At 68.8% G+C, this 105,780-nt stretch carries 116 protein-coding genes and 1 tRNA gene; 76 read left to right on the top strand and 41 right to left on the bottom strand.

The features are described from left to right. Positions 1-201: 201 nt before the first annotated feature. Entirely contained in the window at positions 202-660 is a 459-nt protein-coding gene (locus ACFV9C_RS30115; RefSeq protein ID WP_380198917.1) for a nitroreductase/quinone reductase family protein, read from the bottom strand. After that, positions 657-1,070 (bottom strand): PPOX class F420-dependent oxidoreductase, encoded by a 414-nt coding sequence (locus tag ACFV9C_RS30110; RefSeq protein ID WP_380198916.1) that lies wholly within the window; start codon positions 1,068-1,070, stop codon positions 657-659. The genes ACFV9C_RS30115 and ACFV9C_RS30110 overlap by 4 nt, the downstream gene beginning before the upstream one ends. Before the next feature lie 71 nt (positions 1,071-1,141). Between ACFV9C_RS30110 and ACFV9C_RS30105 the strand changes: the two genes are divergently transcribed. Together ACFV9C_RS30105 and ACFV9C_RS30100 are read left to right on the top strand one after the other, a co-directional pair. Beyond that, entirely contained in the window at positions 1,142-1,588 is a 447-nt protein-coding gene (locus ACFV9C_RS30105; RefSeq protein WP_380198915.1) for a MarR family winged helix-turn-helix transcriptional regulator, read from the top strand. Between the two features lie 69 nt (positions 1,589-1,657). Continuing rightward, complete coding sequence (locus tag ACFV9C_RS30100) at positions 1,658-2,584, top strand: AEC family transporter (RefSeq protein ID WP_380198914.1); 927 nt, start codon at positions 1,658-1,660, stop codon at positions 2,582-2,584. On the opposite strand, the gene ACFV9C_RS30095 is transcribed toward ACFV9C_RS30100, so the two are convergent. Together ACFV9C_RS30095 and valS are read right to left on the bottom strand one after the other, a co-directional pair. Then, entirely contained in the window at positions 2,581-3,597 is a 1,017-nt protein-coding gene (locus ACFV9C_RS30095) for a hypothetical protein (RefSeq protein ID WP_380198913.1), read from the bottom strand. The two genes, ACFV9C_RS30100 and ACFV9C_RS30095, sit on opposite strands and share 4 nt — an antisense overlap. A 224-nt stretch (positions 3,598-3,821) precedes the next feature. Next, complete coding sequence (valS, locus tag ACFV9C_RS30090; RefSeq protein WP_380198912.1) at positions 3,822-6,365, bottom strand: valine--tRNA ligase; 2,544 nt, start codon at positions 6,363-6,365, stop codon at positions 3,822-3,824. A gap of 74 nt (positions 6,366-6,439) precedes the next feature. On the opposite strand from valS, the gene ACFV9C_RS30085 reads away from it, so the two are divergent. The 10 genes from ACFV9C_RS30085 (at position 6,440) to ACFV9C_RS30040 (ending at position 15,762) form a co-directional block, all read left to right on the top strand. Beyond that, positions 6,440-7,798 carry a bifunctional folylpolyglutamate synthase/dihydrofolate synthase gene (locus tag ACFV9C_RS30085; protein ID WP_380198911.1) on the top strand — a complete coding sequence of 453 codons (1,359 nt, stop codon included), beginning with the start codon at positions 6,440-6,442 and terminating at the stop codon, positions 7,796-7,798. After that, positions 7,795-8,157: a DUF4233 domain-containing protein gene (locus ACFV9C_RS30080; RefSeq protein ID WP_380198910.1), complete on the top strand. Its 363-nt coding sequence runs from the start codon at positions 7,795-7,797 to the stop codon at positions 8,155-8,157. The genes ACFV9C_RS30085 and ACFV9C_RS30080 overlap by 4 nt, the downstream gene beginning before the upstream one ends. A gap of 3 nt (positions 8,158-8,160) precedes the next feature. Beyond that, a complete protein-coding gene (gene ndk / locus ACFV9C_RS30075) occupies positions 8,161-8,571 on the top strand; it encodes a nucleoside-diphosphate kinase (RefSeq protein WP_380198908.1) in 411 nt (136 codons plus the stop codon). A gap of 10 nt (positions 8,572-8,581) precedes the next feature. After that, a complete protein-coding gene (locus ACFV9C_RS30070; RefSeq protein WP_380198907.1) occupies positions 8,582-8,977 on the top strand; it encodes an NUDIX hydrolase in 396 nt (131 codons plus the stop codon). A gap of 257 nt (positions 8,978-9,234) precedes the next feature. Next, complete coding sequence (locus tag ACFV9C_RS30065; protein WP_380199124.1) at positions 9,235-10,251, top strand: rod shape-determining protein; 1,017 nt, start codon at positions 9,235-9,237, stop codon at positions 10,249-10,251. Positions 10,252-10,263: 12 nt separating this feature from the next. Beyond that, a complete protein-coding gene (mreC, locus tag ACFV9C_RS30060) occupies positions 10,264-11,238 on the top strand; it encodes a rod shape-determining protein MreC (protein WP_380198906.1) in 975 nt (324 codons plus the stop codon). A gap of 3 nt (positions 11,239-11,241) precedes the next feature. Then, entirely contained in the window at positions 11,242-11,778 is a 537-nt protein-coding gene (gene mreD, locus ACFV9C_RS30055) for a rod shape-determining protein MreD (protein WP_380198905.1), read from the top strand. Next, entirely contained in the window at positions 11,775-13,826 is a 2,052-nt protein-coding gene (gene mrdA, locus ACFV9C_RS30050; protein WP_380198904.1) for a penicillin-binding protein 2, read from the top strand. Before mreD ends, mrdA begins: the two co-directional genes overlap by 4 nt. Further along, entirely contained in the window at positions 13,826-14,992 is a 1,167-nt protein-coding gene (gene rodA / locus ACFV9C_RS30045) for a rod shape-determining protein RodA (RefSeq protein ID WP_380198902.1), read from the top strand. Before mrdA ends, rodA begins: the two co-directional genes overlap by 1 nt. Positions 14,993-15,048: 56 nt before the next feature. Further along, on the top strand, positions 15,049-15,762 hold the full coding sequence (locus tag ACFV9C_RS30040; RefSeq protein WP_380198901.1) for a hypothetical protein: 714 nt from the start codon (positions 15,049-15,051) through the stop codon (positions 15,760-15,762). An 18-nt stretch (positions 15,763-15,780) separates the two neighbouring features. On the opposite strand, the gene ACFV9C_RS30035 is transcribed toward ACFV9C_RS30040, so the two are convergent. Further along, positions 15,781-16,341: a YbhB/YbcL family Raf kinase inhibitor-like protein gene (locus ACFV9C_RS30035; protein ID WP_380198900.1), complete on the bottom strand. Its 561-nt coding sequence runs from the start codon at positions 16,339-16,341 to the stop codon at positions 15,781-15,783. A 26-nt stretch (positions 16,342-16,367) separates the two neighbouring features. After that, a complete protein-coding gene (locus ACFV9C_RS30030) occupies positions 16,368-17,192 on the bottom strand; it encodes an alpha/beta hydrolase family esterase (protein WP_380198899.1) in 825 nt (274 codons plus the stop codon). A 70-nt stretch (positions 17,193-17,262) separates the two neighbouring features. Here ACFV9C_RS30030 and ACFV9C_RS30025 point away from each other — a divergent pair, with 70 nt between their 5' ends. From ACFV9C_RS30025 to ACFV9C_RS30010, 4 genes are all read left to right on the top strand, one after another. Further along, positions 17,263-17,691, top strand: coding sequence for a MarR family winged helix-turn-helix transcriptional regulator (locus ACFV9C_RS30025; RefSeq protein ID WP_380198898.1), 429 nt, complete (start codon positions 17,263-17,265; stop codon positions 17,689-17,691). A gap of 178 nt (positions 17,692-17,869) precedes the next feature. Beyond that, on the top strand, positions 17,870-20,311 hold the full coding sequence (locus tag ACFV9C_RS30020; RefSeq protein WP_380198897.1) for a WD40/YVTN/BNR-like repeat-containing protein: 2,442 nt from the start codon (positions 17,870-17,872) through the stop codon (positions 20,309-20,311). Between the two features lie 92 nt (positions 20,312-20,403). Then, positions 20,404-21,147 (top strand): 3-oxoadipate enol-lactonase, encoded by a 744-nt coding sequence (pcaD, locus tag ACFV9C_RS30015; RefSeq protein WP_380198896.1) that lies wholly within the window; start codon positions 20,404-20,406, stop codon positions 21,145-21,147. 65 nt (positions 21,148-21,212) lie between these two features. Then, positions 21,213-23,144, top strand: coding sequence for a TIGR03960 family B12-binding radical SAM protein (locus ACFV9C_RS30010; RefSeq protein WP_380198895.1), 1,932 nt, complete (start codon positions 21,213-21,215; stop codon positions 23,142-23,144). Positions 23,145-23,159: 15 nt separating this feature from the next. Here the strand turns inward: ACFV9C_RS30010 and ACFV9C_RS30005 are convergent, their stop codons facing one another. The 4 genes from ACFV9C_RS30005 to ACFV9C_RS29990 form a co-directional block, all read right to left on the bottom strand. Beyond that, a complete protein-coding gene (locus ACFV9C_RS30005; RefSeq protein ID WP_380198894.1) occupies positions 23,160-23,381 on the bottom strand; it encodes a hypothetical protein in 222 nt (73 codons plus the stop codon). 110 nt (positions 23,382-23,491) lie between these two features. After that, positions 23,492-25,684, bottom strand: coding sequence for a M43 family zinc metalloprotease (locus ACFV9C_RS30000; protein WP_380198893.1), 2,193 nt, complete (start codon positions 25,682-25,684; stop codon positions 23,492-23,494). A gap of 234 nt (positions 25,685-25,918) precedes the next feature. Continuing rightward, positions 25,919-26,842: a M56 family metallopeptidase gene (locus tag ACFV9C_RS29995; RefSeq protein WP_380198892.1), complete on the bottom strand. Its 924-nt coding sequence runs from the start codon at positions 26,840-26,842 to the stop codon at positions 25,919-25,921. Then, complete coding sequence (locus tag ACFV9C_RS29990; protein WP_380198891.1) at positions 26,839-27,189, bottom strand: BlaI/MecI/CopY family transcriptional regulator; 351 nt, start codon at positions 27,187-27,189, stop codon at positions 26,839-26,841. The genes ACFV9C_RS29995 and ACFV9C_RS29990 overlap by 4 nt, the downstream gene beginning before the upstream one ends. Before the next feature lie 79 nt (positions 27,190-27,268). Between ACFV9C_RS29990 and ACFV9C_RS29985 the strand changes: the two genes are divergently transcribed. The 3 genes from ACFV9C_RS29985 to ACFV9C_RS29975 are packed head-to-tail and all read left to right on the top strand — an operon-like array spanning position 27,269 to position 28,748. Beyond that, complete coding sequence (locus ACFV9C_RS29985; protein WP_380198890.1) at positions 27,269-27,841, top strand: phosphatase PAP2 family protein; 573 nt, start codon at positions 27,269-27,271, stop codon at positions 27,839-27,841. Beyond that, positions 27,838-28,449, top strand: coding sequence for a DedA family protein (locus ACFV9C_RS29980; RefSeq protein ID WP_380198889.1), 612 nt, complete (start codon positions 27,838-27,840; stop codon positions 28,447-28,449). The genes ACFV9C_RS29985 and ACFV9C_RS29980 overlap by 4 nt, the downstream gene beginning before the upstream one ends. Next, positions 28,446-28,748 carry a hypothetical protein gene (locus tag ACFV9C_RS29975; protein ID WP_380198888.1) on the top strand — a complete coding sequence of 101 codons (303 nt, stop codon included), beginning with the start codon at positions 28,446-28,448 and terminating at the stop codon, positions 28,746-28,748. Before ACFV9C_RS29980 ends, ACFV9C_RS29975 begins: the two co-directional genes overlap by 4 nt. Positions 28,749-28,754: 6 nt before the next feature. Here the strand turns inward: ACFV9C_RS29975 and ACFV9C_RS29970 are convergent, their stop codons facing one another. Beyond that, positions 28,755-29,678: a GNAT family N-acetyltransferase gene (locus ACFV9C_RS29970; RefSeq protein ID WP_380198887.1), complete on the bottom strand. Its 924-nt coding sequence runs from the start codon at positions 29,676-29,678 to the stop codon at positions 28,755-28,757. 91 nt (positions 29,679-29,769) lie between these two features. Here ACFV9C_RS29970 and ACFV9C_RS29965 point away from each other — a divergent pair, with 91 nt between their 5' ends. Beyond that, positions 29,770-30,168, top strand: coding sequence for an NUDIX domain-containing protein (locus tag ACFV9C_RS29965; protein ID WP_380198886.1), 399 nt, complete (start codon positions 29,770-29,772; stop codon positions 30,166-30,168). Here the strand turns inward: ACFV9C_RS29965 and ACFV9C_RS29960 are convergent. From ACFV9C_RS29960 to ACFV9C_RS29950, 3 genes are read right to left on the bottom strand one after another with little or no spacing between them, the layout of a single operon-like run. Next, a complete protein-coding gene (locus tag ACFV9C_RS29960; RefSeq protein WP_380198885.1) occupies positions 30,158-30,715 on the bottom strand; it encodes an AAA family ATPase in 558 nt (185 codons plus the stop codon). The two genes, ACFV9C_RS29965 and ACFV9C_RS29960, sit on opposite strands and share 11 nt — an antisense overlap. A gap of 4 nt (positions 30,716-30,719) precedes the next feature. Further along, a complete protein-coding gene (locus ACFV9C_RS29955) occupies positions 30,720-31,598 on the bottom strand; it encodes a prephenate dehydratase (protein ID WP_380198883.1) in 879 nt (292 codons plus the stop codon). Between the two features lie 39 nt (positions 31,599-31,637). Beyond that, positions 31,638-32,435 (bottom strand): lysophospholipid acyltransferase family protein, encoded by a 798-nt coding sequence (locus ACFV9C_RS29950; RefSeq protein ID WP_380198882.1) that lies wholly within the window; start codon positions 32,433-32,435, stop codon positions 31,638-31,640. A gap of 148 nt (positions 32,436-32,583) precedes the next feature. Here ACFV9C_RS29950 and ACFV9C_RS29945 point away from each other — a divergent pair, with 148 nt between their 5' ends. The 13 genes from ACFV9C_RS29945 (at position 32,584) to ACFV9C_RS29885 (ending at position 44,510) form a co-directional block, all read left to right on the top strand. Next, the gene (locus tag ACFV9C_RS29945) at positions 32,584-32,724 is read left to right on the top strand and encodes a hypothetical protein (protein WP_380198881.1); all 141 of its coding nucleotides are present in this window, start codon (positions 32,584-32,586) and stop codon (positions 32,722-32,724) included. After that, complete coding sequence (locus ACFV9C_RS29940) at positions 32,709-32,879, top strand: hypothetical protein (RefSeq protein ID WP_380198880.1); 171 nt, start codon at positions 32,709-32,711, stop codon at positions 32,877-32,879. The genes ACFV9C_RS29945 and ACFV9C_RS29940 overlap by 16 nt, the downstream gene beginning before the upstream one ends. Continuing rightward, complete coding sequence (locus tag ACFV9C_RS29935) at positions 32,867-33,127, top strand: hypothetical protein (RefSeq protein WP_380198879.1); 261 nt, start codon at positions 32,867-32,869, stop codon at positions 33,125-33,127. The genes ACFV9C_RS29940 and ACFV9C_RS29935 overlap by 13 nt, the downstream gene beginning before the upstream one ends. Positions 33,128-33,240: 113 nt before the next feature. Continuing rightward, positions 33,241-33,741 carry a DUF1772 domain-containing protein gene (locus ACFV9C_RS29930; protein ID WP_380198878.1) on the top strand — a complete coding sequence of 167 codons (501 nt, stop codon included), beginning with the start codon at positions 33,241-33,243 and terminating at the stop codon, positions 33,739-33,741. 68 nt (positions 33,742-33,809) lie between these two features. Then, positions 33,810-34,676 (top strand): hypothetical protein, encoded by an 867-nt coding sequence (locus ACFV9C_RS29925; RefSeq protein WP_380198876.1) that lies wholly within the window; start codon positions 33,810-33,812, stop codon positions 34,674-34,676. 27 nt (positions 34,677-34,703) lie between these two features. Next, complete coding sequence (locus tag ACFV9C_RS29920) at positions 34,704-35,531, top strand: TIGR03936 family radical SAM-associated protein (protein ID WP_380198875.1); 828 nt, start codon at positions 34,704-34,706, stop codon at positions 35,529-35,531. 148 nt (positions 35,532-35,679) lie between these two features. Then, positions 35,680-39,273, top strand: coding sequence for an Rne/Rng family ribonuclease (locus ACFV9C_RS29915; RefSeq protein WP_380198874.1), 3,594 nt, complete (start codon positions 35,680-35,682; stop codon positions 39,271-39,273). Between the two features lie 112 nt (positions 39,274-39,385). Beyond that, positions 39,386-39,700 (top strand): 50S ribosomal protein L21, encoded by a 315-nt coding sequence (gene rplU, locus ACFV9C_RS29910; protein ID WP_380198873.1) that lies wholly within the window; start codon positions 39,386-39,388, stop codon positions 39,698-39,700. Positions 39,701-39,712: 12 nt separating this feature from the next. Then, on the top strand, positions 39,713-39,973 hold the full coding sequence (gene rpmA, locus ACFV9C_RS29905) for a 50S ribosomal protein L27 (RefSeq protein ID WP_130381076.1): 261 nt from the start codon (positions 39,713-39,715) through the stop codon (positions 39,971-39,973). A 110-nt stretch (positions 39,974-40,083) separates the two neighbouring features. Further along, positions 40,084-41,667: a GTPase ObgE gene (obgE, locus tag ACFV9C_RS29900; protein ID WP_380198872.1), complete on the top strand. Its 1,584-nt coding sequence runs from the start codon at positions 40,084-40,086 to the stop codon at positions 41,665-41,667. Positions 41,668-41,671: 4 nt separating this feature from the next. After that, a complete protein-coding gene (gene proB / locus ACFV9C_RS29895; protein WP_380198871.1) occupies positions 41,672-42,784 on the top strand; it encodes a glutamate 5-kinase in 1,113 nt (370 codons plus the stop codon). Further along, positions 42,781-43,269: an HXXEE domain-containing protein gene (locus ACFV9C_RS29890; protein WP_380198870.1), complete on the top strand. Its 489-nt coding sequence runs from the start codon at positions 42,781-42,783 to the stop codon at positions 43,267-43,269. The genes proB and ACFV9C_RS29890 overlap by 4 nt, the downstream gene beginning before the upstream one ends. Then, complete coding sequence (locus ACFV9C_RS29885; protein WP_380198869.1) at positions 43,266-44,510, top strand: glutamate-5-semialdehyde dehydrogenase; 1,245 nt, start codon at positions 43,266-43,268, stop codon at positions 44,508-44,510. The genes ACFV9C_RS29890 and ACFV9C_RS29885 overlap by 4 nt, the downstream gene beginning before the upstream one ends. Here the strand turns inward: ACFV9C_RS29885 and ACFV9C_RS29880 are convergent. Together ACFV9C_RS29880 and ACFV9C_RS29875 are read right to left on the bottom strand one after the other, a co-directional pair. Beyond that, positions 44,482-45,129 (bottom strand): 4'-phosphopantetheinyl transferase family protein, encoded by a 648-nt coding sequence (locus tag ACFV9C_RS29880; RefSeq protein WP_380198868.1) that lies wholly within the window; start codon positions 45,127-45,129, stop codon positions 44,482-44,484. The two genes, ACFV9C_RS29885 and ACFV9C_RS29880, sit on opposite strands and share 29 nt — an antisense overlap. Next, the gene (locus ACFV9C_RS29875) at positions 45,126-45,704 is read right to left on the bottom strand and encodes a PadR family transcriptional regulator (RefSeq protein WP_380198866.1); all 579 of its coding nucleotides are present in this window, start codon (positions 45,702-45,704) and stop codon (positions 45,126-45,128) included. The genes ACFV9C_RS29880 and ACFV9C_RS29875 overlap by 4 nt, the downstream gene beginning before the upstream one ends. A 65-nt stretch (positions 45,705-45,769) precedes the next feature. Between ACFV9C_RS29875 and ACFV9C_RS29870 the strand changes: the two genes are divergently transcribed. After that, the gene (locus tag ACFV9C_RS29870; protein ID WP_380198865.1) at positions 45,770-46,654 is read left to right on the top strand and encodes an alpha/beta fold hydrolase; all 885 of its coding nucleotides are present in this window, start codon (positions 45,770-45,772) and stop codon (positions 46,652-46,654) included. On the opposite strand, the gene ACFV9C_RS29865 is transcribed toward ACFV9C_RS29870, so the two are convergent. Beyond that, positions 46,641-47,504, bottom strand: a complete 864-nt coding sequence (locus tag ACFV9C_RS29865) for a winged helix-turn-helix transcriptional regulator (protein ID WP_380198864.1) — start codon at positions 47,502-47,504, stop codon at positions 46,641-46,643. The genes ACFV9C_RS29870 and ACFV9C_RS29865 overlap by 14 nt on opposite strands. Positions 47,505-47,593: 89 nt before the next feature. On the opposite strand from ACFV9C_RS29865, the gene ACFV9C_RS29860 reads away from it, so the two are divergent. Next, on the top strand, positions 47,594-48,793 hold the full coding sequence (locus ACFV9C_RS29860; protein ID WP_380198863.1) for an MFS transporter: 1,200 nt from the start codon (positions 47,594-47,596) through the stop codon (positions 48,791-48,793). Here ACFV9C_RS29860 and ACFV9C_RS29855 read toward each other — a convergent pair. Further along, positions 48,726-49,175 (bottom strand): Lrp/AsnC family transcriptional regulator, encoded by a 450-nt coding sequence (locus ACFV9C_RS29855; protein ID WP_380198862.1) that lies wholly within the window; start codon positions 49,173-49,175, stop codon positions 48,726-48,728. The two genes, ACFV9C_RS29860 and ACFV9C_RS29855, sit on opposite strands and share 68 nt — an antisense overlap. Before the next feature lie 144 nt (positions 49,176-49,319). On the opposite strand from ACFV9C_RS29855, the gene ACFV9C_RS29850 reads away from it, so the two are divergent. The 17 genes from ACFV9C_RS29850 (at position 49,320) to ACFV9C_RS29770 (ending at position 61,227) form a co-directional block, all read left to right on the top strand. Continuing rightward, a complete protein-coding gene (locus tag ACFV9C_RS29850; protein WP_380198860.1) occupies positions 49,320-49,448 on the top strand; it encodes a hypothetical protein in 129 nt (42 codons plus the stop codon). Positions 49,449-49,478: 30 nt separating this feature from the next. Further along, positions 49,479-49,637, top strand: coding sequence for a hypothetical protein (locus ACFV9C_RS29845; RefSeq protein WP_380198859.1), 159 nt, complete (start codon positions 49,479-49,481; stop codon positions 49,635-49,637). A 31-nt stretch (positions 49,638-49,668) separates the two neighbouring features. Further along, a complete protein-coding gene (gene nadD / locus ACFV9C_RS29840) occupies positions 49,669-50,277 on the top strand; it encodes a nicotinate-nucleotide adenylyltransferase (RefSeq protein ID WP_380198858.1) in 609 nt (202 codons plus the stop codon). Positions 50,278-50,284: 7 nt separating this feature from the next. Continuing rightward, on the top strand, positions 50,285-50,698 hold the full coding sequence (rsfS, locus tag ACFV9C_RS29835) for a ribosome silencing factor (RefSeq protein WP_380198857.1): 414 nt from the start codon (positions 50,285-50,287) through the stop codon (positions 50,696-50,698). After that, complete coding sequence (locus ACFV9C_RS29830; protein WP_380198856.1) at positions 50,695-51,339, top strand: histidine phosphatase family protein; 645 nt, start codon at positions 50,695-50,697, stop codon at positions 51,337-51,339. Before rsfS ends, ACFV9C_RS29830 begins: the two co-directional genes overlap by 4 nt. Positions 51,340-52,066: 727 nt before the next feature. After that, a tRNA-Ala gene (locus ACFV9C_RS29825) sits at positions 52,067-52,139 on the top strand. An 887-nt stretch (positions 52,140-53,026) separates the two neighbouring features. Then, the gene (locus ACFV9C_RS29820) at positions 53,027-53,248 is read left to right on the top strand and encodes a hypothetical protein (RefSeq protein WP_380198855.1); all 222 of its coding nucleotides are present in this window, start codon (positions 53,027-53,029) and stop codon (positions 53,246-53,248) included. Beyond that, a complete protein-coding gene (locus ACFV9C_RS29815; protein ID WP_380198854.1) occupies positions 53,229-53,747 on the top strand; it encodes a DUF6879 family protein in 519 nt (172 codons plus the stop codon). The genes ACFV9C_RS29820 and ACFV9C_RS29815 overlap by 20 nt, the downstream gene beginning before the upstream one ends. Then, the gene (locus ACFV9C_RS29810; protein ID WP_380198853.1) at positions 53,728-54,576 is read left to right on the top strand and encodes a helix-turn-helix domain-containing protein; all 849 of its coding nucleotides are present in this window, start codon (positions 53,728-53,730) and stop codon (positions 54,574-54,576) included. The genes ACFV9C_RS29815 and ACFV9C_RS29810 overlap by 20 nt, the downstream gene beginning before the upstream one ends. 55 nt (positions 54,577-54,631) lie before the next feature. Continuing rightward, entirely contained in the window at positions 54,632-55,084 is a 453-nt protein-coding gene (locus ACFV9C_RS29805; protein WP_380198852.1) for a hypothetical protein, read from the top strand. A 156-nt stretch (positions 55,085-55,240) separates the two neighbouring features. Further along, positions 55,241-55,501, top strand: coding sequence for a hypothetical protein (locus ACFV9C_RS29800; protein ID WP_380198851.1), 261 nt, complete (start codon positions 55,241-55,243; stop codon positions 55,499-55,501). 18 nt (positions 55,502-55,519) lie between these two features. Next, positions 55,520-56,296, top strand: a complete 777-nt coding sequence (locus tag ACFV9C_RS29795) for a DddA-like double-stranded DNA deaminase toxin (RefSeq protein WP_380198850.1) — start codon at positions 55,520-55,522, stop codon at positions 56,294-56,296. Next, the gene (locus ACFV9C_RS29790; RefSeq protein ID WP_380198849.1) at positions 56,293-56,742 is read left to right on the top strand and encodes an Imm1 family immunity protein; all 450 of its coding nucleotides are present in this window, start codon (positions 56,293-56,295) and stop codon (positions 56,740-56,742) included. The genes ACFV9C_RS29795 and ACFV9C_RS29790 overlap by 4 nt, the downstream gene beginning before the upstream one ends. A gap of 235 nt (positions 56,743-56,977) precedes the next feature. Then, on the top strand, positions 56,978-57,487 hold the full coding sequence (locus tag ACFV9C_RS29785; RefSeq protein ID WP_380198848.1) for a TIR domain-containing protein: 510 nt from the start codon (positions 56,978-56,980) through the stop codon (positions 57,485-57,487). Further along, positions 57,484-58,344 carry a macro domain-containing protein gene (locus ACFV9C_RS29780; RefSeq protein ID WP_380198846.1) on the top strand — a complete coding sequence of 287 codons (861 nt, stop codon included), beginning with the start codon at positions 57,484-57,486 and terminating at the stop codon, positions 58,342-58,344. Before ACFV9C_RS29785 ends, ACFV9C_RS29780 begins: the two co-directional genes overlap by 4 nt. A 1-nt stretch (position 58,345) precedes the next feature. Next, a complete protein-coding gene (locus tag ACFV9C_RS29775; protein WP_380198845.1) occupies positions 58,346-58,798 on the top strand; it encodes an HIT family protein in 453 nt (150 codons plus the stop codon). Beyond that, positions 58,795-61,227 carry a hypothetical protein gene (locus ACFV9C_RS29770; RefSeq protein WP_380198844.1) on the top strand — a complete coding sequence of 811 codons (2,433 nt, stop codon included), beginning with the start codon at positions 58,795-58,797 and terminating at the stop codon, positions 61,225-61,227. The genes ACFV9C_RS29775 and ACFV9C_RS29770 overlap by 4 nt, the downstream gene beginning before the upstream one ends. A 96-nt stretch (positions 61,228-61,323) precedes the next feature. Here ACFV9C_RS29770 and ACFV9C_RS29765 read toward each other — a convergent pair whose 3' ends face one another. From ACFV9C_RS29765 to ACFV9C_RS29755, 3 genes are all read right to left on the bottom strand, one after another. Continuing rightward, positions 61,324-61,545: a helix-turn-helix domain-containing protein gene (locus ACFV9C_RS29765; protein WP_380198843.1), complete on the bottom strand. Its 222-nt coding sequence runs from the start codon at positions 61,543-61,545 to the stop codon at positions 61,324-61,326. A gap of 164 nt (positions 61,546-61,709) precedes the next feature. Then, on the bottom strand, positions 61,710-62,249 hold the full coding sequence (locus ACFV9C_RS29760) for a hypothetical protein (RefSeq protein ID WP_380198842.1): 540 nt from the start codon (positions 62,247-62,249) through the stop codon (positions 61,710-61,712). 154 nt (positions 62,250-62,403) lie between these two features. Next, positions 62,404-62,961 carry a dihydrofolate reductase family protein gene (locus tag ACFV9C_RS29755; protein WP_380198840.1) on the bottom strand — a complete coding sequence of 186 codons (558 nt, stop codon included), beginning with the start codon at positions 62,959-62,961 and terminating at the stop codon, positions 62,404-62,406. On the opposite strand from ACFV9C_RS29755, the gene ACFV9C_RS29750 reads away from it, so the two are divergent. Further along, a complete protein-coding gene (locus ACFV9C_RS29750) occupies positions 62,960-64,018 on the top strand; it encodes an aminoglycoside phosphotransferase family protein (RefSeq protein ID WP_380198839.1) in 1,059 nt (352 codons plus the stop codon). The genes ACFV9C_RS29755 and ACFV9C_RS29750 overlap by 2 nt on opposite strands. Positions 64,019-64,088: 70 nt before the next feature. Here ACFV9C_RS29750 and ACFV9C_RS29745 read toward each other — a convergent pair whose 3' ends face one another. From ACFV9C_RS29745 to ACFV9C_RS29735, 3 genes are all read right to left on the bottom strand, one after another. Next, on the bottom strand, positions 64,089-64,526 hold the full coding sequence (locus tag ACFV9C_RS29745) for a VOC family protein (protein ID WP_380198838.1): 438 nt from the start codon (positions 64,524-64,526) through the stop codon (positions 64,089-64,091). A 100-nt stretch (positions 64,527-64,626) separates the two neighbouring features. Further along, entirely contained in the window at positions 64,627-65,439 is an 813-nt protein-coding gene (locus ACFV9C_RS29740; RefSeq protein ID WP_380198837.1) for a hypothetical protein, read from the bottom strand. Further along, positions 65,429-66,208, bottom strand: a complete 780-nt coding sequence (locus tag ACFV9C_RS29735; RefSeq protein ID WP_380198836.1) for a class I SAM-dependent methyltransferase — start codon at positions 66,206-66,208, stop codon at positions 65,429-65,431. The genes ACFV9C_RS29740 and ACFV9C_RS29735 overlap by 11 nt, the downstream gene beginning before the upstream one ends. Before the next feature lie 116 nt (positions 66,209-66,324). Here ACFV9C_RS29735 and ACFV9C_RS29730 point away from each other — a divergent pair, with 116 nt between their 5' ends. After that, positions 66,325-66,696, top strand: a complete 372-nt coding sequence (locus tag ACFV9C_RS29730) for a hypothetical protein (protein ID WP_380198835.1) — start codon at positions 66,325-66,327, stop codon at positions 66,694-66,696. Here the strand turns inward: ACFV9C_RS29730 and ACFV9C_RS29725 are convergent. Beyond that, the gene (locus ACFV9C_RS29725; RefSeq protein WP_380198834.1) at positions 66,693-67,652 is read right to left on the bottom strand and encodes a GlxA family transcriptional regulator; all 960 of its coding nucleotides are present in this window, start codon (positions 67,650-67,652) and stop codon (positions 66,693-66,695) included. The two genes, ACFV9C_RS29730 and ACFV9C_RS29725, sit on opposite strands and share 4 nt — an antisense overlap. Before the next feature lie 39 nt (positions 67,653-67,691). Between ACFV9C_RS29725 and ACFV9C_RS29720 the strand changes: the two genes are divergently transcribed. Beyond that, complete coding sequence (locus ACFV9C_RS29720; RefSeq protein ID WP_380198833.1) at positions 67,692-68,459, top strand: maleylpyruvate isomerase family mycothiol-dependent enzyme; 768 nt, start codon at positions 67,692-67,694, stop codon at positions 68,457-68,459. A 32-nt stretch (positions 68,460-68,491) separates the two neighbouring features. Further along, positions 68,492-68,803 carry a hypothetical protein gene (locus ACFV9C_RS29715; RefSeq protein ID WP_380198832.1) on the top strand — a complete coding sequence of 104 codons (312 nt, stop codon included), beginning with the start codon at positions 68,492-68,494 and terminating at the stop codon, positions 68,801-68,803. On the opposite strand, the gene ACFV9C_RS29710 is transcribed toward ACFV9C_RS29715, so the two are convergent. Next, the gene (locus ACFV9C_RS29710; RefSeq protein ID WP_380198831.1) at positions 68,788-69,534 is read right to left on the bottom strand and encodes an aminoglycoside phosphotransferase family protein; all 747 of its coding nucleotides are present in this window, start codon (positions 69,532-69,534) and stop codon (positions 68,788-68,790) included. The genes ACFV9C_RS29715 and ACFV9C_RS29710 overlap by 16 nt on opposite strands. Positions 69,535-69,595: 61 nt before the next feature. Between ACFV9C_RS29710 and ACFV9C_RS29705 the strand changes: the two genes are divergently transcribed. Further along, positions 69,596-70,360: a phosphotransferase family protein gene (locus ACFV9C_RS29705; RefSeq protein WP_380198830.1), complete on the top strand. Its 765-nt coding sequence runs from the start codon at positions 69,596-69,598 to the stop codon at positions 70,358-70,360. Here the strand turns inward: ACFV9C_RS29705 and ACFV9C_RS29700 are convergent. Continuing rightward, positions 70,344-71,138 (bottom strand): alpha/beta fold hydrolase, encoded by a 795-nt coding sequence (locus ACFV9C_RS29700; RefSeq protein ID WP_380198829.1) that lies wholly within the window; start codon positions 71,136-71,138, stop codon positions 70,344-70,346. The two genes, ACFV9C_RS29705 and ACFV9C_RS29700, sit on opposite strands and share 17 nt — an antisense overlap. A 75-nt stretch (positions 71,139-71,213) precedes the next feature. On the opposite strand from ACFV9C_RS29700, the gene ACFV9C_RS29695 reads away from it, so the two are divergent. Then, on the top strand, positions 71,214-71,780 hold the full coding sequence (locus tag ACFV9C_RS29695) for a TetR/AcrR family transcriptional regulator (RefSeq protein WP_380198828.1): 567 nt from the start codon (positions 71,214-71,216) through the stop codon (positions 71,778-71,780). 79 nt (positions 71,781-71,859) lie between these two features. Here ACFV9C_RS29695 and ACFV9C_RS29690 read toward each other — a convergent pair whose 3' ends face one another. After that, positions 71,860-72,879, bottom strand: a complete 1,020-nt coding sequence (locus tag ACFV9C_RS29690) for an aldo/keto reductase (RefSeq protein WP_380198827.1) — start codon at positions 72,877-72,879, stop codon at positions 71,860-71,862. Between the two features lie 93 nt (positions 72,880-72,972). On the opposite strand from ACFV9C_RS29690, the gene ACFV9C_RS29685 reads away from it, so the two are divergent. Then, complete coding sequence (locus ACFV9C_RS29685) at positions 72,973-73,542, top strand: TetR/AcrR family transcriptional regulator (RefSeq protein ID WP_380198826.1); 570 nt, start codon at positions 72,973-72,975, stop codon at positions 73,540-73,542. Here the strand turns inward: ACFV9C_RS29685 and ACFV9C_RS29680 are convergent. Next, on the bottom strand, positions 73,514-74,074 hold the full coding sequence (locus ACFV9C_RS29680; protein WP_380198825.1) for a dihydrofolate reductase family protein: 561 nt from the start codon (positions 74,072-74,074) through the stop codon (positions 73,514-73,516). The two genes, ACFV9C_RS29685 and ACFV9C_RS29680, sit on opposite strands and share 29 nt — an antisense overlap. A 65-nt stretch (positions 74,075-74,139) precedes the next feature. Further along, on the bottom strand, positions 74,140-75,609 hold the full coding sequence (locus ACFV9C_RS29675; RefSeq protein ID WP_380198824.1) for a sulfatase-like hydrolase/transferase: 1,470 nt from the start codon (positions 75,607-75,609) through the stop codon (positions 74,140-74,142). Here ACFV9C_RS29675 and ACFV9C_RS29670 point away from each other — a divergent pair. The 4 genes from ACFV9C_RS29670 (at position 75,599) to ACFV9C_RS29655 (ending at position 79,971) form a co-directional block, all read left to right on the top strand. After that, positions 75,599-77,188 carry an FAD-dependent monooxygenase gene (locus tag ACFV9C_RS29670; protein ID WP_380198823.1) on the top strand — a complete coding sequence of 530 codons (1,590 nt, stop codon included), beginning with the start codon at positions 75,599-75,601 and terminating at the stop codon, positions 77,186-77,188. The genes ACFV9C_RS29675 and ACFV9C_RS29670 overlap by 11 nt on opposite strands. 54 nt (positions 77,189-77,242) lie before the next feature. Next, positions 77,243-78,205 (top strand): quinone oxidoreductase family protein, encoded by a 963-nt coding sequence (locus ACFV9C_RS29665; protein WP_380198822.1) that lies wholly within the window; start codon positions 77,243-77,245, stop codon positions 78,203-78,205. Positions 78,206-78,292: 87 nt separating this feature from the next. Next, positions 78,293-79,231: an ATP-binding cassette domain-containing protein gene (locus ACFV9C_RS29660; RefSeq protein ID WP_380198821.1), complete on the top strand. Its 939-nt coding sequence runs from the start codon at positions 78,293-78,295 to the stop codon at positions 79,229-79,231. Beyond that, a complete protein-coding gene (locus ACFV9C_RS29655; RefSeq protein WP_380198820.1) occupies positions 79,228-79,971 on the top strand; it encodes an ABC transporter permease in 744 nt (247 codons plus the stop codon). Before ACFV9C_RS29660 ends, ACFV9C_RS29655 begins: the two co-directional genes overlap by 4 nt. Here ACFV9C_RS29655 and ACFV9C_RS29650 read toward each other — a convergent pair. Genes ACFV9C_RS29650 through ACFV9C_RS29640 form a run of 3 tightly spaced genes read right to left on the bottom strand, consistent with a single transcriptional unit; the run spans position 79,955 to position 84,375 of the window. Beyond that, the gene (locus tag ACFV9C_RS29650) at positions 79,955-83,071 is read right to left on the bottom strand and encodes a BTAD domain-containing putative transcriptional regulator (RefSeq protein ID WP_380198819.1); all 3,117 of its coding nucleotides are present in this window, start codon (positions 83,069-83,071) and stop codon (positions 79,955-79,957) included. The two genes, ACFV9C_RS29655 and ACFV9C_RS29650, sit on opposite strands and share 17 nt — an antisense overlap. A gap of 21 nt (positions 83,072-83,092) precedes the next feature. Beyond that, positions 83,093-83,950, bottom strand: a complete 858-nt coding sequence (locus ACFV9C_RS29645) for an alpha/beta fold hydrolase (protein ID WP_380198817.1) — start codon at positions 83,948-83,950, stop codon at positions 83,093-83,095. A 2-nt stretch (positions 83,951-83,952) separates the two neighbouring features. After that, positions 83,953-84,375: an iron chaperone gene (locus tag ACFV9C_RS29640; protein ID WP_380198816.1), complete on the bottom strand. Its 423-nt coding sequence runs from the start codon at positions 84,373-84,375 to the stop codon at positions 83,953-83,955. Between the two features lie 312 nt (positions 84,376-84,687). On the opposite strand from ACFV9C_RS29640, the gene ACFV9C_RS29635 reads away from it, so the two are divergent. The 4 genes from ACFV9C_RS29635 (at position 84,688) to ACFV9C_RS29620 (ending at position 87,032) form a co-directional block, all read left to right on the top strand. Then, positions 84,688-85,197, top strand: a complete 510-nt coding sequence (locus ACFV9C_RS29635) for an NUDIX domain-containing protein (protein ID WP_380198814.1) — start codon at positions 84,688-84,690, stop codon at positions 85,195-85,197. After that, positions 85,194-85,700, top strand: coding sequence for a hypothetical protein (locus ACFV9C_RS29630; RefSeq protein WP_380198813.1), 507 nt, complete (start codon positions 85,194-85,196; stop codon positions 85,698-85,700). The genes ACFV9C_RS29635 and ACFV9C_RS29630 overlap by 4 nt, the downstream gene beginning before the upstream one ends. A gap of 37 nt (positions 85,701-85,737) precedes the next feature. Beyond that, on the top strand, positions 85,738-86,013 hold the full coding sequence (locus tag ACFV9C_RS29625; RefSeq protein WP_380198812.1) for a TetR family transcriptional regulator C-terminal domain-containing protein: 276 nt from the start codon (positions 85,738-85,740) through the stop codon (positions 86,011-86,013). Between the two features lie 62 nt (positions 86,014-86,075). Beyond that, complete coding sequence (locus tag ACFV9C_RS29620) at positions 86,076-87,032, top strand: zinc-binding dehydrogenase (RefSeq protein ID WP_380198811.1); 957 nt, start codon at positions 86,076-86,078, stop codon at positions 87,030-87,032. On the opposite strand, the gene ACFV9C_RS29615 is transcribed toward ACFV9C_RS29620, so the two are convergent. From ACFV9C_RS29615 to ACFV9C_RS29605, 3 genes are all read right to left on the bottom strand, one after another. Beyond that, entirely contained in the window at positions 87,007-89,049 is a 2,043-nt protein-coding gene (locus tag ACFV9C_RS29615; RefSeq protein ID WP_380198810.1) for a PQQ-dependent sugar dehydrogenase, read from the bottom strand. The genes ACFV9C_RS29620 and ACFV9C_RS29615 overlap by 26 nt on opposite strands. 178 nt (positions 89,050-89,227) lie before the next feature. Further along, entirely contained in the window at positions 89,228-90,034 is an 807-nt protein-coding gene (locus ACFV9C_RS29610) for a MauE/DoxX family redox-associated membrane protein (RefSeq protein ID WP_380198809.1), read from the bottom strand. 1 nt (position 90,035) lies between these two features. After that, a complete protein-coding gene (locus tag ACFV9C_RS29605) occupies positions 90,036-90,638 on the bottom strand; it encodes a cell wall protein (protein WP_380198808.1) in 603 nt (200 codons plus the stop codon). Between ACFV9C_RS29605 and ACFV9C_RS29600 the strand changes: the two genes are divergently transcribed. Next, positions 90,625-90,927: a hypothetical protein gene (locus ACFV9C_RS29600; RefSeq protein WP_380198807.1), complete on the top strand. Its 303-nt coding sequence runs from the start codon at positions 90,625-90,627 to the stop codon at positions 90,925-90,927. The genes ACFV9C_RS29605 and ACFV9C_RS29600 overlap by 14 nt on opposite strands. A 244-nt stretch (positions 90,928-91,171) precedes the next feature. Here the strand turns inward: ACFV9C_RS29600 and ACFV9C_RS29595 are convergent, their stop codons facing one another. Both ACFV9C_RS29595 and ACFV9C_RS29590 read right to left on the bottom strand, forming a co-directional pair. Further along, complete coding sequence (locus ACFV9C_RS29595) at positions 91,172-92,677, bottom strand: MFS transporter (protein ID WP_380198806.1); 1,506 nt, start codon at positions 92,675-92,677, stop codon at positions 91,172-91,174. Then, positions 92,674-93,225 (bottom strand): TetR/AcrR family transcriptional regulator, encoded by a 552-nt coding sequence (locus tag ACFV9C_RS29590; protein ID WP_380198803.1) that lies wholly within the window; start codon positions 93,223-93,225, stop codon positions 92,674-92,676. Before ACFV9C_RS29590 ends, ACFV9C_RS29595 begins: the two co-directional genes overlap by 4 nt. 288 nt (positions 93,226-93,513) lie before the next feature. Between ACFV9C_RS29590 and ACFV9C_RS29585 the strand changes: the two genes are divergently transcribed. From ACFV9C_RS29585 to ACFV9C_RS29555, 7 genes are all read left to right on the top strand, one after another. After that, positions 93,514-94,500 (top strand): TerC/Alx family metal homeostasis membrane protein, encoded by a 987-nt coding sequence (locus ACFV9C_RS29585; protein WP_380198802.1) that lies wholly within the window; start codon positions 93,514-93,516, stop codon positions 94,498-94,500. A 160-nt stretch (positions 94,501-94,660) separates the two neighbouring features. Continuing rightward, on the top strand, positions 94,661-95,554 hold the full coding sequence (locus tag ACFV9C_RS29580; RefSeq protein WP_380198801.1) for a phosphotransferase enzyme family protein: 894 nt from the start codon (positions 94,661-94,663) through the stop codon (positions 95,552-95,554). A 347-nt stretch (positions 95,555-95,901) separates the two neighbouring features. Continuing rightward, complete coding sequence (locus tag ACFV9C_RS29575; RefSeq protein ID WP_380198800.1) at positions 95,902-96,900, top strand: ABC transporter permease; 999 nt, start codon at positions 95,902-95,904, stop codon at positions 96,898-96,900. Beyond that, positions 96,897-97,790: a carbohydrate ABC transporter permease gene (locus ACFV9C_RS29570; RefSeq protein ID WP_380198798.1), complete on the top strand. Its 894-nt coding sequence runs from the start codon at positions 96,897-96,899 to the stop codon at positions 97,788-97,790. Before ACFV9C_RS29575 ends, ACFV9C_RS29570 begins: the two co-directional genes overlap by 4 nt. A 20-nt stretch (positions 97,791-97,810) precedes the next feature. Further along, positions 97,811-99,472, top strand: coding sequence for an ABC transporter substrate-binding protein (locus ACFV9C_RS29565; RefSeq protein ID WP_380198797.1), 1,662 nt, complete (start codon positions 97,811-97,813; stop codon positions 99,470-99,472). Then, a complete protein-coding gene (locus ACFV9C_RS29560) occupies positions 99,472-101,775 on the top strand; it encodes a glycoside hydrolase N-terminal domain-containing protein (protein ID WP_380198796.1) in 2,304 nt (767 codons plus the stop codon). Before ACFV9C_RS29565 ends, ACFV9C_RS29560 begins: the two co-directional genes overlap by 1 nt. Before the next feature lie 32 nt (positions 101,776-101,807). After that, positions 101,808-102,821 (top strand): ABC transporter substrate-binding protein, encoded by a 1,014-nt coding sequence (locus tag ACFV9C_RS29555; protein ID WP_380198795.1) that lies wholly within the window; start codon positions 101,808-101,810, stop codon positions 102,819-102,821. A 248-nt stretch (positions 102,822-103,069) separates the two neighbouring features. Here ACFV9C_RS29555 and ACFV9C_RS29550 read toward each other — a convergent pair whose 3' ends face one another. Genes ACFV9C_RS29550 through ACFV9C_RS29540 form a run of 3 tightly spaced genes read right to left on the bottom strand, consistent with a single transcriptional unit; the run spans position 103,070 to position 104,567 of the window. Beyond that, positions 103,070-103,489, bottom strand: a complete 420-nt coding sequence (locus tag ACFV9C_RS29550) for a carboxymuconolactone decarboxylase family protein (RefSeq protein WP_380198794.1) — start codon at positions 103,487-103,489, stop codon at positions 103,070-103,072. A 10-nt stretch (positions 103,490-103,499) separates the two neighbouring features. Beyond that, positions 103,500-103,970, bottom strand: a complete 471-nt coding sequence (locus ACFV9C_RS29545) for a cupin domain-containing protein (protein WP_380198793.1) — start codon at positions 103,968-103,970, stop codon at positions 103,500-103,502. Positions 103,971-103,973: 3 nt separating this feature from the next. Further along, positions 103,974-104,567 (bottom strand): hypothetical protein, encoded by a 594-nt coding sequence (locus ACFV9C_RS29540; RefSeq protein ID WP_380198792.1) that lies wholly within the window; start codon positions 104,565-104,567, stop codon positions 103,974-103,976. A gap of 237 nt (positions 104,568-104,804) precedes the next feature. Between ACFV9C_RS29540 and ACFV9C_RS29535 the strand changes: the two genes are divergently transcribed. Next, the gene (locus ACFV9C_RS29535; RefSeq protein ID WP_380199123.1) at positions 104,805-105,725 is read left to right on the top strand and encodes an endonuclease/exonuclease/phosphatase family protein; all 921 of its coding nucleotides are present in this window, start codon (positions 104,805-104,807) and stop codon (positions 105,723-105,725) included. The last annotated feature ends 55 nt before the right edge of the window (positions 105,726-105,780 follow it).

Below are 105,780 nucleotides of genomic sequence, written 5' to 3'. Positions count from 1 at the left end.
GGGGCTGCACCCTGCGTAAATGGGGTGGTTTTTGGTGTGTTTTTGGGGGGGGGGGGGGTGGGGGCCGGGGGGGGGGGGTGGTGGGGGGCTCCTCCGCCCCCCCACCGCTGCATCCCGCCGTGCCGAGCAGCATCACCGCCAGCAGCAGCACACGACTCATGACCTCAACGTACTACCGCTGATCGTTGCCGCGGGCACCGATCAGCGTGGGCTCAGCCGGATCACCGGGAGCTCCCGGTCCGTCTTCACCTGGTAGTCCGCGAACCGCGGCGACGCCGCGACGATCAGCTGCCACGCCTCCTCGCGCTCCGCCCCGTGCAACTGCTCGGCGCGGACGGCGAGGGTTTCGCCGCCGACCTCGATCCGTACGTCGTCCGGGTGCGCGGCGAGGTTGTAGTACCAGGCCGGATTCCCGGGTGCACCGGCCGCGGCCGCCACGATCAGGCGACTGCCGTCCGGGGCGGGGAACCAGCCGAGCGGCGTGAACCGCTCCTCGCCGGACCTGCGCCCGACGGTCCGCAGTACCAGGGCGTCGAAGCCCATGAACTTGCTGTTCCGGCCGCGGCGGATCCGGCGGTTGACGAGCGTGTTCGCCCAGTGCAGGAGCCGTCCTCGGGGCTGCCGGGATCCGCGGGTGCCGGCCTTCGTGTCGAAGCTCATGACGCCGTGTGCACGGTGCGGTTGGTGGACACCTGGTCGCCGTGCCCGAACGGCTTGCCTTCCAGGTTGAAGCTCCAGGAGGTCGTCGGCGTGATCCGCAGGTACTTCCCGGGGCCGAACTGCCCGATCCGCTCGACGGTCTCGGCGGTGCCGTAGATCCGCAGGTACCGCGGCACCCAGGGATCGGTCGACGGCAGGTCGTCGAGGATCACCGCGACCTTGGTGTTGCCGGCCAGCACATTGCGGTACTTCCGCGTCTTCGCCGGGTCGAGGCCGCCGATGAACAGGTGCGTGCCGTCGTACTCGAACCCGACCGGTACGGCGTCCGGCTGCCCGTCCGGGCCGACCGTGGCGATCCGGGCGATCCGCTGGGTCCGCAGGTAGTCGAGTTCCTCGTCGTTGAATGACATCGGTCCTCCATGATGATTAATGCCACGTACTGTACGCGTGATTAACCATACATGCCATGTACCGTAGTGCCGTGAGCGAGACGTGGGCGGAGCAGTTGGACACCGGGACCGGGCTGATCCAGCTGATGACGCTCGTCCAGGGGATCTACGCGACCGTCTCGGAGCGGCACGAGCTGACGCCGGTGCAGGCCAAGCTGCTGTGCGTGCTGATCGGCGGGCCGCGCGGGATGGCGGAGCTGGCCCAGTTGTTCGGCGTCGAGAAGGCCGCGTTGACCGGGTTGATGGACCGGATCGAGAAGCGCGGGCTCGCGGTGCGGTCCGCCGTACCGGGGGACCGGCGGGCGGTCCGGGTGACGCTCACCGAGGCGGGACGGCAGACGGCGTCCGCGTTCCACGCCGAGATGGGCGCGGCGCTCGGCCGGCTGACCGAGCCGATCCCGGAGGGCGACCGCGAGCAGTTCCGCAGCACGGTCGAGGGCATCATCATGAGGTGCCGCACGTCACCGTCCAGCGAGTGAGCGACCGCGCGCCGCGGACAGCGTTTGCCCCTACGATCGACGGCGTGCCCACGCGTTTGAGTTCCTGACATGTCGGCCGTCATCGGCGCCTTCGCGGCGCTGGTCGCAGTGGCCGTGCTCGGGTACGTCGTGGGCGTCGCCGGCGTACTGCGTTCCCAGGACGAGCTGGTGCTGTCCCGGCTGGCGTTCTTCGTCGCGACGCCCGCCCTGCTGTTCACCACCGTCGCGCGGGCCGACCTGCGATCGATCTTCTCGGCGGTACTGGTCACCAACCTGGTCAGCCTGTTCGTGGTGCAGACGGTGTTCTTGCTGATCGCGGCGGTGCTGTGGCGGCGGACCCGGTCCGAGGCCACGATCGGGGTGCTCGCCTCGTCGTACGTGAACGCGGGCAACCTCGGCGTACCGGTCGCGGCGTACGTGCTCGGCAACGGCGCGCTGGTGGCGCCGATCGTGCTGTTCCAGGTGCTGGTGATGGCGCCGATCGCGTTCGCCGTACTGGACGGGGACCGCCAGGGGAGCGGCCGGCGCGTCGACCTGAAGACGGTCCTGACCCGCCCGCTGCGCAACCCGCTCACGGTCGCGTCCCTGCTCGGCCTGCTGGTGTCCCTGCTCGGCGTCCACCTGCCGGACCCCGTCATGCGCCCGATCGACCTGCTCGCCGCGGCCGCCGTACCCGTCGCCCTGATCGCCTACGGCCTCAGCCTCAGCGCCGGCACCAAGGACTCGATCACCCTCCGCCGCGACGTCGTACTGGCTGTCTCCCTGAAGACCGTCGCCCAGCCCCTGATCGCCTACACCATCGCCCGCTGGCTCCTGGACCTCCACGGCCCCGCCCTACTGGCCCCCACACTCCTCGCGGCCCTACCCACCGCCCAGAACGTCTACGTCTACGCCGTCCACTACCGCTCCAGCCGCACCCTGGCCCGCAGCGCCGTACTCCTCAGCACCCTCCTGTCCATCCCCACCATGATCCTCATCGCCGGCCTCCTCACCTAGCGCATGGCTTTGAAGGCTTCTTCGGCTACCGGGGCGACCTGGTCGACGGGGACGCCTTCGTTGGCGGACTGGGCGATGACGGTGAGGGTGTTGGAGCCTCGGTAGCACTGGGTGGGGAGGTTGCCGCTCGCCTCCACGCAGGTGCTGCTGCCGACGTGCTTGACCTTGTCCGGCGTGGCGCCGGAGTCGGCGACGGTCTTGTCGATGTCGACCTTGCCGCGGAGCGCGATGATCACGTACATCCGGCTGCCGTCGATCGTTCCGTACGCCTCGACGGTCGCCTGCTTGCCGTTGTTGATCCGGCTCAGCGCTTCCCGCGTCTGGTCGAGCTGCAGCTGGTCGCGAATACCCTTGTCGGTAATCCGATCCAGCCCGGCAAGCTTCGCCGGCGGGTTGATCCCACGGTTCGTGTTCAGCCGCTGCAACGGCCCCAGCCCCCACACATACCCCAGCACGGCCAGCACCACCAGCAACACCACCGCCCCACCAACAGTCAACCAACCCCCACTCAACCGAACCCGCCGCAACCCCTTCCGCTTCTTCCCCCCACCGCCCTCCCGCCCCACCGCGTCACCCACACCACCGACCCCGCCCCCCTTCCCATCCGCACCCGCCCCGCCGACGCCCGTCCCACCGACGCCCCCCGCACCGGCGCCCGCCTCCTTCACGGCGACCGCCGATCCGTCAGCGCCGGCGCCACTCGCATCCGCCGGCGCCCCGCCCGCGCCGGCACCGTCCGCGCCGGCACCGTCCGCGCCGGCACCGTCCGCGCCGGCACCACCGGCGCCTACCGCCGTCCCGGCCGTCGCGCCCGCGTCTGTGGCGTTCGTGGTGGTTGCGTTGGTGGGTGCCGGTTTCTCGGTGGTTCCGGCCGCGGGGGAGGCGGCAGGTGTGTTGCCGGTGCTCTCTGACGGGGTGTCCTCGGCCGCGGGTACGGCGGGGAGTTCGGTGGTGTCGTCAGCCGCGGTGCCGGGCTGGTTCTTCGGGTCCACCGGGGTGGTGGGGTCGGTCATCGAGTAGCTCCTCGGACGTGCGGGTCACGGGGTGCGGCTGGTGGTTCGTCCCGATCGTTCCACATCGCAACAACCCGGCCCCGCAGGGTCAGCCGAAGCACCCGGTTCGCGGAACTTTTCTTGCTCCAGGTGCAGATTAGTTTCCGCACAGCGGCTTCCACGACGGACGAACGCACAGGTGCCCGCCTCCCGGTGTCGGAAGGCGGGCACCCGCGAACAGCTACTCAGAGTGTCGCGACGACCTTCACCGCGTCGGACTCGTCGGCGTGCCAAACGATCTCGCCGGTGATGCGCCCGGCAGCGCGCAGATCCGGCTCGGCCCGCTCCGCGAGCGACAGCCGCGCGGCCGGACCGGTGACCTCGACCTTCGAGACCTCGGTCTTCATCGAGACCTGCGCCTCGGACTTCGCCCCGCGGATCCCGGCGAGCACCTCGGACACCGCGTCCAGAACCTCGGCCTCCTGCTCCGCCACCGCCAGGTCGTCCTCCGCCGTCGGCCACGACGACCGGTGGATCGAACCCTCCTGCCACCACGACCAGACCTCCTCGGTCGCGAACGGCAGGTACGGCGCCAGCAGCCGCAACTGCACCGACAACGCAACCGCGAGCGCAGCCTTCGCGGAGGCGGCCGCGGCCTCACCCTGACCGCCGTACGCGCGCTCCTTCACGAGCTCGACGTAGTCGTCGCAGAACGTCCAGAAGAACCGCTCCGCGATCTCCAGCGCCCCGGTGTAGTCGTACCGCTCGAAGGCCGCCGTCGCGTCCGTGACGACCGAGCGCAGCCGCTGCAGCATCGCCAGGTCGATCGGCTCCGTGACAGCCGCGGCGTCGACCGTGGTGGCGCCGAACCCGAGGACGAACTTCGACGCGTTCAGCACCTTGATCGCGAGCCGCCGGCCGACCTTCATCTGCGACTCGTCGAACGGCGAGTCCAGCCCCGGCCGCGCCATCGCCGCACGCCAGCGGACCGCGTCCGAGCCGAACTTGTCCAGGATCTCCGACGGCACGACCGCGTTGCCCTTGGACTTCGACATCTTCTTCCGGTCCGGGTCGACGACGAACCCGGAGATCATCGACCGCGCCCACGGCAGCGTGCCGTTCTCGAAGTGCGCGCGGACGACGCGGGAGAACAGCCAGGTGCGGATGATCTCGTGCGCGTGCGTGTTCAGGTCCATCGGGAAGGTACGGCGGAACAGGTCGTCGTCGCGCTCCCACCCGCAGACGATCTGCGGCGTCAGCGAGGACGTCGCCCAGGTGTCCATCACGTCGGGGTCCGCCTCGAACCCGCCCGGCTTGCCGCGCTGGGACTCGTCGTACCCGCGCGGGGCCTGCGAGGTCGGGTCGATCGGCAGCTCGGCCTCGGACGGCATCAGCGGGTGCGCGTAGTCCGGCTCGCCGTCCTGGTCGAGCGGGTACCAGACCGGGAACGGGACGCCGAAGTACCGCTGGCGGGAGATCAGCCAGTCGCCGTTCAGGCCCTCGACCCAGTTCAGGTAGCGGTGCCGCATGTGCTCCGGAACCCAGGCGAGCTCGTCGCCGCGGTCCAGGAACTCCTGCTTGAGCGAAGCGTCCCGGCCGCCGTTGGTGATGTACCACTGCCGGGTGGAGACGATCTCGAGCGGCTTGTCGCCGTTCTCGTAGAAGTTCGCCATCCGCTCGGTCTTCTTCGGCTCGCCGTCCAGCTCGCCGCTCTCGCGCAGCTTCGCCACGACCAGCTCGCGGGCGCTGAAGACGGTCTTGCCGGCCAGCTCGCCGTACAGCTCGGCGGAGTCCTCGAGCCAGGCCGGGGTCTCGCGCAGGAACCGGCCGTCGCGGCCGATGACGGTACGGACCGGGAGCTGCAGCTCGCGCCACCACTGGATGTCGGTCTGGTCGCCGAACGTGCAGCACATCGCGATGCCGGCGCCCTTGTCCATCTCGGCGGCCTCGTGCGCCAGGACCGGGACCTCGACGCCGAACAGCGGCGACTTCACCGTCGTACCGAACAGGTGTTTGTAGCGGTCGTCGTCGGGGTGCGCGATCAGCGCGACGCACGCCGGGATCAGCTCCGGGCGGGTGGTCTCGATGTAGACCGGCCCGTCGACGCCCTGGAACGCGACCCGGTGGTAGGCGCCCGGATACGGCCGGGCCTCCATCTCGGCCTGCGCGACCGCGGTCTGGAACGTGACGTCCCAGACCGTCGGCGCCTCGGCCAGATACGCCTCGCCCCGGGCGAAGTTGCGCAGGAACGCGCGCTGCGACGTACGCCGGGAGTCCTCGGAGATCGTGGTGTAGAGGTACGACCAGTCGACGCTCAGGCCGACCTGCCGCCACATCGACTCGAACGCCTGCTCGTCGATGTGCGTGAGCTCGCCGCACAGGTCGACGAAGTTCTGCCGGGAGATCGGGAGCTGCTTCTTCGGGTCCGGCTTGGCCGGCGGAGTGAAGTCCGGGTCGTACGGCAGCGAGGGGTCGCACTTGACGCCGTAGTAGTTCTGCACCCGGCGCTCGGTCGGCAGGCCGTTGTCGTCCCAGCCGATCGGGTAGAAGACCTTCTTGCCGCGCATCCGCTGGTACCGCGCGACCAGGTCGGTGTGCGTGTAGCTGAAGATGTGCCCGACGTGCAGCGACCCGGAGACCGTCGGCGGCGGCGTGTCGATGGAAAACACATCGGCACGCTCGGCGGTGCGGTCGAAGGCGTAGGTCTGCTGCTCCTTCCATACGGCAGCCCACTTCTCCTCGAGGCCGTCGAGGCTGGGCTTGTCTGGAACGCGGGACGTCTGGCTCATGCGCACAATGTTAGTGGTTGTCAAGGGGTGCTCCGACCGGTTATCCACACCCCCCTCCTAGACTGGGCCTTCTGATGAGCGACCTCTCCTTTGCCGAAGTGTCGGCGCGGCTCCAGCAGCGCTGGCCGGAGCACAAGATCGAGCCCACCCTGGAGCGCGTCCGGCGGCTCGTCGAGCTGCTCGGCGACCCCCAGAAGGCCTACCCGGTGGTGCATCTGACGGGTACCAACGGCAAGACGTCGACGGCGCGGATGATCGACAGCCTGCTGCGCGCGTCCGGGCTGCGCACCGGCCGGTTCACCAGCCCGCACCTGGAGAAGGTGACGGAGCGGATCACGCTGGACGGCGAGCCGGTCAGCGAGGAGCGTTTCGTCGAGGCGTACCAGGAGATCGCGCCGTACCTCGACGTCGTCGACGCCGAGCAGGAGCACCCGCTGACGTTCTTCGAGGCGATGGTCGGGATGGCGTTCGCGATCTTCGCCGACGCCCCGGTCGACGTCGCGGTGATCGAGGTCGGGCTCGGCGGCGCCTGGGACGCCACGAACGTCGCCGACGGCACGGTCTCGGTGATCACCCCGGTCGCGGTCGACCACGCGCACCTGCTGGGCGCGGATCCGGTCACGATCGCGGGCGAGAAGTCCGGGATCATCAAGCCCGGCGGCACGGTCGTGATGGCGCAGCAGAGCCTCGACGTCTTCGAGGTGCTGCTCCGCAAGGCCGCCGAGACCGGCGCGCAGGTCGCCCGCGAGGGCATCGAGTTCGGCCTCGTCAGCCGTACGCTCGCCGTCGGCGGCCAGGTGGTGTCGATCAAGGGCCTCGGAGCGGAGTACGACGAACTGTTCGTCCCGCTGCACGGTGAGTACCAGGCGCACAACGCCGCCGTCGCGGTCGCGGCCGTCGAGGCGCTGCTCGGCGCGAGCCCGGAGACCGAGGGACGCGTGACCACCGAGCTGCTGCAGGCGGGCTTCGAGCAGGTGACGAGCCCCGGCCGGCTGGAGGTCGTCCGGCAGAGCCCGACGATCGTCGTGGACGCCGCGCACAACCCGCACGGCGCCGAGGCGACCGCGGCCGCGGTGTCGGAGACGTTCCAGTTCCAGCCGCTGATCGGCGTACTGGGCTGTATGAAGGACAAGGACGTGTACGGCGTCCTTGAGGCGTACGAGCCGATCATGGAGACGGTCGTCTGCACCCGGAACAGCTTCGTCGAGCGCTCGATGCCCGCCGAGGAGCTGGGCGAGCTGGCCGCGGAGGTGTTCGGCGAGGACCGGGTGCTGGTCCGCCCGCACCTGATCGACGCCATCGACGACGCGATCCGGCTCGCCGAGGAGGGCGCGGTCGCGTTCGGGAGCGGCGGCGTACTGATCACCGGCTCGGTCATCACGGCGGGTGAGGCGCGCTCGCTGCTGGTCCGCAAGCAGAAGGACGAGCAGTGAGGTCGCTCGCCTCGATCGTGCTCGCGTTCGAGTCCGTCGTACTGGCGCTCGTGACGCCGGTGATGATCTCGATCGCGGACGTCCGCCCCGCGGTGGCGGTCCCGACCTGTCTCGGCCTGTTCGTACTGGCGTTGCTCGCGGCCGGGCTGCTCCGCTTCCAGGCCGGGTACGTCCTCGGCTCGCTGGTCCAGGTCGGCGCGGTCGGGCTCGGCTTCGTCGTACCGGTGATGTTCGTCCTCGGCCTCGCCTTCGCCGCCTTCTGGGTGGCCGCGATAGTCCTCGGCCGCCGGATCGAGGCGGCGAAGAAGGCACACGAGCGGTTAAGCTCAGCCGCCCCGACTACTTCGAGAGAGAGTTGACAGATGTCGCAGCGCACCCTGGTCCTGCTGAAGCCCGACACGGTCCGCCGCGGCCTGGTGGGCGAGGTGCTGGGCCGGTTCGAGGCCAAGGGCCTCACGATCGTCGCGATGGACCTGCGCACGATCGACGGTGAGATGGCCGACCAGCACTACGCCGAGCACGTCGACAAGGCCTTCTACCCGCCGCTGCGGGACTTCGTCACCAGCGGCCCGCTGGTGGCGCTGGTGCTCGAGGGCGACGAGGCGATCGAGGTCGTCCGCGCCCTGAACGGCGCCACCGACGGCCGCAAGGCCGCCCCGGGCACGATCCGCGGCGACCTCTCGCTCTCGAACCGCGAGAACCTCGTCCACGGCTCGGACTCCGAGGAGTCCGCCTCCCGCGAGACCAAGATCTGGTTCCCCGACCTGCCCTGATCAGGTTCCGATGTCCGAACAACCTGTCGCGGCAGCGGTCGTGATCGAAAGCGGGCGGGTACTGCTCGTGCGACGACGCGTGGCCGAAGGCTCCTTGTGGTGGCAGTTCCCCGCCGGGAAGGTCGAGGAAGGGGAGCCGCCGGCCACCGCCGCCGTACGCGAAACCCGTGAGGAGACAGGCCTGCAGGTGGAGTACGTCGCCCTGCTGGGCGAACGGGATCACCCGGCGAACGGGCGGCGGATGTACTACGCCGAGTGCCGGGTGATCGGTGGAGTTGCGAGCGTCGCGAGCCCTCGCGAGTTGGATGCCGTCGCGTGGTGTGACTGGCGCGAGGTCGCCGACCGCATTCCTGGGGGCATCTACGGTCCCGTCCAGGTCCGTCTCGACGCGGTGTTGCTTCGCTGATCGCACTGGGGCTGCAGGCTGTCCTGAATGCTTTTCGGAAGTTTTCTGGCGCTATCGGCAGACTTCTTTCCGCAAACACCTGGAGCGACCGGAGCAGGCGAGCGGAATGGCCGCAGCCGCAGGGCGTTGCGGACTGCTGGTGCTTGAGCAGATACGATACGTGCCTGGGCGGACGGGTCGTGTCGGTCCACAGGCGGCGTTGCTCAGCGTTTAGCCTGGTCGGGGACCGAGTGGGAGGTGCCGCGGTGGCTAACAGCATGCTCGGCCGCGACATGGCGGTCGATCTCGGAACGGCGAACACCCTGGTGTACGTGCGTGGCCGGGGGGTCGTGCTGAACGAGCCGTCCGTGGTCGCGACCCGGACGGACGAGCCGCGCGAAGCGGTCGCGTTCGGTCACGAGGCGAAGAAGATGATCGGGCGTACGCCGGGCAACATCACGGCGATCCGGCCGCTGAAGGACGGCGTGATCGCGGACTTCGACGCCGCCGAGCAGATGCTCAGGTACTTCATCCAGCGCGTGCACCGCCGGCGGTACTTCGCGAAGCCACGGATCGTGGTCTGCGTACCGTCCGGGATCACCGCGGTCGAGCAGCGTGCGGTCCGCGACGCCGGGTACATGGCCGGCGCCCGCAAGGTCTACATCATCGAGGAGCCGATGGCCGCCGCGCTCGGTTCGAACCTCGAGGTCCGCGACGCCACCGGCAACATGGTCGTCGACATCGGCGGCGGTACGACGGAGGTCGCGGTCATCTCGTTCGGCGGCATCGTCACCAGCCAGTCGATCCGGGTGGCCGGCGACGCCATCGACAAGTCGATCGTGAACTACTGCAAGAAGGAGTTCTCGCTGCTGCTCGGCGAGGCCACCTCGGAGCAGATCAAGATGACGATCGGGTCCGCGTTCCCGACCACCGACGGCCCGGACAGCGAGATCCGCGGCCGGGACATGGTCTCCGGCCTGCCGCGGACCGTGAAGGTGTCCTCGGCGGACATGCGGCAGGCGATCGAGGAGCCGATCACCGCGATCGTCGACGCGGTCAAGGCGACCCTGGACAAGACCCCGCCGGAGCTGGCCGGCGACATCGTCGACCGCGGCATCGTGCTGACCGGCGGCGGTGCGCTGCTGAAGGGCATGGACGAGCGGCTCCGGCACGAGACCGGCATCCCGATCCACGTCGCGGAGAACCCGCTGGACGCCGTCGTGCTCGGGGCCGGCAAGTGCGTGGACAACATCGAGACCCTCAACCGCATCCTGGTCACCGACAACCGGCGCTGAGGTACCCACGGAATGCTCAAAGACCTCGGTAGCCCGTCCCGCAGTACGTCGGCCCGGAGCAGCACCTCGACCCGGAGCGCGTTCCGCTCGGCGGGCGAGACGCCGCTGCGCTCGGCCGGTACACCGCGCGAGATACGGCGCCGCCGGTCCGTGCTGGCACTGGTGATCCTGGCCTGTTTCACGCTGATCGTGCTGGACGCCCGGCGGTCGGCCGGTTCGCCGCTCGAACCGGTGCGCGAGGCCGCGGCCGCCGTCTTCGGTCCGCTGGAGTCGACCGCGACGTCGGCGCGGCAGCCTGTGGACAACCTCCGCGAGCGCTTCGCGGAAATGGATAGGTTGAAGTCCGAGAACGAAAAACTGAAGAAGGCCAACGAGGATCTGACCCGGCAGCTGGACACCTCCGACTATGCCCGGAGCCGGGCGCAGGAGCTGGACAAGCTGCTCAAGATCGCACCGCAGTACACGATGACCCCCGCCCGGGTGATCGGGATCGGCAGTGCGCAGACGTTCAGCCACACGGTGACGATCGACGCCGGCACGGCCGACGGCGTGCGGACCGACATGACGGTGCTGAACGGCACCGGTCTGGTCGGCCGGGTGGTGCGCACCACCCAGGGCACCGCGACCGTGCTGCTGATCGGCGACCGCAACTCGACCGTCGGCGGCCGGCTGAACTCGACGCTCGCGCTCGGTTTCGTGTCCGGGCGCGGCGACGTGGCCGGCACCCTCGACTACAAACTCGTCGACCCGAAGGCGCGGCCGAAGGTCGGCGACCGGATCGTCACCTGGGGTTCCAGCGACAACGCGCCGTACGTGCCGGGTGTCCCGATCGGCGTCGTCACCTCGGTGACGCCGAACGCGGGCGCGCTCGGATCCACCGCAACCATCAAGCCGTACGTCGATCCGACCAGGATCGACACCGTCGGCGTGGTGACCGGGCCACCCGCCCGGCCGCCGCGCCAGCAACTCACCGGGAAGGGGAGCTGACTTGTGATCGCGCTGCGCATCGGGTTGGCGGCCCTGTTCCTGACGATCGCCGTGACCTTGCAGACGTCGGTGCTGACGCACATCGCGGTCGCGGGCGTGACCTGTGACCTGACGCTGATCGTGGTGATCGCGCTGGCGCTGTCCCGCGGCGCGGAGTGGGGTGCGATCGCCGGGTTCGTCGGCGGTCTGCTGATGGACGTCGTACCGCCCGCCGACCACACGGCCGGCCGCTGGGCGTTGTCGATGGCGGTCGCGGGGTACGTGGCCGGGCTGATCCGGCGCGAGCGCACGTCGTCGGGGCCGGTCGGTCCGCTGGGCGTCGCGGTGACGGTGGTGCTCGGTACGGCGATCTCGTTCTTCCTGTACAGCGCGACCGGATCGCTGCTGCACGACCCGTCGGTCGACTGGGGCCAGTTCGGCGTCCGCCTCGGGATCGCGGCCGGGTACGACGTGGTCGGCGCGATCGTGGTGATCCCGCTGGTGATGTGGATCATGGGCCGCGTCAAACCCGCCCGCGAACGCCGCCGGGTCGCGTCGTGAGCTGGGACGGTTTCGACGCTCCGCTCAAGGCCCGGTTGCGGCTGTTCGTGATCGGGGTGCTGGTTTTCTCTTTGCTGTGCACGCTGTTCGGCCGGCTCTGGTACATGCAGGTGATGTCGAGCGCCGACTACTCCCAGGCCGCGAACCAGCAGCACATCCGCCAGGTCCTGATCCCGGCCCCGCGCGGCACGATCGTCGACTCGCAGGGCCGGACGCTCGTCGGGAACCGGGTCTCGCTGATGATCACGGTGGACCGTTCGGTGCTCGCGAAGCTCCCGGAGACCCAGCAGAACGTCGTCATCGGCCGCCTGGCGAAGGTGCTGGGCCAGACGCCGAAGGACCTCAAGGCCCGCACGATGCTGTGCGGCGAGCCCGGCGCGTCGAAACCGCCCGCCTGCTGGAACGGTACGCCGTACCAGCCGATCCCGGTCGCGAAGGACGTCAGCGAGCAGGTCGCGATCGACGTGATGGAGCGCCGCGAGGACTTCCCGGGGATCTCCGCGGACTCGCAGACCCTGCGGGCCTACCCGGAGCCGTTCAAGGTGAACGCCGCGCACATCCTCGGGTACCTGTCGCCGATCACCACCGATGAGCTCGCGGAGATGGACAAGGCCGGGCAGGACTCGGTCCCGCACCGCTCGGACCTGGTCGGCCGGGCCGGCATCGAACGGTCCTACGACAAGCTCCTGCGCGGCACGCCCGGTGAGAAGGACGTGATCGTCGACGCGGTCGGCTACGCCACCGGCATCCAGAAGCAGACCGCCCCGGTCCCGGGCGCGACGCTGGTCAGCACGATCGACTCCCGGATCCAGGCGGCGGTCGAGACCCAGCTCAAGGGCGCGATCATGACCGCGCGGAAGCAGACCGACCCGGTCACCCACAGGAAGTACGTCGCGGACTCCGGCGCCGCGGTCGTGATGGACACCAAGACCGGCCGGATCGTCGCGATGGCCAGCTACCCGACGTACGACCCGGGAGTGTGGGTCGGCGGGATCAGCCAGCGCGAGCTGGACGCACTGTACTCGGCGAAGTCCGGGACGCCGCTGGTGTCCCGCGCGCTGCAGGCGCAGCTGGCGCCGGGGTCGACGTTCAAACCGATCACGACGTCGGCCGCACTGGGCGCCGGGTACAGCCCGAAGACGCGGCTCGACTGCTCGGCGTACTTCGAGGTCGGCAACCGCAGGTTCAAGAACTACGAGTCCGCGTCGCGCGGGATGATCGGGTTCGACCAGGCGCTGGCGTTGTCCTGCGACACGTTCTTCTACCGGATCGCGTACGCGCTCTGGCTGAAAGAGGGCGGCAACTCCAGCGACGTGAACACCCACGACCCGCTGGTCGAGATGGCGCAGAAGTTCGGTCTCGGTACGCCGACCGGCGTCGACCTGCCCGGCGAGGCGAGCGGCCGGATCGCGGACCGGAAGTGGAAGAAGACGTACTACGACTCGATGAAGGACTACTACTGCAAGATCTCGGCGAACCCGCCGGCCGGGACGTCGGCGTTCCTGAAGCAGTTCTCCCGCGAGTTCTGCGTCGACGGGTACAAGTACCGCGCCGGTGACGCGGTGAACTTCGCGATCGGCCAGGGCGACACCACGGTCACCCCGCTGCAACTGGCGACCGTGTACTCAGCCCTGTCGAACGGCGGCACCGTGTACGAGCCGCGCGTGGTGCAGTCCTGGATCGGTGCCAACGGCAAGGCGCACGAGATCAAGCCGGTCGCGAAGACCAAGCTCCCGGTCTCGGCGGGCAACCTGAAGTACATCGACAACGCGCTCAAGCAGACCACGCTGACCGGTACGGCGGCCTGGAAGTTCCAGGGCTTCCCGCTGGACAAGATCCCGGTGCGTGCGAAGACCGGTACGGCCGAGGTCTACGGCAAGCAGACCACGTCCTGGCTGGCGTCGTACACCGACCGGTACGCCGTGGTGATGATGATCAGCCAGGCCGGTACGGGTTCGGGCGCCGGCGGTGACGCGGTGCGGAAGATCTACGAGACGCTGTACAACATCACCCCCGCTCCGCCGCCCGGTAAGGAACCGAAGCACTGATGGCGCTCCTGTCCCCGATCCGGACCCGCCCGCGGATGGACCGGCGGTCGACCGTGTGGCAGGTCGACTGGGTCCTCGTCTTCAGCGTGGTCGCGCTGTCGTTCCTGGGCGCGCTGCTGGTCTGGTCCGCCACGCACAACAAGACCTCGCTGACCGGCGGCAAGCCGGACGCGTACCTGATCCGGCACTCGATCAACTTCGCGATCGGCCTGGTGCTCGCGGTCGGTGCCGCGATCACCGACCACCGCCGGGTCCGGATCCTCGCCCCGGTGCTGTACGCCGGCTCGATCCTCGGGCTGATCCTGGTTCTGGTGCCGGGCATCGGCGCCACCATCAACGGGTCCCGGTCCTGGATCCTGCTGCCGTTCATGTCGGTGCAGCCCAGTGAGTTCGCCAAGCTCGCGGTGATCGTCGGGATGGCGCTGCTGATCGCGGAGAAGAGCGAGACCGACCGGAACGAGGACGCTCGGACGCTCGACATCGCGCAGGCCGTCGCGGTCGCCGCGGTCCCGGTGGTGCTGGTGATGCTGCAGCCGGACCTCGGTACGGTGATGGTGCTCGGGTCGATCGTGTTCGGCATCATCGCGGTGTCCGGCGTACCGAAACGCTGGATGCTCGCGCTGCTCACCGGGGGCGTCGTGGTGGCGGCGATCGCGATCAGCACGCACGTGCTGAAGCGGTACCAGATCGACCGCTTCACCGCGTTCATGCACCCGTCCTCGGATCCGCAGGGCATCGGGTACAACGTGAACCAGGCGCGGATCGCGATCGGGAACGGCGGCGTCTTCGGGCAGGGCCTGTTCCACGGCGGCCAGACGCAGAACGGGTTCGTCCCCGAACAGCACACCGACTTCGTGTTCACGGTCGCGGGGGAGGAGCTCGGGCTGATCGGGGCCGGCGCGATCATCGTGCTGTTCGCGATCATCCTGTTCCGCGGGCTGCGGATCGCGGTGAACGCACGGGACGCGTTCGGCCGGCTGGTGGCGACCGGGATCGTCTGCTGGTTCGCGTTCCAGGCGTTCGAGAACGTCGGGATGACGCTCGGCATCATGCCGGTGACCGGCCTGCCGCTGCCGTTCGTGTCGTACGGCGGGTCGTCGATGTTCGCCTGTCTGCTGGCCGTCGGCCTGTTGCAGAACATCCACCTGAGGTCGCACCGGTACTGACTGCCCGTCAGGTACGCTGCTGCCTGCTCGGCCCGCCCAGAGCCCTCGGAAGGCCCATGAACAGGTACCTCGCGCTCGCCGCTGTGATAGCGCTGTCCTTGACCGCCTGTGGCGGGAACGACAAGAAGCACGCGGCGCCGCCCGCGAGCCCGAGCTCCAGTACGACGCCAAGCGCGGCACCGTCGACGCCTGCCGGGCCGGTCACGCGGACGCCGGCGGAGCTCACCCAGGCGCTGCTCCAGCTGGCCGACCTGCCGAGCGGGTTCGCGCTGGACAAGGACGAGGACGACGGTACGAAGCCGTTCTCGGCCCCGACGAGCCGCTGCAAGCCGCTCGTGAAGTACCTGAACGCGAGCAAGGCGCCGGGCTCGAAGGCCACCGCGACGCGTACCTTCACCGGCGGCCAGGAGGGTCCGTACATCGACTACGGCCTCGACTCGATGGGCACCGCCGCCGAGGTCGACGACCTCCGCGCGGCGTACGCGAAGGCCGTCGACGACTGCTCGAAGGTGACGCTGAAGACCGCGGGGTCGGGCAACACCTCGATGAAGGTCGAGGCGATCACGGCCCCGGCGTACGGCACCAAGCCGTTCGCGTTCCAGCTGACCGGGACCAGCGGGCCGAAGCGCGGCCTCGAGTACGCCGCGGTCGTCACCGGCGTCGGCGACGTGATCCTCTCGGTCGGCGTACTCGCCGGCCAGGGCGGCGAACTGGACCCCGCGACCGAGGCCGCCGTCACGAAGGCCCGCCAGGTCCTCAAGCCCGCGTGACTCAGGCCGAATCGTGGATCAGCGGCGTTCGTAGATGCCGTCCAATCGGGCGCGGGCCAGGACCGGGCCGGCGGTGCCGATCACCATCCGGGTCTTCGCGGTCGCCGCGTCGGGAGCTGTGACCGGGGCGGCGAGGGCGAACAGTTCGAAGACATAGCTGTGCGGGCCGTGGCCCTTGATCGGGCCTGGGCCGTGGTATCCCCGGCCGACCACCGAACGCAGCAGTTGCACACCGTCCGCGGGAGTCGCCGCGTCCAACGCGCCCTGCGGAAGCGCGGTCAGCGCGGAGTCGAGCAGTGCCGCGCAGTGGATGACGGGCTTGGACAGTGGGACGTCCGGATCCTCGACCATCAGCAGATACTGCGCGGTGCCGGCCGGCGCGTTACTCCACGCCAGCGCCGGTGAGAGGTCCTGCCCGCCGTACCGCTTCGCGACGTGCGCTGTCGGCATTGTGGCTTCGTGTGCGAAGTCCGGGCTGGTGAGGGTCAGGGTGTCCGGGCCGGCCAGGTTCGGCGCGTTCCACGCGAGGTGGTCCTCGCCGGCGCGCCTGTTCTTGAGCAACTTGCCGAGCACTGCCATCTGGTTCTCCTTGTCGGAATGGTGGATCAGAGTTGCCGCGCCTCGGCGCCGGCGAGCAGGGGCTCGGCGAAGCGGCAGATCTCTTCGGCGGCGTCGAACTCCTGACTGGTCGGTTCCCAGTCCCCGGTCGGTGCGCCCGGCCAGCTGTGGCCGCCGCCGAGCACGGTCCAGGCCGTGACCCGGGTCCCGCCGGCCCCGGTCGCCGAGTCGGTCCGGCTCGACAGGTCGGTCCGGTACGTCGTACCCGGGCCGGCCGGGCAGCGGTCGATCGTGCGCCACCGGTCGGCGGTTTCGGCGAGGGACAGCGTGCGACCGCGAAGCTCACCCTGAGGTCCGCGCCGACGCGAGTAGCCGCCGTCGATCGGGGAGATCCGGTCGGCGGTCCCGTGGATGAGGAGCGCCGACACCGCGTGTTGTGGTTGTACGGCGGACAGGTCCGCGGGCATGCCGCCGGCGACAGCGGCCAGTACCGCGACGCGTTCGCTCGCCTCGAGCGCGAAGCGGTGCGCCATGAACGCCCCGTTCGAGATCCCGGCGACGATGTTCCGGTCGGCCGACGTCCCGTACCGATCGGCGGACCACTCGATCAGCGCGGCCAGGAACGCGACGTCGTTCACGCCGGCCTCGTCCGCCGAGGTTACGCCGCGCCCGTCCGCCCAGGATCCGCCGACTCCGTCCGGAGAGGCGATCGCGAATCCGCGGGCCGCCGCCTGCTCGTCGAACGTTGTCAGTTCCCGCATCGTCCGGGCGCCGTCGCCGCCCGGGTTGTTCCCGTGCAGCATCAGCACCAGCGGCCGCTGCCGCCCCGGCGCCGGCTCCCGGATCGTGAACGTGCGATCCCGGCCGCCCACCCGTATCACCCTGTCCCCTCTCAGTTGATGCGCAGCTAAACTGCGCAATCAGACTGTATATTATGTCGGCATGGGAGCACTTGACGCCAGGAAGATCGCCGACGAACTCCAGGTGGTCGTCGGCGCGTTGGTACGGCGGCAGCGGGCCGTGTCGCCGCTGCACGACCTGAACCTGTCGCAGGTCTCGATCCTGAAGCGCCTCGACCGCGAAGGCCCGCACACCGTCGCTGATCTGGCCCGCCTGGACCGGATCACCCACCAGTCGGTCACCGTCTCCGTGAGCCGCCTCGTCGACCGGGGACTCGTGCGGCGTGAACCGGACGCCGGTGACGGACGCCGCAAGCTCCTCGTCGTCACCGCGGCCGGTCGGAAGCTCCTGGCCGAACGCCGCGACGCCGGTCATGAGCACCTCACCGAGGCGATCGCCGAGCGGTTTACCCCCGCAGAGCAGGCCAGCCTCAGCGAGTCCCTGACCCTCCTCCGCCGCCTGATCGACTGACGCCGCCAGGAGATCACCGACATCCGCGGCTCGGTCGTCTTCGAGCATCACCGCCGGACGACGTGAGCACTGTCCGTTTCCGCGCAACTACAGCAGGGTAGAAGCACTTCCGGGCGTGAGGCGCGGGGACCTGACCTGCCCAGCTCATTCACCGAGCGGGAGCGGGAGGTGTCGACCCATGGGCCGACGGAGGAAGATCGCGGGTGTCACGGTGCTGGCCGTAGTGCTGGCAGGCGTCGGAGCCGCGGCGGCGGGAACGAGTGACACCTGTGGGATGGCGCAGACGCCGTCCCTCGGGCAGAGGGCGCAGGCCGGCTGGGAACGGGTCGAACGGCAGTTGTCCGGCGAGGAAGGCGAGACCGAGACCGCCGGGATGCCGGCCATCTGCGCCGCGCACTTCGAGCTCGCGGAACGGGCCGGGGCCGGCGCGACCGGCCCGGCGGACTACCTGACCACGAAGTTCTCGTCCGGCAAGGACATCGGCCTCGACCAGGTCCAGCAGGCCCGGACCCAGGCGGCCAAGATCCCGGACGACCCGGGCAAGAAGGCGTGGTCGTACGTCGGCCCGTCGAACATCGGCGGCCGGATCGTCGGCCTGGTGGTGGACCCGACCCGGCCGGACACCGTGTACATCGCGGCCTCCGGCGGCGGCGTCTGGCGCAGTACGGACGCGTCCAAGACGTTCACCCCGGTCTGGCCGGCCGACCAGAACCAGACCATGGGCGCCCTCGACCGCGGACCGGACGGCACGCTCTGGGCCGGCACCGGTGAGGCGAACCCGCCCGGTGGCGGCCTCACGTTCTTCGGCGACGGCATCTACTCGTCGGCCGACGGCGGGAAGACCTGGCACAACCGCGGCCTCCGCGACAGTGCGGCGATCGGGCGGATCGCGGTCGACCCGAAGAACCCGCGACGGATCTTCGCCGCGGCCTCCGGTTCGCCGTACAAGCCGGTCTCGCAGCGCGGGCTCTACCGCAGCGAGGACGGCGGCCACTCGTGGCAGCAGGTGCTCGCGCCGCCGAACGACACCACCGGCGCCGTCGACGTCGTCATCGACCCGACCAACCCGCAGCGGATGCTCGCGGCCCTCTGGGACCACCACCGCACCGCGGCGGTCCGGACGTACGGCGGCGTCGGCTCGGGCCTGTTCCGCAGCGACGACGGCGGTACGACGTGGAAGCGGCTCGACAACGTCACCAAGCTGTCCGACGGCGACGCGAGCGGCCTGACCAGCGACGCGAGCCTCGGCCGGATCGGGATCGGCGTCGCGCCGAGCCACCCGGACCGCGTGTACGTGGTCACGGGGACGCAGTACGGCGCCGACAAGGGCTTCTACGTCTCCGACGACTTCGGTACGACGTTCACCGCGGGCGGGAAGGCCGGCGGGCGGAGCGGGTACGAGTGGTGGTTCGCGAAGATCTGGGTGGACCCGGCGAACCCGGACCACCTGTTCAGCGCGGACCTGAACATGCGCGCGTCCACCGACGGCGGGCAGACCTGGACCTCGCTGTCCGGCCTGCACGCGGACCAGCACGCGCTCGCGTACGACCCGAATGTCCCGGGCCGGCTGTACGTCGGCAACGACGGCGGCGTGTACCGCTCGGACCAGAACGGGGCGACCAAGACATTCGTGCACTCCGAGGTGGAGCCGTTCAACCAGTCGTACCACCTCGCCGTCGCGCAGGACGACCCGAACCGGCTGGCCACCGGGCTGCAGGACAACGGCAGCGTCCGCTCCTGGACCGCGGCGACTCCGCCGGGGGACCTGACCCAGTTCAACGCGTTCGGCGGCGGTGACGGGCACTGGGTGCTGATCGACCCGAAGGACCACAACACGTACTACGAATGCCTCCAGCAGGGGACGTGTCACGGCCATCAGGACGTGGACGGCAAGGAGACCAGCTGGAACTTCGGGACCCGGCACAGCGAGCGGATCACCACCGACGCGCCGATGGCGTTCGACCCGAACGATCCGTCGATCGTCTACTTCGGCGGCAACGTCCTGGACCGCTCGACCGACCAGGCGCGGACCTTCACCGCGATCTCCCCGGCCGGCGACGCGGACCTGGCCGGCGGCCCGCCGAGCGAGGCGTCGGACCCGGTCTACGCGAACAGCTACCACACGATCAGCGCGATCGGCGTGGCCGGCGACTCGAAGACGCTGTACGTCGGCACCGACAACGGCCTGCTCTGGCGTACCGACGACCTGGGCGCGCACTGGACCAAGCTGACCGGGGTGCCCGAGCGCTGGGTGAACGCCGTGGTGGTCGATCCGCGGCAGCAGGACCACGTGTGGGTGGCGCTGTCCGGGTTCCGCGAGGGGTCCGCGGCGGCGTCGGTGTTCGAAACCAGGGACGGCGGCCGCAGCTGGACCGATGCCAGCGGCAACCTTCCGAACGCGCCGGTGGAGATGCTCAGCTACGACCCGGTCCGCAGCCGGTTGTACGCCGCCACCGACTTCGGCGCGTTCACGATGCGTTCCGGGCAGAAGCACTGGACGCGGATCGCCCGCGGCCTGCCGCAGACATCGATCCTCGACATCAAGGTCAGCGGCGACGGCAGCACCGTGTACGCCGCCACGTTCGGGCGGAGCATCTGGAAGGCACCTGCCCCGAAGTAGCGGCGACGACAAGCGCCGGGGTCGCTGAACACGCCATTGCTTGTTCCGCGACCCCGGGGCATGTGCCCGAGACGGTACGTACAGTGGTCGGCATGCGACTCAACTACGTGGAGACAGGTCCGGCTGACGCACCCGTCGTACTGCTCGGATCGTCGCTCGGGGCAGATCACACGATGTGGGCGCCGCAGGTCGACGTACTCGCGGAGCGCTTCCGGGTGATCGCGTTCGACCACCGCGGCCACGGCGGCTCGGAGGTACCCGACGGGCCGTACACGATCGCGGACCTCGGCGGCGACGTCGTCGAACTGCTCGACACGCTGGGTGTCGAGCAGGCGTCGTACGTCGGCATCTCCCTCGGCGGCGCCGTCGGGCTCTGGCTGGCCCAGAACGCCCCCGACCGCCTCCACCGCCTGGTCACGATCTGCCCACCGTCGAACCCAGCCGCCACGCCCGACCTGTGGACCGACCGAGCCGCCCAGGTCCGCGCCGAAGGCACCCAGTCGATCGCCGACGCCACCCTGGGCCGCTGGTTCCTCCCCGACTTCAAGGACATCGACCCGGTCCGCGAGATGCTTCTCAACTGCCCCGCCGAGGGCTACGCCGCCTGCTGCGAGGCCCTCAGCACCACGAACCTGCTCCCGGACCTGGCGAACATCACGGCTCCCGCCCTGGTCATCACCGCCGACTCCGACACCTCCATCCCACCCGAAACCGTCATCCCCCTCGCCACCCACATCCCCGGCGCCCACCTCGAAATCATCGAAAACGCCGCCCACCTCGTCACCTACTCCCACCCGGACGTCATCAACCCACTGCTGCTCGCTCACCTCGGCTGATTCCAGCCGTACAGGGGTACGGCGTTAGGCTGGTGGGTGCTCTGGACCGCTGACTGGAAGTGTTTATGACTGTCGAATCGTTGTTCCCGCGCCTGGAGGCGTTGCTGCCGTCCGTGCAGAAGCCGATCCAGTACGTCGGGGGTGAACTGAACTCGGTCAGCAAGGAGTGGGACGCGGTCAGTGTGCGGTGGGCGCTGATGTACCCGGACGCCTACGAGGTCGCGCTGCCGAACCAGGGTGTGCAGATCCTGTACGAGGTGCTCAACGAGCGGGAGCACATTCTGGCCGAGCGGACGTACTCCGTCTGGCCGGACATGGAGAAGGTGATGCGGGAGAACGCGATCCCGCAGTTCACGCTCGACTCGCACCGGCCGGTGCGGGCGTTCGACGTGTTCGGGCTGTCGTTCTCGACCGAGCTCGGGTACACGAACATGCTGACCGCGCTGGACCTGGCCGGGATCCCGCTGCACGCCGCGGACCGGACCGACGAGGACCCGATCGTGCTGGCCGGCGGGCACGCGGCGTTCAACCCGGAGCCGATCGCCGACTTCATCGACGCGGCGGTGATGGGGGACGGCGAGGAGATCGTGCTGGCGATCTCCGAGGTGATCCGGGAGTGGAAGGCCGAGGGCCGCCCGGGCGGACGGGACGAGGTGCTGCTCCGGCTGGCGAAGTCCGGCGGCGTGTACATCCCGCGGTTCTTCACCGTCGACTACCTCGAGGACGGGCGGATCCAGCGCGTCACCCCGAACCGTCCCGGCGTACCGTTCCGGACCGCGAAGCACACGGTGATGGACCTCGACGCGTGGCCGTACCCGAAGAAGCCGCTGGTCCCGCTGGCCGAGACCGTGCACGAGCGGTACTCCGTGGAGATCTTCCGCGGCTGCACCCGCGGCTGCCGGTTCTGCCAGGCGGGGATGATCACCCGCCCGGTCCGCGAGCGCAGCATCACCACGATCGGCAACATGGTCGAGAACGGGCTGAAGCAGTCCGGGTTCGAGGAGGTCGGTCTGCTCAGCCTGTCGTCGGCCGACCACAGTGAGATCGCCGAGGTGGCGAAGGGCCTGGGGGACCGGTACGAGGGCAGCAACGTCTCGCTGTCGTTGCCGTCGACAAGGGTCGACGCCTTCAACATCACGCTGGCGAACGAGTTCTCGCGGAACGGGCGCCGCTCCGGGCTGACGTTCGCGCCCGAGGGCGGGTCGGACCGGATGCGCAAGGTGATCAACAAGATGGTCACCGAGGAGGACCTGATCCGCACGGTCGCGGCGGCGTACAGCCACGGCTGGCGGCAGGTGAAGCTGTACTTCATGTGCGGTCTGCCGACCGAGACCGACGAGGACGTGCTGGCGATCGCGGACCTGGCGAAGAAGGTGATCGCGACCGGGCGGGAGGCGTCCGGGCGGCGCGACATCCGCTGCACGGTGTCGATCGGCGGGTTCGTGCCGAAGCCGCACACGCCGTTCCAGTGGGCCGCCCAGCTCGGCGCGGAGGAGACCGACGCGCGGCTGGCGAAGCTCGGCGCGGCGATCCGCTCGGAGAAGCAGTACGCGAAGGCGATCGGTTTCCGGTACCACGACGGCAAGCCCGGCATCATCGAGGGCCTGCTGTCCCGCGGCGACCGCCGGGTCGGCCGCGTGATCGAGGCGGTCTGGCGCGACGGCGGCCGGTTCGACGGCTGGAGCGAGCACTTCTCGTATGACCGCTGGGTCGCCTGCACCGAGCAGGCGCTCGCCGACGAGCCGGTCGACCTGGCCTGGTACACGACGCGGGAACGCGAGTACGCCGAAGTCCTCCCGTGGGACCACCTGGACTCGGGCCTGGACCGCGACTGGCTGTGGGAGGACTGGCAGGACTCCCTCGAGGAAGACGGCGCCATCGAGGTCGAAGACTGCCGCTGGACCCCGTGCTTCGACTGCGGCGTGTGTCCGCAGATGGGCACCGAAATCCAGATCGGCCCGACCGGCAAGAAGCTCTTGCCGCTCTCGGTCGTCTAGCTGCGGGCGGACAGCTCAAAGCCCACGCTGGGGAGAACCAGGAGGGACGTCCTCCCCAGCGAGGGGCTGCCAGGTGATGTCGAGCCGGTCAGGGTCCGACGTGACGATCCGGCCGGTCTTCCCCGACGTCAGGGCGAGCCGGCCGGTGGCGTCCCAGCGTCCGCCCGGTCCTGCTTCGGGGGCGTCGCCGCGGCCGATCGCGTAGTCCACCAGGGTGCCGTCGGCGCGGAACTCCACCCCCCGCCGGCCGCGGGCCGGCGGGAAGGCGTAGTCGTCGCGGCGGTAGACGCTGATCCCGTCGTGGTCCTCCTCGAAGGAATGCGTCCAGTGGCCGACCGGTGAGCTGGTCAGATCCCCACCGCCTGTCCGATCGAGGCGGGCGACTCCGGGATCGTCACCTTGAAGTCGCTGATCACGCCGCCGAGCGCCTCGTACCCGGTGACCGACGGTCCCCAGGCGGATCCGTCCCACCACTTGTGGTACAGCTGCTTGTCGGTGCCGGTGACGAACACGTCCAGCCGGTTCGTGTCCCACGAGACGACCCGTGGTTCGCCGGTGCAGATCCCGCCCAGGTACTCGTACCCGGTGACCGACGGTCCCCACGCGGAGCCGTCCCACCACTTGTGGTAGAGCGCCGAGTCCGTCCCGAGCAGGAACACGTCCAGCCGGTCCGAACCCCAGGAGACCACGGTCGGCGCCGACGTACAGACGCCGCCCATGTACTCCCAGCCGTTCCACGACGAGCCGTCCCACCACTTGTGGTACAACGCCGAGTCGGTGCCGATCACGAACATGTCCAGCCGGTTCGGGCCCCAGGCAACCACTCGCGGCGGCGACGCGCAGACGCCGCCGAGGTACTCGTATCCGTTCCAGGACGAGCCGTCCCACCACTTGTGGTAGACCGCGTTGTCGGTGCCGAGCACGAACGCGTCGAGCCGATCGGGGCCCCAGGCAACGACCTCGGGCGGGCTCATGCAGATCCCGCCCAGGTACTCGTACCCGTTCCACGACGAGCCGTCCCACCACTTGTGGTACAGGGCCCGGTCCGTTCCGAGCACGAAGGCGTCCAGCCGGTTCGGACCCCAGGTCGCCAGCCGCGGGTGCGACATACAGACGCCGCCGAGGTATTCATAACCGTTCCAGGAGGAGCCGTCCCACCACTTGTGGTAGAGCGCGTGGTCCGTGCCGAGGACGAAGGCGTCCAGCCGGTTCGGCGCCCAGGACGCGACCTCAGGGGCGCTCATACAGATGCCGCCCTGGGACTCGTACCCCGCGACCGACGGCCCCCAGGCCGATCCGTCCCACCACTTGTGATACATCGCGAGGTCGGTACCGAGGACGAACGCGTCCAGCCGGTTCGCGCCCCACGACACCACCGAGCCCGCCGGTACGGGCGTCGTTCGCGCGGTGTCGAAGACCGGCAGATCCTTGCGGACGGTCTCCAGCGTGGCCTGCATCCGCGCCACCTGGTCGGTGGTGAACATGACCATGCCGCGGTCGTCGGTGTAGTCCATGTAGTCGTAGAACAGGTCGCCGTTCGGCCCGTTGCTGCAGGTGACGTGCGGGAACGTCGGTACGCCGAAGTTCGGGCCGGCCGCGTTCGGGGTGTCGTCGCACTCGTCGCTGCCGGTGCACCCGCTGCCGTCGTCGCCCCAGATGTGGAACAGGTTCAGGAAGTGCCCGACCTCGTGGGTCGTCGTCCGGCCGAGGTCGAACGGCGCGGCCGCCGTACCGTTGGTGCCGAACCCGCTGTGCAGGATCACCACGCCGTCGGTGTTCGCCGGTCCGCCCGGGAACTGCGCGTACCCGAGGAGGCCGCCGCCGAGCTGGCAGACCCAGATGTTCAGGTACTTGTCGGCCGGCCACGGGTCGATGCCGCCGGTCGCGGTGGCCTTCACCTTGTCGTCGGTGGTGAAGCTCGCGGTGCTGGTCTGGGTCCGGGTGACGCCGTTCGTCGGGTTGCCGCCCGGGTCCTGGGTGGCCAGGAAGAACTCGACCTGGGCGTCCGCGATCAGGCCGCTGAACACGCCCGGCACGATGCTGGTGTCCGGGTTGGTGGCGCGGTAGTCGCGGTTCAGTACGTCGATCTGGCTGTCGATCTGGGCCTGCGAGATGTTCTGCGCGTTCGTGTTCCAGACCACGTGGACCACGACCGGGATCCGCGCGGTCCCGGAGAACCGTTCCGGCCGGGCCAGGTAGCTCAGCGTCGCGGTCTCCAGCGCGGAGCGGCGGGCGGCGTACTCCGGTGACGTCGACAGCAGTCGCCGGTGCACCTCCATCACCCCGCACTGCCGGCGGCTCGGGGTGTCCGTCCGCCCGTCCTCGGTCGCGCCGCTCATACCGGCACCACCCGCCGTACCGCCACCGCTCATCCCGAGCCCGGAAGCCGTCCCGCCGCCGTTCATCCCCGCCCCGGACGGTGTCCCACCACTGCCCATGTCCGGAGCGGCCGATCCACCACCACCCATGTCGGCGGCGGGCGACCCGCCACCGCTCATGCCGGCGTTCGCCGCACCGTCGCTCTTGGCCTTCTTCGGCATGTCTCCCCCTTCCGCGGGGGCACGCGAGCAGACCGGCGTACGTGTGCCGAACCGAGGAGCTCACCCCCAGCGCACACCTCGACCGAAGGCGGTCCCGCCGCCTTCCCCCACCGAACAGTCGGCCCCCAAGTCACTGCTCTGTGTTCACGATCCACCCGTCACCGCGCGCGCACAACCCTTCGCGCACCGGTACTCCACTCCACCGAGACCCCTTGTGGCGTTGAGGACTTTCAATCAGGTGTGTTGTCCGACGCCCGGCCGCTCGGCGTGCTCGAACAGCGCCTCGCCGGTGTGCTGTACGGCGGCCGCCGGCAGCGCGCCGACGGCGAACACCGCGATCGTCGCCGCGATCACGAACGGCCTGCGGCGCGGTGGTGGGGCGAGAAGCGCGCGCACCCGCGCTTCCAGGTCCCCACCGGTGGCGGCCACCAGCGGGACCGGATGCGCGAACCGCGTCTGGAGCTGGGCGACCCGGACCAGCGTCGTGGCGACCAGTCGACGGTCGCCGACCGCGCGTGCCGCGTCCTCGTCGGCCCAGCGCTCGACGGCGGTCGCGGCGGCCCGGGCGGCGGGGCGCAGGACCGGATTGACGGCCGCGGCGAGACCGGCGGCCAGGTTCCACCAGGCGTGGTGGTGGACGAGGTGCGACTTCTCGTGCGCCAGCAGTACGGCGCGCTGGCGCGGATCGAGCGCGCGGAGCAGGCCGCTGGTGACGATCACCCGGCCCGCCGGCTGCGGCGTACTGAACGCGTCCGGCCGTTCGTCGTCGAGTACGACGAGATCGCCGACCGCGGTGAGGTCGCGGCACGCGCGATGTACTTCGACCAGCGCGCGCATCTGCCGGAGCCCGGTGACGAGCACCGAGACCAGCGCGAGCAGCACCAGGCAGCCCGCGATCGCGGCGGGCCACGCGGGCACCGGGCTGTCGACGCGCAGCAGCGCGGGGGACCAGGCGCCCTCCTCGGCGACGAACGGGAACTGCCCGATCCACGTGAACGCGAGCACCGCCAGGATGAACACGCCGCTGGCCGCCGACAAGACATTGCCGATGATCAGCAACCTCGTGGCCCCGGACGGCGCCAGCCGGCGACTCGCAACCGGCGCGACCACCGCGTAGCCGACGATCGCGATCAACCCGAGGACCGCGGCCGTCGTCACTCGGAGTCCTGGAGGAGGTCGACGAGGAGCTGAGACTCCTCGGCGGACAGGCTGCGGGCGAAGCGGGTGAGTACGGCGGCGCGGTCGCCGCGGGCGTCCAGCAGACGGTGGATCTGGTGTGCGGCGACCTCGGCCGAGTCGACGACCGCGGTGTACTCGTACGACCGGCCGACCCGGGTCCGCGTCGCCAGGCCCTTCTCCGCCATCCGGCCGAGCACGGTCATCACGGTCGTGTACGCCAGCTCGCCGCCGAGCGCGTCGCGGACGTCGGACGTGGTCATCGCGCCGTCGCCGGCCGCGAGGGCGGCGAACACCTGCTGCTCCAGGTCGCCCCGGGCACGACTCATCAGCGGTCTCCTCACGACTACTACAAAGAACGTAGTAGCATCAATCTACTACCCGAATTGTAGTAAGAGGGGATCCAGGGTGAACCACTGGCTGTTCATGCAGTTCAACGCGTTCGCACGCGCCACACCGTGGCTGCATGCGCCGGCCCAGTTCTACGCGCAGTACGGCGTGGTGCTGTTCGGCGTACTGCTGGTCGCCGGGTGGTGGATCGCGCGCCGTTCCGGCCAGGTGCTGGGGGTGGCTGCGGCGATCAGTGCGGGAGGTGCGACGCTGTTGGCTGTGGCAGTCAACCAACCGATCGTGCACGCGGTCCACGAGGCCCGCCCGTACACGACGCTGCCGGGCATCCTGGTGCTCGCGAACCGCAGTACCGACCCGTCGTTCCCGTCGGACCACGCGACGATGGCCAGCGCGGTCGCGGCCGGGTTGTGGATCGTGAACCGGCGGCTCGGGATCGCCGCGGCCGCGGCCGCGGTGCTGATGGCGCTCACCCGGGTCTACATCGCCGCGCACTACCCGGGCGACGTGCTCGCCGGGCTGGCGCTCGGCGCGGTCGTTGCCGTCGGCACCTGGTTGCTGGTGCGCCGGGCGTTGAGCTGGGGAGTGCGCGCGGTCGCGGAGACACGGCTGCGGGTGGTTCTGCTGTCATGAAGGGACTGACGGACTGGCTGCTCGGGCTGCACGGGATCGCCGTGTACGGGATGGTCGGGCTGCTGGTGTTCGCCGAGGACGCGCTGTTCGTCGGGTTCGTGCTGCCCGGTGAGACGGCCGCCGTCCTCGGTGGTGTGACCGCGGCGCTCGGGCACGCGTCGCTGCCGATCGTGCTCGTCGTCGTGATCCTGGCGGCGATCCTCGGCGACACCGTCGGGTACGAGGTCGGGCGGTACTTCGGGCCGCGGCTGCTCCGGATCCGGGCGCTGTCCCGGCACACCGGGCGCCTCGACGCGGCCCGTAAACAGCTCGCCGAGCGCGGCGGCACGGCCGTGTTCCTGGGCCGGTTCGTGGCGTTCTTCCGGGCCACCATGCCCGCGCTGGCGGGGATGTCGGGTATGCGGTACCTGAAGTTCCTCGCGTTCAACGCGGCCGGCGGGGCCGTCTGGGGGACCGCGGTGGTGCTGCTCGGGTACCTGGCCGGCAACTCGTACTCGAAGGTCGAGAAGACGTTCGGCCGCGCCGCGGCGCTGGTCGTCGCGGGCATCGTCGTGGTCGTGATCGTCGCCTGGCGGATCCGCAAGCACCGGCGGGAGCGGGTCGCATGATCAGCTCCCGGAAGGTCGTCGCCTGGCTGGTGCTGACGGTGGTCGCGGTCGGCGTACTGCTCGCCTGGGCCTTCCCGGACGCGATCGAGCACAGGGGCCAGATCCACACCGTCTCCACCGAGGTCGTCGTCTGCGCCGCCGAGCAGCCCCACACCACCCGCACCCAGGTCCTGCACCACCTGGCCGACTGCGCCGGCGAGAACAACGCCGTACGCCGCGAACTCCGCGACGAACTCACCGCCCTCTTCCTGGTAGGCGTCGCCATCGCCGGCACCTGGTACCTGACCCGCCGTTCGTAGTCGCTCTCAGAGCTCGCGTTCCCAGGCGGTGCGTTGGGCGACTGGACGGAAGCCGATCTTGTTGTTGACGGCAATCATCGGGGCGTTCTCGGGGGCGTTCCAGGTGTGCAGCACCGCCGGGCGGGCGATGCCGGCTTGGAGGGCCGCCAGGTTGGGCAGCTTGACCGCGATCCCCAGCCGGTTGCCGCGGTGCGTACGGCGTACGTACGTGTCGTACTGGTTCAGCCGCTCCGGAGTCTCCGGCGTACCGCCCATCTGGGTGTACGCCGCCAGCTCGCCCGAGGCGGTGTGGACCGCGGCCGTCGTGTACGTGAACCGCCCCTGCGCGACCCGCCGGGCCTCGGCGTCGCGGACCAGCTCGGGCGTCCAGCGCACCGGCTCGTCCGTACGGTCACCGGTCGGGACGTCCTCGCTCATCCCGCTGAGCAGCTCGACGAACTGCTCCATCCACGCGTCCGGCACGTGCTCACGCCACTGGACGATCTCGTACCCGTCGACGGGCTGCTCGACGAGCCCTTCGATCGGCAGCTCGACCACCTGGTGCAGCTCGGCGTGCTTCTGCACGAACCCCCGCGCCCGCGCGAACGCCGTACCCGGGCTCTCCCCGGTCTCCGGATCACCCGCCGTGTTCGTCCCCGACACGATCCGCCGCCCCGCATCCCGCGCCCGCCCGACCGCCACCTCCAGCAGCCTGCTCGCCACCCCGCGCCGCCGGTACTCCGGAACCACCGCGAGCTCGACGTCCACGGTGTCGGTGTTCCCCACCAACCACCAGTCCAGCCACGCAACCCCCACCCAGACCCCGTCCACCACCATCCCGAGGCCTTCGGCCCGCACATCCGCATGCGTACCGGCCATCACCACCCGAGCTTCCTCAACCCCCAACCCAGACGGAAACTCCAACTCCTCCCGCCGAACCCCGAACTTCACCCCATAAAACCGCCGAAAAACCTCACCATCAGTCCCATCCACACTCACAATCTCCATAGCCGCACCCTATGCGCACGCCTACCATGCGCCGATGGAGCACTTCGGCGTTTACGCCCGAATCCGCGCCGGCACCCACGTCCTACTGGTCCACAAAACCCGCGGCCCGTACACCGGCCTCCTGGACCTCCCCGGCGGCCAACCCGAACCGGGCGAGTCCTGGGCCGAGACCCTCCAACGCGAACTCCACGAGGAGCTAGGCGCCCAATTCCCCGTGACCGGCCCCTTCACCCCCTTCACCTTCCACGTCGCCCACACCTCCGCCGGCACCCCGATCGACTTCCACCACCACGGCGTCTTCACCGACGTACCAGCCCCCACCGCGACCACCCCGGTCCGTTCCCCAGACACCAACGGCACCGAGTGGTTCGACCTCCACACCGACGACCACCACCGCCTGAGTACACTCGTGCGTCACGTGCTCAGCAAATAGAACGTGCCGCCTCGAGGATCTGCGTGGGTCCCGCGGGGGTGCTGATGTGTGGCAGGTCGTCGAGGTAGGCGAGCATGCGGTGTTGGTAGCGGGTGGTGCGGGCCAGGAACTGGTCGACCAGGTGGCGGCCGTCGTGGGGGAGAGTGCGGTAGCCGCTCGCCTGCTGGATGCGGCTCGTGAGCACCTGCTCCGACGCGGTCAACCAGACCGCGGAGGTGTACGGCGTGGTCAGGCGCCGCACGTACTCCGGCCACACGCCCGACCCCTCCAGTACCAGCCCGGGCCCGTCGACCGCATGTGCCGTGACCAGCTCCTCGATGCGCGGCCACATCCGCTCGTAGTGCGCCAGGAGCCCGTCGATCAGAGCCCCGGCATCGTGCGACCGATAGTGCTCCACCACATGCGCCGGTACGTCGCCCCACGGCCGCCCGGGGTGACGCCCGAGCCGGTCCGTCGACACGTACGTGAACCCGAGCCGCGCCGCCAGCGCCTCCGCTGCAGTGGATTTGCCGACGTTGGACGTCCCGCCGATCAGCAGGACTCGCATGGGGTCAGTGGTGGGGGCGGAGGGCTCGGTTGGCGGCTGGTTCGGCGATTTGGGCGCGGAACTCGTTGGCGGGGTAGACGCCGAGGATGCGGACCTCGACCGAGAAGAAGGCCAGTTCCTCGAGGGCGAGGGCGACGTTCGGCTCCTCGGGGTGGCCCTCGATGTCGGCGTAGAACTGGGTCGCGAAGAACATCCCGCCGAGCTGGTACGACTCCAGCTTGGTCATGTTCACGCTGTTCGTCGCGAACCCGCCGAGCGCCTTGTACAGCGCCGCCGACACGTTCCGCACCCGGTACACGAACGACGTGATGACCGGCCCAGAACCCACCGGCGGTACGTCGGGCTCCCGCGACAGCACGAGGAACCGGGTCGTGTTGTGGTGCTCGTCCTCGACGTCGGACGCCAGCGTCTCCAGCCCGTACAGCCCGGCCGCGGCCACCGGCGACAGCGACGCGACGGTGGGATCGCCGAGCTCCGACACCTCCCGCGCGGCACCCGCGGTGTCGTCGGCGACGACCGTCGACCACCCGTGCTCGCGGATGATCTTCCGGCACTGCCCGAGCGCGTGCACGTGGCTGCGGACGGTCCGGATCCGGTCCAGCGACGTACCCGGAACGCCGAGCAGCTGGAAGTGGATCGGCAGGAAGTACTCGCCGACGATGTGCAGCCCGGACTCCGGGAGCAGGTGGTGGATGTCCGCGACCCGGCCGGCGATCGAGTTGTCCACCGGGATCATCGCCAGCCCGGCACGTCCGCTGCTGACCGCGTCGAGGGCGTCCTCGAACGTCGTACAGGGCAGCTGCTCGCGCTCGGGGAACATGTCGGTGCACGCCATCGCCGAGTTGGCGCCTGGCTCACCCTGGTATGCGATCGGACCTTCCACGGTCTCCCAGCGTAGACCCATCCCGTCTCACGACCCGGATCAGGTGTCCGTCTTGCGGACCTTCTCCGGCGCTCCGGTGACCGCGCGGCCCTCGAGCGCCTTGGCCTTGGTGGCGTACATGTCGAGGTACTCCTGCCCGGACAGCTCCATGATCTTGTACATGATCTCGTCGGTGACGGCGCGCAGGATCAGCCGGTCGCTCTCCATCCCCTCGTACCGGGAGAAGTCCAGCGGCTCGCCGAACTTCACCGTCGGCGATGCGAACGACGCAACGATCTTCCCGGGCGGGGCGACCACGTCGGTACCGATCACGCCGCACGGGATCACCGGCACCTTCGCCTCCAGCGCGAGCCGGGCGACGCCGGTCCGGCCCTTGTACAGCCGCCCGTCGTGCGAGCGGGTGCCCTCGGGGTAGATCCCGAACAGCTCGCCGCGCTCCAGCACCTTCATCCCGGCCCGCATCGCGCCCTCGGACGCCGACCCGCCGGAGCGGTCGATCGGCACCTGCCCGGTGCCCTTGAAGAACCCGCGCTGGAACCGGCCCTTGATCCCGGCCCCGGTGAAGTAGTCGGACTTCGCCACGAACGTCACCCGCCGGCGCAGCACCAGCGGCATGAAGATCCAGTCGGAGTACGAGAGGTGGTTGCTGGCGATGATCGCCGCGCCGGTGTCCGGGACGTTCTCCGCGCCGACGATCTTCGGCCGGAAGATCCGCTTCACCGGCGGCCCGACGACCAGGTTCTTCAGCACCCAGTAGATGCCCTTGCCGTCGCCGTCTCCGGCATCCACGACCGCAGGGTCCGGCTCCCGCCGCGGCGACTGTGCCGGTTCCGTCATCGAAGTCCTCTCCTCACGTTCCCCGAAATCACATGATGCCGCACGACGGCCCGGTTCGGGGCCAGCTCGCCACGCGGGAACTCCTCACACTCCGGCGCCGGTCTTCGTAAGCTGCTGACGGCACCGTCGCCCCGGTGTGGGAGGAACCATGCGCGCCAAGCTCCTGACCGCCGTACTCGCGCTGCTCGCCGGGGACCTGGTGACGCTCCCGGCACGGGCCGCCGCGCCGACCGCGAACGTCGTACCGATCCAGGCGGCTGCAACCCGAACAGCGTGCAGCGACTGCTGACCGTCGACCAGGCGGCGGCCACGCGGTACGCCGACCTGGTCCCGGGCACAACCGCCGCCAACCGGCAGATTCTTGCTATCGGCAACAGCGACACGTACGGCGGGGCGGGCGGGACGTACGCGACCGCGTCCGGGGCAACGCGTTGTCCGCGCTGATCACGCCGCACCAGAAGTGGTGGCGGTGGCTGGGGGAGCCGTCGGAGTCCGGCGGCACGATCGGCGGCTACGAGGGCGGGATGTACGCCGGTACAGGCGTCTGGCGGCCGACCGGCAGCCGTACGGCGGACCCGGTCGCGCTGGCGGGCAACACGATCGACGGACCGCTCAGCTGCTCCGGAAACGCCCCGGCGCCGGTCGATCTGGAGGCGCCGAACCGGGTGACCGGCCCGCGGTCCGGTCAGTGAGCGCGGCTGTGAGTTGCCCGGACATGGAGGTGAGCCTCGGCGACATGTTCCCGGCGCTCCGGAACTTCTAACTTTTCTGGTGCGGGAGATGCCCGCCGTACTGGAGGAGTGAGATGAACGGACTGCGGGTGGCGTCGTTGATGGCTGCCACGATGACCACGGGCCTGGTGGCCGGCGTATACGGGATCTACGCGAACGCGTTCATGCCCGGCCTCGGAAAGACCGACGACCGGACCTTCGTGGCCGCGTTCACGGCCGTCGACCGCGCGATCCTGAACCCGCTGTTCCTCGGCCTCGGGTTCGTCGGCGCCCTGCTGCTCACGCTCCTCGCGGGCGCGCTCAACCTGAAGGAGAAGGCGCTGCCGTGGATCGCGGTCGCGTTCGTGCTTTACCTGATCTCGATGATCGTCACGATCGCCGGCAACGTCCCGCTGAACGACGCACTGAGGGCGGCCGGCGATCCCGCCACGATCGACGTCGCCGCCGCCCGGGCCGCCTTCGACGAGGCGAAGTGGACGACGTACAACCTGGTCCGCACGGTGCTCGCCACCGTCTCCTTCGGGCTGCTCGGCTGGGCGTTGTACCTGACCGGCAGGTCCGCGATGCAGCCGTGAGATCACCACTGGCCGACGCCCCTCCCGCACCAGTACGGTTCGACCGGGCAACAGACCTGGGGGCAGTGATGAAGGACTGGTGGGACGACCGCCCGGTGTTCTCGACCACCGACCACGGGGCGCGCATCACCGGACTCGCGCGCGGCGAGTCCCCGGGCCGCGTGACGACCCGTCTGGCGGTCCTGGGCGCCCTGTGCTTCGTGGCATGGGGCGCCGCGAGTCTGCTGGGAACGTCGTGGTTGTGCAACGCGTCGTCGGCGCCGGGCGAGACGTGCGCCGTCGGCTTCCCGAGCGGCGTCCGGCTGCTGTGGCGGATCCTCGCGACCGTCGTCGTGGCCTACGTCCTCCTGCACTTCTCGCTCGCCTTCGGTGAGGAGGCGCGGCAACGACTCGGGCAGAGCCGGGCGGCGGGGCTGCTCGTCGGGTCGGCACTGCCGGCAGGGATCGCTGTCGGCGCGGGCGCTTCGGTCGTGACGGGCTTCTCGGCGGACCCGTCCGGGACGCTCCGGCGGACCCTCGACTTCCGGATCGGCACCGAGGCGTACGCGATCTCCGCGGCGCTCGCCCTGATCGCCGTCCTCTGGTGGATCTTCGTACTCGCCAGGCTGCCCGGGGCGCTGGTGGCCGCGGGAGAACGCCAGGCAACGATCGAACGGCTGCGCCGCGACGGCCACCGGTACGCCGGAACCGTGCAGCTCGGCCGGATCGTGTTCTGGCTCGGGCAGAGCCCGGAGCTCGAGGTCACGATCGCGTACGACTCGCCCGCCGGCGCGCACCAGATCAAGGCCCGGATGCGCACCTCGCCCGACCGGGTCCCCGCGAACGGGAGCCGGGTCGTGGTCCTCGACGACCTCCGCGGCGACGTACACGTCGAACTCGACCCCGACACCACGCCGTCCTTCGCGCCCGCGGAGCGCTACACCGCCTCGGAGTGAGCGGCGCGGGGCTGAGACACTGTGCCCGTGCCACCAGTACAAGCTCCGCCGTCGCAGCAGCTGCCCGCCGTCCAGAAACTGCGGGTCCGGTTCGCCAAGCGGGGGCGGCTGCGATTCACCTCACACCGCGACTTCCAGCGGGCGTTCGAGCGCGCCGTACGGCGCGCCGAGCTGCCGGTGGCGTTCTCGCACGGCTTCAGCCCGCATCCGAAGATCTCGTACGCCGGCGCCGCGCCGACCGGGGCCGCCTCGGAGGCGGAGTACTTGGAGATCTCGCTCACACACGAGCGGGACGCCGAGGAGGTCCGGGCGGCGCTGGACGAGGCGCTGCCGCCCGGTCTCGACGTACTCGAGGTCGTCGTCGCCGGGCTGGGGTCGCTGGCCGAGCGGCTGGAGGCCAGCGAGTGGCGGATCGCGTTGCCGGGTGCGGATCCGGCGGCGGCCGCGGCGGCGGTCGAGGCGTTCCTCGGCCGGGAGGAAATTCTGGTCGAGCGCATGACCAAACGGGGGCTCCGCTCGTTCGACTGTCGGGCTGCCGTTCTCCGACTCACCGTCGCGAGTGAACCGGGGTCGGTTGCGACGTGTGCGATACTGCAAGTGGTGTTACGGCACGGAACCCCGGCCGTGAGACCCGACGACGTTCTCGCCGGTGTGCTCGAGGTAGCGACGCTGACGGTGACGGGCCCGGCTCTTTTGACCAGGCTCGCCCAGGGCCCGCTCTCCACGGACACCGGCACGGTGGAAGACCCGCTCGCTCGTGACCGCGACGCCAACCAGGCGACCGCGACCGGCCAGGCAGGTCCCCGCCAGACGCACACAGCGGAGGGCGACGCCGCCGCTCCCTCTGTGCCCTGAGCGCGGGGCGGGGCGGATCCAGCAGGCTTCCGCTACACCGCCGGCACTGGTGCCAGGTGTGGCGAACCGTGACCGCCTTACGGCCGGCGCCCGGGACCCGTGACAGGGGTCGGGGATGCGCCGCAAGGCTTGAGGAGACCCGCACTACATGCTCGACAACGAGCCGACCACCGAAGCAGCCGGCACGGCTGCTGCCGCCCAGCCCGCCGCCCGCCGTACCACCAAGAAGACGGCAGCCGCGAAGAAGACCACCACGACGCGCAAGCGCGCGGTGAAGAAGACCGCCGACCCGGAGCCCGCCGCCGAGGTCGCCGCGGACGCCACCCCGGCGAAGAAGACGGCCAAGAAGGCCGTCGCGAAGAAGGCCCCGGCGAAGAAGGCCGCCGCCAAGACCGCGCCCGCCAAGAAGACCACCGCCAGGCGCCCGGCCAAGAAGGCCACCGCCGCCCAGGAATCCCTCCTGGACGTCCCGGAGACCGCGGAGGCCCCCGCTCCGGCCACGAAGACAACCCGCAAACGCGCGGCGAAGAAGACCGCCGCCCCCTTCACGGCCCCAGCCGAGACCGACGCCCACTCCACCGGCGTGCCGGCCGCTGGCGCCCAGGCGCACAACGCCCAGGCGCCGACTGCCTCCTCCGCCGCGACCGCCGTCAACTCCCAGGCGTCCACCGACGCTCAGCCGCCGACCGCCGCAAGCGCATCCGAGCAGGCCGCCGAGGCGCCCGCCCGCAAGCGCACCTCCCGCCGCCGTACGACGAAGTCCGCCGACCCGGCAGCCGCTGACGCGACGACAGCTTCCGCACCGACCGGCCGCGCGGCAACTGGCTCCGCACCGACCGGCTCCGCACCGACCGGCTCGGCACCGACCGGCCGCGCGGCGACCGGCTCCGCGACGACCGGCCGTGCGGTAAGCGATGGCGCGACCGCATCCGCGGGGAGCGAGTCCGCAGGTGCGTCCGCAGCTGCGGATGCCGCTGCCGCGGAGGCACCCAGTACCACCCGGCGTAGCCGGCGGCGTCCGGCTCCGGCGGCCGTGCTGTTCCAGGCGCCCACCGACGTACCGAACGCCTCCCAGGAAGACGAGGACGAGGCAACCGAGACCCCGGCCACCCCGGAGCCCGGCGTCGACGAGCAGCCCGCCACGACCACCCGCCGTCGCCGCAGCCGCCGCGGCCGCGACGCCGAGGCCCGCGAGACCGAAGCCCGCGAGACCGAGGCTGCCGACGACGCGCAGCCGCAGGCCGGCACCGCGACCGACGACACCGCCGAGGCAGCAGCCGAGGCGACCACGACGCGCAGCAGCCGCCGCTCCAACCGCGGCAGCCGCAGCAACCGAGCGAGCACCGACACAGCTGCCGACACCACCGACAGCACCACCGACGCGAGCACAGACAACCGCGCCGAGGCCCGCACCGACGGCCGCGCCGACGCAGGCGACACGCGCGCCGACTCCCGCGCCGACTCCCGGGCCGACGGGCGCGCTGACACCGGCGACACGCACGCCGACTTCCGTGCTGACGCGCAGGACGATGTCGACGAGGCGGACGGTCAGTCCGACATCCAGGGTGAGGACGGCGAGGAAGGTGGCGAGGGGACTCGGCGCCGGCGCCGTCGCCGGGGTGGACGTCGTCGTCGCAAGTCGGGCGACGCGGACGGTGCGGAGGACAGCGCCGACGAGCAGTCCGACGACGAGCCCGACGAGGACTCCGACGCGCAGGCCGACGACGCGGACTCCGACGGTACGGCGGACTCCGACGACGAGGACGCCGCGGGCGGTTCGTCGCGCCGTCGCCGTCGTCGTCGCCGCCGTAAGGGCGAGGACTCCGGCGCGTCCGCGGACGACCCGGACGAGACCGTCGTACGGGTCCGCGAACCCCGCAGCAAGAACACCGCGAACGAGATCACCGCGGTCGAGGGCTCGACCCGCCTGGAGGCGAAGAAGCAGCGCCGCCGCGAAGGTCGCGCCGCCGGCCGTCGCCGTGCGCCGATCGTGACCGAGGCCGAGTTCCTGGCCCGCCGCGAGTCGGTCGAGCGGACGATGGTGATCCGGTCCCGCGAGGACCTGACCCAGATCGCGGTGTCCGAGGACAACGTCCTGGTCGAGCACTACGTGACCACCGCCGAGCAGATGTCGCTGATCGGCAACGTGTACCTCGGCCGCGTGCAGAACGTGCTGCCCAGCATGGAGGCGGCGTTCATCGACATCGGCAAGGGCCGCAACGCGGTGCTGTATGCCGGTGAGGTGGACTGGGCGACCCTTGGTGGCGCCAACGGTCCGCGCAAGATCGAGCAGGTGCTGAAGTCGGGCCAGTCGGTCCTGGTCCAGGTGACCAAGGACCCGATCGGCCACAAGGGCGCCCGCCTGACGAACCAGATCAGCCTGCCCGGCCGGTACGTCGTGTACGTCCCGCGCGGCGGCAACGGCGGTATCAGCCGCAAGCTCCCCGACACCGAGCGGAACCGGCTGAAGACGATCCTCAAGGACATCGTTCCCGACGAGGCCGGCGTGATCGTCCGGACCGCCGCCGAGGGCGCCTCGGAGGAGGAGCTGACCTCGGACGTCAGCCGCCTGCAGGCCGCCTGGGAGGAGATCGACAAGAAGTCCAAGAACGGCCAGGCGCCGCACCTGCTGTACGGCGAGCCCGACCTGCTGATCCGCGTCGTCCGGGATCTGTTCACCGAGGACTTCGCGAAGCTGGTGATCTCCGGCGACCGGGCGTACGACCAGGTCCGGGAGTACGTCGAGGGCGTCGCGCCGCACCTGGCCGACCGGGTCGAGAAGTGGAGCGGGGACGGCGACGTCTTCGCGAGCTACCGGATCGACGAGCAGATCAAGAAGGCACTGGACCGCAAGGTCTGGCTGCCGTCGGGTGGTTCGCTGATCATCGACCGGACCGAGGCGATGACGGTCGTCGACGTGAACACCGGCAAGTTCACCGGCTCCGGGGGCAACCTCGAGGAGACCGTCACCAAGAACAACCTGGAAGCGGCCGAGGAGATCGTCCGGCAGCTCCGGCTCCGCGACATCGGCGGCATCATCGTGATCGACTTCATCGACATGGTGCTGGAGTCGAACCGGGACCTCGTCCTGCGCCGGCTGGTCGAGTGCCTGGGCCGGGACCGGACCAAGCACCAGGTCGCCGAGGTGACCTCGCTCGGGCTGGTCCAGATGACCCGGAAGCGGATCGGTACCGGTCTGCTCGAGGCGTTCAGCGAGAACTGCGACCACTGCGGTGGGCGCGGGCTGATCCTGCACGACGAGCCGAAGGAGTCCCGCCGCCAGGGCCGCAACGCCCAGAACGGCACCGCGACCGGGAACGGCCAGCAGAACGGCCAGGACCAGGCCAAGGCGCCGCAGGCGGACGAGGGCGGCCGGAAGAGCTCGCGCCGCCGCCGGGGCAAGAACCGTGGCGACGACGAGCAGGCCGCCGAGCCGGAGGCGCCGCAGCACAACGGCGACGCCGCGCAGAAGCTGGCCCAGATCGCCGCGGCCACGGTGAAGAAGGACGAGGACGGTACGCCGGAACCGACCGGCTACCCGGTCTCCGCCGACGCCGAGGAGCACGTGAGCCCCGAAGCGACCGGCTTCCCGGCCTCCGGCACGACGGAGGAGGCGCCCGACGCGGCGCAGAACGGGGCGTCCAAGAGCACCCGGCGGCGGCGGAGCAGCCGGAGCCGGAGCAAGACCGCTACCGAGGGTGAGGCCGGCGAGCCGTCCGAGCTCGTCACCACCGGCAGCTGACCGATTTCGGGTTTACCGACCCGTGGTTGTAAACTAGTCGTTCGGTGCGCCGATGTGCGCACCGAACCTATGCTTCATACGTTTTCCGATCCAGCAGAGAGTGAGATCCACGGTGTACGCGATCGTGCGCAGTGGCGGCACCCAGCAGAAGGTCGCCGTCGGCGATGTCATCGAGATCGACAGCCTGACCGAGAAGGTGGGCGACACCGTCGCGCTGCCGGCGGTCCTCGTCGTCGATGGCGACACCGTGACGGCCGACGCTGCGGCGCTGGCCAACGTGGCTGTGTCGGCCGAGGTTCTCGGCCGCACCAAGGGCCCGAAGATCCACATCCTGAAGTACAAGAACAAGACCGGTTACCGCAAGCGCCAGGGGCACCGTCAGCACTACACCCAGGTCAAGGTCACCGCGATCGACGCGAAGAAGTGAGCTGATTACCAAATGGCACACAAAAAGGGAGCGGCCTCGACCCGCAACGGTCGTGACTCCAACGCCCAGCGGCTCGGCGTGAAGCGGTACGGCGGTCAGCTGGTCAACGCCGGCGAGATCATCGTCCGGCAGCGCGGCACGCACTTCCACCCGGGCAACCTGGTCGGCCGTGGCGGCGACGACACGCTGTTCGCGCTGGCCGAGGGCCACGTGGAGTTCGGTACCCGGCGCGGTCGCCGCGTCGTCAACATCGTCCCGGCCCCGGCGGAGTAACACCGCCACCCGGACGTATCAGTAAGCTCTGCAAAGGGCGGGTCGCGGAATACCGCGCACCCGCCCTTTTGCTGTCTATGTAGGACCCGACAGGAAGTAGAGACACACCGATGGCAATCCCCAGCTTCGTCGACCGCGTGACGGTGAATGTCGCCGCGGGCCGCGGCGGAAACGGCTGCGCCTCGGTGCACCGGGAGAAGTTCAAGCCGCTCGGCGGCCCGGACGGCGGCAACGGCGGTGACGGCGGCAGCGTGATCCTGCGCGTCGACCCCGATGTCACCACGCTCGTCGACTACCACCGTTCCAGCCACCGCACCGCGACCAACGGTGCCCAGGGCAAGGGTGACCACCAGGCCGGCAGCAACGGCGGCGACGTGGTCCTCGGCGTCCCGGACGGCACCGTGATCAGCACCGCGAACGGCGAAGTACTCGCGGATCTCGTCGGCCCGGGCGCGGAGTTCGTCGCGGCCCAGGGCGGCAAGGGCGGTCTCGGCAACGCTGCGCTGGCGAGCAGCACCCGCCGCGCGCCCGGGTTCGCGCTGCTCGGCGAGGACGGCGAGGAGCGCACGCTCGTCCTGGAGCTGAAGGTCGTCGCGGACGTCGGCCTGGTCGGCTTCCCGAGCGCGGGCAAGTCGTCGCTGATCGCCGCGATCAGCCGCGCCCGCCCGAAGATCGCGGACTACCCGTTCACGACCCTGATCCCGAACCTCGGCGTCGTGGTCGCCGGCGACACCACGTTCACGGTCGCCGACGTACCGGGCCTGATTGAGGGCGCGAGCGAGGGCCGCGGCCTCGGTCACGACTTCCTGCGCCACGTGGAGCGCTGTGCGGCGCTGGTCCACGTCATCGACTGCGCGACGTACGAGCCGGGTCGCGATCCGCTGAGCGACCTGGACACGATCGAGGCCGAGCTGACCGCGCACGGCGGGCTCGAGGACCGGCCGCGGCTCGTCGCGCTGAACAAGATCGACGTGCCGGACGCCCGCGAGATCGCCGAGATGGTGCAGGCCGAGCTGCAGGAGCGCGGGTACCGGGTGTTCCCGATCTCGACCGCTTCGCACGAGGGGCTCGAGGCGTTGAAGTTCGCGATGGCCGACATCGTCGTACGGCGTCGTGCGGAAGCGGAGAAGCCCGACACCACGCGGATCGTGATCCGGCCGCAGGTGCAGGGCGGGCCCGAGTTCAAGGTGAAGCAGCTGCCGGACGAGGGCGGCTGGCTGGTGCAAGGCCAGAAGCCCGAGCGCTGGGTGAAGCAGACCGACTTCGCGAACGCGGAGGCGACCGGCTACCTCGCGGACCGGCTGAACCGGCTCGGTGTCGAGGATGAGCTGGCCAAGCTCGGCGCACAGCCGGGCGACGCGATCGTGATCGGCGACGGGCCGAACGCGATCGTGTTCGACTTCGCGCCGGACGTCCAGGCCGGTGCGGAGATCCTCGCCCGGCGTGGTGAGGACCACCGGCTCGAGGAGGCCCGGCCGGCGGCGCAGCGGCGGCAGAAGAAGGACTCGGAGTACCACGCCTTCCGCGAGGGGGAGCGGTCCGAGGACTGGTCGGAGTACGGCCAGAACTGGGACAGCGACGAGGTCGACCTGTCCCCGGCCGAGGCGAAACGAGCGGCGGAGGCCGCGGCGAAGCAGGCGCGCAAGGAAGCGCGCGAGCTGGCCGCGGCGGAGGAACTCGACCAGAACGGTTGATTTCATGAAGCATCGCGCGGAGGCGTCGAACGCCACGCGAATCGTCGTCAAGGTCGGCTCGTCGTCGCTGACCCAGCGCGGCAAGATCGACCTGGAACGACTCCGGCTGCTCGTCGACGCGATCGCGGCGCGGCGGGTCGAGGGCACCGAGGTCGTCCTGGTGTCGTCCGGCGCGATCGCCGCCGGGCTGGGGCCGATGGGGCTGCGGTCGCGACCGCGGGACCTGGCGACGCAGCAGGCCGCCGCGTCGGTCGGGCAGGGCCTGCTGATGGCGAGGTACAGCGACGCGTTCGCCGCGCACGGTCTGCGCGTCGGGCAGGTGCTGCTGACGGTCGACGACGTGACGCGCCGATCGCACTACCGCAACGCGTTCCGGACGTTCGCGCGACTGCTCGAGCTGGGCGTCGTACCGATCGTGAACGAGAACGACACGGTCGCGACCACCGAGATCCGCTTCGGCGACAACGACCGGCTGGCCGCGCTGACCAGCCATCTCGTGCACGCCGACCTGTTGCTGCTGCTGTCCGACGTCGACGGCCTGTACGACGGGGATCCGCGCAAACCCGGTACGTCGATGGTGACCGAGATCCGCGGCGCCACCGATCTCGAACCGCTCGCGATCGGGAAGACCGGGGCGTCCGGCGTCGGTACCGGCGGCATGCAGACGAAGGTGGAGGCGGCCGGAATCGCCACCGAGGCAGGGATTCCGGTGATCCTGACGTCGGCCGCCCGGGTCGGCGAGGCGCTCCGCGGCGAACCGGTCGGCACGCTGTTCCACCCCACCGGCCGGCGGCGGAAGACTCGCCTGTTGTGGTTGGCGCACGCGACGTCCGGGCACGGCATCCTGCGGTTGGACGAGGGCGCCGTACGGGCGTTGACGCAACGCCGGGCGTCGCTCCTCCCGGCCGGAATCTCCGCTGTGGAAGGGACTTTCTCCGCGGGCGACCCGGTCGACCTGGTCTCACCGTCGGGCGTCACGATCGCCCGCGGCCTCGTGAACTACGACGCCGCCGAACTCCCCGAACTCCTCGGCCGCTCGACCCGCGACCTGGCCCGCGAGCTCGGAGCGGCGTACGAACGCGAAGTCGTCCACCGCGACGACCTGGTCCTGCTGTGAAGAAGGTCGCGTGGGGTCTGCTCGCGGCGTGGATGATCCACGACCTGGAAGAGCTCGCCACCATGCCGTCGTTCTCGCAGTCACCGGATCTGCCGCAACCGCTGGCGAAGGTGCTGCCCATGTCGCGCACCGAGGCAGCGACCGCGATCGGCCTGACCGGTGTCGCGATGGCCGCCGCCTCGGCCGCGGGCGCGGCAACAGGTGGTCGCAGCAAGTTCTTCCAGGCCTCGCTGATGGGCTTCGGACTGCACGCCGGCACGCACCTCGCCCAGTCTGTCGCCCTCCGCCGCTACACGCCCGGCCTCGTCACGACCCCACTGGTGGTGATCCCGTTCAGCGTCTGGGCCTTGCGCCGACTGAAGGCTGCCGACGTCCCGATCGCCACGAGCGACCGACGACTGAACCTCGCCCTGGCAGCGGTCGTCCCGATCGCCCATGCGGTCGCCCGACTGCCCCGACTCAAACGACTTAGGATGGTGAAGTGAGCGAGATCATCGAGTTGGCGCGGCGGGCGCGGGTGGCGTCGTACGCGCTGGCGGAGGCGTCCCGAGGTACCAAGGACGCGGCGCTGCGGGCGATGGCGGCCGCGCTGCGGGCGAACACCGACGCGATCGTCGCGGCGAACGTGAAGGACGTGGCGGCGGCACGCGACGCCGGTACGCCGGAGTCGACCGTGGACCGGCTCGCCCTGAACCCGTCGCGGGTGGACGGGATGGCCGCCGGGCTGGAGCAGCTCGCCGGGCTGGCGGACCCGGTCGGCGAGGTCGTCCGCGGGTACACGCTGCCGAACGGCCTCGAGCTCCGTCAGGTGCGGGTGCCGTTCGGCGTGGTCGGGATCATCTACGAGGCCCGCCCGAACGTGACCGCCGACGCCGCCGGCATCTGCCTGAAGTCCGGCAACGCCGTACTGCTCCGCGGTTCGTCCTCGGCGGCCGCCTCCAACGAGGCGATCATCGCCGTACTGCGGGACGCCGCCGCGTCGGCCGGTCTGCCCGCCGACGTGGTCCAGGGCGTGCCGACCGATCGGGCCGCGGTGAAGGAACTGATGCAGGCGGGCGGGCTGGTCGACGTACTGATCCCGCGCGGCGGCGCCGGGCTGATCCGGACCGTGGTGGGCGAATCGTCGGTGCCGGTGATCGAGACCGGCGTCGGCAACTGCCACGTGTACGTCGACGCGGACGCGGACCTGGACCTGGGCCTGGAGATCCTGCTGAACTCCAAGACCCAGCGCCCGAGCGTCTGCAACGCCGCCGAATCGCTGCTGGTGCACGCGTCGGTGGCCGACGAGTTCCTGGCCCGCGCGCTGCCCGCGCTGAGCGCGGCCGGCGTGACCGTGCACGGCGATCCGGCAGTAGTTGCCGCTGGCAAGGATGTGGTGGCGGCGACCGAGGAGGACTTCGGGACGGAGTACAACTCGCTCGACCTGTCGGCCGCGGTGGTCGGCTCGCTCGAGGACGCCGTCCAGCACATCCGCCGGTACAGCTCGGGTCACACCGACGCGATCATCACCCGTTCGCAGGCGGCGGCGCGGCGGTTCACGCAGGCGGTCGACTCGGCCGCGGTGGTGGTGAACGCGAGTACCCGGTTCACCGACGGCGGCGAGTTCGGGTTCGGCGCCGAGATCGGGATCTCCACGCAGAAGCTGCACGCCCGCGGGCCGATGGGGCTGCCGGAGATGACGTCGACGAAGTACGTCGTCACGGGCGAGGGCCAGATCCGGGGCTGAGCAACGCGCTCGCGTCCCGGACGCGGACGACGGGCGGCTCGCCGGACACCACGGCAAGAGCCGCCCGATGGTCCGCTCCGACGTCGAGCTGGACCACCTGGATCCCCTCCGGGGTTGTCATGTCCCCGCCCAGGCCTTGTCCGGTCGCCTTCAGCGCCGCCTCCTTCCGCGTCCAGTACTCGGTGAACAGCCGCACCTTGTCGATCCCGGTACGACGCGCCAACTCGCGCACTTCGTCCGCCGCGAACGCGATCCGGGCCACCCCGTCGACGTCGACCTCCGGGTCGATCTTCTCGACGTCGATCCCCACGGGCCGGTCCGCGAAGGCGACCCCGACCAGTTCGCCGGAGTGCGTCACGGACAGCTCGACCCCGTCCGCCCGTACCTTCCCGTGCGGCTTCCCGCACTCCGGGCAGGTCCGGTCGAGCCTGATGCTTGCCGCTGGCAACGAGAACCGCGCGGCGAGCACCCGCCGTACGATCGTCACGCCGAGCAGGAACCGTCGATTGTCGACAATCCTCCGGTAGGCAGCGAAGCGGTCCCGTTCGACCTGGTTGAGGTCCGCGAGGAACTCGTCCCGGGCGGCGTCGACGTTCGCCCACCACACCTCGACCGTCATACCGGGCCTGGCGTCCAGGTCAGCTCGCCCGAGGTGAGCTCGCCGAGTACGCCCTCGATCCACTCGGCCTCGGTGACCGTGACCGCGACCTGGTACTCCGTTTCCAGCAGCGCGTACCGGGGGATCGGCTGACCGTCGACCGTCGACTCCAGTTCCCGCCGCAGCTCGGCGATCCGCTGCGTCAGCAACGCCCGTCGCCGTTCGAGCAACTCACCCGCGGCGTCCGGCGGCAGCAGCATCACGAACGACAACCCGGCCGGGAACTCCGGGAACTCGTTCCGCGGCGTCGTGAGGATCTCCGACAACCACTCCCGGCAGACCTCCCGCCCCGCGTCGGTCAGGTGGTAGACCGTCCGCTCCGGATAGCGCTCGTCCCGCTCGGTCGCGCCGGCCGCGATCAGGCCGGCCTCCTCCAGCCGGACGATCATCCGGTACAGGCTGGTCCGCTGGCCGACGTTCACCACATGGTCCTTGCCCCACTGCTTGATCAGCCGCTGGATCCCGTACGGGTGCAGCGGCCCGTTCTCGAGCAGCCCGAGGATCGCCATCGCCAGCGTCGAACGTCGAAAGGTCACTCCCTCACTCTAAGGGTCAAAGAAACTAGTTGCAATGCAACTAGCAGCTATGTAACTATCGGTGCATGAGCGCAGAACTGACGCAGGGCGCCGTGACCTCCCGCGACGGCACCGAGATCGGCTACTACAAGACCGGCCGAGGGCCGGCCGTCGTCGTCATGCACGGCAGCATGGAATCGGCCACCAGTCACACCCTGTTCGCACAGGAGCTGGCCGACGAGTTCACCGTCTACCTCCCGGATCGCCGCGGCCGCGGGCTCTCCGGTCCGCACACGCCGGACCACGGCGTTCGCACGGAGGTCGAAGACCTGGACGCCGTACTGACCGCGGCCGGGGCCGAGCGTGCGTTCGGGATCAGCGCCGGGGGAGCGGTCGTCCTGGAGGCCGCGCGGACGTTGTCGTCCCTCAAGCAGATCGCGCTGTACGAGCCGGCGATCGTCGCGGACGGCGCTCCGCACCGCGAGTGGCTCCGCCGCTTCGACCAGGAGATCGCGCGCGGAGACGTCGCGGGCGCGATGGTGACGAGCATGTTCGGCTTCGAGATGGCGCCGGCGTTCCTCAAGGTGATGCCGCGCGGCGTGCTGCGCTTCGCGACCGAGAAGATGCTCGCGAAGGACGAGCGGCAGGCCGCGGACGGGGCCGTCGTACTGCGTGATCTCGCGCCGACGATCCACGCCGAGGGCACGATCGTCGCGGAGCTCGCCGGCAGCTTCGACAAGTTCCGGACGCTCGACGCCGACGTACTGCTGCTGGGCGGAACGAAGGGCCTCCGCGGTCTGCGGCCCGGACGCGACACCCTGGAGCGTGTCGTCCCGAATGTCCGGCGGATCGAGTACGACGGCTACGACCACGGCGCGGCCTCGGACCCCGGCGGCGTCAACCCGACCGGCAAGCCGGAGGTCGTACGGCGGATCGCCGCCGACGTGAAGGCCTTCTTCAAGCAGTCCTGAAAGCCCACTCGACCGCATCTGCGATGTCCGTCACCGGGTACCGCACCGCCTGTACGACGCGGTCCGCGCCGACGATCAGCACGACCCGCTTCAACCGCTCGTACCCGCCGGCCCGGAAGGTCGGCAACCGCAGCGCCGCGGCCAGTTCCAGCTCGAGATCCGACAGCAGCAGGTGCGGGATGTCCTCCGCCTCCGCGAACGCCTGCTGCTCGTCGGGCCGCTGCGTACTCACCCCGCGGACGGCGATCCCCTGATCCGTGAACTCGCCGTACCTGCCGGCGAACAGCCGGTTCTCGAGCGTGCAGCCGGTCGTCCCGGCGATGTCCTCCCAGCCGTCCGGCAACGGCGTCGGCCGGCCGGTCGCCGGGTAGCCGAACAGCACCGTCGTACGACTGTCGACATCCAGAATGTCGACAGTCCTGCCGGCGGTCGACGGCAGGGCGATCCGCGGAACGTGCTGACCGACCAGCTCGTGGATGCGTTGCGACGGCGGCTCGTCGGCGTCGTTCGTCCCGGTGAGTGAGCCGTCGCCGAGCAGCCAGCGGTCGCCCCAGTCCTGCAGTGCGACGAGCACCGGGAGGAGGGCGCGTCCGCGCGGCGTCAGCTGGTACGCGTACCGGGTCGGCCGGTCCTGGTACGCCACTTTGTCAACAATCCGACTGTCGACAAGGCCGTTCAGCCGCTCGGTCAGCACCTTGCGGGAGATGTGCAGCGATCCGGCCAACTCGTCGAACCGGGTCAGCCCGCGGGCCAGGTCGCGGACGATCAGCAGTTCCCAGCCGTCGCCGATGACGCCCAGGGACTGCGCGATCGCACAGTCCGGCTCGGGCGAGAAGGTGCTCCGCCGCACGGTCCGTACTCCTTCGATTCCAGTTGCTGCCGGTCGTCCGCGTCGAGTAAGTTCCCAACAGGAACTCACTCTACCGCAAGGGGGCGGACGTGTACTGGCGCCGGATCGCGGAGCTGCCCACCTGGATGAAGGCGGTGATGGCCGGCCAGCTGGTCAACGGCGCCGGTGCGCTGGCCTGGGTCTACCTGACGCTGTACCTGGTCGAGGACCGCGGCATGTCGGCGCAGCAGGCCGGCTTCGCGGCGGCGGCGTACGGCGTCGGGCTGGTCGGCGGGAACCTCGGCGGCGGCTGGTTCGGTGACCGCTTCGGCCTCCGTACGACGGCACTCGCGAGCCAACTGCTGTGGGCGGTGAGCTGTGTCGCGATGCCGTTCACGCCCGGCCCGTCGATCGCGGTCGTCGCCGCGCTGTCGGGTCTCTTCGGTGGCGCGGGCCGCCCGAACCTCAGTGCCCTGGTCGCGATCTCGCTGCCCGCGGAACGCCGCCGCGAAGGGATCGCCTTGTCCCGGACCGCGACCAACGCGGGCTTCACGATCGGCCCACCGCTCGGTGGTCTGCTCGCGACGTACGACTTCTCGCTGGTGTTCTTCGTCGACGCGATCACCAGCTTGGTGATGGCTGCGATCATCTGGCGCTGGGTCCCGAACGCCCGCCGGGCACGAGGATTGTCGACAACCGGATTGTGGACCGCCGTACTCAAGGACCGCGCGGTCCTGGTGGTGCTCGCGACGATCGTGGTCGTCGACACCGTGTACCGGCAGATCTTCGCCACGCTGCCGCTGCTGCTGCGCGACGCGGGCACACCGGCCGTCGCGTACGGCGTACTGCTCGGCGCCAGCTCGGTCGTGATCGTGCTGTTCGAGGCGCCGCTCGCCGTACGGCTGCGGGGTCATCGCGCCACCCGGGTGATCGCGGCCGGCTTCGCGTGCATCGGCATCGGGCAGGCGATCATCGGCGTCTGGCCGGCGCTGGCCGGCGCGGCGTTCGCGATCGTGGTGGTGACCGCGGGGGAGATGCTCTACAAGCCGACCGCCACCGCGCACGTCGCGGACGCGGCGCCGGAGGGGATGGTCGGGCGGTACTCCAGCCTGTACGCGGCGGCGTCGATCAGCGGGATGTTCCTTGCACCGGCGCTCGGCGGTACGGCGTACCAGCACGCGCCCCGACTGCTCTATCCGGTCGCGGCAGCCCTCGCGCTGGCGGCTGCCGGCGTACTGCTGGTCACTCGGGCAACGGCGCCGGACGTCCTTCCCAGCGCGTCGACAGCACGACCGTCGTCCGTGTCCTGACCACGCCGTTCACGCGGCGCAGCGAGCCGACGACCGCCTCCAGCTGGGTGACGTCGGCGACCCGGACCTTGACCACCAGCTCCTGGTCGCCGGCGACGAACCAGCAGTCCTCGACCGCGGGGATCTCCCGGACCTGCTCGACGATGTCGTCGGTCTCCACGTCGTCACGCTGGAACAGGCCGATCAGCGCGCTCGTCCCCAGACCGACCTGGCTGGGGGCGACGACGGCCCGGTAGCCGAGCAGTACGCCGCGCTCCTCGAGCCGCCGTACCCGCTCCTGGACGCTCGGGCCCGACAGACCGACTTCACGGCCGAGCTCGGCCCAGCTCGAGCGGCCGTTCAGCCGCAGCGCCTCGATCAGCTGCCGGTCGATCGCGTCCATGACAACTCCTGTTCACCACAGATTCTAAGGCAGGGAATGCATCTCGCCTTTAATTCGTTTGTGACAGCGTAGTACTTACCGTACAATTTGAGGTACCGGGGTCAGTCCACCCCGGTTCCGCCGTATCAACCCTGTGAAGGAACCATGATCACCCCTGATGTTGCCCGTGCCCGTATCGACGAGCGGCACCGTGCCGCGGCGCAGGCGCGTCGTGCGCACGCCGTACCGTCCACCTGGCGCCGGCTGCTGACCCGTACCGCCCGGAAGAGCTGACCCAGACCGTCACGCGATAGGCTCTGCACCATGCAATCGCACCTGGTGCCGCTGATCGCGGTCGTACAAGAGGCCGCTGTCGACGCCTCGCACATTTCGAAGTGGTGGTTCGGCGGGTTCGCGCTGTTCGTTCTCGTCCTGCTGCTGCTCGTCACCGTCATCATGGGCAAGGGCCGGCCGCACAGCTGACCACGCTGTGGCTTGTGCCTGAAGGGCTGACGTGACTGTGGAGCGGATCAAACGGATCGGCGTGATGGGCGGCACGTTCGACCCGATCCATCACGGCCACCTGGTCGCGGCCAGCGAGGTGCAGTCGTACTTCGACCTCGACGAGGTGATCTTCGTCCCGACCGGCCAGCCCTGGCAGAAGTCGGACCGCAAGGTCTCCCCGGCCGAGGACCGGTACCTGATGACGGTGATCGCGACCGCGTCGAACCCCCGGTTCTCGGTCAGCCGCGTCGACATCGACCGGCCGGGGCCGACGTACACGATCGACACCCTGCGCGACCTGGCCAGGCTGTACCCGGACGCGGAGCTGTTCTTCATCACCGGCGCCGACGCGCTCGCCCAGATCCTCACCTGGCGGGACGTGGACGAGATGTTCAAGCTCGCCCAGTTCGTCGGCTGTACCCGGCCGGGGACCGAGGGGCTCGAGCTGCCGCTGGACAAGCTGCCGATGGACCGGATCACCCTGCTCGAGGTGCCGGCGCTGGCGATCTCGTCCACCGAGTGCCGCGCCCGGGTCGCCAAGGGCAACCCGACCTGGTACCTGGTGCCCGACGGCATCGTCCAGTACATCGCCAAGCGTGAGCTCTACACCAACCGTTAGGACCTTTATGCCTGCCAGTGAACGCGCCATCGAGCTGCTGACCGCGGCCGCGGAAGCGGCCCACGACAAGAAGGCCGAGAACGTCCTCGCCTTCGACGTCTCCGAGCAGCTCGCGATCACCGACGCGTTCCTGGTCGCGTCCGCCTCCAACGACCGCCAGGTGCGCGCGATCGTCGACGCGATCGAGGAGAAGCTCCGCGTCGACTTCGACGCCAAGCCGGTACGCCGCGAAGGCGCGCGCGAGGGCCGCTGGGTGCTGCTCGACTACCTGGAGGTCGTCATCCACGTCCAGCACGACGAGGAGCGCGCGTTCTACTCCCTGGAGCGGCTGTGGCGCGACTGCCCGGTCATCACGCTGCCGTCGGCCGTACCGGACGGCGCCGTGGCCGGCCCGGGCACCTCCGACGCGGCCTCTGAATGACCGCCGGACGGCTGATCGTCTGGCGCCACGGCCGGACCGAGTGGAACCTGCAGAACAAGATCCAGGGCCAGGCCGACATCCCCCTCGACGAGGTAGGCATCGCCCAGGCCCGCGCCGCCGCCGCCCGCCTCGCGGCCCTCGCCCCCACCCGCCTGTTCGCCAGCGACCTCCAACGCGCCGCCGCGACCGCCGGTGAACTCGCCGTACTCACCGACCTCAAGGTCGAGTACGACGAAGCTCTCCGCGAGATCGACGTCGACGACTGGGCCGGCCTCACCACCGCGGAACTGGCCGCCATCAACCCCGAAGCCGCCGCCCGCATCGAAAGCGGCGAACCCCAACGCCGCGGCACCAACGGCGAAACCGTCGAAGAAGTCGCCGCCCGCTTCGCCGCCGCCCTCGCCCGCATCTCCACCGAAGGCACCCCAGAAGACACCATCGTCGTCGCCACCCACGGCCTCGCCGCCCGCGTCGGCATCTGCGTCTTCCTCGGCATCCCCCACACCAGCTGGCCCGCCTTCGGCGGCCTCTCCAACTGCAACTGGGTCTCCCTCCTCCCCGGCCGCCATGGCTGGCGCATAGAGGAATGGAACGCCGGCTCCCTCCCCGAACCAGTCATGAGCGACGACCCCCAAAAGTGACCTACGGAACCCTGACAAAGGACGCCGCTTCGCAGCGGCTGCTCATCAGCCGCCTCCGGCGGCGCGCGAGCCGCTCCGTGGCGCGCATGCACCGGCGAAGCAACCACTCCCACCGGTCAAGGGACACCGCTTCGCGGCGGCTGACTGTTGGCCGCCTCCGGCGGCGCGCGGGCCGGTCCGTGGCGCGCGTTCCCTGGCGAAGCAACTGCTGGCGCCGGTGAGTGGACGCCGCTTCGCGGCGCCTGTCTTGTTGGCCGCCTGCGGCGGCGCGCGGGCTGGTCCGTGGCGCGTGTGCCCCGGCGACAGCAACCGCTGGCCCGGTGCGCGGCAGAAGCCATCCGTTCGTGACGAGTGGTATCCGACCGCCCGATGACCTGCAGTTCCACAAGGCGTATGCGTCGGTTGGGTGGGCTTCACGGTGCGCTCGCGGCGCACGAGGTAGGAGCGCGCGTGCGCATCCTGTCGAGTTGCAGATACAGGCCTCCAAGAGCAGCTCGTTCAGCCATCAACACCGGCCGGCACGACGCGCGCAGCAGGTCGCCGAGCACCCAGCCCGACCACTCCGCAAAGGCGCAATAGACCCGCGTTCCAGAGGCGACGTACGGTAACCGCCAGGCCCCTCACACCCCGAAACCAAGGTGTCCTGGACCACACCAGCCCCACGAGGGAACCGATTTTTCTTTGCGGCCACTCATCCGCTAAGCTTTCGGAGTCGCAAGGACACCGCGGGGCTTTGGCGCAGTTGGTAGCGCGCTTCCATGGCATGGAAGAGGTCAGGGGTTCGAATCCCCTAAGCTCCACCGCAGATCAGAGGCCGGTTCCCACTCGGGAAGCCGGCCTCTTTCATGACCTGAGTGGCTAACTGAGTGACTACGGGTTTCGGGCAGGATCTCGTCCATCGCTTCGGCTCTCTGTCAGCACCGGTCGCAGCTCGTGCTGGCACACGGTCTTAGCGACTTGTGTGCTCTTGTGCCTTGCCAACTGCGCGATCTGTTCGATCTGCACGTCGCTGGCGCCGAGCAGCGACACGAAGCTAGCGACGCCTACGCCTAGGGCTACGACGCGTCCGCCTGCCGGTTGCCGCACCTGAGCGCGAACCGTGCCGACGGTTGCGCCCAGACCAGTTCCGGGGGCCTGGTGGAGCTGTACCTTCCTGGCCACGATTTCGAGTTGGTCACCGCGTAGATCGCCGGTGTGGTGGTCGGCTATGCCTTCGGCAGTCCGCGGGACGGGCACAGGACGATCTGGGATGACCTGCATGCGGCCTACCCGGACGGGAGCGTCGCGGCTGATCCCGTCCCGATGTACATGTTCCGCGAGTTCGCCACTCAACCTGACCATCAGAAGCGCGCCGCCGCTCCGAGGGCTGAAGCCGACAAACAAACTGTCGGAGGCCGTCACCGACCTGCTGCGGGCGGTCGACCAACGCCGAGCCGCCGCACCCCAGCCTGCTCGCCGGTGACGTCGGGCGGTGCACCGGATACAACCCAGGCGTCTCCGCGCTCGCTCAGCTAAACAGCGTGAGGTGACCGCAGCCAAGTGGTCGGACGCCTGACGGCCCTCACAGCAGGCTGACCTACGCCCAAACTCGTCTCGCAACATCTCGCAACCACTCTTGACCGCAACCACTCGCAAGCGGAGGGTAGTCACCGGCAATCAATCGCAACGACCTTCAGGGGAGTACGACATGCGCCTAACCTTCGTCGCTGGAGATCCAGAGTCGAACCCGAAGAACTCACCGACGCTCTACAAGACCGACCGAGGCAGTTGGATCGTGCAGGGCTGGGTCGTCAATGACCCGGACGCCCTGACTACGCTCAACCTTCCCGACGGTGAATCCGCCGTTGAGATCCCGGACCGGATGATCCCGTTCTTCACCCAGGAGGGTCGTGCAGGAGACAACGTCTGACGATCTGTCCGAACTGCTGTCGTCGTTCAAGCACTCAGCGGTTCACCTCGAGACCCGCGACGCCTACGGCACCGTCACCGAACTGCCGTACATGGCCAAGTGGGCGCGGGGTGAACCGGACGATCTGGCCTGGCTGGACGAGTGGTGTCAAGAGCTGCGCGACCACGCGCAGGCGGGTCGCGGTGTCCGGCGGGCCCGGGTCGTCTCGGAGCCTTTGAGCGACTACCAGCGCTGGAGCTATAGCATCGCTCACCCCATGGTCGAGGCGGGCGAAGACATCCGCTGGGTGCCGCGCCGGCTGACGTCAACCATCTGCCTGCCGGGCAACGACTTCTACCTCATCGACAACCTACAGGTCGTGTTCTTGCACTACGCCGGCTCTGGCCTGAACACTGCTTTCACCACTACAACCGACCCGGCGGTTGTCGAGATGTGCTCGTCCGCCTTCGAGCGGGTCTGGGCACTCGCTGTTCCGCACCGTGAGTACCAGCCCGTCTGACGCCGCCCGGAAGGCTCAGCAAGCACTCGGCCTGCGGCTGCGGGAACTACGCAAAGATGCCGGTCTGTCCGGTCGCGAACTCGCGGCCGCGACAGGCTGGCACTTTACGCGTGTCAGCAAAATTGAGAACGGTGTCCAAGGACCGACCGACTCAGACCTCCGTACCTGGTGCACTGCCTGCGCGGCTGAGGACCAGGTCCCCGATCTCATTGCCCAAGTGCGCGCGGTTGAGTCGATGTATATGGAGTTCAAACGCCGGACTCGCGCCGGCATGAAGCAGCTCCTCCAGGCTGGCGGTGACGTATTCGAACGCACCGAACGCTTCCGCATCTACGAGGACAACGTCGTCCCCGGCCTGTTCCAGACCGCCGAGTACGCCACCGAGCTGCTCAGCTTCTGGGTCGACTTCCTGGAGACGCGCAACGATATCGAGGCCGCGGTGGCCGCCCGGATGGAGCGCCAAGCCATCCTGTACCGGGCCGCGAAGACCTTCTCGGTAGTGCTGGAAGAGGCCGCGATCCGCACCCAGTTCGGCACGCCGGACACGATGGCTGGCCAGCTCGACCGCCTGCTGTCGGTTATGACCCTGCCCAACATCTCCTTTGGCGTCGTTCCGCTCATGGTGCAGCGCCGGACCGTTGGCTCGACGGGCTTCTGGATCTTCGACGACACCCTAGTCTCGCTGGAAACCCCCACCGCCAGCATCGACGTCAGCCAGCCGCAAGAGATCGGGCTGTACGAGCGGATGTTCGATCAGCTGCGCCAGCCGGCCCTCTACGGTCGCGACGCCCGAGCGCTAATCATCCGCATCCAGGGTGAATTGGCATAGCAACTGTTCGCAACTGTCTGGTCGTTGCCCATAGCACCTTTGTAGCGTCATTGACATGACGGCAACGGTCATGCATACGAGGGACGGGCAACGCCCGCACGCATCTGAAACCTGCTACTCGCTCCGCTGCAGGTGCGGTCCCGAGAACCGCCGCCAGCCAGCCGAACGTTCGCGGGCCTACGCCTACATTCGTGCCGAGCTGCTGGTATCCACTTCCGAGGTCAACCGCACCAAGGAGCGGCTGTCCGCGTTCGCCAAAACCTCCGGCTTGGAGCTGGCGGCGGTCTTTGTAGAAGGGGATCCGCAGCGGCCGCTGCTGGCGTTTGAACGGTTCTTCCAAGCTGTCATGCGCGACCACGTCCCGGTGGTGCTCCTGCCGAGCCTGCTGCACCTCATGGTCCTGGGGGCGCCGGGTCGGATCCGGGAACACTTCGAAGCCGCGACCGAGGCTCGGGTCGTCACCTTGGACCACCGTGTGGCCTGTCCCGCTCGCGAGGCGGTGTCTTGACCCGCTTTGCGACCACATACGTCCTTGGCCGAGTCGTCTGTTCCCCTGTGGAGGACTCGGCCAGGGATCTCAAACCGGCTGGCGCGGTGTAGTGAGGCGAGTCCTGCACTGCGCCAGCCGTTCCACGCTCCCGCCCTCTCCGAGTGAGGCCGTCATATGTCGCAGATCGAGCAACTGAAGATGCAGCTCCACGGCCTGGCCGACCAGTCCCGGCAAGGTGCGGGCAGCCTGGCCGGGTTCAAGCAACGCTTCGAGCAAGCCAGCCAACACGTCCAAGCCCTCATCTCGGGCTCTGCCACTCGCGCCGACCAGGACATCGCGACCATGCTCGACGCGGCGGGTAAGTCAGTCGAACAGGCCGTCCAGGCGTTGCAGATTGCCGAAGCCGGGTGCCGTAGCTACGCCAACCAGATTTAGCCGGCGCGCCCACCGCCTATGCCCTCCGAACTGCAACGGGTGGCGCAGGGACTCCTGTCGGCGCTAGATGAGATCCCGCTTGTCGTGACCTACCTGCATGACTCCGCGCGCAAGTATCGCGAGGCTGCGGCTTGGGTCGGCGGTCTGACCAACAACTCGCAAGCCCGGATGGCGGCCGCCCAGCTCGACGAGGCTGCTCGCCGTTGCGAGGAAGCCGCTCACTACCTGTCCCTGGCACCACCCAAGGCCCGCAGCTGGGTCGAGCAGATGGTTAGCGGTGAGCGCATCGCCGAGCCCTGCCCCGCTGACGCCCTACCGCCGGCTGGCGGAGGCGGGAGCCACCCGGCCACGGACAGCCGGCGGGCGGGCGGAGGTCGAGACGATGACTGGGACCCGGCCGTCCGAGAGATCTTTCAGCGCCTGCCGGTCCGGGCCCGCAAGGACAAGACCCGTGGCGTCTGGGTCGACCCGGATGGCACCGAACATGACCTCAACTCTGGCGTCGACGAGTACACCGGCGATGCCGAGCGCCTCATCGTGGAGGAGGACCTCGATATCGCTCCTGGTGATGTCACGCTCGGCTCGCACGTGGAGGTCAAGTTCGCCATGTTCATGCGCCGCAACGGCCTCAGCAACGAAACCATCATCATTAACAACCGGCCCTGCGAGGGTCCGTACAGCTGTGACGAGAATCTGGAAAAGTTCCTTCCAGACGGGGCCAAGCTCACCGTCTGGGGCCCCAACAACTTTAAGAAGACCTACGCCGAACCACCCAGCGAGGAGCCACCGGCATGACCTATACCATTGCGGCCTACTACAAGCACGGGCACGGCCAGGACCCGGTCATCATCTCTACGCCGGAACAAGTGGACGAGCTCGTGGACGCCCTACTGGCCGAGTCGTTCGACAACACCGTTGCCGCCCTTTACATCCGCGAACGGCACAAAACCGGCAAGGGCCGCCCCGACCACGAGCTCCGCGTCGGCGTCGGCCCCGAGCGCAAACTCGGCAGCGTCCGCTACGCGGGCGTTGTGGACGAGCAGCGAGGCGCCTGGTACATCGGCGGGCAACCGATCCGGCACGACGAGGTCTACTACGAGTACATGGGTAGCCCACAAGACTTTCCGGCCGACGCAGAAGTCCCGCTCGATGTGGTACGTCAGGTCATCCAGGAGTTTCTAGCTTCGGGCACGCGGCCGCCTTCGGCGCAGTGGAAGGTTCTGACTTCGAGATCGAGCTAGGCGCACTGGCGTGCCCCGCGAGGTGGTATCTGATCCCGGATCGAGCGCGCCACTTCGCCGCCCCACGTACCGGACCAGGCCGGAAGGTCACGAGATGTACTCGATCTGCGACCCAGGGCTTGGCAACGGAGCGTGACGCAGGCATAGTATTTGCGGCAACAAAGGGGGCAGGAGCTTTACCATTCGCAGAACCTGAATGGTAAAGTATTTACACTATTTAGGTGGGGGAAGTTTCGTGAGTTACCGCAACAAGACGTACATTGCCTTTGCCAGCGAGGACATCGGCTCCTATCGGCTTATGGAAGCCTGGCGCGAGAACGAGAATATCGATTTCAACTTCTACGATGCGCATGACCTCTACAAGGCGCGCGACACCAGCAAGCCAGAATCCATCAAGGCTCGCCTCCGTGAGCGGATGAACAACGCCAAACAGTTCGTCTTGCTCGGCAGCACCATCGCCAAGAAGAAGGGTGGAGACGGCCGATCGTTCCTGGCCTACGAGGTTGAGACAATGGTCCGCCTCAACCTGCCCGTCGTTGTCGCTAACCTTGACAGCGATCGGAGGGTGGATCGGAACTTCATTCCAGCCCCACTGCTGGATGCCGACTACTACACGGTGTCGGTGTCGTTCCAGCCGGCCATCATCAAGCATGCGCTCAATGACTACGCAGACGAGTTCGCGAGCAGCTCGAAGGCTGGTCCGCATCAATACCCTGCGAGCGTGTATAAGCGGCTCGGTCTATGAGCCAGGCGCTGCTTCATGATCTGAAGCGTCGTCGCTTCTGGAGACACATCGTCGGTCATGCGCTGTCAGCAGTCGGTCTGATCGCGGTTCTTGCTGGACTCTACGACGTGTTCTTCCCTGGCCTGGCTAAAGGCGTTGGAACATGGCTCACTCTCGCGACGATCCTGACCGCACTGGCCTACGCTTTCATACGCTCATGGCCTCGACCGATTGAGCAGCAGTACGAGGCGCCAAGTGTGAAGATCAGTCTTGTTAGGGGCGACATCCTCGATCAGGCGACGGATCATCTCGTGATCGGCATGCCGACGACTTTCGATACCGAGACCCCGCACATCATCGAGCGGAAGAGCCTCCAGGGCCAGTTCATCGAGAGACTCTACGGCGGGGACCTGAAGCGTCTGGACACTGATCTGGATCAGGCGCTCAGTACCAGAGTTCCGGTCGACGCGATCGCGAAACCCGGCAAGACGAAGGTCTACGAGGTGGGCACAGTGGCGGTGCTGCAGCAAACCACCCGATGCTTCTTCTGCGTCGCGTACTCCGAGATGGACCAGAAGAACGTTGCCCGGAGCTCAATCGAGAACATCTGGCGCGGCCTCGATCAACTCTGGCGGGCAGTGACCGACCACGCCAACGGCGGGACGGTGGCGGTCCCGGTAGTCGGCCTAGGGCTGTCAAGGCTGTCGCAGATTCTGCCTGCTCAGGACTCGATCCGGTTCATCATCTTGTCGTTTATGTTCGCCTGCCGCCGAGAGCGGGTATGCGATGAGCTCAAGATTGTGGTCCAGCCGGCGCAGTACGACCGGCTCGACCGTATGGAGATTCAGGCCTTCTTGATGTCGCTGAGGGCTTCTTGACATGTCGGATTCGATCCAGCTCCCTGACGATGGCGCCTGCGCCTTCTGCGCCTACCTCAATGGCTCCCGTCCCTACACCGTTCTGACTCGGAACGCGATGACGGCCACGCTGGTGACACGGGAGCAACGTGGGGTCGCGCATCTGCTGGTCCTCCCCATCCGCCACGTCGATACCATCCTCGAGCTGACAGACGGGGAGTCAGGGTCTCTCATGGTCGCTGTGCGTGAAGCAGCTCGCGCGATTGACCGAACTGAGGGGCGACCTGGCATAGCCGTCTGGCAGAACAACGGCGTGCCCGCAGGGCAGTCGATCAGTCACATTCACTTCCACGTGGCGGGAACGCTGCCAGGCGGGCGAACCGAGTGGGGTGATGTCCCAGAACTGCCTCTAAGTGAAACGGATGCTCTCGCCGAAAGGCTGAGAGCGGCCAACAAGGATGAATTGCGAGCATGAAGGGCGTAGGTGACTACCGGAACATCACTGCGACAGTTCGCACGCCACGGTGCGCCATCCTCATCAATGAGAACAGTAAACATTGGAGGTTCGCCGCCAAAACCGCAATCGCTCACTTCTCTGAGGTATGGGGTGGCAGATACTTCCTCCTGATTCCAACGGACGGCGTTCGAGTCAAGGAAAAATTTTGGGAGCTCCTCGAGGCCTACAGCCCTGATTACATTGGCCAATATCGCCCAACTTTCGCCGACCTGGAAGAAGCGGAGCCTGATCGCTACGCCGAAGTGAAGGAGCGAAACCGCGAACAGTTCGATCGAGACGACATCTCCGGCGACTTCGAGAAATTCTTTCGAGAGCGTGCGGATTCCTCGGATATTGAGGAGCTGCACATCAGCGACCAACTGCAGAAGGAACTCATTAACCGGCTCAGCCCTTTCCACCTCAGCGGCAGGGCTGTTCAGCACTACTTGAGTCGTAGAGACGGGTTCGCGTTTCCCTTCACCAAGATGCCTGCCATCCTGCCTTTCGCCCACAGGCAGGTTCAGAGGATCACATTGCCCCCGGCGATCGACGATCCGGTAGGTGCACTGATGACGCACACTCGAACAGGCGCGGCCACTGAAGCCTACCTCGACCAGTTGCGATCACACGGGATCGCAGCCGAAGCTCCTCCGTCCGAGTGTGACGCCTGGCAATTCGTCCAGTACGCACTCGGTGGTCGAGGCGGCTGGGCGACCGTTGTCGGCAACGGCACTTGGGAGCCGGACGCCGACTACGACAAGACGACCCCATTCGCGATCAGCAGTCTGCATCTCGCTCGGTACTACCGAACCGACAAACAGATGACATACCTTGAGCCAGTCGTCGTGGTCCTGGGCGACACTGTAGATGATTTCTGCTTCTACTATTCCTTATCGCGCCTGCACGACGACGTCTATTGGCTGCCGCTCTCTTGGCTCAGTGAAGCATACCGAGGCCTCATGGCCAGTCGTCGCAGACGAACGGCGGGCGAAGAAGTAGATGAGCCGACCAACCAGCAACGTCTCGCACGCTTCATCGTCAACCAGCTGCCTCAGAAGATCGATTACGGTCACCACGACAAGCGGATTGAGCTTCGAAGCATGAGCCTCAGCCTGGCTCAGCTACGGGCTCGCAAGAGACAGGTGGTCGGCCTTAGCTACCTCGGTGTCGATCAAGGCCTGTCAAGCATCATCTGCAAGGACATCTCAGAGACGGCCACCGCCTGCATCGGCTCAGCGATGGAGGAGAACAACTACGCCGCGTTCGAGAGCGCAGTGTTTATCGACGGCGAGAGTGTTAGTCCGGTCGATACGCCGAAGCCGAAGAACTTCAGCAAGATCAACGTGCCGGAGCACTACTGGCTAACGTCCCTCGTCGTGGAAGACTATATGCCGCCACCGCTTCCTTACCTTGGAAGTGAGACTCTTAAGCTTCGAGGGCTGACACCGGAGCTCCGAGTGGCTAACGACGGTCTCGTTTACCAGTGTCCCAACATGGCCTACTTTGGCGGCGATGCCGACGTGGTCACCGTTCGCCCAAAGCTAGTCCTACTGGATGAGATGACCATCTTGGGCAAGTACTTTGGCGACGCGGGCATCACCATCAAGTATTCAGACAAGGGGAACTACTTCCTCGACACCATCAGACGCTTCGGCAGTCTTCGGGAGGCCGGCGAGTTCATTAGAGCCAAGTCCACCCGCAGCATCCTCGATGGATACATGGCCAAGGTGAACGAGGCGGACGGCACGGTCATCTATCTAGATGCCGACCAGCGCGCCTACCTCAACTTCGGGGCATTCCAGCGATATATAGGCGATGAAGCCGCGGCGGCAGTCCTTATAGACAGTCTTGTTGGACGCGAGGTGCTCGAACGGGGCCTAATCCTCCGATGTGAACGCTGTCGACTGTCCTCGTGGTACAGTCTTAACTTCTTGACCGCCGAGTTCAGTTGCAACCGTTGTGGTCTCACGCAACAATTCACTCGGTCACACTGGAAGAACCCGTCAGAGCCTCATTGGTACTACAAGCTAGTTGAGACGATCTACCAGTGCTATGAGAACAATTCGCATGTTACGATCCAAGTCCTGTATAAACTCCTTCAAGAGTCTACGCACGCATTCCATTTTGCTCCAGAACTTGATCTCTTCGGTTTTCCGCAAGGCAAGAAGAGCGAGATCGACATCAGCTGTGTTCTGGACGGGCAGATCATCCTCGGTGAGTGCAAGACGGAGCCACTGCGGCCAACGCACGTCAAGAAGTACGCACAGTTAGCATCTGCGCTGAGTAGGCGACCGGACCGAATCGTCTTCGCTACAACCGCGGAAAGCATCAGCAGCGAATTCATGGAGAGTATCAGCGGACTCCGCGGGTCCGAGGCGCTCGCTTTTAGCGATCTGTTCGATGCCTGATCAGGTTGAGTGCTCTGGCCAAACAAGCGGACAAGGTCCGCGTCAGATAGGCCCCAGAACGCCCTCGGGCTCGTGCCTGGGGCTCTTCTCTTCGTGCTACCTATGCTTCCTCAGTATCCGCTTCACCGTACTGAGGCTCACTCCGTACTCCGTTGCGATCTTGTGTTTGGCCGCGCCAGACCGGAACAGCCTTGCCATCCGCAGCCTGTCGGCCTCGGTCAGGAGGTCGCCTGGTCGTTGTGGTCCCCGACGTGTCGACTGCACACCTGGCAGGTCCACGCGCTCGCCCTCCTGGATCCTCCGCAGCACCTCGAGCATTGGTTTGAGCAAGTCTGGACGGTTGGAGTAACGCCTCAGTACCTCCACCGCAAGAGATCGCAGGCCAGGAGGCACTTTGCCCCCTGGCCTGTTTCGTTAGAGGAGTGCGTGGGAGCGGCGCTTCGCTCCAACCACTGTGAAGTCTGGCTTGTGGTGACTGAGTTCTAGCGCGTCCGGAGCCGCGTGGTCTTTGGATCGGTCGCCCGTAGCTTGGGCGGCCAGGGGAACTCCAGGGGATCGGGGCTTGTGCTCCATTGTTCGCCCAGTTCGCGCAGCGTTGTGGTGGCGCGTTCGATGTGTTCGTCCCGATACGGGCAAGGATCCTGAGAGATCACGCCCCAGCTCTCGCGCACCTGGGCGTACGGCGTCGGTAGCCGCTTCTCGACGGCTTCGTGGATGACGGCCGCGATCGCCTCACTGACGCCGACGCCCTTTGCGGCCTTCAAAATACGGTCGCTGCGGATCTTTGCGTCGTAGCGCGGCTTGCCCTCGATCTGGGTCATGGTCGAGAAGACCGCCCCTGCCGCGATCACGCCGAAGATTCCATCGGCGATGCCGAGCTCCCGTTCGGTCACCGCATGCGAGAGATCGTGGGGTACGCGCCACTTGCGTGAATACGACGTGAGCGTGAAGACTGCGCCGTCCGCCCGCCGGATCAACGTAAGGCTCTCGCCGCGCGGATCGTGCTGGAAGGTGAGATGCACGCTATCCAGGGTGACGTCACGCCGACACATGCACCAATGATTTTCTGCGGTTGTCGCAATGCCCTGAGCTGAGGTCGACAGTCCAGGCGCGGCGTCGTTCGGCCACCAAACTGTCGACCGTCCTGGGAGGCAGAGGGTGAGTGGCACCTGCGGTTCAGTGGGTGCGGCGGTAGTGCGTGGCTACTGTGCCGTTGTGGAGGGGGTTTGCCGAGAGTAGTTCGAGGCGGCGGGTGGCGGGTAGGCCGGCTTGGTGCAGGGTGGGGCCGTGGCCGGTGATCATGGGGTGGATGAGGAGTTTGTACTCGTCGATCAGGTCTAGGCGGTCGAGTTCGGTGGCTAGTTTGGGGCTGCCGAGGAGGACGCCGGCTGGGGTTGCGTCCTTGAGAGTCTGGACGGCCTCGGGTAGGTCGCCGGTGAGGTGGTGGGTGTTGGTCCACAGGTAGTTGGTGCGCGTCGATGAGACGACGTACTTGGGTTTGGATTCGAGCTTGAGTGCCCATTTGCGCAGGGCCGGCGGGGCCTCGACGTCGCCGCGGGCGACGGATGGCCAGTAGCTCTCCATCATTTCGTAGGTGACGCGACCCCAGAGCATTGCGCCGGCTTCGTCCAGGAGACGGGTGAAGTAGGCGTGGGTCTCGTCGTCGGCGATCCCTTCCTGGTGGTCGATGCAGCCGTCCAGGGTGACGTTGAGGCTGAAGGTCAGGAGTCCCATGGGCGGCGAGTCTAACGTCGCCGCGGCGGCAGGTTCGTCGTTCGTCGCGGTGCGTTTCGCCACGGGCCGGGCGCCGTCCTCAGTTGGCGAGCGGCCTCTGATTGGCGAGCCTAAATCGCGTGCCGGGGCTGGGGATTGGTGTGAGACTGCGGGGGTGATCGACGTACCGGAGGCTGTGCTCAGCAAGGTTCGGGCTGCTGGAGTTGAGGGGTGGCTCGAGCGGTTGCCTGAGGTTGTCTCGGGGCTTGAGGATGAGTGGGCGATCACGGTGGGGCGCCCGTACTCGGGTGGGTCCGAGGCCTATGTGGCTGAAGCGACGCGGGCGGACGGTACCTCCGCGATTCTCAAGGTGTTGATCCCGGGGCTCGGGGACGCAGCTTCCCACGAGGCGACCGTGCTTCGCATAGTTGATGGGGAAGGGTGCCCGGAGCTCTATCGGTATGACGCCGAGCGAGGTGCGCTGCTGATGGAGCGGCTGGGGCGGCCGATGTTTGAGCTCGGCCTGCCGTTGTCGCGGCGGCTTGAGCTTCTGTGCGATACGGCGGCGCGCATCTGGCGGCCGGCGCCGGACTCTGGGCTGCCGACCGGTGCCGAGAAGGCCCTGTGGCTCGCCGACTTCATTGTGCGGTTGTGGGAGGAGTTCGACCATCCGTGTTCGGAGAAGGTTGTTGAGCATGCGCTCGCTTCGGCTCGGCGGCGGGAGCTTGCGCATCGCGACGAGAAGGCCGTACTGGTCCACGGCGACGTACACCAACTGAACGCGCTTGAGAGCGATGGTGAGTTCAAGCTGGTCGATCCGGACGGTCTGCTTGCGGAAGCGGAGTACGACCTGGGTGTCCTGATGCGTGGCGACCCGGTCGAGTTGCTGGCTGGTGATCCGTTGGAGCGGGCTCGTCGGCTGGCTGCGCGGACCGGGCTGGATCCGGTGGCCACCTGGGAGTGGGGCGTGATCGAGCGGGTGTCGACGGGACTGCTCTGCACGCAGATCGACATGCAGCCGCTCGCGAGAGACACGCTCACGGTAGCTGAGGCGGTCGCTGGTTTGTCGATGTCGTAGGTTGTCGGGCTGGGATGAGTATTGGGCTCAGGCGGAGCAACTCGCGCGGCAGCGTGTCGGCCGCCATGGATCAGCCCTTCTTCAGTTCCTCGGCGAGCATGACGATGATGCCGCTGGGGCCGCGGACGTACGTGAGCTTGTAGATGTCCTCATAGGTGGCCACGCCGCGGAGCGGGTGGCATCCGTGTTTCGCGGCTGTCTCGAGGGCTTTGTCGATGTCGTCCACCGAGAAGGCGACGCGATGCATGCCGATCTCGTTGGGACGAGTGGGCTCCGACTCGATCGCTGTGGGGTGGATGTACTCGAAGAGCTCGAGGCGGCCGTGGCCGTCCGGCGTCTGCAGCATCGCAACATTGGCGTGATTGCCGTCGAGGTCGACCGCGGTGTCGGTCCATTCACCACTGACCGTGTCGCGGCCGACGACGGTGAGACCGAGGTCTGTGAAAAAGGAGATCGTTGCTTCGAGGTCGCGAACGGCGATGCCGACGTTCTCAAGCTTGATGGCCATGCCTTGCATGCTACTGAGCCCGGGCTGATTGGTTTCGGCGAAGTGCTAGTCCGAACGATGACGGCGTCGTGGCGGTCCGCTTGGTGGGCCGCGAGCTCGTCTACGTGAACTCGTTGGCCAGGTTGCGTACGGGGATTGCCAGTTCGGTGAGTTCGCCTGTGTCGGCGAAGCGGAGGTAGCGGGTGGCGGCTGTGAGGATGGCGGTGCGGGCGGTGGGGGTGTTGAGGAAGTCGGCGAGGGATGCGCGGAGTCTTCGGGCGAGTGTTGGGTACGGGAGTGTTGCGCAGAGGAGGCTGGCGGCGTCGTAGCCGGCGGGGGCTCTGCCCCAGGTTTCCCAGTCGAGGATGGTGAGGTTGGGGGCGGTGAGGTTGGCCCAGTGGAGGTCGCAGTGGGCGGTGGTCCAGGGGACTTGGGTGATGTCGACCTCGAGACCGAAGAACGCTCTGATGCCGTCGTTGACGTAGGAGGCGTCCGTGCCGTGGCCGGGGAGGGGATGGGCGGCGAGGGCGTGGAGTGCCTGGGTGAGGTCGGTGAGCCAGCGGTCAGAGATCTCGGGCTCGGTGGTCGGCGTCATGTTGGTCGAGACGGCGGGGTCGGGGATGAAGGTGCTGAGTTCTCCGCGCATTCGGCGGTCGTTGTCGTGCCACTCGCGCCATCGCTTGACCGACGGCTTGGGTACGTCGTGGATCTCGTTGGCGGCCACATTCGAGTCGAGGTAGTCGCCGTCGCCCCACTCCGGGTCGGCGTAGACGACGCGCAGCCAGGCGTCTCTACCGTCATCGAGCACGCGGCAGCCGACCGAGTGCAGGCGCGAGGTGTGTATCGGCGTACCGGCCTGCTGGACGTGGAACTCGGCCGCAGCCCACTCCAGATGGCCTTCCATCCAGGTGCGCCGCGCCCGATCAGCAGTCATCTCTGCGGCCGCGGTTCAGGGTGGCGGCGGTGGGGTGGGTGGTGGGAGTGATGGTCGCGAGTTCTTGGCGGACTCGGGATTCGAACTCGGCGCGTTGTTGTGGGGGTAGGGCGTCGATGAAGGCTCTTGAGCCGTGGGAGAGGGCCCAGTTCCAGAAGGTGTCGGGGTCGGGGATGGGGATGTGTTGGGTGACGGTGGTTTGGGCCAACTGATCAAAGGCTGTTGTGGCTAGCAGGTGCTCGCCGTCGAGGGGGCGGCCGAGGCGGCCTTTGCCTGCTGGGATGTACGGCTGGTACTCGCGGAAGACGGCGCCGTAGAAGTCCCATTCCGGAGCGTTGTCGACGTCGCTGGGGGTGGAGAACGAGAAGATGCCGCCGGGACGCAGTACCCGGTGGACCTCGGCGGCCGTCGCCGCGGGGTCATCGAGGAGGTGTACGACGAAGCCGGCGCAGACCAGGTCGAACGTTGCGTCAGGGAAGTCGAGGTGGTGCGCGTCCATCACCTGGGTCTGGGCCGTGGGGTGTAGGCGTGCGAGTTTGGCGACCATGGCGGGGGCCGCGTCGACGGCCGTGACTGTGCAGCCGCGGTCGAGGAGGGCGCCGGTGAGCGGGCCGCTACCGGCGCCGAGGTCGAGCGCGACGGTGCCCGGCTGTGGATCGAGCCAGTCGACGTGCAACTTCGCGAACCCACGGAAGAACGGCAGTACCTCGTCGTAGTCAGCGGCCAGTTCGTCGAACAGCCGGACTGCCCGCGCGGTGTGTTCGCTCATCATTTGAGTCTCGCAGCGCGACGACACGATGGAAAACGGTTTAGCGGACGGACAGGAACCCCAGGATTCCGGACGTGTGCGCTCCATGCCTCGACCGGGCGCTGCACGATGACCAGATGGTCAAGTACCTCCTTACTGTTGCTGCCGTTTACCTTGGGGCGATCGGGCTTGCGTTGTTGTTTGTGCCGGCGCAGTTCGGCGTGGAGGCCGTGCCGGAGGATGCCTCTTCTGAACTGCTTGCTCTGATGAGGCTGCTCGGTGGGCCGTTCCTGGGCATCGCGTTGCTGAACTGGTTGTCGCGCAAGGCGGCGACCAGCCCGGTGCTGCTGGCGAATCTCGTCGGGTTCGGGATCGTCGCCGCCAACGATGTCGTCGGGGTCGCGACCGGTGACGCGCGCGATCTCGCGCGGGTGTTCGTGGTCGTGCACCTGGCGTTCGCGATCGCGTTCGCTGTCGCCTGGTCGCGCCGAACGACGAGCCAGAGCTAGCTCCGGACCTGCTTATGACGGAACGTCCGCGGGCTCACCCCGAACCTGGCCGCGAACGCCTGCCGCAGCGTCTCCGCCGAGCTGAACCCGCACCGGCGCGCGATCTGCGACAGTTGCAGGTCCGTCGTCGCCGCCAGCCGGGCCGCGATCTCGAAACGCATCCGGCGTACGGCGTTGGCGGGCGATTCGCCGGTGTGCTCGCGGAACAACCGGGTGAGCTGCCGGGCGCTGACGCCCGCGCGGGCGGCGAGCGCCGCGACACTGAGATCCGCCTCCGGGTGCGCGACCACATAGTCGCTGATCATCCGTACGCCGGCGTGGTCCGGGCGCGGTGCGGCGGTGAACATGCTCATCTGCGCCTGGTTCCCGGGCCGCTGCAGGTACGTGACCATGCCCATCGCGACCCACCGCGCGAGCTCGGCGCCGTGGTTCTCCTCGATGAACGCCAGCGTCAAGTCGAGCGACGCCGTCACGCCGCCCGACGTCGCGACCGACCCGTCGCGGATGAAGATCGGTGACGGGTCGACCAGCACTTCCGGATACGACCGCTCCAGCTCGGCGGCGTACAGCCAATGCGTTGTCGCCCGTTTGCCGTCGAGCAGATGCGCCGCGGCGAGGACGGTCGCGCCGGTACAGACGGATGCGACGCGCTGAGCGCCGCCCGCGAGGCGTCGTACGTGCCGTACGAGTTCGGAGGAGCGCGCCGCCGCCTCATGGCCGGCGCCTCCCGACACGATCACCGTGTCGACGCGCCGGATCGTCTCGAGCCGCGCTTGTGCCTGCAACGTCAGCCCGGTCTCACAGCGGACCGCCGTACCGCCGACGGTCGCAAGCACCACCTGGTACGTAGGATCGGCGCCGAGCCGGTTCGCGAGCCCGAGCGCCGTGGTGACACAGGCGATGTCCACAAGCTCCGCGTTGTCGTACCCGACGACCACCACCCGGTGCGGGACCATGTGTGACACCGTACTGCTGACCTTGGAAAGGACAAGTGCATGCTGAACGCCGACCACGCGCGACAGGCGATCGTCGAGCACACCCGGCGGCTGGCGGAATCGGCTGCCGCGGCCGGGCCGGATGCTGCCGTACCGACGACGCCGGAATGGACCGTCACCAACCTCGTCGAGCACGTCGGCCAGACCCAGAACTGGGTCGCCGAGATGATCGAGCAGCGCATCACCGACCCGGCGAAGTTGCCGACGGAGGTGGCGGAACTGCCTGCCGATCCCGGCGAGTGGCCGGCCTGGCTGGCGGCGTCCGCGCAGCGGGTCGCGGACGCGTGCGCCGAGGACGTGCCGGTGTTCAACGCGGCGGGGGACGGGCGGACCGGAGTCCAGTCCTGGTTGACGAGTCAGCTCAACGAGGCGGTCGTGCACGGGTTCGACGCCGCGGCCGCGGCGGGGCGTACGGTCCAGATCGACGCCGAGATCGCGGGCGCGCTGATCGAGAATCACCTCGCGATGCTCACGTCGCCCACCTGGGAGCTGCGGCGGCCCGAGTCGGCGCAGGCGATCCGGGGCGACGGGCAGGTGCTGCAGTGGCAGGCGACGGACGGTGGCGCGTGGTTCGTCGTACGGCGGCCTGATGGGGCCACCTGGGAGACCGGAAGTCGCGAGGCCGACGTGACGCTCGGCGGGCCCGCGGGATCGCTGCTGCTCACGCTGACCCGACGGCTGCCGTTGACCGGCAACTCCGTCACGGTCGAAGGCGACGCGGAACTCGCTCGGCATTGGGTCGCCAATACGGCTCACGTCAGCGGCTGACCCGGGCGTACCGTGGTTCGAAAGGAGGAGCCATGACCGACGAACCCTTCGAGACGTCCGAGAACGCCCGCCGGGACCGGCGCGAGCACGGCGGCGCGCCGCGGAACCCGGACGACGACGCGCTGGCCCGGCGTACCGAGGAGGAACGTGTCGAGGCGGGCCTCGACGCCTACGACCCGGACGACGTACCGCCGGCGACCGACGCGCCCGTACCCACGGACCTGCGGGACACCGAGGAGTACCAGGAGTCCGAGGCCGAGCTGCGGCGGGAGGAGTCGGAGGGCGAGATCTACCCGCTCACCGACCGGCATCCGTTCCCGCCGTCGCACTACGACCGTTCGTAGGCAGCCCGCAGTACGTCGAACTCGCCGCCCGGCTCGTTCGGGTCGAAGCCGTGCTCGATCAGCCAGCGGGACGCCCGGAGGCTGCGCAGCGACCACCAGGCGCGGATCACGTCGACGTCCACGTCGGCGGCGTACCCGGCGAGCAGGTCGTCGAGGCATTCCTCGTGCCCGAGGGTCAGGCTGGCGAGGTCGTTCAACGGGTCGCCTCTGCTCGCCTCGGACCAGTCGATGATGCCCGTGACCTCGTCGTCCGCGGTGAACACGTGGGTGATCTGCAGATCCCCGTGCGCGAACACCGGCTCCCACGGCCGGAACGCCAACTCCGCGACCTCCCGGTTGCGGGTGATCACCTCGGCAGGCAGCACCTCGTTCGTGATGAGCCACTCGCACTCACGGTCGAGCCACTCGGTGATCACTCCGCTGCCGGGCGCCGGCCACGGCGGCAACGGTGCCTCATGCAACTTCCGTACGGCGGCACCCGCCGCGGCCCACGCGTCCGGCGACGCCGGCGAAGGCTCCCCGAGCCGCCCGAGCGCCGTCCCGCGCACAGCGGCCAGGGCCAGCACGTGCGGCTTCCGCCACAAAACCTCCGGCGTCGGAACCGGCGCCAACTCCAACGCCGCAACCTCGACGTCCAGATTCCGCTGATTGCCGTCGACCTTCAAAAACACGTCACCGACCCGCAGCGTCGCCCGCTCACTGTGCGCCACGACAACCTGAACCTCATCCACCCCCGCATTCTCCCGACCCCCACGCCACCCGTCACCCGGTTTGTTCGTGGGAGCATGACGTATGGCTGGGGAACGGCGCCTCGACGGCGGCATCAACGAGGTTGTGCAGCTCGGGCAGACGATCCGCCGCCCGATGGGGCCGTGGTCCGGGTCGGTCCACGAACTGCTGATGGAGTTGGAGTCGCGCGAGTTCACCGGAGCGCCGCGCTTCCTCGGCATCGACGACGACGGACGCGAGATCCTCTCGAAGGTGGAGGGTGACAGACCGACGGTGTTCGATGATGCGCTGCTCGAAAGCACCGCTGCGCTGTTACGCAGGTACCACGACTCGGTGGAAGGATGGGCGCCGGAAACCGCGAGGTGGCAGTCGGCACCCGTTGCGGTCGGCGAGCCGGAGGTTGTCTGTCACAACGACATCGCTCCGTGGAATCTGATCGCTCAGGACGGCATGGCGGCGGCGTTCGTCGACTGGGATACGGCGGCGCCCGGGCCGCGGATGTGGGATCTGGCGTACCTCGCGTATACGTTCGTACCGCTGGCCGCGCCGGAGAACCTCGGGCCGATGGGTCGGCCGGGCCCGGTTCCGGTGCGCGAGCGGCTTGCCTTGGTGCGGGATGCCTATGGTTGCTCGCAGCAACAATGGCACAGCCTCCTGGACACGGTTCCCGTACGGGTCCGAGCCGCGTACGACACGATGCGGATCTGGGCGGCTGAGGACCGACCGGGCTGGCGTGCCCAGTGGGAACAGCCGGAGCCGTGGCGGCACGGCGCCGGCTACCTGCGCGACCTCGCCTACATCAGCGCCTCCGTCAACGATTGGAGTTGAGGAAAGGTTGGACGGTTTGGAGGAAGGGTTCGGGGGCGGAGGAGAAGACGACGTGGCCGGTGTTGAAGGTCTTCATTGTGGCGTTCGGTAGGTGCTTGTGGGTCTGGCGGCCGGCGCGGAGCGGGGCGGCGGTGTCCTTCTCGCCCCAGATGATTAGCGTCGGAGCGGTCAGGCGGGCCGCCTCGGTGTGCAGGTCGTGGTCGGGGGAGGCGAAGCTGCGCCACATCGAGGCCGCCAGGGCGGCGCCTTCGGGGGTGCGGGCGCGGGCGACGGTGCGGTCGACGATCGCGTGGTCGGCGGCGGTCTGCGGCTGCATGTAGCTGCGGACGAAGTACGGCATCAGCCGCCGCGCGACGGCCGGCGTACCGATGACGCGGAACAGCGTTCGGGAGAACGGGTCGTGGCCGGCGAAGCCGCCGTTGTCGACCAGGACGAGGCGGGCGACCCGATCGGGGTGCCGGATCGCCAGCCGGGCGGCCGCGAATCCGCCGACGGAGTTGCCGATCAGGCGCAGGTCGCGGAGGTCCTGCGCGAGGACGAGCTCCTCGAGTACGTCGGCCAGCAGGGGAGCGGTCACCGCCCGCCCGCCCGCGGCCGGGTCCGACGCCCCGTGGCCGGGCCAGTCCACGGCGATGACGCGGTGGTCCGCGGCGAGCGCGGGCAGGACGGGGTCGAAGTCGTGACGGTCGTGCAGGGTGGCGTGCAGGAGTACGAGTACGGGGCCGGATCCGGTGTCGGAGTAGGCGACCCGGCCCGCGACGGACGGAAGGCTCGGCATGTGGCTCCTCGATTCATTGACCGACCGGTCGGTCAAATCATAGGGGAGCGACGGGAAATCTGCGACCATGGTCCGGTGAGTGCGCGAGTGAGTGTGAGCAAGCGGCAGGCCGCTGCGGCCGAGACCCGGCAGCGGCTCGTCGACGCCGGCCTGCGGCTGGCCGAACAGACCGGGCTGATGGGGCTGAGTGTCAACCTGCTGGTCGAGGAGGCGGGCGTGTCGAAGGGAACGTTCTTCCATCACTTCGGCGACCGGTCGACGTACATCATCTCGCTGCACCGGGAGTTCCACGACCGGCTGTTCGAGCGAATCCGGTCCGCGATGGACGGCCTCGAACCCGGCGCCGACCGCCTCGACGCGATCGCCCGTACCTATCTCGACACCTGCCTCGAGCACCGCGGCGTACGGGCGTTGTTGCTGGAGGCCCGCGCCGACCCGCAGATCGCCGAGGAGATCCTGGCCCGCAACACCACCAGCGCCGACGAGGTCCGCGCCGACTTCACCGCCCTCGGCTGGCCCGACCCCAAACAGACCGCCCGCCTCTGGGTAGGCCTGGTGGCCGAGGTCGCCCTCCTCGAACACGCCACCACCAAACGCGACCCGAAACTCCGCCGAGCCCTCACCAATCTCACGCGCCGATGAATCGTCGCGACTGGTCGGATGAGTGCCACTGTTTGGCGGTTCGTGATCGAGAAGTACGGATTCCGCCCCGGCTGAGGGGTCAGCGGCGGCGTAGGGCTGGGGTGGTGAGGGCGGGGAAGACGGAGTGTTTCTCGGTCGGGGAGAGGTCGGTGCCGGGGGCAACTATTGTGTCGATGGCGTCGAGGATGTCGGGGGTGAGGGTGGTGTCGGCGGCTGCCAGTTGGGAGTTGAGGTGGTCCAGGGTGCGGGGGCCGATCAGGGCGCTGGTGACGGCGGGGTGGGTGGTGATGAAGGCCAACGCCAGTTGGATGAGGGTGAGGCCGGACTGGTCGGCGAGTTTGGCCAGTTGTTCGACGGCGTCCAGTTTGGCGGCGTTCGCGGGGATGGTGGTGTCGAAGCGGTCCGGCATGAAGGCCGATCGGCTGGTGGTCACCTCCTGACCTGCGCGTACGGCGCCCGACAGCCAGCCCGACGCCAGCGGGCTCCAGGTCAGCACCCCGAGGCCGTACTGCTCCGCGACGGGTAGCACCTCCGTCTCCGCGCCGCGCTGGAGGAGCGAGTAGCTCGGCTGCTCGGTGGTGAAGCGGCTCAGTTGCTGCCGTTCGGCCGCCCACTGAGCCTCGACCAGGCGGTACGCCGGGTACTCGGACGTGCCGAAGTGCCGGATCTTCCCCGTGCGCTGCAGGTCCGTCAGCGCGGAAAGGGTCTCCTCGTCGCTCGTCGTCGGGTCCCAGCGGTGCACCTGGTACAGGTCGACGTACTCGACTCCGAGCCGCCGGAGGCTGTTCTCCAGGGCGGTGGTCAGCCAGCGGCGGGACGCCCCGCGGCGGTTGCGGTCCTCGCCCATCGGCAGGCCGGCCTTGGTGGCGAGTACGACGTCGTCGCGGCGGCCGGCGATCGCGGCGCCGACGAGTTCCTCGGACTGGCCGTTCGAGTACATGTCGGCCGTGTCGATCAGGTTGATGCCCGCGGCCAGGGCGGCGTCGACGATCGCGGTGGTCTCGTCCTGGCCGGTGCGGCCGATCGCGCCGAAGTTCATGGCGCCGAGGGCGAGGGTGCTGACCTGGACGCCGGTGCGGCCGAGTGTGCGGTACTGCATGTGTCCTCCGAAGATGTCATGATGGGATCGAAGCGGAACGCTGATCCGTATTCGACAATACGGAACGATGTTCCGATTTACAAGGGAGGATCGGTGGAAACACCCCCACGCCGGCGCGCGGACGTACGCCGGAACGAGAAGGCGCTGCTCGACGCGGCCGCGGCGGCGTTCGTGGCGTCTGGGATCGACGCGCCGGTCCGGGACATCGCGGCCCGCGCCAGGGTCGGCGTCGGCACCGTGTACCGGCACTTCCCGAGCCGGGCGGACCTGGTGGTCGCGGTCTACCGGCACCAGGTGGAGGCGCTGGTCCAGCTCGGCCCGCAGTACCTGAAGTCCGAGCCCACGCCGTACGCCGCGCTGCTCCGCTGGGTGGACGGGTTCGTCGACTTCCTGGTCACCAAGCACGGACTGCCGGACGCGCTGAGCCAGCGGGACGCGTTGCATACGTATTTCCTCGACGAATTGCTGCCGGTCTGCGCCGACCTGCTCGCCGCGGCACGCGCGTCGGGGGAGATCAACTGGCCCGACCTCGAGGCCCTCGAGCTGATGCGGGCCATCGGCAACCTGTGCATCGGCGCGAACGACGACGAGCGGTACGACGCCCGCCGTACCGTCGCCGTCTTCACCGCCGGCCTCACGCGTGCAGCGTCGGACGGTACGTGAGTTCCTGCGTGCTGCCGTCCAGCGTGCGCGACTCAAGCAGCTCCAGGTCGAAGTCGGGCACCCCGGCGAAGATCGGCTGTACGCCGGTTTGCCCTGTGAGCACGGGGAAAACCGTCACCTGAACACGGTCGACCAGCCCCGCGGCCAGGAGTGCCCGGTTCAGCGTCAGGCTGCCGTGCGACCGCAGCGGTACGTCGGACTCCTTCTTCAATCGGCGCACCGCCTCCACGCCGTCACCGCTGATGACGGTCACGCCCGGCGAGTCCTGCTGCGTGGAGGAGATGACGGTGGTCGGCAGCTCACGCATCCGCCGTACCCACGGGTCGAGCGCCTCCCCGCCGCCGGCCAGCAGCAGCGTGTTCAACCGGTGCGTCTCGCCGCCCAGCACCATCCGCTGGTCCTGGTTGTACTGCTCCAGCCGGTGTGCCAGGAACTCCGGCCCCTGCTTTCCCCAGTACCCGCCCCAGTCGCCGGTGTGCGACCCGAATCCGTCCAGGCTGCTGAAGACGTCGAAGGTGTACGTCGCGGACATGATGTTCTCCTCGTTGTCGGTGCTCTCATCCCTGCAACGAACACCCCCGGCGCTATCCGACAGCGCTACTTCCCGTATGTCGACTCGTCGAGCCCGCTCATCGACGGGTCGTACGTGACGTCGCCGACGTCGTACATGGACGTCATCCAGTGGTAGAAGTTGTCGCCGCGGTCCCGTAGTACGGCGTAGAGACGGCGCATCAGCTGCGACCGTACGGCGGCCTGCTCCGGATGGTTGTACACGTTGAGCAGCTCGTCCGGGTCGAGTTCCAGGTCGTACAGCTCGTTGACGGAGTCCGGGTTGACGACCAGCTTGTACCGGTCGGTGCGCAGCATGCGTTGTGGGTAAGGGAAATGATGGCCGTGGAACTCGCAGACGATGTCGTCTGCCCAGTCGGCCGGCTCCCCGCTCACCAATGGCAACAGGCTGCGTGAGTCGACGGCCGGCGTGGCGTCGGCGCCGGCGAGTTCGAGGATCGTCGCCGTACAGTCGAGCAGGCTGACGAACTCGTCCCGGACGACGGCGGCGGGCTGGCCGGGGACGCGGAGCAGCCCCGGCGTGCGGTAGATGTCCTCGTACATCGCCGGCCCCTTGTCGTGCAGGCGGTGCGAACCGGTGAACTCCCCGTGGTCGCAGGTGAAGAAGACAGCGGTGTCGTCGGTCAGTCCGAGCCGTTCCATCGCGGCCAGCACCCGCCCGATCTCGAAGTCGATCAGCGCCACGTACCCCTGGTAGACCGCGATCAGCTTGCGGGTCGTCTCGATCGGCATCGTGTCGAACGCCCAGTGCGCGCTGTAGTTCTGCTGCACCGGCGGCTTGCCCTGGAACGTCTCGGCGATCGACCGCGGCAGCTCGACGTCCGCCGGATCGACCAGGTCGAAGTACTGGTCGGGCAGGATGTACGGCAGGTGCGGGCCGAAGAAGTGCAGTGCGAGGAAGAACGGCTCCCCGGCGTACGACTCCAGCTGCTCGATCGCCCGCGTCGCGAGATAGTGCTCGAACGTCGCCTCCACCGGCTGGTGCAGACGGGCCGCGAGCAGGTTCCCCGGGCCGCCGTTGGGGAGCGTGCCGCGGATCCGGCCGGAGATCTCGTACGGCGGGAAGTCGTGCTCCTCGAGGTACGCCAGGTAGTCCGGGTGGTCCACCGGGTTGTGCCAGCCTGGCAGGTCGGGGCCGTCGAAGCCGAAGTCGCCCGCGGACTTGTTCGTCCCGACGTGCCACTTGCCGATCAGGCCGCACTGGTACCCGCGGTCGCGCAGCGCCCGCGAGAACGTGAACGTCCCCTCGCCCAGATCCTCGATGTAGCCGACGTTCCGCTCGTAGTTCGCGAGCAGCTTGTGCCGGAACGGTGCCTGTCCCGTGAGCAGGCTGGCGCGGGCCGGCGTACAGATCGCGGTCGGTGTGTACCAGCGGTCGAACCTGGTCCCGGTGCGGGCCAGCTCGTCGAGGTTCGGCGTCGTACCGAATTGGTTGCCATAGGCACCAAGAGTGTCGACGCGATGCTGGTCGGTCATCAGGAACAGGATGTTCTGCACCTCTGTGACGCTATGCCCGCCTGCGCGACCAGACAAATCGGTCCCGTGTCCTGTCGTACTACTGAGCCCGCTGCGACAGCGCCGTGCCAGCGGCACGTGCGGCCCGGTTGTGACTGTGGTGGCACCAAGAGAGGAGACGACGATGTACGACGTGGTGATAGTAGGTGCGGGCCCCGTGGGACTCAGGCTGGCGGGCGAGGTCGGTCTGGCCGGTGGGTCGGTGCTGGTGCTCGAGAAGGAGCCGGAAGGGCAGTCACCGTGGCGGTCGCGGCCGTTGGGGATGCGCGGGTTGTCGGCGGCATCGATCCAAGCGTTCGCGCGGCGCGGGCTGCTGGACGCGCTGACGGGTGCGCCGGACACCGAGGAGGCGCCGGCGGGGTCGCGGCGGGTGGGGCACTTCGCCGGCATCATGCTGGACGGCTCCGGCCTCGACACCCCGCCGTACCAGCTGCCGAGTGGGTTGCCGGGGATGCTGATGACGAGCCTCGCGTCGGTCGGGAGCGTGCTGACCGAGCGGGCGGTCAAGCTCGGGGTCGAGCTCCGGTACGACGTCGCGGTCGACGGCGTCACGCAGTACGACGATCACGTGGTCGTGCGCGCCGGGGCGGACGAGTTCGCGGGGCGCTGGGTGGTCGGGTGTGACGGCGGGCGGAGCGTCGTGCGCGGGCAGGCCGGGTTCGAGTTCGTGGGAACCGCGCCGCAGTTCACCGGGTACGTGATGCAGGCGACGCTCGCGGACGGCGAGAAGCTGCGGCCCGGGTTCAACCTGACGCCGGCCGGGATGTACCTCGTCATGCACGCGGACGGGCATGTCGCGATGATGGACTTCGACGGCGGCGCGTTCGACCGGACGCAGGAGTTGACGCGGGAGCATCTGCAGTCGGTACTGCGGCGCGTGTCGGAGACGGACGTGACGGTGGCCGAGGTGCGGCTAGCGTCGACGTTCACGGATCGCGCGATGCAGACCACGACGTACCGGAACGGGCGGGTGCTGCTGGCCGGCGACGCCGCGCACATCCACGCACCGCTCGGCGGGCAGGGGCTGAACACCGGGCTCGGCGACGCGATGAACCTCGGCTGGAAGCTGGCCGCCGTCGCGCGCGGTGCGTCCGAGGAGTTGGTGGATACGTATACAACAGAGCGGCATCCGATCGGCGAGTGGGTTCTCGACTGGACCCGCGCGCAGGCGCTGGTGATGAAGCCGGGCCCGAACGCGGCCGCGACCCAACGGCTCGTCCGCGACCTGCTGCTGACGAAGGACGGAACGTCGTACGTCTACAGCAAGCTGTCCGGCCTCGCCTTCCAGTACGAGGTGGGCGACCATCCCTTCGCCGGCCGCAACGCCCCGGACTTCGAGTTCGGCGACGGCACCCGTCTGGCGGACCTGACCCAGGACGGCGAGCCGCTGCTTCTGGATTTCACCGGTGACCTGACTCCTCCGGGCGGCCGCATCCGGTACGTCGCCGCGCACCCGCTGGACGACCTGGGCCTGAAAGCCGTCCTGATCCGGCCCGACGGCGTGATCGTCTGGGCCGACGACCCGTCGACGCTCGACGCCGCGATCGGCAGGTGGTTCTGAGCCGGCGGCGTTCTGTACTTGCCGGTCCATTTTTGCCGACCTAGCGTCGGGGCCATGCATGCGATGTTCGTCCGCGAGTACGGCGGCCCCGAAGTCATGACCTGGACCGAGTTCCCCGACCCGGAGCCCGGCCCGGGCGAGGTCGGCGTACGCCTCCGGGTCGCGGGCGTGAACTTCATGGACACCGGCGTACGGCGGATGCCCGTGCGCACCTGGTCGATCCCGACCGTCATCGGCGTCGAGGGGAGCGGTGTCGTGACCGTGCTGGGCGCCGGGATCGACGGGTTCGCCGTCGGCGACCGGGTGGCGTGGCGGTACCACCCCGGGAGCTACGCCGAGCAACTCGTGATCCCGGCGGACGCGCTCGTACGGGTGCCGGACGAGATCGACGACGAGACGGCCGCGGCCGTGCTGATGCAAGGGCTGACCGCCAACCACTTCACCACCGAGACGTACGCGATCCGGCCGGGCGACACCGCCGTCGTGCACGCCGCCGCGGGTGGGGTCGGGATGATGCTCACCCAGCTGATCAAGGCCCGCGGCGGTCGCGTCATCGGCCTGGTCTCCCGCGAGGACAAGGTCCAGGCCGCGTCCGAGGCGGGCGCCGACCACGTGCTGGTGTCGAGCGGCGGCGGCTTCGAGGACCGGGTACGGGCGTTGACCGGCGGAGAGGGCGCACACGTCGTGTACGACGGCGCGGGCGCGGCGACGTTCCGCTCGTCGCAGCTCTCCCTCCGCCGGCACGGCGTGCACGCGTACTACGGCGTACTGATCGGCAACCCGACGTTCGACCCGTCGCAGCTCCCGAACAGCATCCTGTTGTCGTACCCCGCCGTCGCCGACCACGTACCGACCCGCGAGGCCCTGATCCGCCGTACGAACGAACTCTTCGACTTCATCCGCAACGGCCAACTCATCCCACGCATCGGCGCCCGCTATGCCCTCTCCGACGCGGCGCAGTCCCACCACGACCTCGAGTCCCGTCGTACCACCGGGAAACTGCTGCTGATTCCTTAGCCTGCAGCAGTACCGGCGTCAGGATGACGCTGATACGTGTAGGCGGCGTGTCAGGTGCGTGTCAGGGGCCCCTCCGATGGTGGTCCCATGACAACTTCGGCGATCGCGGTCGCAGGACTGCGCAAGGCATTCGGTGACAAGACCGTGCTCGACGGCATCGACTTCGATGTTCCCGCGGGCACCGTCTTCGCGCTGTTGGGTCCCAATGGGGCCGGCAAGACCACAACGGTGCACGTTCTGACCACTCTCATCAAGGCGGACAGTGGCACGGTCCGCGTCGCCGGGCACGACGTCGCGACCGGCGCCAAGGCGGTCCGGTCCGCGATCGGCGTAACCGGGCAGTTCGCGGCTGTCGACGAGCTGCTCACCGGGCGGGAGAACCTCCAGCTGATGGTGGACCTCAGCCCGGTGACTGCCGACAAGAGGATTGTCGACAATCTGCTGGAGCGCTTCGAGCTGACCGAGGCGGCCGACAAGACCGCGGCGACGTACTCCGGCGGCATGCGCCGCAAGCTGGACCTGGCGATGACGCTGGTCGGCAACCCGCAGCTGATCTTCCTGGACGAGCCGACCACGGGTCTGGACCCGCGCAGCCGGCGGACGATGTGGACGATCATCCGCGAACTGCTGGCCGACGGCGTGACGATCTTCCTCACCACGCAGTACCTCGACGAGGCCGACCAGCTGGCCGACCGGATCGCGGTGCTCGACAAGGGCCGGCTTGTTGCCCAAGGCACCCCGGACGAGCTGAAGCGGCAGCTGCCCGGCACTCACGTCCGTTTCCGCTTCGACTCGGTCGCGGACCTGGACATGGCCGCCCGGATCTTCCCGGACTCGACCCGCGACGACGACGCGCTCACGCTGCGCGTCCCCAGCGACGGCGGCACCAGGTCCGTCCGCGCCCTGCTCGACCGCCTCGACGAGTACTCGCTGAACGCCGGCGAGTTCTCCGTCAACACCCCTGATCTCGACGACGTCTTCCTGGCCCTGACCGGCCACGACACCACGGAGGTAGTAGCGAAATGAAGAACCCCTCGATGGTGATGCTGCGCCGCAACCTCAAGCACATCGCCCGGAACCCGACGTCCGTGTTCAACGCGGTCCTGATGCCGGTCGTCGTGATGCTGATGTTCGTCTACATGCTCGGCGACGCGTTCAGCGTCGGCGTCCCGTACGTCGACTACGCGACGCCAGGCATGCTCCTGCTGGCGGTCTGCTACGGGCTCGGCGCCGTCGCGACCGCGGTGAACTCCGACATGACCAAGGGCATCATCAACCGCTTCAAGGTGATGGACGTGCCGCGCGGCGCGGTCCTCACCGGGCACGTGGTCGCGAGCGTGCTGACCAACCTGATCGCGATCGCCGCGATCATCGGCGTCGCGTTCGCGCTCGGCTTCAACCCGTCGGCGAGCTTCGCGCAGTGGCTCGGCGTGATCGGTCTCGTCGTACTGCTCGGGGTCGCGACCGCCTGGCTGACCGTCGCGCTCGGGCTGTTCGCGAAGAGCCCGGAGACCGCCGGACTCGCCTCGGTGCCGCTGGTGATGCTGCCGTTCTTCAGCAGCGCGATCGTGCCCGCCGACAAGATGGGCCCGGGCGTGAAGCAGTTCGCGCAGTACCAGCCGTTCACGCCGATCATCGAGTCGCTGCGCGGTCTGCTGAACGGCGCACCGCACACCGGTGACCTGATCGCCGCGTTCGCGTGGTGCCTCGGGATCGCGGTCGTCGGCTACGTCTGGGCGACCTCGACGTTCAAGAAGCGAGCGTGACCTCGGCCAGCTCTCGCCAGCTCGCCTGCCTGCCCTCGTCGGACGCCTCGGTGAACTTCGTGTCACCGAGGCGCCGGCGCGTTTCCTGCTCGATCCGGTCGACGTTCGGGTTCGACCGGTCCGGCAGCCCGCGGACGGCGGTGCTCGCGCCGAGCAATCGCGCGGCCTGCTCGTCCTGGCCGGTCCGTAGCGCGAGGTCCGCGATCCCGACCAGCGTCTGCGCGATCCCCGGCAGGTGGCCGCCCTCCATCGCCGCCTGGTACGCCGCGGCGCGATGCTCCCGTACTTCGTCGAGATCCGTCGCCAGGTAGCCGAGCCTGTCCTCGAGCGTGGCCCGCAGGTTCGCCCGTTCCGCCTCGCGTCCGAGCAGTGTCGTCGCCTGGGCGAGCTGCCGGCGCGCCTCCGCCAGGTCGCCCTTCCAGTACGCGAGCTCCGCCTTGTACAGCGCCAGCTCGATCAGCGCCTCCGGCCAGGCGACCCGTTCCGCCTTCCGTTGCGCCTCGGCCATCGCCGCCGTACTCGCGTCCTCGTCGCCGGCCAGCCAGTACAGCTGGGCCTGCCGCGACCGCATCCGTACGACGTCCTCGGTCGCGCCGACCTCCGTCGCGACCGCGATCGCCTGCTCGTAGTACTCGCACGCGGCGGCGAACTCGCCGCGGACCGCGACCCGGTCCGCCAGTTCGGTCAGCGCGAACGACATCCCCCAGCGCTCACCGATCGCGCGGAACTCCGCCAGCGCGGTCGCCAGCTCGCGGTCCGCGCCGGGGTCGCCGTCGCCGAGCATGATCCGCATCTTGCCGGTCTGCAATCGCGCCAACGCCCGTACCCACGGATCGTCGTCGGTCAGCAGGTCCTCGAACGCCGTCACGAACTGGTCCGGCCCGCCCAGCAGCCGTTCCAGCGCCTGCGACATCGTCACGGCCGGATGCGGGTTGTCGATCCGCCGGCTGATCTCGGCCGCCTTCCGGATCCAGTCCTCCGCGTCGTACTCGTCCCGCCCGCGGCCGGACGTCATGATCCCGGTGACGAACGCGTACACCACCGCCCGGGTGTCGTCCGGTACGTCGCCCGGCAGCGCGGGCACCGCGAGCAGGAACTCGTTGCCCTCGACCTTGTGCCCGGCGAACCACCAGTACCAGCCCGCCGCGGCGGCCAGCCGCATCGCGCCGGCGGCCTCGCCCGCGGTCAGCGCGCCCCGCATCGCGGCGGCGATATTGTCGTGGTCGGGCTCGAGGATCGCCAGCCAGGCCAGCTGTTCGGTACGGCGCAGGTGCGGGTCCGCGGTCTCGACCAGCTCGGTGAAGTAGCCGAGATGGGTACGCCGGGTCGCGTCGGTCTCACCCGCCTCCTCGAGCCGCTGCTGCGCGTACTCCTTGATCGTGCCGAGCAGCCGGTACCGCTGGTCGTCCGTGGTGACGACCAGCGACTTCTCGGTCAGCGCGGTCAACAGGTCGAGCACCTCCCACGACTGGACCTCGCCACCCGCGCAGACCTGCTCGGCCGCCTCCAGGTTGGCCCCGCCCGCGAACACGGACAGGCGTCGCAGTACCGAACGCTCCAGGTCGGACAGCAGCTCCCAGCTCCAGTCGATCACCGCGCGCAGCGTGCGATGCCGGGGGAGCGCCGTACGGCTCCCGCCGGTCAGCAGCCGGAACCGGTCGTCCAGCCGGTTCGCCAGCTGCTCGAGCGACATCGTCCGCAGCCGCGCCGCGGCCAGCTCGATCGCCAGCGGCATCCCGTCCAGCGCCCGGCAGATCCGGGCCATCGTCGCCGGGTCCGACACGAGATCCGCGCGGACGGCGCTCGCCCGGTCCTGCAGCAGCCGGACCGCCGGGGACGCGCCGATCTCGGCAGGATCCGCGGTCTCCGTTGGGAGCGCCAACGGTACGACGGGCCACAACGCCTCGCCGGTGATCCCGAGCGGCTCCCGGCTGGTGGCCAGCACCCGGAGCCGCGGGCACTCGCCGAGCACCCGGTGCGCGAACTTCGCCGCCGACTCGATCACGTGCTCGCAGTTGTCCAGGATCAGCAGCATCGACCGCTCCCGGACGGCGGCGATCACCCGGTCCGTCGGGTCCGCGTCCGGTACGTCGCCGAGCAGCGCGTCCCGCAGCGCGAGCGCGCCGAGGGTCGCCTGCGCCACGTCGCCGTCGGCGCCGATCGCTGCGAGTTCGACCATCCACGCACCGTCGGGCAGGTCGCGCAGCATGGTGCGGGCGGTCTCGGTCGCGAGCCGGGTCTTGCCGGAGCCGCCCGGCCCGATCAGGCTGGTCAGCCGGTGCTCGGCGACCAGGTCGCGGACGGCGGCGATGTCCGCGTCCTTGCCAACGTACGTCGTGAGCTCTTCGCGCAGGTTGGTGTTGCGCTTCTCGTCCCGGCGTACCAGCTCGCCGCGGAGCAGCGCGACGTGCAGCGCGGACAGCTCGGGCGAGGGGTCGACGCCGAGCTCGTCGGCGAGCGTCTCGCGGGTGCGCTCGTACACCCGCAGCGCCTCGGTGTCGCGGCCGGAGGCGACCAGCGCGCGCATCAGGGCGGCGACCAGGCGTTCCCGGACCGGATGCGCGGCGACCAGGTCGGTCAGTTCGGTGCCGAGGTCGGCGCCGTTGCCGAGCGTGATCTCGGCGTCGTACCGGTCCTCCATCGCGGCCAGCCGGAGCCCGTCGAGCCGCGTCACGGCGGCGTCGAACGCGCCGCTCTCGGTCAGCCCGATGTCCTGCATCGCGGGCCCGCGCCAGATGGCGAGCGCTTCGCGGAGCAGGTGGACGCCCTGCGGGTTCTGGTCGGTGCGGGCGCGGGTCAGGAGCCGTTCGAACCGGAGCGCGTCGACGCTGTCCGGGTCGACCTGCAGGCGGTAGCCGTCCGTGTGTCCCTCGACCGGGAGCAGCTTGCGCAGGCGGGACACGAGACGTTGCAGGGCGTTCGCCGCGTCCGCGGGTGGCTGTTCACCCCAGATCCAGTCGACCAGCGTCGCCTTCGGAACCACCCGCCCGGCGTCGAGCGCCAACGCGATCAGCAGGCCGCGCAGGCGCGCCCCGGGTACGTCGACGGCGCTCCCGTCGTCGGCCCGTACCTCGAACGGCCCCAGCATCCCGATCCACACCCGGCAGATTTTGCCACGCGCTCAGGGGCCTACCTCCCGGACGCAGGCGATCACCAGCTCCGGTACGTCGATCTGCAGGTAGTGGCTCGAGTCCGGGACCACCTGGTGCCGCCCGTTGCACTCGGTCGCCAGCTGCTCCTGCGCCGCGATCACCCGCGGCGTCCACTCCGGCGCGCGACCCTTGGTAGCCGTCAGCAGAACGACGGGAAGCCCCGTCCACACGCCCCGCTCCCGCCTCGCACGCAGCTCGTCGAGGCTGTCGAGGATCATCGGGAACTCGTCCAGATACGTGTACGACTGCTCGTCCGTCTCCAGATAGGACAGACAGGCCTCGCGGAGATGGGGCTCGTCGCCGGCGATGTCCTTGGCCAGTTCCTCCGCCGCGTCGAGGAGCTCCTGGTGGCGCGGGTTGGTCGCTGGGGGTTTGGTTCGGTCCGGGCGTGGCATCCGGTCGGCGTCGTCCCAGTAGGACTCGTGGGACGGGTCCAGCAGGACCAGGCCGCGGATCAGGTCGGGCCGCTCCCAGGTCGCGAACTGTGCCAGCAGCCCGCCCCAGCTTTGTCCGACCAGCACTGCCGGACCCACCTCGGCGAGCAGCGCGACCAGATCACCGACCTGCAGCTCGACACTCAGCGGCGCGGGATCGCTCACGCCGTACCCGGCCCGGTCGTACGCGATCACCCGATGATCCGGCACCAACTCCCGGAACACCGCGGCGTACGACGCCACCGGCGACATCGCCCCGGCCTCGAGCACCACCGGCGTACCGCGCCCGGCCTCGACCCAGCGGAGCATGCGGCCGCCGCCGCGGTCGAGCTCCCGCCGGGCGAGACCCCCACCGACGAGTACTGCGAACGCCTCCGCCACCGGATCGGTCACGGTCAGCCGATCGCCTTCTTGACCAGGGCAACGATCTGCTTCTCGAGCGCCGGGGTCAGCTGCGTCAGCGCGTACGACGTCGGCCACAGGTCGCCGTCGTCCAGCTGCGCCTTGTCGCTGAAGCCGAGCGTGGCGTACCGGTACTTGAACTTCGCCGCGTCCTGGAAGAAGCAGATCAGCTTGCCGTCCAGCGCCCAGCCGGGCATCCCGTACCAGAGCTTCGGGCTCAGCTCCGGCGCCGCCTCGAGGATCAGCTCGTTCAGCCGCTCGGCGATCGCGCGGTCCGCGTCCGCCATCCCGGCGATCTTCTCGGCCTGCGCGACGGCCGGGTCTTGGTTGCTCTTCAGGTCCTTCGCGTGCTCCTTCATCGCGTCCTGCTCGGCCTTGGTGAACCCGGTGTACGACTGCTTCTTCGTGGTTGCCATCGGAGTGCCTTTCGTTTCGTCGTTGCTCAGAACACTAAGAGCCACGCCACCCCCAGCGCTTCTCGAATCCTGACCGACCGCGGGTCGCCGCAGGGCGGTGTGGATTCCGACAGGAGGTATTGACCGGCTGGGTAGTGCACCTGAGCGTGATCTTGTATCTGCGTACGGTGTCTCACAGGTGCTCTACCTGTCGGTCGTTCCGCCCGGCGACGCGGCGGAGCATGCCGAGACGACCACCGTTCCGAACCAGTGCCCCTTGGCGGATCGTCCTCGACGCATCGCTGTACCTCCCTCTCAGGTGACACTGGACCGGTGGACCGAGAGAGTGATCTTGTTGCCGAGGGTGAGCCGGAGAAGGAGTTCAACCCGGGGATCGCCGCTCGGCTGCCGCGGAAGACCGCTGCCGGTGGTGCGCTGATCCGCGACCGGGCCGGGCGGATCCTCTTCCTGGAGCCGACGTACAAGCCGACGCTCGACATCCCCGGCGGCATCGTCGAGTACGACGAGTCGCCGTACGAGGCGTGCTGCCGCGAGGTCAAGGAGGAGATCGGCCTCGACCTGGAGATCGGCCGCCTGCTGGTCGTCGACTGGGTGCCCGCGCACGGCCCGTGGTCCGACGCGCTCGCGTTCGTCTTCGACGGCGGCGTCCTCGACGCGCCCACCCTCACGCTCGACCCCACCGAGGCCCGCGCGTACCACTTCCTCACCCTCACCGAGGCCGTCCCGCACCTCCGCCCCTCGATGGCCCGCCGCCTGACGGCCGCCGAACTCTCCCTCGCCACCGGCCACCCGGCGTACACCGACTTCGGCCGCGCCCGATGATCCCGTACGTCGCGAAGTCCGACCTCACGATCATCGCCCTCGGCGACGCCCTGGAGGCGAACGCCGTCCGCGCCATCCTGGAAGGCTTCAACTACCGCACCACCACCCACTGGGTCGGCTCCCGCGCCGAACTCGTCAAACTCCTCGCCGGCGACCTCCCCACCGACGACACCGTCGTACTGTCCTGCCACGGCGACGACGGCACGATCCTCGTCCCCCAAGAACCACCCATCACCGCCGACGACGTTCGCACCCGCGCTCACCTCGACGGCAAGACGATCATCAACCTCGGCTGCGAAACCGCCCGCCTGGCACCGGCCTTCCACCAGGCCGGCGCCACCCACTACATCGCACCCACCGCCGCCCCGGACGGCACCGCTGCCCTCGCCTTCGTCACCAACTTCTTCTTCCTCCGCACGGACAACATCCCCCTCCCCGAAGCCGTCCACCGCGCCGCCGCCTTCCACCCGGAATGCGAGCAGTTCGTGCTGACCGGCAGGTAGTTATTCGGCTTCGGCCTTGGGGCGGCGGGCGCCGGCGATGGCGCCGAGGGTCCACTCGGCGTACTTCGTCCGCTTCCTCACCGACCCGCAGCTGCGGGAGATCGCCCGTACGGCGGACCCCGCGCTGGAGTCCCTGATCGCGTCGATCCTCGGCGCGAACCCGGCGACGACGTCCGACGACGCGTTCGCGGATGCGGAACTGCTGATCGCGTTCGCGTTCGGCCTGCAGACGGAGCTGCTGCTCGACCAGCTGGACGAACCGCACGCCCTCCGCCTGCTCGACCGATTCCTCGATCGCGTCCTCGGTGGTTGACCTCAACACTAGTTGAGGTCCTAGTGTCGTAACCCGTTGCCACTGAGCGAGGGAGGTACGACGTGCGCGCGGTACAGGTACGACGTTTCGGCGGACCCGAGGTCCTGGAGACGGTCGAGGTCCCGGAGCCGACGGTCGGTCCGGGGCAGGTCTTGATCGAGGTCGACGCGGCCGAGGTCCTCTTCCTGGACACGCAGCTCCGGGCCGGCTGGGGGCGGGAGTACTTCGAACTCGAGCTCCCGTTCGTGCCCGGAGCCGGAGTCGTCGGGGTGGTGAGATCCGGGACCGAGCTGGCCGGCCGTCGAGTGATCGCGGGCACCGGCGGGATCGGAACGTACGCCGGCGGCGGTTACGCCGAGCGGGCCGCCGTACCGGAGGCCGAGGTCTTCCCGATTCCGGACGCGATGGAACCGTGGTTGGCGCTGACGGCGCTGCACGACGGCGCCACGGCGCTCGCGCAGCTGGAGCGCGGCAAGGTCGCACCAGGGGAACGAGTGCTGGTGACGGCCGCGACCGGCAATCTCGGCAACTGGCTGATTCCGTTGCTGTCGGCATCGGGCGCCACGGTGGTCGCGGCGGCGCGCGGTGCGGTGAAGCTCCGGCGCGCCGAGGAGCTGGGCGCGCGGGAGGTTGCCGACTACTCCGTTCCCGGCTGGACCGGCGAGGTCGAGCCGGTGGACATCGTCTTCGACGCCACGGGCGGCGCGATCGGCCGTGCGGCGTACGAGCTCACCCGGCCCGGTGGACGATTCCTGGCGTACGGCTCGGCGAGTGGTGACTTCACCGTGCCGGTCGAGGATCGAGACGACGTCACGACGGCCGGCATCTTCCAGCCGGGTCCAGGCGAATGGCGGGAGCTCGCCCGCCGTGCGCTCGGCGAACTGGCGCACGGCAGGCTGACTCCCGCCATCGGTCAAACGTTCTCGTTGTCGGAGGCAACGCAAGCGCATGCGGCGATCGAAGCTCGCCGCACGCTCGGCAAGACCCTCCTGGTCACGGGAACTTCAGGCGGACGATGACATTGTCGATCGTCGACGGTGTGCCGCCGTTCTTGTCGTTGTTGGTGGTCGTCAGCCAGAGCCCGCCGTCAGGGGAGTGGGTGACGCTGCGGAGGCGGCCCCAGCGCCCGGAGAAGACGGCCTGCGGGGTGCCGACGCCGGTGCCGGCCGAGTTGATCTTCGTGACCCACAGCTGCTCACCGGTGACCCCGGCGATGTAGATCCAGTCGTTGACGATCGCGATCCCGCTCGGTCCGGCCTGCGACGTCGGCCAGGTGCGCTTCGGCGCGACGTACCCGCCGCAGTCCCCGATCGTCCCTTCGCACGCGGGCCAGCCGTAGTTGCCGCCCTTCTGGATCAGATTCAGTTCGTCCTGGCTGTTCTCGCCGAACTCCGACGCCCACAGCTGCCCGCGCGAGTCCCACGCCAGCCCCTGCGGGTTGCGGTGCCCCCAGCTCCACACGTACCGCGCGTTCCCGCCGCTGCTGTAGAACGGGTTGTCGGTCGGCGGCGTACCGTCGGGGTTCATCCGCAGGATCTTGCCGTTCAGCGAGTTCTTGTTCTGCGCGTTCCCGGAGTTCTTGGCGTCACCAACGGTCGCGTACAGCTTCCCGTCCGGCCCGAACGCGATCCGGCCGCCGTTGTGGTACCGGTTCTTAGCGAGTCCCGTGAGTACCGGCGAGGACGTGGTGGCGAGCTGACCGTTCTCGTACTTCATCCGCACGATCCGGTTGTCGGCCGACGCCGTGTGGTAGAAGTACACCCAGTGGTCGGCGGCGAAGTTCGGCGACAGCGCGACCCCGAGCAGACCGCCCTCACCGTCGGTGGTCACCACGCCCGGCACCTTCCCGAGCGTCGTCTTCTGCCCGCTCGGCGTTACCCGCAGTACCTCGAACCGGTCCCGTTCGGTGACCAGCGCGGACCCGTCCGGCAGGAACGCCACGCTCCACCCGAGATCGACCTTCGCGATGTCCTTGTCGTACGCCGGGATCCCGCCGCTGCCGGTCGCCGACGTACGGACGGTCACCGCGTTGCTCGCCGCCGACGAGTTCCCGTCCGGGTCCCGCGCCTGCACGGTGAAGGTGTAGTCCGTGTTCGCGGTCAGCCCGGTCACCGTCGTGGTCAGCGAACCGGTCGACGCGACCTTCGTCGAGCCCTGATAGACGTCGTACGCCGCGATCGTTCCGCTGTTGTCGGTGGACGCGTTCCACGCCAGCGACACACTGTTCGCGGTCAGCCCGGTCGAACGCAGGTTGCCCGGTACCGTCGGCGGCTGCGTGTCACCGCTGCCCGGTGTCGTGAACGTGACCACGTTGCTCTGCTGCGAAGCGTTGCCCGCGGCATCGAACGCACCGACCGAGATGTCGTACGCCGTGTTCGGCGTCAACGTGTCCACCGTCGCCGACAAGGTGTTGCCGTCGACAACTTTCAGGACGTTGCCGCCGCGGTTGATCTCGTACCGGACCACGCCGACGTTGTCGGTGGCGGCGGTCCAGTGGAAGGTCGCGGCGTTCGGCTTCAGGTCGCTGACGGTCAGGCTCCCCGGCGCCGACGGGGGAGTGGTGTCATCGGTGGTCGGTGTCACGGTCAGCTTGTCGGCGTTCGGCCCGCCGTCGGCGCTGGTCGCGCGGGCGCGGATCTTGTTCGTACCGGCGACGAGTTGGAGGCGGACGGTCTTGGTCTTCCAGGTCGTCCACGCGCCGGTGCCGGGGAACGTGATGCCGACGGCGCCGGGCTGCCCGTTGACGGTGAAGTCCAGCGGGCGGGTGGCCGTCGTACCGTTCGCGTACCGCAACGTGACCTCGGCCGGGCCGGCCGGGGCGTTGACGGTCCACTCGACGTACCCACCGGCGAGGTTGTCGTAGTTGACGAAGCCGGTGCCGGTGTAGCCGGTGTGGTTGGACTCGACGACGCCTTGCGAGATGGCCGCGTCCTCGGCCTGGTAGTCGGTGGACGCGGCGGTGGCGGAGGGGAGCGCGGTCAGCGTGAGCGCGCCGGCGGCGAGCGCGATCGCCGCCGCGAACAGGCGGGATGTCATGCGGGTCTCCTGAAGTGTCCGGGGCGGAGGAGGTGCACGTAACTATTAGGAAAGCTTCCTAATGATTACGGCCGCTGTCAACAGCCCGGATCGCCAGGCCATCACAACAGCGCCGCTCCCGGCACGACGAGCGTGCCGGGAGCGGCGAGGGTGCGATGGTGATGGCCTGGCGATCCGCCTATCCGGTCGTCGCCAGGACGGTGGGCCGATACACCGTCAAACCCGCGTCGTCGACGACGGCGACCTGGATCGACTCCGGCGTGGAGTCCTCGTGCGGTACGGCGAAGACCGCGGTCGCGCGGCGCCCGTCGTACCGGGCGGCGTAACTCACGAACCGCCAGTCGTCCTCGTCCCAGTAGTCGTGGATATCAGAACGCAGCAGCCCGTCGACCGCGCGGTAGGCCGGGCTGAGCAGGACTCGTCGCTGGGTGGCGGCGAGCGGGGTGTTGCCGGACGCCGTGCCGGCGTAGGGATGACTGAGGCGGACGCGGAACCGGCGGAGCGGGAGCAGCCAGTAGCGGTCGAGCTCGGCGGACAGCATCGCGAATACTGCCGCCTCCACGACCAGTACCGGCAACCACCGTCCGGCGGTCCACCAGCCGGCGGAGGCGAACGTCGCCGCGATTGATGTTGCCAGTAGCAACGATGCGCGGGCGATGGCGCGGGTGCCGACGGGTTTGGCGGACTTTCCCGCGCAGCCGCAGGAAGCCTCTGGTACGACGACCTTCGAGTAGGTGAGGAAGGCGACGAAGCCGACGGACAATGCGACAGCGGCGAAGGCTTCGATTGCCCAGACGGGTGGTAGCAGAAGGGCGAGGGCGATGAGTGTCTCGAGGGTGGCTACAGCCAGGTAGGCGGGCCTGGCTTGGGGCTCGCCCAGGAGGCGGGGAAGGGCGGTGCGGTCTGCCTGGTCGGGGGATCTGAACTTGGCGTAGGCGGACCACAGGAGTATCAGGCCGATGAGCAGCGGCTGTGCGGTACCCATGTCAGTTCGACGTGTAGATCGTGGCGATGTCGATCTCGTTCGTCCCGGGACGCCAGGCGCCGATCACCTGGGCGTGCCGGCCGACCTTGAGCATCGACAGGTCCGACACCGCGGGCGTCCCGTTGTACACGGCCGCCGTCGTACCGGCCTGTACGTGTCCGACGACCTTCTGCCCGTGGTGGTCGAACCCCACGCCGCCGCGGCTGATCGAGGTGATCGCGACGGTCAGGTTGACGATGTTCACCCAGATCGCCTCGGCGGCGAGGATCCCGTCCGGCAGCAGTACGCCGCGCGCGTACAGGCCGTCGCCGATCTTCGCCTGGTCGATCGTGGTCGGGCGGAGCTTCCAGACACTGGTCGACCCGGTGAGCTGGATCCGGTGCAGCCGGCCGTCGGATCCCTGTGCCTGCAGGAGATCCTGGTTCCGGCCGGTGATCAGGCCCTCGGCGAAGTTCGGGTCCGGCTGACCCGGATCGGCGTACTGGTGGGTGGCGCCGAAGGCGGCCTCGGGGGCGAGTGCACCCATCGAGGTGGCGGCGATCAGGCCGGTCGCGCCGAGCGCGGCGCGGGACAGGAGCGAGCGGCGGTCCATGGTGGTAGGCATCTCGGTCTCCTCTCAGGCCACGTCGATGGTCACGGGCGTCAAGCCGCTGTTCAGGCTGCCGGCGAGCGCGGTGAACGCGGCCGGCGTGAAGTCGATGACCCGGTTCGAGGCGCACTTCCCGCCGCAGCAGGTGCGTTCACCACAGAACAGGTCGGTCTGCGGACCGCAGTCGGCGATCGACGTGACGATCCGGTTCCCGGTGCAGAGACTGGTCGTGGCGTGCCTGAAACCGCAGGTACGCCGGGACATTCCGGTGATTCCGCAGGTGTCGGGATGGGTGATCGCGTAGCACCCGTCCGAGGTGTTCGGCCACGCGTGCTGCATGTTCCCCGAGTTGCAGGTGCCGCAGGCGCCGTGCCCGGCGGTTCCGCAGGGTCCCCATGCGTTCCCGCAACAGAACCATGATGCTTCGGCAGTGATTCCGGCCATGAGAGATTCCTCCAGGTCTAGGGGCGGTAAGACCTACTGGAACTCTTTGTACTCCGATCCGGCGAAATCTCCCAGGGCTAACCGAAGAAACGGAAACTTTTTGCCTAGTGTTCGGTGCTGAGCCGCTGTCCGCGGAGCAGGAACCACGCCGCCACTGCGGTCGCGAGCAGTACGACGGCACCCACGCCCGCGGCGATCGAAACGCCGTGCGCGAAGGCGTCCCGGGCCGCGTCGAGCAGCTCGGCCGCGGCCGCCGGCGGAAGGTGGGCAGCCGCCTCGACCGCACCACCCAGCGACTCGGGCGCGGCTGCCGGCGTACCGGCAGGTCCGTGGAAGTCCCGGTACACCCCGGTCACGATCGACCCGAGCAGCGCGATCCCGAGCGCCGTACCCAGCTCGTAGGCCGTCTCCGACACCGCGCTCGCCGCGCCGGCCTGCTCCTTCGGTACGGCGGACAGGATCACGTCGGCCGTCACCGTGAACGAGAACCCGGCGCCCGCGCCGACGACGAGCAACGCCGCGCCGAGCAACGGGTACCCGGTGGTCTGGCTGATCGTGGTGAGCGAAGCGAGCGCCAGCCCGATCGCGGCCAACCCGCCCGCGACGACTGCCCGGACCGAGAATCGCCGCGCCACCTGCCCGGCGAGCAACCCCGCCACGATCGACCCGATCGCGGCCGGCAACTCCGCGAGCCCGGCCTCGATCGGCCGCCGCTCCTGCACGAGCTGCAGGTACTGCGACAGGAAGAAGATCAGCCCGGACAACCCCAGGATCGTCAGCAGATCCGCGAGTACGGCGCTGCTGAAGCCCCGGCTGCGGAACAACGACAGGTCCAGCAACGGGATCGGCAGCCGCCGCTGACGACGGACGAAACCGTACAGCGCGAGCAGGCCCAGCACGCCCGCGGCGACCGGCACCCACGCGAACCCGTGCGCCGCGAACTCCTTGATCGCGTAGACGATCCCGACCATGCCGATCATCGACAACACCACGCTGACCAGGTCCCACGGACCGGGCTGCGGGTTCCGCGACTCCGGCAGCAGCCGGGCGCCGACGATCACCAGCACGGCCATCACCGGCAGGTTGATCAGGAAGACCGAGCCCCACCAGAAGTTCTCCAGCAGTACGCCGCCGACGATCGGGCCGATCGCCATCCCGGCCGACGCGGCCGCACCCCAGATACCGATCGCCAGACTGCGCTCGCGCGGGTCGTGGAACAGGTTGCGGATCAGCGCCAGCGTGGCCGGCATCAGCGTCGCGCCGGCGACCCCGAGCAGGGCGCGCGCGACGATCATCAGCTCGGCCGAGTTCGCGTACGCGTTCAGCACCGACAGCGCGCCGAACGCGGTCGCGCCGATCAGCAGGATCCGCTTGCGGCCGATCCGGTCGCCGAGGCTGCCCATCGACACCAGCAGGCCGGCGAGCACGAACGAGTACGCGTCGCCGATCCAGAGCAGCTGCGTGCCGGACGGCTTCAGGTCCTCGGTCAGGAACGGCGTGGCCAGCCCGAGCACGGTGGCGTCGACCGCGACGAGCAGGACCGCCAGCACCAGGACGGCCAGCGCGAACCAGCGCGCCGACTGGGTGCGGGTGTCTGCTTGCTGCTTCATTTCTGTTCTCTCCGTAGTGCGCCGCCGAGCAGCAGCTCGGCGATGTTCGTGGTGAAGTCCTTCGGGGCCACCCGGCCCTCGCAGATGGCCCAGGCCGCCGAGACCAGCAGGCCGTACAGCGCCTCGGTCAGCCAGACCGGGCTGAGGTCGATCCGGAACTCGCCCGACTCCTGACCGCGCCGGAACAGGTCCACCATCCGCGCGTCCAGCCGGGCCCAGCCCTCGTTCTGCTCGTCGCCCTCGAAGAGCTGGTTCTCGGAGTACAGGAACGCGAGCAGCCCGGCGGCCGGCTCGAGCTCGCGGACCAGCCGGCGTACGGCGTCCGCGACCGGGCCGTCGTCGACCGCCGCCCGGGCCACGGCCGCCTCGCACTCCGCGATGCCGAGGTCCTCGAGCGCCCGCACCAGCGCGTCCCGCCCGGCGAACTGCCGGTTCAGCGTGGCGCGGCTGATCCCGGCGGCCCGGGCGACCTCGTCCATGGTCGCCGTGGACTTCCGCATCAGCAGGGTCGCGGCGGCGCGCAGTACGTGCTCTCGATCAACAGCCATGAGACAAGGATAGCTCATATGAGACATCTTTGTCTCATAGCGGAGTGCGAGCTGTTCGGTAGGCTGTATGTGGTATACATTTGCTGAGAACGCGCTTGGACCGACTACACTGGGCGCGTTTGAGGAGGGGAGTATCCCTTCGCGGCAGCGTCGTCATCACGGGAGGCCTGGACGGCCGAACCGGTGCTGCCGGCCCGACTGACCGAGTTCCAGGGTCGTTCGGGTGGGAGAGACCTCCGGACCACGCTGCCGTATGCCGACGTCCGGAGGTTCGTCATGGTTTCCGACATGTCCCCGCTGGTCTGGGTGCTGACCATCGCCGGGCTGCTCGCGATCGTCGCCTTCGACCTGATCGTGATCGCCCGCCGCAACCACACCGTGACGATCAAGGACGCGACCCGCTGGGTGCTGTTCTACGTCGCCCTCGCCGGGCTGTTCGCGCTCGGGCTGTTCCTGTTCAGCCCGGGGCAGTCGGGCAGCGAGTTCGTCGCCGGGTACATCACCGAGTACAGCCTCAGCGTCGACAACCTGTTCGTGTTCGTGATCATCATGGCGCGGTTCGCCGTACCGGCGCTGGCGCAGGACAAGGTGCTGTACGTCGGGATCGTGGTCTCGATGGCGCTCCGGGCGATCTTCATCCTGGCCGGCGCGGCCGCGATCTCGGCGGCGAGCTGGGTGTTCTACATCTTCGGCGCGTTCCTGGTCTACACCGCGGTCCGCTTGGTACTCGAGGGTGAGAACGACGAGTCGGACTTCCAGGAGAATGCCGCGCTGCGAGGTCTGCGCCGGGTGCTGCCGCTGTCGCACGACTACGACGGGGAGAAGCTCGTCAGCCGGGCGAGCGGCAAACGGCAGCTGACCCCGCTGGTGATCGTGATCGCCGCGATCGGGATGGCGAACGTGATCTTCGCGCTGGACTCGATCCCGGCGATCTTCGGGCTCACCCAGGACGCCTACATCGTGCTGACCGCGAACGCGTTCGCGCTGATGGGGCTGCGGCAGCTGTACTTCCTGATCGGCGGCCTGCTGGAGCGGATCGTCTACCTGAACGTCGGGCTGTCGGTGATCCTCGCGTTCATCGGCGTGAAGCTGATCGTCGAGGCGCTGCACGGCTCGCACATCGACGACATCGGCGCGATCCACCTGCCGCACATCGGCATCCTCACCTCACTCGGCTTCATCGTCGGCACGCTGTTCGTGACCACGGTGGTCAGCCTGCTCAAGTCCTCCCGCGACAACCGCCGCGAAGCCGTCCGGGTCGAGATCGAGGACTGACGCGGATCACCCGGCGCGTCCGCCGCCGAATTGCCCGACCCCGTTCGGTGATCAGGGGTATCATCAAAAGTGCCTGGCCCGGCCGTTCCCCCGTGATGGTCGGGTCAGGTTTTGGTCTGCTGCCGACCACGCTCCGCTACCGACCTGCGACGATGGCGGGATGCTCAGCACACCGCCCCTCGACGCCTTCGGACTCCAGGCCGACCGGCTGGAGCCGACCCGCCCCGGAGACGACGAGTCGGCGGGGAACGGGAACTGGCATCTGTGGACGCGCGGCGGCGAGCACCACATCCTCCGGCGGTACCACGTGCTCCGGACCGAGCCCGATCTCGCCTTCGAGACCCAGCTGCTCGAGCACCTGACGGCGCGTGGGTGGACGGTGCCGGCCCCTGTGGCGGGTCCGGTGTGGCACGAGGGTCGGCTGTGGGCGGTCACGCGGTTCGTCCCAGGACGGCCGCATGAGGAGGAGACGGCGCAGCAGCAGTTCGAGCGAGGGGAGTTGCTGGCTCGGCTGCATGCGGATCTCACCAACTGCGAGGTGGGTACGGGGTCCCGGCCAGGGTTCTTCCAGGCGGCGGACCTGGACGCGATGGGGGAGTTCCAAGGCTGGGGCCGTGGTGTGGAGCTGCTCCGCGGCCAGCGCCCCGACCTCGCCGACCGGGCGGTTCGGGCGATGGCGCGGGCCAAGGCTCTCGTCGCCGAGCATGGGCTGCTCGACCTGCCGCAGTCGATCGTGCACGGCGACTTCGCGCGCTGGAACGTGCACTTCGGGGACGACGGCGAGTTCGCCGGGGTGATCGACTTCGATCTGGCGCACCCGGACAGCCGGGCCTGGGAGTTCGTGATCGCGCGGGTGGACCAGGCGCCCGCGCTCGTCGACGGGTACCAGCGGGCCACGCGGTACCCGCTGAGCGATCGGGAGCTGGCCGCGATCGCTCCGTTGCAGGTTGTGTTGCAGGTGCTGATGGTGATGGCCGGTCTCTGGGACGGGCAACGCGGCGGCCGGTTCGACGAGGCGATGATCACCCGGCACCTGTCCGCGGCCGGGTCTTGACAGCCGCCGTCGCGGGCGGGTTGACTGCCATATAGTTAACCGAAGAAATAAATTGCGCAGCGGTTCGGTGTCGGTGGCTCAGAGCGACTCCGGGCCCTGCTGAGGTGCGCCCAGATCCGATGGCCTGCCATCGGATCATTGGTGTGTCCGTCGGGTTGTAGTTGCTAGCGGCAACTTCGGAAAACCCTTACCTGCAAGGGATTCGGGCGCCTCGGTCACCGTCCGGTATCGACAGCGGCCGGAAGTCTTCCGCTCCCCGGTGGTTCTGTGTCATCCTCCGGGATAGCGAAACCCGAGATCCTATCGGATATCGGTTCCACTCCAGCGCGTGAGGGAAAGGAAGCGGAGTGAGCGCAACCTTCGAGGTGAAACCGGCGCCGGCTGGTGCGGCACCGCGGGCGGAGACGGCCGCCCGGAAACCACCGCGAACCAGCCGCCGGACCCAGGCCGGGCGGAGTCTGCGGCGGCACTGGCAGCTCTACCTGCTGGTCGTCGTACCGCTCGCGTACTTCGTGATCTTCAAGTACATCCCGATCGCGAACGCCGTGATCGCGTTCAAGGACTACAGCCCGGTCAAGGGACCGTGGGGCAGCCCGTGGGTCGGGTTCAAGAACTTCGAGCTGTTCTTCCAGAACCCGGTGTTCTGGACCCTGGTGAAGAACACCTTCCTGCTCTCGGTCTACACCGTGCTGGCGAGCTTCCCGATCCCGATCATCCTGGCGATCGCGCTGAACGAGATCCGCAACGGCCGGTTCAAGAAGACCGTCCAGCTGGTCACGTACGCGCCGTACTTCATCTCCACCGTGGTCGTGGTCTCGATGACGATCCTGGTGCTGTCGCCGCGGCTCGGGTTCGTGAACGACGCGATCGGGCTGTTCGGCGTACCGCAGATCGACTTCCTGGGGAACCCCAACTACTTCCGGCACATCTACGTGTGGTCGGACGTGTGGCAGACCACCGGGTACTCCGCGGTGATCTACCTGGCCGCGCTGGCGGGGATCGACCCGGCGCTGCACGAGTCGGCGCGGATCGACGGCGCCAGCCGGCTGCAGCGGATCCGGCACGTCGACCTGCCGGGCATCATGCCGACCGCGGTGATCATCCTGGTGCTCGGCGTCGGCAACATCATGTCGATCGGGTTCGAGAAGGCGTTCCTGCTGCAGAACCCGCTGAACACCGCGCAGTCCGAGATCATCGCCACCTACGTGTACAAGACCGGTCTGCTGAACGCGGACTTCAGCATGGCGACGGCGATCGGGCTGTTCAACTCGGTGATCAACCTCTTCCTGCTGCTCGGCGTGAACTTCGCCGCCAAGCGCATCACCGGAAACGGACTGTGGTCATGAGCACGATCGAAGAGACCCGGACCGACAAGATCTTCCTGACCGGCGTGAAGATCATGCTCTGGCTGGCGCTGATCATGGTGGCGGTCCCGCTGATCTACATCGTCGCGAACTCGTTCAGCAGCCCGTCCGCGGTGAGCGCCGGCAAGGTGCTGCTCTGGCCGGTCGAGCCGAGCATCAAGGCGTACCAGGAGGCCTTCAGCGATCCGCTGATCATGAAGGGCTACCTGAACTCGTTCATCTACGCGATCAGCGGCACCCTGATCAGCGTCACGCTGACGATCGCGATCGCGTACCCGCTGTCGCGCCGGACGTTCTTCGGCCGGAACGTGATCATGAGCGTGCTGATCTTCACGATGCTGTTCTCCGGCGGCCTGATCCCGACGTACCTGGTGGTCCAGGACCTCGGGATGCTGAACACCCGCTGGGCGATGGTGATCCCGAGCGCGATCGGCGTCTGGCAGGTGATCATCGCCCGCACGTTCTTCCGCTCGACGATCCCGGACGAGCTGTACGAGGCCGCGACCATCGACGGTGCGAGCGACCTGCGGTTCCTGTGGTCGATCGTGCTGCCGCTGTCGAAGCCGGTGATCGCGGTGATCGCGCTGATGTACGCGATCTTCCAGTGGAACAGCTACTTCGACGCCCTGATCTACCTCAAGGACCCCAGCTTGTACCCGTTGCAGATCGTGCTCCGGAACGTGCTGATCCTGAACACCCTCACCGGGTCCACCACCACGACGAGTCTGGCCCAGCAGCTCGAACAGCAACAGCTGGCCAACGTCCTCAAGTACGCGCTCATCGTCATCTCGAGCCTGCCCGTACTGGTCATCTATCCGTTCGTCGCGCGCCACTTCACCAAGGGCGTGATGGTCGGCGCAGTCAAAGGCTAAGTTCAGAAGGGAACACCGCAATGCGCTCATCCGTGAGCAAGGTCGTGGCGCTGGCAGCTGCCGGCGCGCTCGCCTTGGCTGCGTGCAGCTCGGACAAATCGTCCAAAGGTGCCGCGAACGAGACGACGTCCGACGGCAAGGTGATCATCGACACCTTCACCCCGTCGGACCAGAGCACCAACCTGGAGACCAACGCGGTCACCAAGATCATCAGCGACAAGTTCAAGATCCAGTTCCGCTGGCAGACCACGACGTACGACGCCGGTCCGGCGAAGGAGAAGCGGCAGATCGCGCTGGCCAGCGGCGACTACCCGGACCTGTTCTTCCTGATCCCGTGGGTCGACGCGTTCACCCAGGCCGAGGTGCTGAAGCTCGGCCAGCAGGGCGTCGCGGTGCCGCTCGAGGACCTGATCAAGCAGAACGCGCCGAACATCCAGAAGGTGCTCGACACCAACAAGGAGTACAAGGAGATGGCGACCGCACCCGACGGTCACATCTACGCGCTGCCGCAGTGGGCGGACTGCTTCCACTGCACGTACCCGGACAAGCTGTGGATCAACAGCTCCTGGCTGAAGAAGCTCGGCCTGCAGGTGCCGAAGACGACCGCCGATCTGCGCAACGTGCTCGAGGCGTTCAAGACCAAGGACCCGAACGGCAACGGCAAGGCCGACGAGATCCCGATGACCACCGACGTCCAGGACAGCAGCCTGATCGCGTACCTGATGAACGCGTTCGCGTACGACCCGGTCGGGGCGAACAACGGCGTCCGGTCGCTGCTCACGCTGAACGGCGACAAGGTCGTCACGCCGGTCACCTCGGACCAGTGGAAGGAAGGCCTGAAGTACATCCACGGCCTGTACAAGGACGGGCTGATCGACCAGGCCGCGTTCACCCAGAACGCGCAGGCGTTGCAGGCCGAGGGCAACAACCCGAAGGCCGTCGTACTCGGCTCCGTGCCGGTGCTCTGGCCGGGGATCTTCGTCCAGCTGGACTCCAAGGACGGGCGGGACAAGCAGTACGACTCCGTACCGCCGCTGACGGGTCCGGAGGGCAAGAGTTACACGGGCTACAACCACCCGACCTCGACCGGGTACACGTTCATGCTGACCAACAAGGCCAGCAAGGAGGCTCAGGTCGCGGCGATCAAGATGCTCGACTGGATCTACACCGACGAGGGCCAGGAGATCAGCAACATGGGCCCGGAGGGTGTCGGCTGGACCAAGCCTGGCCCTGGTGACATCGCGCTCGACGCCAGCACCACGCCGCTGTACAAGCCGAAGCAGGACGCGCCGAAGAACATCAGCTGGGGTGCGCTCGGCCAGTACAACAACACGCTCGCCTACCGGAACGCACAGGTTGTGCCGAAGGACATCTACACCGGCGCCGGCCTGGAGCGGCGGCTGTGGGAGGCGACCAAGCAGTACGAGGGACATGTCGACAAGTCGCAGTGGTTCCCGCAGTCGTTCATGTGGCCGGACCCGAGCCTGAGCGGTGAGCTCGCCACGCTGCAGACGAACCTGAACACCTATGTGAACCAGAACCAGTTGGCCTTCATCACCGGGTCGAAGAACCTCGACACCGACTGGGACGCCTACGTGAAGGGGCTCGACAGTACGGGCATGCCCCGGTACCTGCAGATCAACCAGCAGGCGTACGACAAGTACAAGAGCGGTTCGAAGTAGTGTCCCACCTCCTGTGGTTCCGCAGCCCGGCGCCGGACTGGTTCGAGGCGTTGCCGCTGGGCAACGGGCACCTCGGCGCGAAGGTGTACGGGCGGGTTCTTGACGAGCGGATCGTGCTGAACCTCGACGATGTCTGGTCCGGGGACGGTCCGCGGACCTTGACCGTCCCGGATGGGCCGGCGGTGCTGGCCGACGTAAGGCGGTTGCTGCTGGACGAAGGTGATCAGCTGGCGGCGACCGAGCGGACCCGGGCGTTGCAGGGACCGTTGGTGGAGTCGTACCAGCCGCTCGCGGACCTGGTGATCACCAGCGACGTCGAGGATGCTGCGGACTACCGGAGGAGTTTGGATCTGCGGACCGGGATCGCCGCCGTCGACTACACGGTCGACGGCGTGCGGTACCGGCGCGAGACGTATGTGTCGGCGCCGGACCAGGTGCTGGTGTGGACGCTGATTGCCGACAATCCTGTTGTTGACCTGACGGTGGGGTTGGAGAGTCGGCATCCGGTGCGGGCTGTGGTTGCCGACGGCACCTATGGGGTCGTCGGGCGGGCGCCGTCGGACCTGACGATCGAGTACCGGCAGTCGGCGGATCCGGTCCGCTACGAGGACGGGCGCGGGATTGGTTTCGGGGTCGCGCTGCGGGTGTTCTCGGACGGCGCGGTGACGATACCTGCCGACGGGGATGCCGGTGGGGTTGTGGTGCGGGGGGCTTCGCGGGTGACGGTGGTGCTGGCGGCGGCGAGTACGTTCGCCGGGTGGTCGGTGCCGCCGGGGCGGGACCCCGGCGTCGCCTTCGACGAAGCGGTCGCGGTGCTGGAGTCGGTCGGCGCGCTGGATCCGGGCGCCGAGGACACGCTTCGCGCGCGGCACCTGGACGACCACCTGGCGCTGTACGACCGGGCGTCGCTCGAGCTCGGGTCGATTGTCAACAATCCGACAGATGAACGTCTGCAAGCGGTCGCGGCCGGGGCGAACGATCCGGATCTGGTCGCGCTCGCCTTCAACCTCGGCCGGTACCTGCTGATCGCGTCCTCCCGCCCCGGCACGCAGGCCGCCAACCTGCAGGGCATCTGGAACCAGGACCTGCGCCCGATGTGGGCCAGCGACTGGACGAACAACATCAACACCCAGATGAACTACTGGCTCGCCGACCTCACTGGGCTGAGCGAGTGCTTCGAACCGCTCACCGACCTGCTCGAGGGACTCGCGGAGTCCGGCGCCGAGACGGCCCGGATCCTGTACGGCGCGCCCGGTTGGGTCGCGCACCACAACGCGGACATCTGGCGGGCGACCTGGCCCGTCGGCGACGGCGGGGACGACCCGGTCTGGGCGATGTGTGCCACCTGCGGGGTGTGGCTGACCGCGCATCTGCTGGAGCACTACCGGTTCACGGGCGACCTGGAGTTCCTGCGCGAGCGGGCGTATCCGGTACTGGCGGGCGCGGCCGAGTTCGTCCTGGCGATGCTCGTCGAGGACCGGGACGGCGTACTGCAGTTCGTTCCGTCGACTGCGCCGGAGCATCACTTCCTGCTGCCGTCGGGCGAGAAGGCGTCGGTCGACCTGACGTCGACGTACGACATCTGGCTGATCCGCGAGCTGTTCGCGAACCTGCGTGCGGCGGAGGCCGCGCTGGGGCTGGACTCGGAGCTCGCGAAGCGGGCCGCCGCCGCGCGGGACCGGCTGCCGGAGATCCGGATCACTCCGGACGGGCGGTTGCACGAGTGGCCGACGGACTGGGAGCCGTCCGAAGTACATCACCGGCATCAGTCGCATCTGTACGGGTTGTACCCGGGCGCGGAGATCGATCCGGTGCGTACGCCGGAGTGGGCTGAGGCGGCGCGTACCTCGCTGGAACGGCGTACCGACGGTGCCGTGAACGGCGGGTGGACCGCGGCGTGGCTGGTGGCGTTGTGGGCGCGGCTGTTCGAGCCGTCGCGGGCGGTCGCGGTGATCCAGGACTACCTGAGCCGGCTGGTGTCGAACAATCTGCTGTCGCGCGACGGCGACATCTTCCAGATCGACGCGAACTTCGGCCTGACCGGCTGCCTCCCGGAGCTGCTGCTGCAGAGCCACACCGACGTCGTCCGGGTCCTGCCCGCGCTGCCGGCCGAGTGGCCGGACGGGTCGTTCCGCGGGCTGCGGGCGCGGGGCGGGCTGGTGTTCGACGTGTCCTGGCGCGACGGCAAGCTGACCGAGGCCGTCGTACGGGCGACCGCGGCCGGCATCTATCGGATCGCGCTGCCGGACGGGGAGCGGACCGTGGAGCTGGCGGCCGGTCAACTGCTGGACCTGGTTAGGTGACCCTAACTTGTCTTGTTGTAGGGTCAGCCTCTGTGAAGAAGCTGATCGGGATCGTCGCCTCGGCCGCCGTACTCGCGCTGGCCGGCTGCGGCGGCGGGGACACCAAGAGTGCGGACACCGGCGTCGGTGACAAGGAAGTGGCGACCGGCGGGCGGCTGTTCAAGACCGCCGACGCGGAGACCGCGAAACTCGGCTCGGACGCCCAGCCGGGGGTGTTCCCGCGGACGGTGAAGGACGCCATCGGCTCGGTGAGGCTCGAGAAGAAGCCGGAGCGGGTCGTCGTCCTCGACAGCGGCGAGCTCGACGACGTGCTCGCGCTCGGCATCACCCCGGTCGGGATGGCCACGACCGCCGGGCAGAACGGCGTACCGTCGTACCTCGCCGGCAAAGCGCAGGGGATCAAGACCGTCGGCGGGATCAGCGAGCTGAACCTGGAGGCGATCGCGGCGCTGAAGCCCGACCTGATCCTGGGCAGCAAGCTGCGCGCGAAGGACCTGTACGACAAGCTCAGCGCGATCGCGCCGACGGTGTTCAGCATCCGCCCCGGGTTCCCGTGGAAGGAGAACTTCCTGCTGGTCGCGGACGCGGTCGGCGAGGAGACCAGGGCGACGGCGATCCTGAACGGCTACCAGGTCCGCGCGAACGACGTGAAGACGAAGGTCGAGGGTACGCCGACGATCTCGCTGGTCCGGTTCCGCCCGGGCGAGATCCGGCTGTACGGGAACCTGTCGTTCATCGGCGTGATCCTGAAGGACATCGGCCTGCCGCGCCCGAAGCTCCAGGACGTCCAGGACCTCGCCGTCGAGGTGTCCCAGGAGAACATCGGCAAGGCCGACGGCGACTGGATCTTCTACTCCAGCTACGGCAAGCCGGACACCACCGACGAGTCGAAGGTTGTCGACGGCAACCTGTGGAAGTCGCTGCCGGCCGTCAAGGCGGGCAAGTCCCAGCGCGTCGACGACGAGGTCTGGTTCCTCGGCCTCGGCCCGATCGGCGCGATGGCTGTTCTCACCGACCTGGAGAAGTACCTCGGCGCCAAGGGCTGACAGGTGCTGTGCCGGGGGAGCGCTAACAGCTGACAGGTGCTGTGGTGGGTGCGGGTGTGTACCTGCACGCGGGTGGACTGTCTGGTGGCGGGTGGGGAGCTGTCAGGTGCTGTGACGGTTGGTGGGTGTGGGGGAGTGCCTGCGCGTGGGTGAGGGGGCTGTCAGGTGCTGTGACAGCTGGTGGGTGCGCGGGTGAGTGCCTGCGCGGGTGGACTGTGTTTTTGGTGTCGGTATTGGAATCTTGCTGTTTATTCGCTGACAGGCAAGAGACCCTGCTGTGTGAAGACCTTCTTTGCGACTCCGATCGCGTTGATTGCGCGGGGGAAGCCGGCGTAGCCCGCGGTGTGGATGAAGGTTTCGACGATCTGTTCGGGGGTTAGGCCAACGTTGAGGGACGTGCGGACGTGGACTTCCAGTTCGGGTTCGCAGCCACCCAGCGCGGCCAGGATGCCGAGCGTGATCAGTTGCCGCTGCTGTGGTACGAGCGCCGGCCGCGCGTAGATGTCACCGAAGCCGAACGCGACGATGTGATGTGCGAGAGCGGGCGCGATGTCGCCGAGGCTTTCCATGACCGCGGGTGCGCCGCCGCCGTCGATCGTGGTGAGAACCTCCAGGCCGCGCTGGTAGCGGGCTTGTTCCTCCGGGCTGTTGATGTCGGGAGCTGCCATGTCCCCGACGCTAACGCGGCAGCGGGTCCGAGACGTCGAGCGGCGGTCCGGCGAACTCGATCCAGCAGGCATGCCCGACGGCAGCGAGTTCCTCCGGGTCGACCGGCCGGGACAGCTTGCCGGTCTCCTCGAAGAAGCGCTCCAGCCCGGACGGGGTGGTGATCACCAGCAGCCGGCCGGTGGTGTCGCCAATGTTCTGGAAGGCGTGCGGAACCCCGCGAGGCCCGAAGGCCATCCCGCCGGTCGTCGCCCGCAGCATGGTGTCGCCGGCCTTGAACCGGAAGGCACCGGCCAGGACGTACCAGACCTCGTCCTCGCGGACGTGGGTGTGCACCGGCGGACCTTCGTACGGAGGGATGACGAACTCCATCACCGTCAGTGCGCCGTTGGTGCCGGCGGTGTCGGCCTTGACGAGGCCCCAGCCGGTGGTCAGGGTCGAGTGTTTCGCCCCGTCACCCGCCTGTACCGCAAAGGGTTTCATCGATCAGTCCTCCACCCGGCCACGGTTGGTGACCGGGACGTGCGGGGCGCGTTGGGCGACGGCGGTGGCGAGGTCGTCGTACGGGAGGGTGCGGCCGAGGATCTCGTGGGTGCCGGGCCAGGGGCAGGACGGGCCCCAGGCCTTGGTGCTGCGGGGGAGGGCGTCCTCGTCGACGAGCATCACGATCAGCCGGGGCTCCCAGGTCTCCTCGGTCTCGTGGCGTTCGACCCGGCAGACGCCGCGGACCTCGCCCCACGGGATCGTGCGGGGCTGTTCGCCGCCGAGGGAGATCCCCTGGTCGTCGACGGTCAGCAGTACGTCGTCGGCGTCCTGGTCCCGGCGTTCCTCGAGGGCGGTGATCGCGCCGACCAGCAGCAGTACGGGTAGGCCGACCGCGAAGATCAGCGGCGTACCGCCCCAGCTCAGCCAGACCGCCTCGAGCGGCCCGCGGACCGAGGATCCGCGGATCGTCTGCACCACGACGATCCCGAGCGTCAGCAGCACCAGTACGCCGAACACCGCGGTGCCGAGCGCGAGCGCGGTCTTCGTCGTACCCAGGCCGTGGCGTTTGACGACGAACGGCTCGCTGATCGACATACCGGCATTGTGGGCGAGCTCACCCGAAGGCACCAGACTTCTCACGGAATCCTCATCATTCCGGTGGCCGCGTGCTCGTCCGTACGGATGAAATGCCGTCCCTGACCGGGCACGGGCTTTGGTCCGGCCCGGACGTCCGCAACAATCGCAGGCATGCCGGACCGCCAGACCGCCGTCGCCACCCGTTCGCGACCGCCGACGCGCACAGCAGCGCGCCGGCGGAAGGAGACCGGTGGCATGTGGCGCCGTGGCTGGGTGATCGCCGTACTGGCGCTGCTCGCGGGACTGGTGCTGATCTTCCACCGCAGCGTGCCGAACTCGGTCGGCAACCTCGGCAGCCTGCTCGACACGTTCCTGCCGTGGGTCGGCGTCGCCGTACCGGTGCTCGGCGTCGCGGCGCTGGTACGCCGGTCCGCGACCGCCGGTGTCGCGCTGTTGCTGCCCGCGGCGATCTGGGGACTGATGTTCGGCCACCTGTTGCTGCCGGGGAAGGTGAACGGCGGCGCGTACGACCTGCGGGTGCTGACGCACAACGTCGACGCGGCGAACCCGGATCCGCAAGGGACCGCGAAGGATCTGCTCGGCGCGGACGCGGACGTGGTCGCGCTGGAGGAGCTCACCGCGGCTGACCTCAAGATCTACAAGGCCGCGTTCGCGAAGACGTACCCGTACGAGGTGACCCGGGACACGGTCGCGCTGTGGTCGAAGTACCCGGTGGTCGAGACGAAGTCGGTGGACGTGGGGTTCGCCTGGACGCGGGCGTTGCGCGCCGAGGTCCGGACGAAGAACGGCACGGTCGCGGTGTACGTCGCGCACCTGGCCTCGGTGCGGGTCGGGACCACCGGGTTCACGTCCGACCAGCGCAACCGGACGATCAAGGAGCTCGGGCAGCAGATCGCGGCGGACAAGTCGTCCGCGGTGATCGTCATGGGTGACTTCAACGGCACGGTCAACGACCGCAGCCTCGCGCCGCTGACCGTCGGGCTGCGGTCGGCGCAGGGCGCGGCCGGGACCGGGTTCGGGTTCACCTGGCCGTCGGCGTTCCCGATGGCGCGGATCGACCACATCCTGGTCCGCGGCATCACGCCGACCAAGGCCTGGGTGATGAGCCCGACCGGCAGCGACCACCGCCCGGTCGTGGCCGAGCTACGCCTCTGAGAGGGTGCCTGAGAGCTCCGCGCCTACTGCGGGGCACTCGGTACGGCGCGGAGCC

The sequence above is a fragment of the Kribbella sp. NPDC059898 genome (genome assembly GCF_042730855.1).
GTDB lineage: Bacteria > Actinomycetota > Actinomycetes > Propionibacteriales > Kribbellaceae > Kribbella.
This window is presented reverse-complemented; position numbering and strand designations above follow the sequence as displayed.

Excerpts from the sequence above, each read along its gene's own strand:
- ACFV9C_RS29585 (WP_380198802.1), top strand. The coding sequence starts at position 93,514 with ATGTCCCCGCTGGTCTGGGTGCTGACCATCGCCGGGCTGCTCGCGATC.
- ACFV9C_RS30085 (WP_380198911.1), top strand. The coding sequence starts at position 6,440 with ATGAGCGACCTCTCCTTTGCCGAAGTGTCGGCGCGGCTCCAGCAGCGC.
- ACFV9C_RS29830 (WP_380198856.1), top strand. The coding sequence starts at position 50,695 with ATGACCGCCGGACGGCTGATCGTCTGGCGCCACGGCCGGACCGAGTGG.
- ACFV9C_RS30000 (WP_380198893.1), bottom strand. The coding sequence starts at position 25,684 with ATGCCGAAGAAGGCCAAGAGCGACGGTGCGGCGAACGCCGGCATGAGC.
- ACFV9C_RS29775 (WP_380198845.1), top strand. The coding sequence starts at position 58,346 with ATGTCGGATTCGATCCAGCTCCCTGACGATGGCGCCTGCGCCTTCTGC.
- ACFV9C_RS29845 (WP_380198859.1), top strand. The coding sequence starts at position 49,479 with ATGCAATCGCACCTGGTGCCGCTGATCGCGGTCGTACAAGAGGCCGCT.
- ACFV9C_RS29790 (WP_380198849.1), top strand. The coding sequence starts at position 56,293 with ATGACCTATACCATTGCGGCCTACTACAAGCACGGGCACGGCCAGGAC.
- ACFV9C_RS29980 (WP_380198889.1), top strand. The coding sequence starts at position 27,838 with ATGAAGGGACTGACGGACTGGCTGCTCGGGCTGCACGGGATCGCCGTG.
- valS (WP_380198912.1), bottom strand. The coding sequence starts at position 6,365 with ATGAGCCAGACGTCCCGCGTTCCAGACAAGCCCAGCCTCGACGGCCTC.
- ACFV9C_RS29725 (WP_380198834.1), bottom strand. The coding sequence starts at position 67,652 with ATGGTCCCGCACCGGGTGGTGGTCGTCGGGTACGACAACGCGGAGCTT.
- ACFV9C_RS29950 (WP_380198882.1), bottom strand. The coding sequence starts at position 32,435 with ATGACGGAACCGGCACAGTCGCCGCGGCGGGAGCCGGACCCTGCGGTC.
- ACFV9C_RS29925 (WP_380198876.1), top strand. The coding sequence starts at position 33,810 with ATGAAGGACTGGTGGGACGACCGCCCGGTGTTCTCGACCACCGACCAC.
- ACFV9C_RS29780 (WP_380198846.1), top strand. The coding sequence starts at position 57,484 with ATGAGCCAGGCGCTGCTTCATGATCTGAAGCGTCGTCGCTTCTGGAGA.
- rodA (WP_380198902.1), top strand. The coding sequence starts at position 13,826 with ATGGCGCTCCTGTCCCCGATCCGGACCCGCCCGCGGATGGACCGGCGG.
- ACFV9C_RS29820 (WP_380198855.1), top strand. The coding sequence starts at position 53,027 with ATGCGCCTAACCTTCGTCGCTGGAGATCCAGAGTCGAACCCGAAGAAC.
- ACFV9C_RS29805 (WP_380198852.1), top strand. The coding sequence starts at position 54,632 with ATGACGGCAACGGTCATGCATACGAGGGACGGGCAACGCCCGCACGCA.
- ACFV9C_RS29855 (WP_380198862.1), bottom strand. The coding sequence starts at position 49,175 with ATGGACGCGATCGACCGGCAGCTGATCGAGGCGCTGCGGCTGAACGGC.
- ACFV9C_RS29770 (WP_380198844.1), top strand. The coding sequence starts at position 58,795 with ATGAAGGGCGTAGGTGACTACCGGAACATCACTGCGACAGTTCGCACG.
- ACFV9C_RS30040 (WP_380198901.1), top strand. The coding sequence starts at position 15,049 with ATGAACAGGTACCTCGCGCTCGCCGCTGTGATAGCGCTGTCCTTGACC.
- proB (WP_380198871.1), top strand. The coding sequence starts at position 41,672 with ATGAAGCATCGCGCGGAGGCGTCGAACGCCACGCGAATCGTCGTCAAG.
- ACFV9C_RS29795 (WP_380198850.1), top strand. The coding sequence starts at position 55,520 with ATGCCCTCCGAACTGCAACGGGTGGCGCAGGGACTCCTGTCGGCGCTA.
- ACFV9C_RS29615 (WP_380198810.1), bottom strand. The coding sequence starts at position 89,049 with ATGACATCCCGCCTGTTCGCGGCGGCGATCGCGCTCGCCGCCGGCGCG.
- ACFV9C_RS29945 (WP_380198881.1), top strand. The coding sequence starts at position 32,584 with ATGCGCGCCAAGCTCCTGACCGCCGTACTCGCGCTGCTCGCCGGGGAC.
- ACFV9C_RS29570 (WP_380198798.1), top strand. The coding sequence starts at position 96,897 with ATGAGCACGATCGAAGAGACCCGGACCGACAAGATCTTCCTGACCGGC.
- ACFV9C_RS29690 (WP_380198827.1), bottom strand. The coding sequence starts at position 72,879 with ATGCAGTACCGCACACTCGGCCGCACCGGCGTCCAGGTCAGCACCCTC.
- obgE (WP_380198872.1), top strand. The coding sequence starts at position 40,084 with ATGGCAATCCCCAGCTTCGTCGACCGCGTGACGGTGAATGTCGCCGCG.
- ACFV9C_RS29750 (WP_380198839.1), top strand. The coding sequence starts at position 62,960 with ATGGGCGGCGAGTCTAACGTCGCCGCGGCGGCAGGTTCGTCGTTCGTC.
- ACFV9C_RS30070 (WP_380198907.1), top strand. The coding sequence starts at position 8,582 with ATGTCCGAACAACCTGTCGCGGCAGCGGTCGTGATCGAAAGCGGGCGG.
- ACFV9C_RS29800 (WP_380198851.1), top strand. The coding sequence starts at position 55,241 with ATGTCGCAGATCGAGCAACTGAAGATGCAGCTCCACGGCCTGGCCGAC.
- ndk (WP_380198908.1), top strand. The coding sequence starts at position 8,161 with ATGTCGCAGCGCACCCTGGTCCTGCTGAAGCCCGACACGGTCCGCCGC.
- ACFV9C_RS30065 (WP_380199124.1), top strand. The coding sequence starts at position 9,235 with ATGCTCGGCCGCGACATGGCGGTCGATCTCGGAACGGCGAACACCCTG.
- ACFV9C_RS29680 (WP_380198825.1), bottom strand. The coding sequence starts at position 74,074 with ATGTCCGCGACGTACACCTTCGACGTCTTCAGCAGCCTGGACGGATTC.
- ACFV9C_RS29965 (WP_380198886.1), top strand. The coding sequence starts at position 29,770 with ATGGAGCACTTCGGCGTTTACGCCCGAATCCGCGCCGGCACCCACGTC.
- ACFV9C_RS30010 (WP_380198895.1), top strand. The coding sequence starts at position 21,213 with ATGACTGTCGAATCGTTGTTCCCGCGCCTGGAGGCGTTGCTGCCGTCC.
- ACFV9C_RS29655 (WP_380198820.1), top strand. The coding sequence starts at position 79,228 with ATGAAGAACCCCTCGATGGTGATGCTGCGCCGCAACCTCAAGCACATC.
- ACFV9C_RS29540 (WP_380198792.1), bottom strand. The coding sequence starts at position 104,567 with ATGTCGATCAGCGAGCCGTTCGTCGTCAAACGCCACGGCCTGGGTACG.
- ACFV9C_RS29735 (WP_380198836.1), bottom strand. The coding sequence starts at position 66,208 with ATGAGCGAACACACCGCGCGGGCAGTCCGGCTGTTCGACGAACTGGCC.
- ACFV9C_RS29870 (WP_380198865.1), top strand. The coding sequence starts at position 45,770 with ATGAGCGCAGAACTGACGCAGGGCGCCGTGACCTCCCGCGACGGCACC.
- ACFV9C_RS29975 (WP_380198888.1), top strand. The coding sequence starts at position 28,446 with ATGATCAGCTCCCGGAAGGTCGTCGCCTGGCTGGTGCTGACGGTGGTC.
- ACFV9C_RS29765 (WP_380198843.1), bottom strand. The coding sequence starts at position 61,545 with ATGCTCGAGGTGCTGCGGAGGATCCAGGAGGGCGAGCGCGTGGACCTG.
- ACFV9C_RS29610 (WP_380198809.1), bottom strand. The coding sequence starts at position 90,034 with ATGGGTACCGCACAGCCGCTGCTCATCGGCCTGATACTCCTGTGGTCC.
- ACFV9C_RS29545 (WP_380198793.1), bottom strand. The coding sequence starts at position 103,970 with ATGAAACCCTTTGCGGTACAGGCGGGTGACGGGGCGAAACACTCGACC.
- ACFV9C_RS29550 (WP_380198794.1), bottom strand. The coding sequence starts at position 103,489 with ATGGCAGCTCCCGACATCAACAGCCCGGAGGAACAAGCCCGCTACCAG.
- ACFV9C_RS29625 (WP_380198812.1), top strand. The coding sequence starts at position 85,738 with ATGGCGCCGAGGGTCCACTCGGCGTACTTCGTCCGCTTCCTCACCGAC.
- ACFV9C_RS29915 (WP_380198874.1), top strand. The coding sequence starts at position 35,680 with ATGCTCGACAACGAGCCGACCACCGAAGCAGCCGGCACGGCTGCTGCC.
- ACFV9C_RS29565 (WP_380198797.1), top strand. The coding sequence starts at position 97,811 with ATGCGCTCATCCGTGAGCAAGGTCGTGGCGCTGGCAGCTGCCGGCGCG.
- ACFV9C_RS29590 (WP_380198803.1), bottom strand. The coding sequence starts at position 93,225 with ATGGCTGTTGATCGAGAGCACGTACTGCGCGCCGCCGCGACCCTGCTG.
- rsfS (WP_380198857.1), top strand. The coding sequence starts at position 50,285 with ATGCCTGCCAGTGAACGCGCCATCGAGCTGCTGACCGCGGCCGCGGAA.
- ACFV9C_RS29605 (WP_380198808.1), bottom strand. The coding sequence starts at position 90,638 with ATGCCTACCACCATGGACCGCCGCTCGCTCCTGTCCCGCGCCGCGCTC.
- ACFV9C_RS29595 (WP_380198806.1), bottom strand. The coding sequence starts at position 92,677 with ATGAAGCAGCAAGCAGACACCCGCACCCAGTCGGCGCGCTGGTTCGCG.
- ACFV9C_RS29600 (WP_380198807.1), top strand. The coding sequence starts at position 90,625 with ATGGTGGTAGGCATCTCGGTCTCCTCTCAGGCCACGTCGATGGTCACG.
- rpmA (WP_130381076.1), top strand. The coding sequence starts at position 39,713 with ATGGCACACAAAAAGGGAGCGGCCTCGACCCGCAACGGTCGTGACTCC.
- ACFV9C_RS29700 (WP_380198829.1), bottom strand. The coding sequence starts at position 71,138 with ATGCCGAGCCTTCCGTCCGTCGCGGGCCGGGTCGCCTACTCCGACACC.
- ACFV9C_RS29740 (WP_380198837.1), bottom strand. The coding sequence starts at position 65,439 with ATGACTGCTGATCGGGCGCGGCGCACCTGGATGGAAGGCCATCTGGAG.
- ACFV9C_RS29705 (WP_380198830.1), top strand. The coding sequence starts at position 69,596 with ATGGCTGGGGAACGGCGCCTCGACGGCGGCATCAACGAGGTTGTGCAG.
- ACFV9C_RS29930 (WP_380198878.1), top strand. The coding sequence starts at position 33,241 with ATGAACGGACTGCGGGTGGCGTCGTTGATGGCTGCCACGATGACCACG.
- ACFV9C_RS29665 (WP_380198822.1), top strand. The coding sequence starts at position 77,243 with ATGCATGCGATGTTCGTCCGCGAGTACGGCGGCCCCGAAGTCATGACC.
- ACFV9C_RS30025 (WP_380198898.1), top strand. The coding sequence starts at position 17,263 with ATGGGAGCACTTGACGCCAGGAAGATCGCCGACGAACTCCAGGTGGTC.
- pcaD (WP_380198896.1), top strand. The coding sequence starts at position 20,404 with ATGCGACTCAACTACGTGGAGACAGGTCCGGCTGACGCACCCGTCGTA.
- ACFV9C_RS29880 (WP_380198868.1), bottom strand. The coding sequence starts at position 45,129 with ATGACGGTCGAGGTGTGGTGGGCGAACGTCGACGCCGCCCGGGACGAG.
- ACFV9C_RS29730 (WP_380198835.1), top strand. The coding sequence starts at position 66,325 with ATGGTCAAGTACCTCCTTACTGTTGCTGCCGTTTACCTTGGGGCGATC.
- ACFV9C_RS30035 (WP_380198900.1), bottom strand. The coding sequence starts at position 16,341 with ATGGCAGTGCTCGGCAAGTTGCTCAAGAACAGGCGCGCCGGCGAGGAC.
- ACFV9C_RS29670 (WP_380198823.1), top strand. The coding sequence starts at position 75,599 with ATGTTCTGCACCTCTGTGACGCTATGCCCGCCTGCGCGACCAGACAAA.
- ACFV9C_RS29755 (WP_380198840.1), bottom strand. The coding sequence starts at position 62,961 with ATGGGACTCCTGACCTTCAGCCTCAACGTCACCCTGGACGGCTGCATC.
- ACFV9C_RS30020 (WP_380198897.1), top strand. The coding sequence starts at position 17,870 with ATGGGCCGACGGAGGAAGATCGCGGGTGTCACGGTGCTGGCCGTAGTG.
- ACFV9C_RS29660 (WP_380198821.1), top strand. The coding sequence starts at position 78,293 with ATGACAACTTCGGCGATCGCGGTCGCAGGACTGCGCAAGGCATTCGGT.
- mreC (WP_380198906.1), top strand. The coding sequence starts at position 10,264 with ATGCTCAAAGACCTCGGTAGCCCGTCCCGCAGTACGTCGGCCCGGAGC.
- ACFV9C_RS29745 (WP_380198838.1), bottom strand. The coding sequence starts at position 64,526 with ATGGCCATCAAGCTTGAGAACGTCGGCATCGCCGTTCGCGACCTCGAA.
- ACFV9C_RS29715 (WP_380198832.1), top strand. The coding sequence starts at position 68,492 with ATGACCGACGAACCCTTCGAGACGTCCGAGAACGCCCGCCGGGACCGG.
- ACFV9C_RS30095 (WP_380198913.1), bottom strand. The coding sequence starts at position 3,597 with ATGACCGACCCCACCACCCCGGTGGACCCGAAGAACCAGCCCGGCACC.
- ACFV9C_RS29580 (WP_380198801.1), top strand. The coding sequence starts at position 94,661 with ATGCTCAGCACACCGCCCCTCGACGCCTTCGGACTCCAGGCCGACCGG.
- ACFV9C_RS29640 (WP_380198816.1), bottom strand. The coding sequence starts at position 84,375 with ATGGCAACCACGAAGAAGCAGTCGTACACCGGGTTCACCAAGGCCGAG.
- ACFV9C_RS29720 (WP_380198833.1), top strand. The coding sequence starts at position 67,692 with ATGCTGAACGCCGACCACGCGCGACAGGCGATCGTCGAGCACACCCGG.
- ACFV9C_RS30100 (WP_380198914.1), top strand. The coding sequence starts at position 1,658 with ATGTCGGCCGTCATCGGCGCCTTCGCGGCGCTGGTCGCAGTGGCCGTG.
- ACFV9C_RS29990 (WP_380198891.1), bottom strand. The coding sequence starts at position 27,189 with ATGAGTCGTGCCCGGGGCGACCTGGAGCAGCAGGTGTTCGCCGCCCTC.
- ACFV9C_RS30115 (WP_380198917.1), bottom strand. The coding sequence starts at position 660 with ATGAGCTTCGACACGAAGGCCGGCACCCGCGGATCCCGGCAGCCCCGA.
- ACFV9C_RS29960 (WP_380198885.1), bottom strand. The coding sequence starts at position 30,715 with ATGCGAGTCCTGCTGATCGGCGGGACGTCCAACGTCGGCAAATCCACT.
- ACFV9C_RS29630 (WP_380198813.1), top strand. The coding sequence starts at position 85,194 with ATGATCCCGTACGTCGCGAAGTCCGACCTCACGATCATCGCCCTCGGC.
- ACFV9C_RS30110 (WP_380198916.1), bottom strand. The coding sequence starts at position 1,070 with ATGTCATTCAACGACGAGGAACTCGACTACCTGCGGACCCAGCGGATC.
- ACFV9C_RS29850 (WP_380198860.1), top strand. The coding sequence starts at position 49,320 with ATGATCACCCCTGATGTTGCCCGTGCCCGTATCGACGAGCGGCACCGT.
- ACFV9C_RS29535 (WP_380199123.1), top strand. The coding sequence starts at position 104,805 with ATGTGGCGCCGTGGCTGGGTGATCGCCGTACTGGCGCTGCTCGCGGGA.